Source organism: Maribacter luteocoastalis (assembly GCF_048890225.1).
In the GTDB taxonomy this organism is placed as follows: Bacteria; Bacteroidota; Bacteroidia; order Flavobacteriales; family Flavobacteriaceae; genus Maribacter; species Maribacter luteocoastalis.
On the sequence record NZ_JBMFZG010000005.1, the window covers coordinates 1 to 115,343 of the forward strand.

Annotated in this window: 103 protein-coding genes, 5 tRNA genes and 1 pseudogene (1 of these 109 running past the window's edge); 49 read left to right on the forward strand and 60 right to left on the reverse strand. The window is 36.2% G+C overall.

Going from position 1 to position 115,343, the window contains the following annotated elements; all coding sequences use genetic code 11:
- The 5 genes and pseudogenes from ACOCEA_RS10665 to ACOCEA_RS10685 all read right to left on the reverse strand — a co-directional run.
- Positions 1-1,038: pseudogene (locus tag ACOCEA_RS10665) on the reverse strand (hypothetical protein); the annotation flags it as partial.
- A gap of 490 nt (positions 1,039-1,528) precedes the next feature.
- A complete protein-coding gene (locus ACOCEA_RS10670) occupies positions 1,529-5,176 on the reverse strand; it encodes a beta strand repeat-containing protein (protein WP_420756233.1) in 3,648 nt (1,215 codons plus the stop codon).
- A gap of 227 nt (positions 5,177-5,403) precedes the next feature.
- Entirely contained in the window at positions 5,404-7,452 is a 2,049-nt protein-coding gene (locus ACOCEA_RS10675) for an OmpA family protein (RefSeq protein WP_420756234.1), read from the reverse strand.
- 13 nt (positions 7,453-7,465) lie between these two features.
- Entirely contained in the window at positions 7,466-8,419 is a 954-nt protein-coding gene (locus ACOCEA_RS10680) for a PorP/SprF family type IX secretion system membrane protein (RefSeq protein ID WP_420756235.1), read from the reverse strand.
- A 12-nt stretch (positions 8,420-8,431) separates the two neighbouring features.
- Positions 8,432-12,133, reverse strand: coding sequence for an Ig-like domain-containing protein (locus ACOCEA_RS10685; RefSeq protein WP_420756236.1), 3,702 nt, complete (start codon positions 12,131-12,133; stop codon positions 8,432-8,434).
- Between the two features lie 308 nt (positions 12,134-12,441).
- Between ACOCEA_RS10685 and ACOCEA_RS10690 the strand changes: the two genes are divergently transcribed.
- Positions 12,442-14,031 carry a peptide chain release factor 3 gene (locus ACOCEA_RS10690; protein WP_420756237.1) on the forward strand — a complete coding sequence of 530 codons (1,590 nt, stop codon included), beginning with the start codon at positions 12,442-12,444 and terminating at the stop codon, positions 14,029-14,031.
- Between the two features lie 34 nt (positions 14,032-14,065).
- Here the strand turns inward: ACOCEA_RS10690 and ACOCEA_RS10695 are convergent, their stop codons facing one another.
- The 25 genes from ACOCEA_RS10695 to ACOCEA_RS10815 all read right to left on the reverse strand — a co-directional run bounded on the left by ACOCEA_RS10695 (position 14,066) and on the right by ACOCEA_RS10815 (position 36,071).
- Entirely contained in the window at positions 14,066-14,380 is a 315-nt protein-coding gene (locus tag ACOCEA_RS10695; protein ID WP_420756238.1) for a DUF3467 domain-containing protein, read from the reverse strand.
- A 57-nt stretch (positions 14,381-14,437) separates the two neighbouring features.
- Positions 14,438-18,736, reverse strand: a complete 4,299-nt coding sequence (rpoC, locus tag ACOCEA_RS10700; RefSeq protein ID WP_420756239.1) for a DNA-directed RNA polymerase subunit beta' — start codon at positions 18,734-18,736, stop codon at positions 14,438-14,440.
- 57 nt (positions 18,737-18,793) lie between these two features.
- Entirely contained in the window at positions 18,794-22,603 is a 3,810-nt protein-coding gene (rpoB, locus tag ACOCEA_RS10705) for a DNA-directed RNA polymerase subunit beta (protein WP_420756240.1), read from the reverse strand.
- A gap of 131 nt (positions 22,604-22,734) precedes the next feature.
- On the reverse strand, positions 22,735-23,115 hold the full coding sequence (gene rplL / locus ACOCEA_RS10710; RefSeq protein ID WP_420756241.1) for a 50S ribosomal protein L7/L12: 381 nt from the start codon (positions 23,113-23,115) through the stop codon (positions 22,735-22,737).
- Positions 23,116-23,163: 48 nt separating this feature from the next.
- Positions 23,164-23,679 (reverse strand): 50S ribosomal protein L10, encoded by a 516-nt coding sequence (rplJ, locus tag ACOCEA_RS10715; protein WP_420756242.1) that lies wholly within the window; start codon positions 23,677-23,679, stop codon positions 23,164-23,166.
- A gap of 25 nt (positions 23,680-23,704) precedes the next feature.
- On the reverse strand, positions 23,705-24,394 hold the full coding sequence (rplA, locus tag ACOCEA_RS10720) for a 50S ribosomal protein L1 (RefSeq protein WP_420756243.1): 690 nt from the start codon (positions 24,392-24,394) through the stop codon (positions 23,705-23,707).
- 19 nt (positions 24,395-24,413) lie between these two features.
- A complete protein-coding gene (rplK, locus tag ACOCEA_RS10725; RefSeq protein ID WP_420756244.1) occupies positions 24,414-24,851 on the reverse strand; it encodes a 50S ribosomal protein L11 in 438 nt (145 codons plus the stop codon).
- Positions 24,852-24,918: 67 nt separating this feature from the next.
- Positions 24,919-25,470: a transcription termination/antitermination protein NusG gene (gene nusG, locus ACOCEA_RS10730; protein ID WP_420756245.1), complete on the reverse strand. Its 552-nt coding sequence runs from the start codon at positions 25,468-25,470 to the stop codon at positions 24,919-24,921.
- Between the two features lie 10 nt (positions 25,471-25,480).
- Complete coding sequence (secE, locus tag ACOCEA_RS10735; protein WP_420756246.1) at positions 25,481-25,669, reverse strand: preprotein translocase subunit SecE; 189 nt, start codon at positions 25,667-25,669, stop codon at positions 25,481-25,483.
- A 51-nt stretch (positions 25,670-25,720) separates the two neighbouring features.
- Positions 25,721-25,796, reverse strand: a tRNA-Trp gene (locus ACOCEA_RS10740).
- Between the two features lie 109 nt (positions 25,797-25,905).
- The gene (tuf, locus tag ACOCEA_RS10745) at positions 25,906-27,093 is read right to left on the reverse strand and encodes an elongation factor Tu (RefSeq protein ID WP_420756247.1); all 1,188 of its coding nucleotides are present in this window, start codon (positions 27,091-27,093) and stop codon (positions 25,906-25,908) included.
- A 55-nt stretch (positions 27,094-27,148) separates the two neighbouring features.
- A tRNA-Thr gene (locus ACOCEA_RS10750) sits at positions 27,149-27,220 on the reverse strand.
- Positions 27,221-27,301: 81 nt separating this feature from the next.
- Positions 27,302-27,374, reverse strand: a tRNA-Gly gene (locus ACOCEA_RS10755).
- Between the two features lie 48 nt (positions 27,375-27,422).
- Positions 27,423-27,504 (reverse strand) — tRNA-Tyr (locus ACOCEA_RS10760).
- Between the two features lie 27 nt (positions 27,505-27,531).
- Positions 27,532-27,605, reverse strand: a tRNA-Thr gene (locus ACOCEA_RS10765).
- A gap of 101 nt (positions 27,606-27,706) precedes the next feature.
- Positions 27,707-28,009, reverse strand: a complete 303-nt coding sequence (locus ACOCEA_RS10770; RefSeq protein WP_420756248.1) for an HPF/RaiA family ribosome-associated protein — start codon at positions 28,007-28,009, stop codon at positions 27,707-27,709.
- Between the two features lie 50 nt (positions 28,010-28,059).
- Complete coding sequence (locus tag ACOCEA_RS10775; RefSeq protein WP_420756249.1) at positions 28,060-28,953, reverse strand: tyrosine-type recombinase/integrase; 894 nt, start codon at positions 28,951-28,953, stop codon at positions 28,060-28,062.
- Positions 28,954-29,042: 89 nt separating this feature from the next.
- Positions 29,043-29,237, reverse strand: coding sequence for a 30S ribosomal protein S21 (gene rpsU / locus ACOCEA_RS10780; protein WP_420756250.1), 195 nt, complete (start codon positions 29,235-29,237; stop codon positions 29,043-29,045).
- Positions 29,238-29,338: 101 nt separating this feature from the next.
- Positions 29,339-30,508: an acyl-CoA dehydrogenase family protein gene (locus ACOCEA_RS10785; protein ID WP_420756251.1), complete on the reverse strand. Its 1,170-nt coding sequence runs from the start codon at positions 30,506-30,508 to the stop codon at positions 29,339-29,341.
- 4 nt (positions 30,509-30,512) lie between these two features.
- A complete protein-coding gene (locus ACOCEA_RS10790; protein ID WP_420756252.1) occupies positions 30,513-31,397 on the reverse strand; it encodes a ComEA family DNA-binding protein in 885 nt (294 codons plus the stop codon).
- 12 nt (positions 31,398-31,409) lie between these two features.
- Entirely contained in the window at positions 31,410-33,089 is a 1,680-nt protein-coding gene (locus tag ACOCEA_RS10795) for an alanine/glycine:cation symporter family protein (RefSeq protein ID WP_420756253.1), read from the reverse strand.
- Between the two features lie 82 nt (positions 33,090-33,171).
- Positions 33,172-34,179, reverse strand: a complete 1,008-nt coding sequence (locus ACOCEA_RS10800; RefSeq protein WP_420756254.1) for a potassium channel family protein — start codon at positions 34,177-34,179, stop codon at positions 33,172-33,174.
- Between the two features lie 3 nt (positions 34,180-34,182).
- Positions 34,183-34,410 carry a PspC domain-containing protein gene (locus ACOCEA_RS10805; RefSeq protein WP_420756255.1) on the reverse strand — a complete coding sequence of 76 codons (228 nt, stop codon included), beginning with the start codon at positions 34,408-34,410 and terminating at the stop codon, positions 34,183-34,185.
- 10 nt (positions 34,411-34,420) lie between these two features.
- A complete protein-coding gene (locus ACOCEA_RS10810) occupies positions 34,421-35,701 on the reverse strand; it encodes a DUF2851 family protein (protein WP_420756256.1) in 1,281 nt (426 codons plus the stop codon).
- Between the two features lie 58 nt (positions 35,702-35,759).
- The gene (locus ACOCEA_RS10815; RefSeq protein WP_420756257.1) at positions 35,760-36,071 is read right to left on the reverse strand and encodes a rhodanese-like domain-containing protein; all 312 of its coding nucleotides are present in this window, start codon (positions 36,069-36,071) and stop codon (positions 35,760-35,762) included.
- A gap of 132 nt (positions 36,072-36,203) precedes the next feature.
- On the opposite strand from ACOCEA_RS10815, the gene ACOCEA_RS10820 reads away from it, so the two are divergent.
- The 12 genes from ACOCEA_RS10820 to ACOCEA_RS10875 all read left to right on the forward strand — a co-directional run bounded on the left by ACOCEA_RS10820 (position 36,204) and on the right by ACOCEA_RS10875 (position 46,286).
- Positions 36,204-36,650 (forward strand): MarR family winged helix-turn-helix transcriptional regulator, encoded by a 447-nt coding sequence (locus tag ACOCEA_RS10820; protein ID WP_420756258.1) that lies wholly within the window; start codon positions 36,204-36,206, stop codon positions 36,648-36,650.
- Positions 36,651-36,658: 8 nt separating this feature from the next.
- Positions 36,659-37,291 (forward strand): NAD(P)H-dependent oxidoreductase, encoded by a 633-nt coding sequence (locus ACOCEA_RS10825; RefSeq protein WP_420756259.1) that lies wholly within the window; start codon positions 36,659-36,661, stop codon positions 37,289-37,291.
- A gap of 35 nt (positions 37,292-37,326) precedes the next feature.
- Entirely contained in the window at positions 37,327-37,908 is a 582-nt protein-coding gene (locus tag ACOCEA_RS10830) for a YceI family protein (protein ID WP_420756260.1), read from the forward strand.
- A gap of 248 nt (positions 37,909-38,156) precedes the next feature.
- On the forward strand, positions 38,157-39,554 hold the full coding sequence (locus ACOCEA_RS10835) for an anthranilate synthase component I family protein (protein ID WP_420756261.1): 1,398 nt from the start codon (positions 38,157-38,159) through the stop codon (positions 39,552-39,554).
- Entirely contained in the window at positions 39,555-40,121 is a 567-nt protein-coding gene (locus ACOCEA_RS10840; protein WP_420756262.1) for an anthranilate synthase component II, read from the forward strand.
- Positions 40,118-41,113, forward strand: coding sequence for an anthranilate phosphoribosyltransferase (trpD, locus tag ACOCEA_RS10845; protein ID WP_420756263.1), 996 nt, complete (start codon positions 40,118-40,120; stop codon positions 41,111-41,113). Before ACOCEA_RS10840 ends, trpD begins: the two co-directional genes overlap by 4 nt.
- Positions 41,110-41,895 (forward strand): indole-3-glycerol phosphate synthase TrpC, encoded by a 786-nt coding sequence (gene trpC / locus ACOCEA_RS10850; protein ID WP_420756264.1) that lies wholly within the window; start codon positions 41,110-41,112, stop codon positions 41,893-41,895. Before trpD ends, trpC begins: the two co-directional genes overlap by 4 nt.
- Positions 41,892-42,551: a phosphoribosylanthranilate isomerase gene (locus ACOCEA_RS10855; protein WP_420756265.1), complete on the forward strand. Its 660-nt coding sequence runs from the start codon at positions 41,892-41,894 to the stop codon at positions 42,549-42,551. The genes trpC and ACOCEA_RS10855 overlap by 4 nt, the downstream gene beginning before the upstream one ends.
- Positions 42,551-43,735 carry a tryptophan synthase subunit beta gene (trpB, locus tag ACOCEA_RS10860; RefSeq protein ID WP_420756266.1) on the forward strand — a complete coding sequence of 395 codons (1,185 nt, stop codon included), beginning with the start codon at positions 42,551-42,553 and terminating at the stop codon, positions 43,733-43,735. The genes ACOCEA_RS10855 and trpB overlap by 1 nt, the downstream gene beginning before the upstream one ends.
- A 3-nt stretch (positions 43,736-43,738) precedes the next feature.
- Positions 43,739-44,503 carry a tryptophan synthase subunit alpha gene (gene trpA / locus ACOCEA_RS10865; protein ID WP_420756267.1) on the forward strand — a complete coding sequence of 255 codons (765 nt, stop codon included), beginning with the start codon at positions 43,739-43,741 and terminating at the stop codon, positions 44,501-44,503.
- A 1-nt stretch (position 44,504) separates the two neighbouring features.
- Positions 44,505-44,720, forward strand: a complete 216-nt coding sequence (locus tag ACOCEA_RS10870; protein WP_420756268.1) for a hypothetical protein — start codon at positions 44,505-44,507, stop codon at positions 44,718-44,720.
- A gap of 66 nt (positions 44,721-44,786) precedes the next feature.
- On the forward strand, positions 44,787-46,286 hold the full coding sequence (locus ACOCEA_RS10875; RefSeq protein ID WP_420756269.1) for a M20/M25/M40 family metallo-hydrolase: 1,500 nt from the start codon (positions 44,787-44,789) through the stop codon (positions 46,284-46,286).
- Between the two features lie 2 nt (positions 46,287-46,288).
- On the opposite strand, the gene ACOCEA_RS10880 is transcribed toward ACOCEA_RS10875, so the two are convergent.
- The 3 genes from ACOCEA_RS10880 to ACOCEA_RS10890 all read right to left on the reverse strand — a co-directional run bounded on the left by ACOCEA_RS10880 (position 46,289) and on the right by ACOCEA_RS10890 (position 50,556).
- Positions 46,289-46,936: a TonB-dependent receptor plug domain-containing protein gene (locus ACOCEA_RS10880; RefSeq protein ID WP_420756270.1), complete on the reverse strand. Its 648-nt coding sequence runs from the start codon at positions 46,934-46,936 to the stop codon at positions 46,289-46,291.
- 114 nt (positions 46,937-47,050) lie between these two features.
- The gene (locus tag ACOCEA_RS10885; protein WP_420756271.1) at positions 47,051-49,597 is read right to left on the reverse strand and encodes a phosphoenolpyruvate carboxylase; all 2,547 of its coding nucleotides are present in this window, start codon (positions 49,595-49,597) and stop codon (positions 47,051-47,053) included.
- 299 nt (positions 49,598-49,896) lie between these two features.
- Positions 49,897-50,556, reverse strand: a complete 660-nt coding sequence (locus ACOCEA_RS10890) for a uracil-DNA glycosylase family protein (protein WP_420756272.1) — start codon at positions 50,554-50,556, stop codon at positions 49,897-49,899.
- A gap of 95 nt (positions 50,557-50,651) precedes the next feature.
- Here ACOCEA_RS10890 and ACOCEA_RS10895 point away from each other — a divergent pair, with 95 nt between their 5' ends.
- The gene (locus tag ACOCEA_RS10895) at positions 50,652-50,780 is read left to right on the forward strand and encodes a 30S ribosomal protein THX (protein ID WP_420756273.1); all 129 of its coding nucleotides are present in this window, start codon (positions 50,652-50,654) and stop codon (positions 50,778-50,780) included.
- A gap of 1 nt (position 50,781) precedes the next feature.
- Here the strand turns inward: ACOCEA_RS10895 and ACOCEA_RS10900 are convergent, their stop codons facing one another.
- From ACOCEA_RS10900 to ACOCEA_RS10915, 4 genes are all read right to left on the reverse strand, one after another.
- On the reverse strand, positions 50,782-51,150 hold the full coding sequence (locus ACOCEA_RS10900; RefSeq protein WP_420756274.1) for a hypothetical protein: 369 nt from the start codon (positions 51,148-51,150) through the stop codon (positions 50,782-50,784).
- A gap of 56 nt (positions 51,151-51,206) precedes the next feature.
- Positions 51,207-51,968, reverse strand: coding sequence for a peroxide stress protein YaaA (yaaA, locus tag ACOCEA_RS10905; protein WP_420756275.1), 762 nt, complete (start codon positions 51,966-51,968; stop codon positions 51,207-51,209).
- 91 nt (positions 51,969-52,059) lie between these two features.
- Positions 52,060-53,088 carry an RluA family pseudouridine synthase gene (locus ACOCEA_RS10910; RefSeq protein WP_420756276.1) on the reverse strand — a complete coding sequence of 343 codons (1,029 nt, stop codon included), beginning with the start codon at positions 53,086-53,088 and terminating at the stop codon, positions 52,060-52,062.
- Positions 53,089-53,090: 2 nt separating this feature from the next.
- Positions 53,091-53,678, reverse strand: coding sequence for a PASTA domain-containing protein (locus ACOCEA_RS10915; RefSeq protein ID WP_420756277.1), 588 nt, complete (start codon positions 53,676-53,678; stop codon positions 53,091-53,093).
- Between the two features lie 171 nt (positions 53,679-53,849).
- Between ACOCEA_RS10915 and ACOCEA_RS10920 the strand changes: the two genes are divergently transcribed.
- The 4 genes from ACOCEA_RS10920 to ACOCEA_RS10935 all read left to right on the forward strand — a co-directional run bounded on the left by ACOCEA_RS10920 (position 53,850) and on the right by ACOCEA_RS10935 (position 58,204).
- The gene (locus ACOCEA_RS10920; protein WP_420756278.1) at positions 53,850-54,824 is read left to right on the forward strand and encodes a D-alanine--D-alanine ligase; all 975 of its coding nucleotides are present in this window, start codon (positions 53,850-53,852) and stop codon (positions 54,822-54,824) included.
- 33 nt (positions 54,825-54,857) lie between these two features.
- Positions 54,858-55,316: a pantetheine-phosphate adenylyltransferase gene (gene coaD, locus ACOCEA_RS10925; protein WP_420756279.1), complete on the forward strand. Its 459-nt coding sequence runs from the start codon at positions 54,858-54,860 to the stop codon at positions 55,314-55,316.
- Between the two features lie 646 nt (positions 55,317-55,962).
- Entirely contained in the window at positions 55,963-57,813 is a 1,851-nt protein-coding gene (locus ACOCEA_RS10930) for a PAS domain-containing sensor histidine kinase (protein WP_420756280.1), read from the forward strand.
- Positions 57,800-58,204, forward strand: a complete 405-nt coding sequence (locus ACOCEA_RS10935; RefSeq protein WP_420756281.1) for a response regulator — start codon at positions 57,800-57,802, stop codon at positions 58,202-58,204. The genes ACOCEA_RS10930 and ACOCEA_RS10935 overlap by 14 nt, the downstream gene beginning before the upstream one ends.
- Positions 58,205-58,561: 357 nt before the next feature.
- Here ACOCEA_RS10935 and ACOCEA_RS10940 read toward each other — a convergent pair whose 3' ends face one another.
- On the reverse strand, positions 58,562-59,152 hold the full coding sequence (locus tag ACOCEA_RS10940) for an NUDIX hydrolase (RefSeq protein ID WP_420756282.1): 591 nt from the start codon (positions 59,150-59,152) through the stop codon (positions 58,562-58,564).
- Between the two features lie 7 nt (positions 59,153-59,159).
- On the opposite strand from ACOCEA_RS10940, the gene pyrE reads away from it, so the two are divergent.
- Both pyrE and ACOCEA_RS10950 read left to right on the forward strand, forming a co-directional pair.
- A complete protein-coding gene (gene pyrE, locus ACOCEA_RS10945; protein WP_420756283.1) occupies positions 59,160-59,801 on the forward strand; it encodes an orotate phosphoribosyltransferase in 642 nt (213 codons plus the stop codon).
- Positions 59,802-59,805: 4 nt separating this feature from the next.
- The gene (locus ACOCEA_RS10950) at positions 59,806-60,201 is read left to right on the forward strand and encodes an SRPBCC family protein (RefSeq protein ID WP_420756284.1); all 396 of its coding nucleotides are present in this window, start codon (positions 59,806-59,808) and stop codon (positions 60,199-60,201) included.
- Here the strand turns inward: ACOCEA_RS10950 and ACOCEA_RS10955 are convergent.
- On the reverse strand, positions 60,195-60,926 hold the full coding sequence (locus ACOCEA_RS10955) for a biotin--[acetyl-CoA-carboxylase] ligase (protein WP_420756285.1): 732 nt from the start codon (positions 60,924-60,926) through the stop codon (positions 60,195-60,197). The two genes, ACOCEA_RS10950 and ACOCEA_RS10955, sit on opposite strands and share 7 nt — an antisense overlap.
- 93 nt (positions 60,927-61,019) lie before the next feature.
- Between ACOCEA_RS10955 and rsfS the strand changes: the two genes are divergently transcribed.
- Genes rsfS through ACOCEA_RS10985 form a run of 6 tightly spaced genes read left to right on the forward strand, consistent with a single transcriptional unit; the run spans position 61,020 to position 65,781 of the window.
- Positions 61,020-61,397, forward strand: a complete 378-nt coding sequence (gene rsfS, locus ACOCEA_RS10960) for a ribosome silencing factor (protein ID WP_420756286.1) — start codon at positions 61,020-61,022, stop codon at positions 61,395-61,397.
- 9 nt (positions 61,398-61,406) lie between these two features.
- Positions 61,407-63,410: an ATP-dependent zinc metalloprotease FtsH gene (ftsH, locus tag ACOCEA_RS10965; protein WP_420756287.1), complete on the forward strand. Its 2,004-nt coding sequence runs from the start codon at positions 61,407-61,409 to the stop codon at positions 63,408-63,410.
- A 48-nt stretch (positions 63,411-63,458) separates the two neighbouring features.
- A complete protein-coding gene (locus ACOCEA_RS10970) occupies positions 63,459-64,070 on the forward strand; it encodes an LUD domain-containing protein (protein WP_420756288.1) in 612 nt (203 codons plus the stop codon).
- A 2-nt stretch (positions 64,071-64,072) separates the two neighbouring features.
- Positions 64,073-64,876, forward strand: coding sequence for a phosphatidate cytidylyltransferase (locus tag ACOCEA_RS10975; protein WP_420756289.1), 804 nt, complete (start codon positions 64,073-64,075; stop codon positions 64,874-64,876).
- Positions 64,866-65,549 (forward strand): phosphatidylserine decarboxylase family protein, encoded by a 684-nt coding sequence (locus ACOCEA_RS10980; protein ID WP_420756290.1) that lies wholly within the window; start codon positions 64,866-64,868, stop codon positions 65,547-65,549. The genes ACOCEA_RS10975 and ACOCEA_RS10980 overlap by 11 nt, the downstream gene beginning before the upstream one ends.
- Positions 65,524-65,781: an acyl-CoA-binding protein gene (locus ACOCEA_RS10985; protein WP_420756291.1), complete on the forward strand. Its 258-nt coding sequence runs from the start codon at positions 65,524-65,526 to the stop codon at positions 65,779-65,781. Before ACOCEA_RS10980 ends, ACOCEA_RS10985 begins: the two co-directional genes overlap by 26 nt.
- Positions 65,782-65,864: 83 nt before the next feature.
- Here ACOCEA_RS10985 and ACOCEA_RS10990 read toward each other — a convergent pair whose 3' ends face one another.
- Together ACOCEA_RS10990 and ACOCEA_RS10995 are read right to left on the reverse strand one after the other, a co-directional pair.
- Positions 65,865-66,578, reverse strand: a complete 714-nt coding sequence (locus ACOCEA_RS10990) for a response regulator transcription factor (RefSeq protein ID WP_420756292.1) — start codon at positions 66,576-66,578, stop codon at positions 65,865-65,867.
- A complete protein-coding gene (locus tag ACOCEA_RS10995) occupies positions 66,575-67,807 on the reverse strand; it encodes a sensor histidine kinase (protein ID WP_420756293.1) in 1,233 nt (410 codons plus the stop codon). Before ACOCEA_RS10995 ends, ACOCEA_RS10990 begins: the two co-directional genes overlap by 4 nt.
- Positions 67,808-68,089: 282 nt before the next feature.
- Here ACOCEA_RS10995 and ACOCEA_RS11000 point away from each other — a divergent pair, with 282 nt between their 5' ends.
- Complete coding sequence (locus ACOCEA_RS11000) at positions 68,090-69,223, forward strand: transporter (protein ID WP_420756294.1); 1,134 nt, start codon at positions 68,090-68,092, stop codon at positions 69,221-69,223.
- Between the two features lie 30 nt (positions 69,224-69,253).
- On the forward strand, positions 69,254-69,739 hold the full coding sequence (locus ACOCEA_RS11005) for a doxx family protein (protein ID WP_420756295.1): 486 nt from the start codon (positions 69,254-69,256) through the stop codon (positions 69,737-69,739).
- 18 nt (positions 69,740-69,757) lie between these two features.
- Here the strand turns inward: ACOCEA_RS11005 and ACOCEA_RS11010 are convergent, their stop codons facing one another.
- The 4 genes from ACOCEA_RS11010 to ACOCEA_RS11025 form a co-directional block, all read right to left on the reverse strand.
- A complete protein-coding gene (locus tag ACOCEA_RS11010) occupies positions 69,758-70,522 on the reverse strand; it encodes a creatininase family protein (protein ID WP_420756296.1) in 765 nt (254 codons plus the stop codon).
- Between the two features lie 9 nt (positions 70,523-70,531).
- The gene (locus tag ACOCEA_RS11015) at positions 70,532-71,800 is read right to left on the reverse strand and encodes a sterol desaturase family protein (RefSeq protein WP_420756297.1); all 1,269 of its coding nucleotides are present in this window, start codon (positions 71,798-71,800) and stop codon (positions 70,532-70,534) included.
- Between the two features lie 5 nt (positions 71,801-71,805).
- Entirely contained in the window at positions 71,806-72,396 is a 591-nt protein-coding gene (locus tag ACOCEA_RS11020) for a hypothetical protein (protein WP_420756298.1), read from the reverse strand.
- Between the two features lie 228 nt (positions 72,397-72,624).
- Positions 72,625-75,258: a valine--tRNA ligase gene (locus ACOCEA_RS11025; RefSeq protein WP_420756299.1), complete on the reverse strand. Its 2,634-nt coding sequence runs from the start codon at positions 75,256-75,258 to the stop codon at positions 72,625-72,627.
- A gap of 191 nt (positions 75,259-75,449) precedes the next feature.
- Here ACOCEA_RS11025 and ACOCEA_RS11030 point away from each other — a divergent pair, with 191 nt between their 5' ends.
- Positions 75,450-75,845 carry a DUF1573 domain-containing protein gene (locus tag ACOCEA_RS11030; protein ID WP_420756300.1) on the forward strand — a complete coding sequence of 132 codons (396 nt, stop codon included), beginning with the start codon at positions 75,450-75,452 and terminating at the stop codon, positions 75,843-75,845.
- Between the two features lie 48 nt (positions 75,846-75,893).
- On the opposite strand, the gene ACOCEA_RS11035 is transcribed toward ACOCEA_RS11030, so the two are convergent.
- Positions 75,894-77,237, reverse strand: coding sequence for an aspartyl protease family protein (locus tag ACOCEA_RS11035; RefSeq protein ID WP_420756301.1), 1,344 nt, complete (start codon positions 77,235-77,237; stop codon positions 75,894-75,896).
- A 137-nt stretch (positions 77,238-77,374) separates the two neighbouring features.
- Here ACOCEA_RS11035 and ACOCEA_RS11040 point away from each other — a divergent pair, with 137 nt between their 5' ends.
- The 9 genes from ACOCEA_RS11040 to ACOCEA_RS11080 all read left to right on the forward strand — a co-directional run bounded on the left by ACOCEA_RS11040 (position 77,375) and on the right by ACOCEA_RS11080 (position 86,266).
- Positions 77,375-78,565 carry a pyridoxal phosphate-dependent aminotransferase gene (locus ACOCEA_RS11040; RefSeq protein WP_420756302.1) on the forward strand — a complete coding sequence of 397 codons (1,191 nt, stop codon included), beginning with the start codon at positions 77,375-77,377 and terminating at the stop codon, positions 78,563-78,565.
- Positions 78,565-79,581 (forward strand): UDP-N-acetylmuramate dehydrogenase, encoded by a 1,017-nt coding sequence (murB, locus tag ACOCEA_RS11045; RefSeq protein ID WP_420756303.1) that lies wholly within the window; start codon positions 78,565-78,567, stop codon positions 79,579-79,581. The genes ACOCEA_RS11040 and murB overlap by 1 nt, the downstream gene beginning before the upstream one ends.
- Positions 79,582-79,787: 206 nt before the next feature.
- On the forward strand, positions 79,788-80,348 hold the full coding sequence (locus tag ACOCEA_RS11050) for an RNA polymerase sigma factor (RefSeq protein WP_420756304.1): 561 nt from the start codon (positions 79,788-79,790) through the stop codon (positions 80,346-80,348).
- Positions 80,348-81,106, forward strand: coding sequence for an anti-sigma factor (locus ACOCEA_RS11055; protein WP_420756305.1), 759 nt, complete (start codon positions 80,348-80,350; stop codon positions 81,104-81,106). The genes ACOCEA_RS11050 and ACOCEA_RS11055 overlap by 1 nt, the downstream gene beginning before the upstream one ends.
- Before the next feature lie 73 nt (positions 81,107-81,179).
- Entirely contained in the window at positions 81,180-81,380 is a 201-nt protein-coding gene (locus tag ACOCEA_RS11060) for a membrane or secreted protein (RefSeq protein WP_420756306.1), read from the forward strand.
- A 60-nt stretch (positions 81,381-81,440) separates the two neighbouring features.
- Positions 81,441-81,998, forward strand: a complete 558-nt coding sequence (locus tag ACOCEA_RS11065; RefSeq protein WP_420756307.1) for an RNA polymerase sigma factor — start codon at positions 81,441-81,443, stop codon at positions 81,996-81,998.
- Positions 81,999-82,093: 95 nt separating this feature from the next.
- The gene (gene lipA / locus ACOCEA_RS11070; RefSeq protein WP_420756308.1) at positions 82,094-82,969 is read left to right on the forward strand and encodes a lipoyl synthase; all 876 of its coding nucleotides are present in this window, start codon (positions 82,094-82,096) and stop codon (positions 82,967-82,969) included.
- Positions 82,970-83,039: 70 nt separating this feature from the next.
- Positions 83,040-84,050, forward strand: a complete 1,011-nt coding sequence (gene gap, locus ACOCEA_RS11075; RefSeq protein WP_420756309.1) for a type I glyceraldehyde-3-phosphate dehydrogenase — start codon at positions 83,040-83,042, stop codon at positions 84,048-84,050.
- Entirely contained in the window at positions 84,047-86,266 is a 2,220-nt protein-coding gene (locus tag ACOCEA_RS11080) for a hybrid sensor histidine kinase/response regulator (protein ID WP_420756310.1), read from the forward strand. The genes gap and ACOCEA_RS11080 overlap by 4 nt, the downstream gene beginning before the upstream one ends.
- Here ACOCEA_RS11080 and lpxK read toward each other — a convergent pair.
- Positions 86,247-87,254: a tetraacyldisaccharide 4'-kinase gene (gene lpxK / locus ACOCEA_RS11085; protein ID WP_420756311.1), complete on the reverse strand. Its 1,008-nt coding sequence runs from the start codon at positions 87,252-87,254 to the stop codon at positions 86,247-86,249. The two genes, ACOCEA_RS11080 and lpxK, sit on opposite strands and share 20 nt — an antisense overlap.
- A 51-nt stretch (positions 87,255-87,305) precedes the next feature.
- Here lpxK and ACOCEA_RS11090 point away from each other — a divergent pair, with 51 nt between their 5' ends.
- From ACOCEA_RS11090 to ACOCEA_RS11100, 3 genes are all read left to right on the forward strand, one after another.
- Positions 87,306-88,400, forward strand: a complete 1,095-nt coding sequence (locus ACOCEA_RS11090) for a Nif3-like dinuclear metal center hexameric protein (RefSeq protein WP_420756312.1) — start codon at positions 87,306-87,308, stop codon at positions 88,398-88,400.
- Positions 88,401-88,402: 2 nt separating this feature from the next.
- Positions 88,403-89,182 (forward strand): zinc ribbon domain-containing protein, encoded by a 780-nt coding sequence (locus tag ACOCEA_RS11095; protein WP_420756313.1) that lies wholly within the window; start codon positions 88,403-88,405, stop codon positions 89,180-89,182.
- Positions 89,183-89,246: 64 nt separating this feature from the next.
- Entirely contained in the window at positions 89,247-89,666 is a 420-nt protein-coding gene (locus ACOCEA_RS11100) for a DUF4174 domain-containing protein (RefSeq protein WP_420756314.1), read from the forward strand.
- A gap of 5 nt (positions 89,667-89,671) precedes the next feature.
- On the opposite strand, the gene ACOCEA_RS11105 is transcribed toward ACOCEA_RS11100, so the two are convergent.
- Complete coding sequence (locus tag ACOCEA_RS11105; RefSeq protein WP_420756315.1) at positions 89,672-91,021, reverse strand: FAD-dependent oxidoreductase; 1,350 nt, start codon at positions 91,019-91,021, stop codon at positions 89,672-89,674.
- 161 nt (positions 91,022-91,182) lie between these two features.
- Between ACOCEA_RS11105 and ACOCEA_RS11110 the strand changes: the two genes are divergently transcribed.
- The 6 genes from ACOCEA_RS11110 (at position 91,183) to ACOCEA_RS11135 (ending at position 104,223) form a co-directional block, all read left to right on the forward strand.
- Positions 91,183-91,818, forward strand: a complete 636-nt coding sequence (locus tag ACOCEA_RS11110; protein WP_420756316.1) for a flavin reductase family protein — start codon at positions 91,183-91,185, stop codon at positions 91,816-91,818.
- Positions 91,818-91,964 (forward strand): DUF2256 domain-containing protein, encoded by a 147-nt coding sequence (locus ACOCEA_RS11115; protein ID WP_420756317.1) that lies wholly within the window; start codon positions 91,818-91,820, stop codon positions 91,962-91,964. The genes ACOCEA_RS11110 and ACOCEA_RS11115 overlap by 1 nt, the downstream gene beginning before the upstream one ends.
- 15 nt (positions 91,965-91,979) lie before the next feature.
- Positions 91,980-93,275, forward strand: coding sequence for a DASH family cryptochrome (locus ACOCEA_RS11120; RefSeq protein WP_420756318.1), 1,296 nt, complete (start codon positions 91,980-91,982; stop codon positions 93,273-93,275).
- Between the two features lie 54 nt (positions 93,276-93,329).
- Entirely contained in the window at positions 93,330-94,862 is a 1,533-nt protein-coding gene (locus ACOCEA_RS11125; RefSeq protein WP_420756319.1) for a cryptochrome/photolyase family protein, read from the forward strand.
- A 388-nt stretch (positions 94,863-95,250) separates the two neighbouring features.
- Positions 95,251-103,008 carry a Calx-beta domain-containing protein gene (locus ACOCEA_RS11130; protein ID WP_420756320.1) on the forward strand — a complete coding sequence of 2,586 codons (7,758 nt, stop codon included), beginning with the start codon at positions 95,251-95,253 and terminating at the stop codon, positions 103,006-103,008.
- Between the two features lie 309 nt (positions 103,009-103,317).
- The gene (locus tag ACOCEA_RS11135; RefSeq protein WP_420756321.1) at positions 103,318-104,223 is read left to right on the forward strand and encodes a PorP/SprF family type IX secretion system membrane protein; all 906 of its coding nucleotides are present in this window, start codon (positions 103,318-103,320) and stop codon (positions 104,221-104,223) included.
- Between the two features lie 56 nt (positions 104,224-104,279).
- Here the strand turns inward: ACOCEA_RS11135 and ACOCEA_RS11140 are convergent, their stop codons facing one another.
- The 4 genes from ACOCEA_RS11140 to ACOCEA_RS11155 form a co-directional block, all read right to left on the reverse strand.
- Complete coding sequence (locus tag ACOCEA_RS11140) at positions 104,280-104,828, reverse strand: ClpP family protease (RefSeq protein WP_420756322.1); 549 nt, start codon at positions 104,826-104,828, stop codon at positions 104,280-104,282.
- Positions 104,829-104,919: 91 nt separating this feature from the next.
- Positions 104,920-105,747 carry a mechanosensitive ion channel family protein gene (locus ACOCEA_RS11145; protein WP_420756323.1) on the reverse strand — a complete coding sequence of 276 codons (828 nt, stop codon included), beginning with the start codon at positions 105,745-105,747 and terminating at the stop codon, positions 104,920-104,922.
- Between the two features lie 7 nt (positions 105,748-105,754).
- A complete protein-coding gene (locus ACOCEA_RS11150; RefSeq protein WP_420756324.1) occupies positions 105,755-105,943 on the reverse strand; it encodes a hypothetical protein in 189 nt (62 codons plus the stop codon).
- Positions 105,943-106,572, reverse strand: a complete 630-nt coding sequence (locus tag ACOCEA_RS11155; protein WP_420756325.1) for an RNA polymerase sigma factor — start codon at positions 106,570-106,572, stop codon at positions 105,943-105,945. The genes ACOCEA_RS11150 and ACOCEA_RS11155 overlap by 1 nt, the downstream gene beginning before the upstream one ends.
- A gap of 77 nt (positions 106,573-106,649) precedes the next feature.
- Between ACOCEA_RS11155 and ACOCEA_RS11160 the strand changes: the two genes are divergently transcribed.
- Positions 106,650-107,324, forward strand: coding sequence for a hypothetical protein (locus tag ACOCEA_RS11160; protein WP_420756326.1), 675 nt, complete (start codon positions 106,650-106,652; stop codon positions 107,322-107,324).
- Positions 107,325-107,327: 3 nt separating this feature from the next.
- Here the strand turns inward: ACOCEA_RS11160 and ACOCEA_RS11165 are convergent, their stop codons facing one another.
- From ACOCEA_RS11165 to ACOCEA_RS11175, 3 genes are all read right to left on the reverse strand, one after another.
- On the reverse strand, positions 107,328-108,482 hold the full coding sequence (locus tag ACOCEA_RS11165; protein ID WP_420756327.1) for an MFS transporter: 1,155 nt from the start codon (positions 108,480-108,482) through the stop codon (positions 107,328-107,330).
- A 146-nt stretch (positions 108,483-108,628) separates the two neighbouring features.
- Entirely contained in the window at positions 108,629-109,894 is a 1,266-nt protein-coding gene (gene kynU / locus ACOCEA_RS11170) for a kynureninase (RefSeq protein WP_420756328.1), read from the reverse strand.
- 68 nt (positions 109,895-109,962) lie between these two features.
- Complete coding sequence (locus ACOCEA_RS11175) at positions 109,963-110,433, reverse strand: GNAT family N-acetyltransferase (protein ID WP_420756329.1); 471 nt, start codon at positions 110,431-110,433, stop codon at positions 109,963-109,965.
- Positions 110,434-110,494: 61 nt separating this feature from the next.
- Here ACOCEA_RS11175 and ACOCEA_RS11180 point away from each other — a divergent pair, with 61 nt between their 5' ends.
- Positions 110,495-111,136 carry an O-methyltransferase gene (locus ACOCEA_RS11180; protein ID WP_420756330.1) on the forward strand — a complete coding sequence of 214 codons (642 nt, stop codon included), beginning with the start codon at positions 110,495-110,497 and terminating at the stop codon, positions 111,134-111,136.
- Here ACOCEA_RS11180 and ACOCEA_RS11185 read toward each other — a convergent pair.
- From ACOCEA_RS11185 to ACOCEA_RS11205, 5 genes are all read right to left on the reverse strand, one after another.
- Positions 111,099-111,674, reverse strand: coding sequence for a phosphatase PAP2 family protein (locus ACOCEA_RS11185; RefSeq protein ID WP_420756331.1), 576 nt, complete (start codon positions 111,672-111,674; stop codon positions 111,099-111,101). The genes ACOCEA_RS11180 and ACOCEA_RS11185 overlap by 38 nt on opposite strands.
- Before the next feature lie 7 nt (positions 111,675-111,681).
- Positions 111,682-112,020, reverse strand: coding sequence for a Sec-independent protein translocase subunit TatA/TatB (locus ACOCEA_RS11190; protein WP_420756332.1), 339 nt, complete (start codon positions 112,018-112,020; stop codon positions 111,682-111,684).
- A gap of 80 nt (positions 112,021-112,100) precedes the next feature.
- A complete protein-coding gene (locus ACOCEA_RS11195; protein ID WP_420756333.1) occupies positions 112,101-114,410 on the reverse strand; it encodes a M1 family metallopeptidase in 2,310 nt (769 codons plus the stop codon).
- Positions 114,411-114,470: 60 nt separating this feature from the next.
- On the reverse strand, positions 114,471-114,977 hold the full coding sequence (locus ACOCEA_RS11200; RefSeq protein WP_420756334.1) for a DUF6702 family protein: 507 nt from the start codon (positions 114,975-114,977) through the stop codon (positions 114,471-114,473).
- 49 nt (positions 114,978-115,026) lie between these two features.
- On the reverse strand, positions 115,027-115,343 hold the final stretch of the coding sequence (locus tag ACOCEA_RS11205; protein WP_420756335.1) for a carboxypeptidase-like regulatory domain-containing protein. Its footprint extends 460 nt past the window's final position; the window shows 317 of its 777 coding nt (coding positions 461-777); its start codon lies beyond the right edge, outside the window; its stop codon occupies positions 115,027-115,029.

Below are 115,343 nucleotides of genomic sequence, written 5' to 3' on the forward strand. Positions count from 1 at the left end.
GTCCGTGAAGTCGTACGTACCGTCGCCATTGTCCACAAGGGCCACCGTCCCCGCTGCCGCATTGATCTCATCGATCGCCGCCTGTACGTCCGTAGCCGTTAGGCCAGAGGCCGTGTTGTCATATGGGTTGGAGCTCGCGTTCGTGTCTATCGTCTGGGTAGCGCCGCTCTCGTCCGTATAGGTATACACACCGTTCACAGGGGCGGAAAGCGTCGAGATAGACGTGTCGCTGATCGTGGTCGTGTTGCCGGAAGCGTCCGTGAAGTCGTACGTACCGTCGCCATTGTCCACAAGGGCCACCGTCCCCGCTGCCGCATTGATCTCATCGATCGCCGCCTGTACGTCCGTAGCCGTTAGGCCAGAGGCCGTGTTGTCAAAGGATACTTCGGAAGCTATTTGGTTATCCGTACCCTCAAATGTTGTGGCAACACCATCCTCATTTGTATAGGTGAAAGTGTCATTACCATTATCAACCAAGGTGGTAATTACTTCTGCTGGAAGGTTTATAAATGTTGGAACCCCAGTTTCGTCAACATATAACAACTCTCTAGTAGTGGGATTAAAACTTAAACTTCCGACATTAAGCGGTACGCTTGTAAGATTATTATTTTCATCAAGATATTCTAAAGTATTTCCATTTAAGGTAATTGAAGTCAATGACTCTGCCGGAAGAACTGCCGTTATGGGCGCACCACCATCCTCAAGCTCCAAAGTAAGTGTACGTGTAGCCGTATCATAACTAAAATCCAACACTTGTTGGTTGTCTGTATCTGTAGATGATGTCAACTCCCAAGAATCCCCATCCCAAAAATAGATAGTTCCTGTCGCCGTGTTCACATACAAATCCCCAAGATCTGCCCCTGCTGGAGTTATAGCTCCAGGAGTAGTAACATCGGTACCCTGCAATACCTCACAGTTACACTGGTCCTCTAGAGTAACGGTAGTCTGGGCAAATGCAACTCCGGACAACATTAAAGTGAATGTTGCCATAATGATCTTAACGGCACTATTCTTGGTTGTAATAGTCTGGCTTTTCATACTTTTAAATTTCAATTCCATTTTCAAAAACATTGTAGTCTCCTAAACTTCTATTTCTTGGCTGGTTATAAATCACAATAATCATTTCAAATAGTTTGAACCGATCTATACCAATTACATTCTACAAATATTCATTTTAAGAGTTGCTTGTTAAAATAATTGTTGTGTAAACAGAAATTTGTAATGTATAGCTAGACAAACATGAGGTTTAGCATCTAAAAAAATACCATTTAAACCGATACACTTTATCGAAGAGCCATTGCTATATAAGGGATTACAAGAGTGTAACGAAGTACCTAAAATGAAAAAATCCGCTATTTTCATGATAGCGGATTTGTTTTAAGAATGTGGTGTCTTTGTATTTTATTTATGGATTGAAAAAATCAAAATCTTTCCGAAATAAATACTGGTACTTTTGATCCATATGGGCCTTTGCCTTTCCTTAATAAACCAATCATCAAAACAAAGGGTATATTAAAGGTACAATCGATTAGTTTATTGGTTTTTTTACACGATAGGTAATACGCCTGTTCGTAATAATGGTATATGCCTTTATTTTACTAAATGGGGAAAACTCTGAGGTTGAGTTTGAGATAGTTGCTGTTGTGGTAATATCCGACCCTAAATCTATTCCTACAGGCAAAGGAATGGTAAATGTAAACATGTTGGTATTATCTGTATTACCGTCTACATCTGTATATAAAGATGTATTCGTATTCATATCATCTACGCTACCCTCTGTTCTTGTTGCCAAATAAACCTGTCCCTCACCATAATCTGATGATAATCCTAATTGATTATCCCCTAAAGTAGCATTTCCTCCATGTATATCTGTAGAAAACAATTCTATAATGGATCCTGCCCTGGCCCAACCGGTGATTACCATATTAGAACCAGATTTATAAACTGTAGAGATTACTGGAAAATTAAGCAAATTGTTTGGTCCAGAATCTGCATCACCACTATCATTTAAGGTGACACCATCGCCGGAAAGATCAATTCCCAATGCCGGGTTATTGGTACCATTGGCATAAAACGAGTTTTGGCTTATTAAATTACCGTTACCTGAACCTACCACAGAAATTCCTGCACCTCCGTTAGAATGAATTATATTATTAATAATTTGCGAATTACTTCCGGCCAACTCAATACCCATATCCTTTACTTGTGGCCCACATAACCCACCATCTTGGCCTGATCCGGTAATCGTATTTTCAGTTATGAGAACATTTCCAGTAATTGAGGCAGCATCCATACCTAATGAAGCAGCATTCTCAATTAAATTCTGTTGAATAACAATCCCCGAACCAGAATTAAGCATAATATTGTCATTACAGGCTGTACTGCCATTTGTAGTAATATGATTGTTTTGTATTACGTTAGCTGTTCCACCATCAATTAAAATACCTGAATCCGTATTAGTGGCTATATAATTAGAATCAACCAATATGTCCCCACCACTATTTTCTACACCAATTTTTATGCTACCTGCATTGCTGCCTGTAGCATCTACTCCTAATACGTTTTCCAAAATACTCGCAGATCCACTGTTGACCAATATCGCTGCGTTATTATTGGCATAAATAGCTACATTTCTTATTGTTGTATTATTGGCATTTATCTTAATGACATCGCCATTATCGCTGTGAATCTGTATTTCAGGCAAATCATAATTGGGCAAAACGGACATGTTGGTACCCACAGTGCTTCCACCGCTTCCTACCGTCCCCGTATTGGTGTCGGCCGAATATGCAGTCTGTGTTCTTCCGTCAATACTAGTATTATCTGCAGTAATATTAGAAAATGGATTACCATTCGTTACAAAAATATCAAAGTAATTGCCGTTAAAATTAGCATCCGCTGTTCTGCCTTGAGCATCACCTGAGGGTGGAATCATAAAAATAGAAGTATCAACTCCGGCAGCAGGGTCAAAAATGCTGTTTGCTTCAATATCCAAACCTATTTCATCTAGATTATTTGAATTGACAATGAACTGTTCTAATGACCCTTGCCCATCAATATTTGTATTTACAATCGTATTAAAATTGAAGCCAAAATCTATATTACCAACACCTCCTAAAGCAATAACAATAGAAGATACTGTTTGCGCACCAGTTAGGACACCCACATTACTATCTGCCGAGGTTGATGGATCCGCACCTCCAACCTCATTGACAACTTCATTTCTAGTGGAGCCATCATATGATGTCCTAAAGGTTTGTACAGCATAGCAGGTACTACAGGAAGCGCCACCGCCCCTATTTGATTTTATGGTGGAATTGACAACCCTAACCGTGTAATTACCATCTGCCATTCCTCCAAATGCATAGTCCCCAGAGGCATCTGTAACAGTTGTATTTACTAATGCACCAATAGTATTGTAGAGTTCTACCGTAACTCCCTCCATAGGCAATCCGGATGAATCAGCTAGGTTTCTACCATTTCCTCCTGGATAATTTATATCTTCAAATACGGTACCCGATATTAAATTTGAGGGCACCCTTAATAATACTGCACTTGATATAACCAAATCTTGTCCTACATCTATATTTGCTGTAACCTGTGTATCTGTAGCGGTAATAAAGGATGAAATGTCATACGTATCTAAATCAAGTCCATAAATGTTGTTATTATTGACTCCTGAAGGACCATCATATATCGTTGAATTATAAACATTGTTCCCCGTTTGCCCCCCATCACCTGAAAGTACATTGGTAAAACCCAATTGATTTGTTATAGAAAGTTCTTCTGGATTAGTTGATCCCGAACTAGAACCGTCTAAAGTAGCATCTCCTTCATAGGATAAAAATGTGGCTTTACTACCAGCAGGACTTATCGCATAGAAATTATCTAACGTAAAAGAAGTTCCAGCGTTTGAAGTAATATCAAAACCATAATACAAATTTAAAGTTGAAGCCGGTAAACTAGCTTCCTCATAAAATATCATTAAGGACCAAGCCCCCAAAACGGTGGCAGAGGCACAGTAATCTCCCCCGTTATCTATAGTTAGATCTGTTACGTCGTATGTATTTGTACTAGGATTAGCTATTGGCAAGTCATTAAATATTGAAGTAACATCAGAGACATACCCATAAAACTGAACGTCAGCGCCAAGTGCTGCATTAAAAAAAGATGCGCCATAGATTACATCTGCCTCTACCGATTGACCTTCAAATGTCACAAAATTATCTGGATTACTATTGGAATGTGCCCAGTACAAATATGCTTTTTGTATTGTTGCCCCTGCAGGAATTACTGAAGTTACCACACCAGAAGAGGTGGTCGTAATTGCACATGGATCAGATGCATTGGATTGTGTTCTAAATGTGCCTCCCGCTACCGTATAATCAAAATTTCCATTTAAATCATCAAATAAAGTCAAAGGAACATCTTGCGGAATAGGTGGGTCGCCATCTGTAATTGTAGCTGTTCCAAAATTGGCTATGTCAACATTATTGGTGGCATTTGACAAATTAAGGTAAAACTCCTCACTATTCTCGCCAAACGTATTATCTATTAAAGTAACTACTACCGTTCTTGTTTCACCCACCGTACCTGAAAACGAAAGTGTTCCAGAAGTTGAGGAATAATCAAAAACATTTTCCGCCGTACCATCTGAGGTGTTGTAATCTACCGTAAAAGCCCCTGTTGTGGAGCCATTATAGGTTATTGTAAATGTTGCCGTACCAGTTTCTTCGGCTACAGAGATATCATTAACAGATAAATATGATGATGAACCACTGTATCTTACCTGGGTTCTTGTCCCTCCATTAGTTGATTGACAGTTAAATCGATTTAGCAGTACCCTAACTTGTCCTGTAATAGGAGAAATAAAACTAATTTCAGATTGCGTTGTCGCCCCAAAATCATCATTATAGGCTATGAAATTACCACTGGTATCATGTATAGTTAGTTGTGTGTCCCAACCTGTCAAGCCAACAGTACTAACTGTATATAACCCATTAGCAACTACATTCATTCTAAAGTATCTCCCTCCTTGAAAACTTCCGGTAAACTGATCGGAGCTGGTTGGAGTTACAATAGTACCTGTATCTATCCCTCCAAAACCACATTGTGCATTAGCGGTAGACACAAGAGCCAAAAAAAATACTGAAAATATTACGAGGGATTTTTTCATACTAAAAATTGTGATTTAAACAATACCATATTGTTGTATTAACAAATGTATGTTTAGATCTTTAGCTTTGATATTTATTGTTGTGAAAGGGCTAATCGATAATATGTAGTAAGAGTGTTTTGTGGTAAGTCAAATCAAAACAATCTTCTTTTTTCAACTTATTTAAAACAAAAAAAACAGCTTAAAATGCAGTTTTTTTGTTTTATTTATGATAACTTTCTGTGTTTCTATTCAAGAATAATAAACTCCGAACGTCTGTTTACATTGTGTTTTTCTCTTGTACATGAAACACCATCAGCACATTCGTTCAATAATCTACTCTCGCCATAACCCTCACTTACCAACCTATCTTTAGAAATACCTTTTCTTATCATATAGTTTATGGTTGATTCCGCCCTTTTTTGAGATAGCCATAAATTATAGGCTGCAGGTCCCCTACTGTCTGTATGGGAATTTACCTTTAATTTTAAACTTGGATATTTTTCCATAGCCGCAATTACCTTCTCTATTTCGACCTCTGAATCTTTACGGATATCATATTTATCAAAATCAAAATAAATGGTACTTAGTTGTAATAATTTGGCCAAATCATCTCCAAAACCAGCAGTTATACGGTCACGTTCTAGATAAAAATCTATAATTTTCGGCTTACCATCAGAAACACCAATGTATTCTTCATAAGGGATATACCCTTCCATTAAAGCCCTCACAAAATTACCTTTATTGCAATCTAATGTCAGGCTGTATTCCCCTTTTGAATCGGTAATAGTCGAAAGTATTTCTTCATTATTTTCATTGATTACCTTTATGGTTGCCCCAACCAACAGCTCATTGGATATTTTATCACGTACCGTTCCAGTAATTTGCTGTATACAATCAAAAACCAAGGGTTCCTTTTCTATAAAACTGTAGATATCATCATATCCCAAACCGTCTTCCCTATTTGAGGCTACATACCCATCTCTTGTGGCCTCATTGAAAATAAATGTAAAATCATCGAATCTACTATTTACCGGTTCGCCAACATTTAAGACTTTACCTGTAAAATCTTGTCTTTTTATTTTAGTTGCAAATACATCCAGACCTCCTAATCCAGGGTGACCATCTGAAGAAAAATACATTATCTCCTCAGAAGTTACGAAAGGAAATGTTTCACGTGCCTCTGTATTAATATTAGGTCCTAAATTTACAGGTGTGCCAAAAGTCCTATCATTATTTATGGCAACCATAAATAAATCGGATTGTCCAAACGTACCTGGCATATCTGATGCAAAGTAAAGGGTCTTCCCATCTGGACTTAAAGCGGGGTTAGCCACAGAATACGAATCGTTATTAAATGGCAATTCCTCAATTTCTGACCAAGTCCCATCTATATATTGAGCCCTGAAAATTTTAAGCCTAATAATTCCTTTTTCATCTTTTTGGTATTTTCCTTCAACCATATTATTTCTGGTAAAATAAATGGTTTGACCATCTTTTGTTACTGCCGATGTAGATTCATGTAACCTAGTATTGATTCTATTGTTCCTTTTGGCAACAATATCCTCTGTTGTCTGTGTTCCCGGTAAATCTTCCACACCATCATTGTCAATATCCATATCCATAGTAATAAGATCCTTGCTACCGATAACATCTATCTTAATTACCTTGTTTAAAGATATACTATCAACATCTACCCGGTACAAATCCAAAAAATCCTTTGCGTTCCATGTATGGCGATATCTAGCAAAATTACCTGTATCCCTATCTGAAGAAAAAATAAGACCCTCTTTATAATAAGATGGAGCAAAATCTGAATATGGAGAATTGTACGCGAAGGGTTTTAACTCATACCTACCTGAATTCGCTTTTATCTCAGCTACATAATCCCTTTCATTTGTATACGCTGCCGCACGTGCATCATTAGTGGTAATTTCTGTAAACTTTGCCATGACCTCATTAGAACGCCAATATTCTCCTAATGATTTAAGTGATTGGGCAAATTTAAAATAATCCTCTGGCGTAACACTTTCAGGATAATATTCAACTAATCTGCTATAGGTTTCCGCGGCTTCCTTATAATCGGAATTGAAGTAATAAGCGTTGCCTAAATTCTTTAATAAGCCTGAAGAACTATACCCTTTGTCCAAAACCTTTTTGTAAATATCTATGGCAGGACTAAAAGAATACTCTTCATATTTTTGATTTGCCTTATTTAACAATCTTTCCTGTGCAAATGTATTTACACAAATGAGTAATGCGATTATAAAAAACTGGGCATGTATTTTTTTTATCATTTGTTGATTCATGTTAGAAAAAACGTGGAGAAACTAATCTTTGGAATGATTTAACCAATTCAAACCTTAAGAACACCTCAAATGAACCATCATTGAACCGGGTCCCTCCTAACTCTGTCGTTTCCTTATCATATGCGAGTCCAAGCATAAACTGGTCTGATATTTGAAAGCCTGCCATGGCACTCAAAGCTGCATCCCACCGATATGCCGCACCAAAGGTAAATTTATCATTAAACATAAAATTGGCGGAAATATCTACTTGCAAAGGAGCACCTCCAACCACTTTGGTCAGTATTGCCGGTTTAAATTTCAGATTGCCATTTAAATCGAAAACATAACCAGTTATGAGGTAAAAATTAATTCGTTCTTTAGATAAGAATTGCACCGTATTCGCATCTCTTTGTGAGTTGTCAAAATGTTCCGTTTGTAATAAATTTGGAGCAGATAAGCCAGCATAAAATTTATTGGTATGATAATATAGTCCTACACCAAAATTAGGGGAAAACCTATTTTCTATATTATCGGAATTTACAGGTTCTGAATCAAAATTTCTGAGCTTGGTAAAATCAAAGTTTAGTAGGTTTCCACCTGCCTTTAGTCCAAATGACAATTTACCCTCTAGGGAAACATCTATAGTATAAGAAAGTACCGCGTCAAAATAGGTTTCTTGAACTGTACCATCCCCAATCTCATCATTCACAATTGAAAGACCATACCCTAATTTACTGTTTCTAATTGGAGAATGAAGGTTTAACGTTTGTGTAGTGGGCGCCCCATCCAATCCAATCCATTGAGCCCTATATAATGCTGCTATACTTAATTGTCCCCTAGATCCGGCATAAGCAGGATTTACACTCATGGTATTAAACATATACTGGGTATATTGGGCATCTTGCTGTGCGAATAAAACACCCAAACCAAGTATTGACAATACTAAAAAAACATAATACCTATTGTTGATATTCATAAAGTTATGATATTATCTGCTTATGTAAATATACTCACTATCCACTATATTTTCTCCGTCTAGCGTAGTGTAATCAAATATGTAAAAATATATTCCTGAAGGCAAATAGTCCTCTACACTTAAAGTTGACCTACCTCTAGATCTTCCGTCAAATACGTTGTTTTGATTATTATAATTTTCGCCTTCATAAACTGCTACACCCCATCTGTTGAAAATTTTCAATGAACTTTTACTTATATTTTCAACACCTCTTATGAAAAGAAAATCATTTCTACCATCTGAGTTAGGTGTTACAAATTGATTTACCTCTATTTTTTGAGTTGTTGTTTTAATTACAGTAATGGTTACCGTTGCCGTATCACAGTTGCCCATGGTATCACAGACCGTGTACCCAAAACTGTCCTCACCGTTATAGCCATCGTTAGGGGTATAGGTGACCGTGTCATCGCTGATATCGTCCGGTGTGCCGCCATAGTTCACCTCCAAGGTTCCGTTGCCTGGCTCCAAAAACGACAAGGTCCCGTCACTTGGGATGCCCGTGTCATTGTCCAAAATTGAGATCTCCACAGGTGTATTTTCATCCGTGGTCGCCACATCGTCAACAACATCCAACATTTCAGGAGTGCCTACCGTAATGGTAACCGTTGCCGTACCGCAGTTGCCCATGGTATCACAGACCGTGTACACAAAACTGTCCTCACCGTTGTAGCCATCGTTAGGGGTATAGGTGACCGTGTCATCGCTGATATCGTCGGGCGTTCCGCCATCGTTCACCTCCAAGGTTCCGTTGCCTGGTTCCAAAAACGTCAAGGTCCCGTCGCTTGGGATGCCCGTGTCATTGTCCAAAATTGAGATCTCCACAGGTGTATTTTCATCCGTGGTCGCCACATCGTCAACAACCTCTAACATTTCAGGAGTGCCTACCGTAATGGTAACCGTTGCCGTACCGCAGTTGCCCATGGTATCACAGACCGTGTACCCAAAACTGTCCTCACCGTTGTGGCCGTCGTTAGGGGTATAGGTAACCGTGTCATCGCTGATATCGTCCGGTGTGCCGCCATCGTTCACTTCCAAGGTTCCGTTGCCCGGCTCCATAAATGTCAAGGTCCCGTCACTTGGGATGCCCGTGTCATTGTCCAAAATTGAGATCTCCACAGGTGTATTTTCATCCGTGGTCGCCACATCGTCAACAGCATCCAACATTTCAGGTGTGCCTACCGTAATGGTAACCGTTGCCGTACCGCAGTTGCCCATGGTATCACAGACCGTGTACCCAAAACTGTCCTCACCGTTGTAGCCGTCGTTAGGGGTATAGGTAACCGTGTCATCGCTGATATCGTCCGGTGTGCCGCCATCGTTCACTTCCAAGGTTCCGTTGCCCGGCTCCATAAATGTCAAGGTCCCGTCACTTGGGATGCCCGTGTCATTGTCCAAAATTGAGATCTCCACAGGTGTATTTTCATCCGTGGTCGCCACATCGTCAACAACATCCAACATTTCAGGTATATCGGGATCTAGGTAGTCGGGTGTTCCATCTGCATCGGTATCATCATTGGTCGGGTCTCCATCATTGTCACCATCCTCATCCGGTGTGTCGATACCATCGCCGTCATCGTCCAGGTCGCGGTAGTTCACATCCTCCGTGCCATCCGTATCGGGAAGGTCGTTGGCAGGGTCGTCTATCTCGTCGTTAACGTCGAAGCCGTCATTGGTGTCACTGCCCTCGTAGCCATCGTCCAGCCCGTCGCCGTCCGTATCCGTTCCGGTATAGGTTTGGTCAGGCACCCCATCAAAGTTGAAGTCGTTCCCCTCGTTGTTGTCCGGGACCAAATCATTGTCAGTATCACCGTCCAAATAGTCCAGCGCGTCCACACCGTCGGTGTTCACCGGGTCCAGTCCGCCAATATATGCACTGTTCACGCCATTGTTGGAAGCATAGGTGGCCGCATCGTCATTGTTAGGGGCTACATAACCAGAGGTAGTTTGTGCCTCTACGTTGTCCGGGATACCGTCATTATCACTGTCGATGTCCAAATGGTTAGGGTAACCATCACCATCACTGTCCAAGGCATCCGTAAGCGGGTCGTTGTCCCCATCTAGGTTAGGGTCCTCTGTTGTGTCCAAAAGCCCATCATTGTCATCATCTAGGTCGGTACTGTCCGGAACACCATCACCATCGGTGTCTGTTCCCGGAGTGTCCGGATCTAGGTAGTCGGGTGTTCCATCTGCATCGGTATCATCATTGGTCGGGTCTCCATCATTGTCACCATCCTCATCCGGTGTGTCGATACCATCGCCGTCATCGTCCAGGTCGCGGTAGTTCACATCCTCCGTGCCATCCGTATCGGGAAGGTCGTTGGCAGGGTCGTCTATCTCGTCGTTAACGTCGAAGCCGTCATTGGTGTCACTGCCCTCGTAGCCATCGTCCAGCCCGTCGCCGTCCGTATCCGTTCCGGTATAGGTTTGGTCAGGCACCCCATCAAAGTTGAAGTCGTTCCCCTCGTTGTTGTCCGGGACCAAATCATTGTCAGTGTCACCGTCCAAATAGTCCAGCGCGTCCACACCGTCGGTGTTCACCGGGTCCAGTCCGCCAATATATGCACTGTTCACGCCATTGTTGGAAGCATAGGTGGCCGCATCGTCATTGTTAGGGGCTACATAACCAGAGGTAGTTTGTGCCTCTACGTTGTCCGGGATACCGTCATTATCACTGTCGATGTCCCTAAAATCTGGTTTTGTATCAGAATCATTATTCACAGGATTAATACCGCCACCATATATGTCGTCTAATCCATTGTTATTGTTATCCAGACCTGAAGGAGCGATATAACTATTTATATCCTGACTTTCAATATTATCAAGAATTCCATCATTATCACTATCAATATCTCGATAATCTGGAATACTATCCCCATCGGTATCAATTGGATTTAGTCCATCTTCATATGCATCATCTATATCATTTTGATTTGCATCACCTATAGGGGGTATATAACCTTCTGTAGTTTGGGCCTCGACTTTGTCTTTAATTCCGTCGCTATCAGAATCAAAATCCCTAAAATCAGGAAACTCATCATCATCAGAATTAATGGGGATCAAACCAAAAATAATACCATTTTCATAGGCATCATCTAAACCGTTATTGTTACTGTCAATTCCTAATGGAGCGATATAGTTATCATAAGGTTGTGCTTCTATATTATCTCTGATACCATCAATATCTGAATCTATATCCAAATAATCAGGTATTCCACCTTTCCCTACTCCAGCATCAGTATTGATAGGTACAATACCAAAACCATAGGCACCTTCATATGCATCATCAAGACCATTCCCATTGACATCTTGTCCAAGTGGTGCCACGTATGCAGAAGTAAGTTGAGATTCCACATTGTCCAAGATACCATCGTTATCAGAATCTAAATCCAAATAATTTGGTATGGAATCTCCATCACTATCCGTGGGATTGGTCAAATGATTATTATCACCATCAAGGTTCTGATCTTCAACAGTATCCAAAATACCATCATCATCATCATCCAAATCAATATTATCAATCGTGTAAATTTTTACATTTCTAACAAAAGATAAATGTCCTAATGTTAATGCATATGAATTACTAAAAAATAGTAAAAAGAAAATTAAACTACGAAATAAAGTATTGGTCAATGGATTATAATCATTACCATTCTCCAAAAACATATTTTTTTTCATAAATGATAGTTTTTATACAACTAATCACCATGACAGGTAGGAGCGTAATTAAGTAAGGAATGGGACTTCCAAATGAAATACTATGCAAGATAATTGTTAAATACATAGCCTCTACTCATTTCGGATAAGTTGTTAATAATTCTCCATGAATAACTGAAAACTCCATACGAAATCACTGTTAATTGAACAATTGATAAGAAACAGACAAGACTTTTGGGTCACAAAATTTGTTGATAGAAATAGTGTTCTTTTATTAAAATGAATATAAAACTCTATAAATCCAGTATTTTTGCACTAAATTTTAAAGAATGACCTTTAAAGAACAAATAGAAAAAAGGCGAACATTTGGCATTATCTCGCATCCAGATGCTGGTAAAACAACACTTACAGAAAAATTGTTGCTTTTTGGAGGAGCCATTCAGGAGGCAGGTGCAGTAAAAAACAATAAAATTAAAAAATCTGCCACCAGCGATTTTATGGAAATTGAAAGACAAAGAGGAATCTCTGTGGCTACTTCCGTATTGGCTTTTTTGTATAAGGATAAAAAGATAAACATACTAGATACACCTGGACACAAAGACTTCGCAGAAGATACGTTTAGGACCCTAACCGCAGTTGATAGTGTAATTGTAGTAATAGATGTTGCCAAAGGTGTTGAGGAGCAAACTGTAAAACTGGTAGAAGTTTGTAGAATGCGGAATATTCCGATGTTGGTTTTCATTAACAAACTAGATAGAGAGGGACAGGATGCTTTTGACTTATTGGATGAACTTGAACAAAAATTGGGTTTATCCGTTACACCACTAAGTTTTCCTATTGGAATGGGTTATGATTTTAAAGGAATCTATAATATCTATGAAAAAAATATAAATCTCTTTAGTGGCGACAGTAAAAAAAATATAGAAGAGACTATTGCTTTTGATAACATTGAAAGTCCTGAATTAGAAAAAATTATTGGCACCAAAGCCGCAAAAGATTTACGAGATAATTTGGATTTGGTCTGGGGGGTATATCCAGAATTTGACAAGGAACTTTACTTGCGTGGTGAGCAACAACCCGTATTTTTTGGATCAGCATTGAATAATTTTGGAGTGCGTGAGCTTTTGGATTGCTTTATTGAAATTGCACCTTCTCCAAAGCCAAAAATGGCAGAAGAAAGACTGGTGAAAGCTGATGAAAAAGAATTGACAGGGTTTGTATTTAAGATACATGCCAATATGGATCCCAAGCATAGGGATAGATTGGCATTTGTAAAAATAGTTTCTGGTACATTTGAAAGGAACAAACCTTACCTACATGTTAGACAAGGAAAAAAACACAAATTTTCAAGTCCAAATGCCTTTTTTGCCGAAAAGAAAGAAATTGTGGACATCTCCTATCCTGGTGATATCGTTGGTTTACATGATACTGGTAATTTTAAAATTGGTGACACCTTAACAGAAGGTGAAATACTTCATTATAAAGGCATACCAAGTTTCTCTCCAGAACATTTTAGATATATAAATAATGCTGATCCAATGAAATCTAAACAATTATACAAAGGCATTGACCAACTAATGGACGAGGGTGTAGCTCAGCTATTTACTTTAGAAATGAACGGTAGAAAGATAATTGGAACGGTTGGAGCACTCCAATTTGAAGTTATACAATATAGACTTGAGCACGAATACGGTGCAAAATGTAGTTATGAAAATTTCCCCGTGTATAAAGCATGTTGGGTCGGTACAGAAAACACTAAGAGTGAAGAGTATAAAGAATTTATAAGGGTAAAGCAAAAATTCCTGGCAAAAGACAAAAGGGGACAATTGGTATTTCTTGCTGATTCTCAATTCTCTTTGCAGATGACCCAACAAAAATACCCATCGGTAAAACTACATTTTACTTCAGAATTTGAATAAATAAAAAAGCCCACTTATAAGTGGGCTTTTTTATTTATGCTTCTCCCGTTGGACCAAAATTCAAAGGTATAGCAGGTTGTTCATAATCCTTAATTGTACCATGGGCTTTTTCAAAGCGTTGAACATTGTCACTTAGCGCTTTTAAAAACTTCTTGGCATGTTGAGGGGTAAGTACTATTCTACTTTTCACCTTTGCCTTAGGTGCTCCAGGCATAATACTAATAAAATCTACCACAAATTCAGAAACGGAATGATTTATTATGGCAAGATTAGAGTAAATGCCCTCTGCCGTTTTTTCATCCAATTCTATATTTATTTGTTTTTGATTCTGATTTTTGTTTTCACCCATAATATATAAAAATGATTTTATAACCAAAAAACCCTCATAGAATGAGGGCTTTTTGTATTAGAATCTTAAGGCCTCTTTTCTGGCCATTATTTCATCATATTCCTCTTTGGAACCAACAATTATGTTATCATAATCCCTCATTCCAGTCCCAGCTGGAATTTTGTGACCAACGATTACATTTTCCTTAAGACCTTCAAGTGTATCTATTTTACCACTTACAGCAGCTTCATTCAATACTTTTGTAGTCTCTTGGAAAGAAGCTGCAGAAATAAATGACTTAGTCTGTAAGGAAGCTCTTGTAATACCTTGCAGTATTGGTGTGGCCGTTGCTGCAACTGCGTCACGAGCTTCAACCAATGCTTTGTCCGCACGTTTAAGAAGCGAGTTCTCATCCCTTAATTCCCTAGGTGTTACAATTTGACCTGGTTTTAAGTTCTCAGAATCACCAGCTTCCATCACCACCTTCTTACCAAATATTTCATCATTTTCTATAATGAAATCATCCTTATGAATCAATTGGTTCTCTAAGAAGATAGTATCACCTGGATCTACTATTCTAACCTTACGCATCATTTGTCTTACAACAACCTCAAAGTGCTTATCATTAATTTTCACACCCTGTAATCGGTATACTTCCTGTACTTCGTTAACCAAATATTGTTGTACGGCAGATGGACCTTTTATTGCTAAAATATCCTCTGGAGTTATCGAACCATCAGATAACGGCATACCTGCCCTTACATAATCATTCTCTTGAACAAGTATCTGGTTAGAAAGTTTTACCAGATATTTCTTAACCTCTCCAAGTTTAGATTCAATTATAATCTCACGGTTACCTCTCTTAATCTTACCAAAAGAAACAACACCATCAATTTCTGATACAACAGCAGGATTAGAAGGATTACGAGCCTCAAACAACTCGGTAACTCTTGGAAGACCACCGGTAATATCCCCTGCTTTAGCAGACTTACGAGGTATCTTAACCAAAATCTTACCTTCTTTAATTTTATCACCGTCATCTACCATTAAATGCGAACCTACTGGAAGGTTATAGGAACGTAATGTTTCACCCTTACCGTCTTGGATAAGTAATGTTGGTATTAGTTTCTTGTTTCTAGATTCAGATATTACCTTTTCTTGGAAACCTGTTTGCTCATCTATCTCTACCTGGTAAGTTACACCTTGTTCAATATTCTCATAAGCAATTTTACCTGGGAACTCGGAAACAATGACACCGTTGTATGGATCCCAAGAACAAATAACATCACCCTTTTGAAGCTTTGCACCGTTTTCAACGAACAATTGCGAACCATAAGGTATATTGTTTGTACTTAAGACAATACCAGTTTTAGCATCTACAATTTTAATTTCTGAAGTTCTTGAAATTACGATTTCTGTAGGTTTACCCTCAGCATTCTCACCTGTAACCGTTCTTAAATCTTCAATCTCCGCTATACCAGCAAACTTAACCTCTAACTTGTTCTCTTCAGAAATGTTCCCGGCAATACCACCAACGTGGAATGTTCTTAATGTTAACTGAGTACCTGGCTCACCGATTGATTGTGCTGCAACAACACCGACTGCCTCACCTCTTTGTACCATTTTATTTGTAGAAAGGTTTCTACCATAACATTTTGCACAAATACCTTTTTGGGCCTCACATGTTAGTGCAGAACGCACTTCCACTTTCTCTATTGGTGATGCCTCAATTTTCTTAACATCAGATTCCATTACTTCTTGACCAGTTGAAAGTAAAAGCTCTTCAGTAATTGGATCGTAAACATCATTTAAAGAAACACGACCAAGAATACGTTCCCCTAAGGTCTCCACTATCTCTTCGTTCTTCTTTAAGGCTTGAACTTCAACACCTCTTAATGTCTCACAGTCTTCAATATTAATAATTACATCTTGAGAAACATCAACAAGTCTTCGCGTTAAGTAACCAGCATCCGCCGTTTTTAAGGCAGTATCCGCAAGACCTTTACGTGCACCGTGTGTTGAAATAAAGTATTCTAGAATTGACAACCCTTCCTTAAAGTTAGAAAGAATTGGGTTTTCAATAATCTCACCACCACCAGCGGTAGATTTCTTAGGTTTGGCCATTAGACCACGCATACCTGTTAACTGTCTAATCTGCTCTTTAGAACCCCTTGCACCAGAATCCAACATCATATACACAGAGTTGAAACCTTGCTGGTCTTCACGAATTCGCTTCATAGCAAGCTCAGTAAGCATTGCATTAGTTGATGTCCAAACGTCAATTACCTGATTATATCTTTCATTGTTGGTAATAAGGCCCATGTTATAATTGGCCATAATACCTTCAACTTGACCGTTCGCATCAGCAATCATCTCATGCTTTTCCTTTGGTATAATAATATCTCCTAAACTGAAAGAAAGGCCGCCTTTAAAAGCAAACTCATAACCCATAGTCTTGATCTTATCCAAGAAATCAGCAGTAGTCGGCACATCGGTTACAGCCAAAATATCCCCAATAATATCCCTTAAGGATTTTTTATTCAATACTTCGTTGATAAACCCAGCTGCCTCAGGAACTTCCATATTAAATAAAACCCTACCAACTGTGGTTGGTATAATTTTATAAACTAAATCTCCTTCATCATTAAAATCTTTTGCCCTAACCTTGATTCCCGCATTTAGGTTCACCATACCTTCATTAAAAGCTATCTCTACCTCTTCTGCAGAATAAAAAGTTAAACCTTCTCCCTTAATTGGAACCTCTGGTGTTGATTTGCGTTCTTTGGTCATATAGTAAAGACCTAAAACCATATCCTGTGAAGGTACCGTAATTGGAGAACCGTTCGCTGGGTTCAATATATTATGGGAAGCCAACATCAACAATTGTGCTTCTAGAATTGCTTCTGGACCCAATGGTAAATGAACAGCCATCTGATCCCCATCGAAATCCGCATTAAATGCTGTACATACCAATGGGTGAAGACGAATTGCCTTTCCTTCAATTAATTTAGGTTGGAATGCCTGGATACCCAATCTATGCAATGTTGGGGCCCTGTTCAATAGAACTGGATGTCCTTTTAAGACATTTTCCAGAATATCCCAAACTACAGGCTCTTTCTTATCTATTATCTTTTTGGCTGACTTAACTGTTTTAACGATACCCCTTTCTATCAATTTTCTGATTACAAAAGGTTTGTATAGTTCAGCCGCCATATCCTTTGGAAGACCACATTCGAACAATTTCATTTCAGGCCCAACAACTATAACAGAACGAGCTGAATAATCAACACGTTTACCAAGTAGGTTCTGACGGAAACGACCTTGTTTACCTTTTAAGGAATCAGAAAGAGATTTTAATGGCCTATTCGATTCAGTCTTAACAGCAGAAGCCTTTCTTGTATTATCAAAAAGTGAATCTACAGCCTCTTGAAGCATTCGCTTCTCGTTTCTTAAGATAACTTCAGGAGCTTTTATCTCAACCAACCTTTTTAAACGGTTGTTTCTGATGATAACCCTTCTATATAAATCATTTAAGTCTGACGTAGCAAAACGACCACCATCTAAAGGAACTAAAGGACGTAATTCTGGTGGTATAACCGGAATTACCTTCATAATCATCCACTCTGGAAGGTTTTCACGATTTTCTTGTGATTCCCTCAAAGCCTCAACAACCTGTAAACGCTTTAAAGCCTCGGTTTTTCTTTGTTTAGAAGTTTCTGTATTCGCTTTATGTCTAAGCTCAAAAGAAAGCTCTTTTAAGTTGATTCTGCCCAATAGGTCAATCAAACATTCGGCACCCATTTTAGCGATAAACTTATTAGGGTCTGAATCTTCTAAGTATTGGTTTTCCTGTGGAATAGATTCCAATATATTTAAATACTCCTCTTCAGTCAAGAAATCCATCTTATTGATTTCTTCCCCTTCAGGACCTTTAGCAATACCTGCTTGGATTACTACATAACGTTCGTAGTAAATAATCATATCCAATTTTTTGGATGGCAACCCAAGAAGATATCCTATTTTATTTGGCAATGAACGGAAGTACCAGATATGTGCAACAGGAACAACTAGGTTTATATGCCCTACTCTATCCCTTCGTACTTTCTTCTCTGTAACCTCCACACCACAACGATCACAAACGATACCTCTATAGCGAATTCGCTTATATTTACCACAAGCACACTCATAATCCTTTACAGGACCAAAAATACGCTCACAGAACAAACCATCACGTTCTGGTTTGTGCGTTCTATAATTAATTGTTTCGGGCTTTAAAACTTCACCTCTGGATTCTGCCAAAATTGCTTCTGGAGAAGCCAATCCGATTGAAATTTTATCAAACCTTTTTATTGGGTTATTATCTTTTATTCTTGCCATAATAGCGTGCTGATAATGATTTTAATTTTGTTATAAATAGTCCAAAAGACTACAATACTATTCTTCCAGTCTAATATCCAAACCTAATCCCTTAAGTTCGTGCATTAATACATTGAAAGATTCTGGCAATCCAGGTTCTGGCATTGTCTCTCCTTTGACAATAGATTCATAGGTCTTAGCTCTACCGATTACATCATCCGACTTTACGGTTAATATTTCTCTAAGTGTTGCAGATGCACCATATGCTTCTAATGCCCAAACTTCCATCTCTCCAAAACGTTGACCACCAAACTGTGCTTTACCACCTAATGGTTGTTGCGTAATTAATGAGTATGGTCCAATAGAACGAGCGTGCATTTTATCATCTACCATGTGTCCTAGTTTCAACATATATATAACACCTACGGTAGCTGGTTGGTCAAAACGTTGACCGGTACCACCGTCAAATAAATACGTATGTCCAAATCTTGGTATACCAGCTTCATCTGTATAGGCATTAATTTCATCTAAAGTAGCACCATCAAAAATTGGTGTTGCATACTTTCTACCCAACTTAAGACCTGCCCAACCTAAAACGGTCTCATAGATCTGACCAATGTTCATACGAGAAGGTACACCTAGTGGATTTAATACAATATCTACAGGTGTTCCGTCTTCTAAGAATGGCATATCTTCCTGACGTACAATTCTTGAAACAATACCTTTGTTACCATGACGACCTGCCATTTTATCACCAACTTTCAACTTACGTTTCTTGGCAATATAAACTTTGGCCAACTTCATGATTCCTGCAGGTAATTCATCACCCACTGAAATCGTAAACTTATCTCTTCTCAAGTTACCCTGAAGATCATTAAGTTTAATTTTATAGTTATGAAGTAAATCAGCAACAGAACTGTTTGTTTCCGTATCTGTTGTCCAACTTCCACCCACCAAGTGAGCAAAATCATCAACAGAATTTAACATCTTCATTGTATACTTCTTTCCTTTTGGCAATACTTCCTCACCAAGATCATTTAATACCCCTTGGGAAGTTTTACCATTTACAAGAGTAAAAAGCTTTTCTACCAAGACATCTTTAAGTTCTTGGAACTTTACTTCATATTGAAGCTCCAATTTGGAAAGCTCTTCCTTATCCTCAGAACGTTTCCTCTTATCCTTAACAGATCTTGAGAATAACTTTTTATCAATAACGACACCTCTTAGTGATGGGGATGCTTTTAAAGAGGCATCTTTAACATCACCAGCTTTATCACCAAAGATTGCGCGAAGAAGTTTTTCCTCTGGAGTAGGGTCAGACTCCCCTTTCGGAGTAATCTTACCTATTAATATATCCCCAGGTTTTACTTCCGCACCGATACGGATCATACCATTTTCATCAAGGTCCTTTGTTGCCTCTTCAGAAACATTAGGTATATCATGTGTTAATTCCTCTGCACCCAGTTTTGTATCCCTTACTTCTAATGAATATTCATCTACATGAATAGATGTGAATATATCCTCACGTACTACTTTTTCAGAAATAACAATTGCATCCTCAAAGTTATATCCTTTCCAAGGCATAAAGGCTACGGTAAGGTTTCTTCCTAGAGCCAATTCTCCTTTTTCAGTGGCGTACCCTTCACAAAGTACCTGACCTTTCTTAACCCTATCACCTCTTTTAACAATTGGTTTTAGGTTGATACTCGTACCTTGGTTAGTTTTTCTGAATTTTACCAAGAAATACGTCTTTTCATCATCCTCAAAGCTAATTAGCCTTTCAGCGTCTGTCCTATCGTACTTAATGGTGATTTTTTGAGCATCAACATACTCTATAACCCCATCTCCTTCAGCGTTTATCAATACTCTAGAGTCCGATGCCACCTGTCTCTCCAACCCTGTTCCTACAATTGGCGACTGTGGTTTCAATAAAGGTACTGCTTGACGCATCATGTTTGACCCCATCAATGCACGGTTTGCATCATCATGTTCCAAAAATGGAATTAAAGATGCAGAAATAGATGCGATCTGATTTGGAGCAACATCGGTATAGTGAATCTCCGCAGGGTCTACAACAGGAAAATCTCCCTCTTCCCTTGCAATAACCTTATCGGTATCAATTTCACCATTATCCTTTAAAGGAATATTTGCTTGGGCAATTTTCATACCCTCCTCTTCCTCTGCACTTAGATAAACAAAGTTATTAATATCAACAGTGGCATTTTCAACCTTTCTATATGGTGTTTCCAAAAAGCCCATTGGGTTAACTTTGGCAAACACAGAAAGTGAAGAGATAAGACCAATGTTTGGACCTTCAGGAGTTTCAATTGGGCAAAGACGACCATAATGTGTGTAGTGAACATCTCGAACCTCAAAACCTGCTCTTTCACGGGAAAGACCTCCTGGTCCTAGCGCTGACAATCTTCTCTTATGGGTAATCTCTGCCAATGGATTCGTTTGATCCATAAACTGAGATAACTGGTTGGTACCAAAAAATGAATTAATAACAGAAGACAATGTCTTTGCATTAATCAAATCAATTGGAGTAAACACCTCATTGTCACGAACATTCATACGTTCGCGAATGGTACGTGCCATACGAGCCAAACCAACGCCAAATTGAGATGATAATTGTTCACCTACTGTTCTAACACGACGGTTAGAAAGGTGGTCAATATCATCAATCTCTGCCTTTGAGTTTATTAACTCAATTAAATATTTTATAATGGTTATAATATCTTCTTTGGTCAAAACTTGTTTGTCCATTCCAATATCAAGACCCAATTTCTTGTTCATTCTATAACGACCAACTTCACCAAGGTTATAACGTTGATCAGAAAAGAATAATTTATCTATAATCCCTCTTGCCGTTTCCTCATCTGGCGGCTCTGCATTTCTTAATTGACGGTAAATGTGTTCTACCGCTTCCTTTTCAGAGTTGGTTGGGTCTTTTTGTAAGGTATTATGAATTATTGCATAATCTGACTGAGCATTATTCTCCTTGTGTAAAAGGATAGTTTTCACATCAGCCTCAAGAATTTCATCAATGTGTTCTTTTTCAAGAACAGTATCCCTATCAAGAACGATTTCATTACGTTCTATAGAAACAACCTCACCTGTATCCTCATCCACAAAATCCTCATGCCAAGTATTTAATACCCTTGCAGCCAATTTTCGGCCCAAAACTTTCTTAAGACCAGCATTAGATACCTTTACCTCTTCAGAAAGGTCAAAGATTTCTAAAATATCTTTATCTCTTTCAAAGCCAATAGCCCTGAACAATGTAGTAACTGGTAATTTTTTCTTTCTATCGATATAGGCATACATAACGCCGTTGATATCGGTAGCGAATTCTATCCAAGAACCTTTAAAAGGTATTACCCTGGCAGAATATAACTTAGTTCCATTAGCATGAAAAGACTGTCCAAAGAATACACCTGGAGAACGGTGTAATTGAGAGACAACAACCCTTTCCGCACCATTGATAACAAAAGTACCACTAGGTGTCATATACGGTATAGTACCCAAATAAACATCTTGTACAATTGTTTCAAAATCCTCATGCTCTGGATCTGTACAATATAATTTTAACCTGGCCTTTAGCGGTACGCTATAAGTAAGACCACGTTCTATACATTCTTGTATTGAATATCTTGGTGGATCGATAAAGTAATCCAAAAATTCCAATACGAACTGATTTCTTGTATCAGTTATTGGAAAGTTCTCCATGAAGGTATTGTACAAACCTTCATCACCTCTCTGATCAGATTTTGTTTCAAGTTGAAAAAAATCTTGAAAAGATTTGATCTGAATATCCAAGAAATCCGGATATTCCGGAGTATTCTTAGCCGAAGCAAAATTTATTCTTTCAGTCTGATTTGTGAACATCTAAAGACAGTGTTTTGATCGTGAGTACTATTTGGTGGTATACCTCTTCATATACCCAATTCTATAAAAAGGCTTAGGTCTATCCACACAAAGTGGAAAGACCTAAACCAAAAACATTATTGTTGTTGCTATTATTTAAGCTCAACTTCTGCTCCAGCTTCTTCCAATGATTTTTTGATTCCTTCAGCCTCGTCTTTAGAAACACCTTCTTTAACAGCTTTTGGTGCGCTATCTACGATGTCCTTAGCATCTTTTAATCCTAAACCAGTTAATTCCTTAACTAATTTTACTACTGCTAATTTAGAACTACCAGCTGCAGTCAAAATTACATCAAATTCTGATTTTTCCTCAGCAGCTTCACCAGCGTCAGCTGCACCACCACCAGCGGCAACAGCTACTGCAGCAGCAGCAGGCTCTATACCGTATTCTTCTTTTAAAATATCAGCCAACTCATTTACTTCTTTTACCGTAAGGTTAACTAATTGTTCTGCGAAATCTTTTAAATCTGCCATTTTCTATCGTTTAATAAAATTTTAAAATATTTAGTTTTTAGTGCGTACTTATTTTTCTGATAATGTCTTAAGGATACCTGCTAGTTTACCACCACCAGATTTAAGTCCAGAAATAACATTTTTGGCTGGAGATTGTAATAATCCAATAATCTCGCCAATCATTTCTTCCTTAGACTTAATACTCACAAGAGCATCCAAGTTTTCATCACCAATGTAAATTGCCTCTTCCACAAAAGCACCTTTTAATAAAGGCTTTTGTGTTTTCTTTCTGAAATTCTTAATTAATTTTGCTGGACCATTGCCAACTTCCGAAAACATTAAAGATGTATTTCCCTTTAACACTTCTGGTAATTCACCAAATTCCTTTTCAGAGGCTTCCATTGCTTTAGCAAGCAATGTATTTTTAACTACTGCAAGTTTTATGTTAGCCTTAAAACAAGCTCTTCTTAAATCAGAGGTTGCTGTTGCATCCATACCAGATATATCTGCCAAATAAATGATAGAATTATCTGCCAACTGCGTAGTCAAATCCTGTATAACCGTTGCTTTTTCTTCTCTTGTCATAATTGAAATTTTTAACTAGCAGTACTTAAACTGACTTAGGGTCTAATTGAACACTTGGACTCATGGTACTAGACATGAATATACTCTTCATATATACCCCTTTAGCAGCCGTAGGTTTTAGCTTATTTAAAGTTTCCAATAACTCCTTTGCATTTCCTGCCAATTTATCTGCAGAAAAAGAAGCTTTACCAATTGCAGCATGTACAATACCGGTTTTGTCTACCTTAAAATCTATTTTACCTGCTTTAACCTCAGTTACAGCCTTGGCCACATCCATAGTCACAGTACCTGTTTTTGGATTGGGCATTAAACCTCTTGGACCTAAAACACGCCCTAAAGGCCCCAATTTACCCATTACGCTTGGCATAGTGATAATTACATCTACATCAGTCCAACCGTTTTTAATTTTATCCAAATATTCATCTAATCCAACATAGTCAGCACCAGCTTCTTGAGCCTCGGCTTCCTTATCTGGGGTAACCAATGCCAAAACCTTTACATCTTTACCTGTTCCATGAGGAAGTGTAACAACCCCACGAACCATTTGATTTGCTTTTCTTGGATCTACACCCAAACGAACAGCCAAATCTACAGATGCATCAAATTTAGTATTGGTTATTTCTTTCACTAAAGCAGAAGCTTCCTCTAAAGAATATAATTTATCCTTTTGAATTTTGGAATGCGCCTCTTTTTGCTTCTTTGTTAACTTTGCCATTTAATTGCTTTTAAAGATTTTAAAAAGGTCTTTTGCCTGCCACCTTCATACCCATTGAACGTGCAGTACCAGCAATCATACTCATTGCAGATTCTACCGTAAACGCATTAAGGTCAACCATTTTATCTTCGGCGATTGCCTTGATTTGGTCCCAGGTTACACTACCCAATTTTACTCTGTTAGGTTCGCCAGATCCTTTTTTAATCTTAGCTGCTTCCAATAGCTGAACTGCCGCTGGTGGTGTTTTTACAACAAAGTCAAATGACTTGTCTTTATATACGGTGATAACAACTGGTAAAACTTTACCTGGCTTATCCTGTGTACGCGCATTGAACTGCTTACAGAACTCCATGATGTTAACACCGGCAGCACCTAAGGCGGGTCCAACCGGTGGCGACGGATTCGCTGCACCTCCCCTAACTTGTAGTTTAACTACTTTACCTATTTCTTTTGCCATTGTTTAAAATTAAATTGAAAGCGTGTCAATGGAAGCAACACAACTTTTAAATATGTAACAATTATTATTAAATTTTTTCTACTTGCATATAACTTAGCTCCAATGGTGTTTTTCTTCCAAAAATCTTAACCATCACCTCCAGTTTACGCTTTTCTTCGTTAATCTTCTCAACCGTACCATTGAAACCATTGAAAGGTCCGTCAATTACCTTTACGGTTTCGCCAAAAACAAAAGGTATAGCAACACTATCTGTATTCACAGCTAACTCATCAACCTTACCTAGCATTCTGTTCACTTCAGATTTTCTTAAAGGAACTGGATCACCACCTTTGGTTTCACCTAAAAACCCAATTACATTGGTAATGGAACGAATAATATGCACCATTTCTCCACCCAAATTGGCTTTTACCATAATATACCCGGGAAAATAAACTCTTTCCTTATTTATTTTCTTACCGTTTCTGATTTGAATTACTTTCTCGGTGGGAACCAATACTTCATCTAGATAATCAGAAAAACCATGACGCTCTACCTCACTCTCAATATAGCCTTTGATTTTATTCTCCTGACCACTTACAGCTCTTACTACATACCATTTCTTATCTAAAACTTCTGACATTGAGCTAAAATTAGTTTAATACGTAGTTGAAATATATTTTTATTACTTTACTTAACAAGGAATCTACACCCCAAGTTGCCAAGGCAAACAAAATTGAAAAAACGGCCACTATCACCATCAAATTAGATGATTCGGCACGGGAAGGCAACGTAACATTGTTCCTCAATTCTTCAACCGACTCTTTTATATATGTGAACATTTCAACTCTTTTTTAATATTTCAACATATGGGATCAATCCATATCCCTTACTGGCACGGGAGGAGAGACTCGAACTCCCGACACCTGGTTTTGGAGACCAGTGCTCTACCAACTGAGCTACACCCGTATATGAATTACTTTAAGAAAAAACCTAAAAGCACTCATTTATATTTACATTGAAAGGTATCCCGTTTTTTAACGGAACACCCTTACAATGCAATAACTTTATTTATGGATTAATCCAAGATTTTAGTAACCTGACCAGCACCTACTGTTCTACCACCTTCACGGATAGCGAAACGAAGACCAACACTTAAAGCGATAGGCTGAATCAACTCAACAGTAATTGTAAGGTTATCACCTGGCATAACCATCTCAACACCTGATGGAAGCGCAATGTTTCCAGTCACATCCGTTGTTCTAACATAGAACTGTGGACGATAGTTGTTATGGAATGGTGTGTGACGACCACCTTCTTCTTTTTTAAGGATATAAACCTCAGCTTCGAATTTAGCATGTGGCTTAACGGAGCCTGGCTTACAGATAACCATACCACGGCTAATTTGGGATTTTTCAATACCTCTCAACAAGATACCAACGTTATCACCAGCTTCACCCCTATCTAATATCTTACGGAACATTTCAACCCCAGTAATAGTCGAAGTTAATTTTTCAGCTCCCATACCAATAATGTCAACACCATCACCAGTATTTGCAATACCAGTTTCAATTCTACCAGTAGCAACAGTACCACGACCTGTAATCGTAAATACATCTTCAACAGGCATCAAGAAATCTTTATCAACATCCCTTTTAGGAAGTTCGATCCAGTTATCAACAGCCTCCATCAATTCCATAACCGTATCAACCCATTTTTGCTCACCATTCAAGGCACCTAATGCAGAACCTGAAATTACTGGACCATTATCACCGTCATATTCGTAGAAAGAAAGCAATTCCCTTACTTCCATTTCAACTAATTCCAAAAGCTCCTCGTCATCAACCATGTCAACTTTATTCAAGAAAACAACCATTCTAGGAATACCTACCTGACGCCCTAAAAGGATGTGCTCACGAGTTTGTGGCATTGGACCATCTGTAGCAGCAACAACCAAAATAGCGCCATCCATTTGAGCAGCACCAGTTACCATGTTCTTCACATAATCCGCGTGACCTGGACAGTCAACGTGTGCATAGTGACGATTAGCAGTAGAATATTCTACGTGAGACGTATTAATAGTAATACCTCTTTCTTTTTCTTCCGGAGCATTATCGATAGAATCGAAACTTCTCATTTCTGAAAGACCTGCATTTGCCAAAACAGTTGTAATAGCAGCAGTCAATGTAGTTTTACCGTGATCTACGTGTCCAATGGTACCAATATTTAAGTGCGGTTTGGAACGATCAAAAGTTGCCTTAGCCATATTTAATGAATTTTAATCTTAGTTTATATTAGTGTACAAATTTATACCTTAATTGAGCCAATGACGAGATTTGAACTCGTGACCTCTTCCTTACCAAGGAAACGCTCTACCCCTGAGCTACACCGGCGTAAAGTGTTGAACCGATCCAAATAAAAAAGGAAGGGTTCCTGCCTTCGCAGGAATGACATAATAATGTCAAATAAAATAGAGCGGGAGACCGGGTTCGAACCGGCGACATTCAGCTTGGAAGGCTGACGCTCTACCAACTGAGCTACTCCCGCTTATACTTCAAAATCAAAACAACGCAAAATACCAAGGTTAAGTTAAAGTGGGGAGAGCAGGATTCGAACCTGCGAAGACGTAGTCAGCAGATTTACAGTCTGCCCTCGTTGGCCGCTTGAGTATCTCCCCATATAACCAGTATTTTAAGAACTTAGGAGCCGATGGAGGGACTCGAACCCACGACCTGCTGATTACAAATCAGCTGCTCTAGCCAGCTGAGCTACATCGGCACTTTTAACACCTTTTGAGGCATAAAAAAGTCCGCTATTTCTAACGGACTGCAAATGTATAGATTTATTTGTTTATTCAAAACAATTTTTGAAAAATTTTTCTACACTTTTATACGTAATTTTTCTTTTCTCTTTTTTAACCTTCTTTCCAAAGAACTACATGCCACATCTACAGCCTCTTCAAAAGACTTGCACTGCTTCTTAACCATAAATTTATCTTTAGGCACGTTTAGTTTAATTTCAACAATCTTATTTTCTTTTGCACTTGTATTGCCCAGTTTTAAATACACATCTGAACTTATAACCTTATCATAAAAGGTTTCTAACTTATCCAACCTGTTTTGTAAAAAGTTAATCAACTTTACATCGGCATTAAAATTTACTGATTGTGCGTATACTTTCATAAGCTAACAGTTTTGCGTTCCTTACAAATAAAGAACTGATTAAATAATTTCTATCGTTTCTTTGCTCTAGGATGGGACAGTTGGTGAACTTTCTTCAACTCCGCTATACTATTATGCGTATAGACCTGCGTTGACGCCAAACTGGAATGCCCTAATAATTCCTTGACAGCATTTAAATCCGCACCTTTATTTAATAGATGCGTGGCAAAAGTGTGCCTTAAGACATGTGGACTCTTTTTTGTCTTGGAAGACACCTTTCTAAAATACTTATTTATTATTCTATAAACAAGGGTTTCATATATTTTATTGCCTGCCTTTGAAAGAAATAAAAATTCTTTGTCCTTAATGGTTTCCAACTTATTACGCTCCATTAAATAATCTTGAAAATAAGCTTTGGTCTCCATTAGCATAGGCACAATCCTTTCTTTATTTCGCTTCCCCAAAACTTTTATGTTGTTTTGATAAAAATCCACATCAGATACTTTAAGATTTACCAACTCGGCCCTTCGCATGCCTGTTGCGTACAAAATGTGTATTAAAAGTTTATCCCGAATACCTTCAAAACCCACGGGATATTCTATATTAGAAAGCACCATTTCCATTTCTTGTTCCGAAAAAGGAATTTCTATTTTCTTAGGTGTTTTTAAGGCCCTATGCTTAACCAATGGACTGGATTCCAGAACTCCAATCTTTTGAAGAAACTTATAATATGCTTTAAGTGAAGCAATTTTTCTATTTATTGACCGATTACCAATGTCCTTTTCTGACATTGATATTATCCATGACCTAATTATACCGTAAGCCACATTATTAATCTCAACTATCCCATATGCGCCTTGACAAAACTCGGAAAATTCCCCAATGTCTGTTTGGTACGCCTTAACCGTATGCTGGGAATAGTTCTTTTCAAGGGAAAGATAGGAAACAAAATGGTCTAAAGACATAACCAAATTTACCAATTGTTACGATGCATTTGGGTATAGTGCAAAAAAAATCCCGCTTAATGCGGGATTTTATAATTCAATATAAAGACCTAAATTTCCTCTTGGTCTCTTAAACCTTGTATATACTGTGCTTTTTGAATTTGAGCTCTTCGTTCTACTGAAGGTTTATTAAACTGCTGACGTTTTCTCAACTGTCTCATTGTACCTGTCTTATCGAACTTACGCTTAAAACGTTTTAAAGCTCTATCTATGTTTTCTCCTTCTTTTACTGGTATAATTAACATGGGCTACAACCTCCTTTCTTTAGTGATTAGGGCCGCAAATATAAAAACTAATTTGCAATTACCAATCAAATATTGACATTTATTAATAAACTAACTAAATATTAAACCGTCAAAGGTCTATATTCTTTTTTATCTATGACTATTTTAGCAATTATCTCCCTTAAAATCTCAGATGTACCACCACCAATTGGTCCCAAACGACTATCACGAAGTAGCCTTGCCATAGGATAATCTTCAATATAACCATAACCACCTAAAAATTGAAGACACTCATAAATAACCTCATCGGCCATTTTGGTAGATTTCAATTTAGAAATTGTAGCTTCCTTAACTACATAATGCCCTTTATCCAACTTAAAGGCAACGGAATAATTAAATTCCTTGCACATTTCCATATCTGCATATAAATCTGCCACCTTATGGCGTAAGGCTTGAAATTTGTTTATCTTTTGACCAAAAGCTTCCCGTTCAGACATATAGTTCAATGCATACTCCAAGGCATACTCAGCTCTGGCATGCGCATTTATACCCATTACCAATCGCTCAAGGGCAAAATGCTCCATAATGTATGAGAATCCTTTATTCTCCTCGCCCATGAGGTTCGTAGCAGGAATAATGACATTGTCAAACGCTAGTTCTGCGGTATCGGAAGCTCTCCATCCCAACTTGTTCAATTTATTCGCCGTAACCCCCTTGCTATTTCTATCTACCACAAAAATGCTTATTCCCTTATTTCCTAAAGATGGTTTGGTCTTGGCCGCAACAACCATATAATCTGCATAAACACCATTCGTAATAAAAGTTTTAGACCCATTAAGAATATAACGATCACCATCCTTTATAGCTGTTGTGCGCATTCCAGCAACATCACTTCCTCCAAAAGGCTCACTAACACAAAGGCAGCCAACTTTATCCCCAAGAACGCTGGGTTCTAAATATAACTTCTTAATATTCACATCTGCTTCCTTGTTCAAATGGGTCATGGCTAAATAGCCGTGCGCCCATATAGCCGCCGCAAAACCACCAGAGTTGATTTTCTGTAATTCCTCCAGGAGAATAACGGTATAAAATAAATCCAAACCTAAACCACCATCTTTTTCTGGGGTTGCCAAGCCAAAATACCCCATATCTCCAAACTTTTTCCAAATAGAGCGATCAATGGTACCCGATGCCTCCCAATCCTCAATATTTGGAACAACTTCCTTCTGTAAAAAGTCTTTCAGACTTTGCCTAAATAATTGATGTTCTTCCTTGAAGTACATACTCTGCATAGCATTATTTTTTGAGGGACAAATATAGTGCAATTCTATCAATACGATCCTTAGGAAAATCGTTGACTTTTGTCAGTTCATCAAGAGAAAGGATAGTTCCATTGATATTCCTATAATCCACTATACCTTGGGCAACATGTTTTTGCAGATATACTAATTTTGACAACTCTTCAACCGTTGCAGAATTCACATTTATTTTTTCAATTTGAGGTATTTTAATCACTTTAAATTGCTTTAGAATTCTTTTCGCCACTTCAGGATCCAGACCATAAACATCTGATAATTGGTCATCTAGTAAAAAACCTCCCAATCTATCCCTAAATTTTATAATTCTTATAGATAGTTTATCACCAATACCATATACCCTTTGCAACTCGTCTGCTGTAGCAGAATTCAAATCGGTTATTACCGAGGTAGTACTCGATTTTTCCTTTTTATCATGACTCAATTTTTTGATGAATGGAGTAGCGCTGTTTTTTATCCAATCTGGAAATTTGAAAAAAGGTGAAATTTCTATCAAAAGAGAATCTGAAATCTTGGTCACCAGTTGAAATTCCTCATTAGAATTCACAAACTTATTTGTGGCCCTAAATGCATGAAGACGATCTATTTCATCTAAGGACATCCCCAAAGTATATCCTTTATAATCAGATATAAAATTGGGATTAAAGGGATAAACTTTAAGTGTATCCTTTTTTAGGGCTTGTTGTTTTAACAACGTTACTTGCAGTTGTTTCTCAACATCCAGAGTCAAAGGTGGGTCTGGGGCACTAGTATACCTATTGTATACAAAATATCCCACTTGAATGATTACGAGTAACAGAAGTAAATAAAAAATCCCACTTTGTTCTTGCTTGGTGAACTTAAAGTGGGATTTTATAAAACTCATTGTATACTTAATCTAATCTTCTATAGCATCTGTTTTTAACTTAATAGCATCTAAATATCTATTCAATTGCTTTTTCACCACTGGAAACAAGAAGAACAAACCAATCATATTTGGAAATACCATGGCAAAAATCATGGCATCCGAAAAATCCCAAATAGATCCCATACTAGCTGCCGCACCTATTATAACGAAGGTTAAGAAGAGTAATTTATAAACTAGGTCAGCCACTTTACCCCTCCCAAATAAATACTTCCAAGACTGCAATCCATAATAAGACCAAGAAATCATGGTCGATACTGCAAACAATACTACAGCAATGGTTAAGAAAACATTAGAGTAAGGTATATATTCTGCAAAAGCCTTAGAAGTTATGCCAGCTCCTTCAAACGGCATCCCATCTATAAAAACGACTCCAGAACCATCTCCTCCATACTCAAAGAAACCTCCAAAGTTAAATATGATGATTACCAAAGCGGTCATGGTACAAATTAAAACCGTATCAATAAAAGGCTCCAACAATGCAACCAATCCTTCACTTGCAGAATACTTGGTTCTAACCGCTGAATGCGCAATGGAAGCAGAACCCGCTCCTGCTTCATTGGAAAAAGCAGCACGTTTAAAACCAACCAACAAAACGCCGATAAAACCACCAACACCAATTGCTGTTGGATTAAATGCTTCCTTAAAAATTAATGCTATTGCATCATCAATAAATGAATAATTGCTCCCAATAATATAAAGACAGGCCAGAACGTACATTACCGCCATAAATGGCACGACCTTTTCTGTTACGGATGCGATTCTTTTGATCCCTCCAATTATAATGATACCCACTAATAACGCCAAGACAACCCCAATCCAAAATCCTGCTCCCGCACTTTCTAAATTAAACATTTCTTTCAGCACAATAGTTGCTTGATTTGATTGTGCAGCATTACCTCCACCAAACGAGCCTCCGATACAAAAGATAGCGAATATTACAGCGGTTATTTTCCCCAGTGTGGCAAAACCTTTTTGCTTAAGACCTTTGCTTAAGTAATACATAGGGCCGCCATAAACTGTACCGTCCTCACCAACATCCCTGTATTGCACTCCAAGGGTACATTCAACAAATTTTGTAGACATTCCCAATAATCCACAGACCACCATCCAAAATGTAGCTCCTGGACCACCTAAGGCAATAGCTAAGGCAACACCAGCAATATTACCATTACCCACCGTTCCTGAAACAGCGGTTGCCAAAGCTTGGAAGTGACTTACCTCTCCTTCAGAGCTCTCATCCCTTATAGTATCTACTATATCACCATCAATAGCCAAGTCGTCATCCAAACTCACCAAATGTTCCTCAATATCAACATTAGTTAAATCTTGACCTTGGGCAATGCCATCTTCCCCATATAATTCTTTAGCACCATGTTTTTCAATATCCTCATATTTACCTCTCACCGTGTTGATGGCCTTGCCAAAATATCTGATGTTTGGAAAGCCAAAATAAACCGTAAAAAAAGCGGCACTTGCCACCAGTAAAAGTAAAACAAAAGGAGTACCTGCTATTTCGAAGAAAATTACATTTGAGAAAAAATCTGATACAGGTTTAAATGCTTCATCAATTTTCTCATCCAAACCTTTTTCCTGGGAAAAAGAAAACAAAGGCATGACTACGGTAAGTAAGGTAAGAAGTCTATACTTCATAATATTATCTATGATTTTTGAGTTAGTTAGTTATGCAATATCCTAAAAATAATGTAGGCAATCAAATATATGTATGAGTTCCTTATTGAATATGGAACATTTCATTTAGTTTCCTAATCTGCTCTGGCCTTCCCAAAACAATTACCTTACTATTTGGGCGCAATACCAAATCAGCCTCGGGGTTAATGATATATTCCCCTTCTGGTGCAATGTACCCAATAATTGTACATCCTGTTTTTCTTCTTAAGTCTAAATCCCTAATAGAATTACAATCTACCTTATTGGCAAAGTCTTCTATGGCCACCTCTTCTAAATTAATGGTGTGCTCACCTTCCATAGATAATTTATCCATAAAAGTTATCAAATCTGGCATGACTACCAAAGATGCCATATGATCCCCACCTATCTTGTCTGGCATTATGACTTTATCTGCTCCCGCCAAAAACAATTTCTTTTGAGAAGTTACCAAAGAAGCCCTACTGATAATGAATAATCCTTTATTCAATTGTCTAGCAGATAGTACCACGAACAAGTTTGCGGCATCGTCGGGTAAAGTTGCGATTAAATATTGAGCCCGTTCTATGCCTGCAGAAATAAGCACTTCATCATCATTTGCATCACCTTCAATAAACAAAACCTCATTATCATACCTTTCAATAACCTCCTTATCTTTTTCTATAACAACAAAAGGTTTTTTGTATGCCTTTAACCTTTCGGCCGCTTGCATTCCATTTCGTCCAAAACCACAAACAACCACATGGTTGATTAATTTATCAATACTATTTTTCACTTTCTTTTTTTTTAATAGTTGTACGGAGTTTCTACTAAGAATATATTCGGTTATTACAGAAATTGCAAAACCAACTATAAAGACACTTGTAATAATCAGGAAAACAGTAAAAATCTTTCCTTCTGGTCCCATGGGCCTTACTTCCGAAAATCCTACGGTAGTTACCGTAATGATCGTCATATAAAAAGCATCTATCCATGAATAATCCGAGATAAACCGATATCCCATGACACCGAATATCAATACAGCGACCATTAAGAACAGTGCTAAATATATTTTGGAGCGAAATAGTTTTATCATATTTTAAAGATCAAAAACAGATGTACGCTTGGTATAGATCAAATCTTTAATCTTAAGCCAAAACGCCAAAAAAAGGTAAAGGGCAAACCCAAAACCAAGAGTTACAAAAGTGAGATATATGAATGATGTACGAACAACGCGTGCCCTAATCCCAAGTCGCTCCGCAATTCTACCACATACCTCAAATCCCCTTTTTTGAAGATAATGCAATAAACTATAAAACCTTTTCATAAATATAAAATTAGGGCTTTAAATTCAATAAACTTGTACCTACCGCACATTGAAGACATTTGTTTTTCTTACAATAATTGGCATACAGTTCTAAAACCGCCTGACTATCTCTTGCATTGGTTACCGAAACCCCCAAATCCCGATAATTACCAATGATATTATTCTCTTCATTGGTAATCTGAACAATCGTATTGATTATATGCTCATTAAATGGTTCTCCTTTATATTTCAAGTAGCAAAATTTTAACGGCAGTATGGTATTGATAATCAATAGATCAATAAACTTCTTTGATGTACTTTTAACACTGGTAGTAGACTTTTTACCAAAAGTGTAATGGGTTTCCCAATATACACCTGTAGTTACTTTTAAAAACTGATAAAGTTCAGCTACCGAAGCAGACATTACTGTTTGAAACAAATTATTATTTGAGGCATATAGTTGGGCTACCTGTGACAGTCGTATTGTGGGAAAATTGAGAGGTCTTAGTTTAAAAAATTCCGCTCCGTTACCAATAACAGGTTTTAGCGTGTATTTATGGGCAAGAAAATTATAATTTTGCTTTTGATTCGCATAAAACGGGTCTACTGCCTTTTCTGACTTCAACAAACCTGCACTACCAAAAAAAAGTGCTTCTAGCTCATCTTCCTTATTGTATAATTGCCTGATAATTTTAAAATCTATTGATTTACCTATTTCAAAAAATAAATTACCATTAATCTTTGAGCCAAAATTCTTTAACAGCAATATAAAAAGTACCTTTTCCCAATCATTGTTAGATTGCTGTAATAAGTCCAATATCAAATTGGATTTATTTTCAAGCCTTTCAAAATAGAGACGTTCTAACCAATTATTAATTGTGAAAGACGGAATGGAGGCAATATCAGCTTCGCAGCTAATGAACTTATTTTTCCTTTCATCAAATAATTTTTGATAGGAATTGAATAACTCAGAATTGATATAATCCTTTAGCTGCAAGGTAGGTATCACTGAGCAATCCTTTCTATATATAGAAACATCATCTTCCCAAACCACGTGAAGGATTATAGAATCATACTTTGGGTCGTCTTGATGATTGTGGGTATACCAATCAGAGGCATAAATGTGTATCTCTACATTGCCAGCCCAAATTTGCTCCCCAACCTGTAATCGAGCATTAAAAAAATCAGGTCCGCTTAAGAGGTTGTGCGAACCTACATTTTCAATTAAAATTGGCTCACCTTCTGTGGTCTGAAGATTAGAGACTGGAAACTTTCTAAACTTCCAGATGTAATGTAAGAATTCTTCCCTCATCCCCTAAAAATAAAAAACCCGCTGTAAAGCGGGTCATCTATTCTTGTTTTTCAGTAAATTATTCTTCAACATCTCCTTCCCAGTTCATAAAACCACCTTCTAGATTAAAGGCATTTTCAAAACCTAGGCTATTCATTATGGCGCAAGCCTGACCACTTCTATTCCCGCTTCTACAATAAACGTAATAGTTCTTAGTCTTATCCAATTTCTCCAATTCTTCTATAAAACCTTGACCTAAATAAATATCGATATTTTTTGAATTGGGAATAAAACCATCTTCTACCTCCTCTTCGGTACGTACATCCAATATAAATGCATTATCATCTTGTTCTAATTGTGATGCCCATTCTTCTTGTGATAAATCCGCCATAATTTATTTTTTTTTCAAAAATAAAAGATTTAAACAAATCCGTCAGAATTACTTTAACAAAAATTTAATCCTCAAAAATATTTTTGACAAGAATAATTCACATACATTTGTATATACAATTGTTGTAAGTACATGAATGTAGAAGAGACTATTAAAACAAATAGAAAAATTCCTTTAAGACAAAGGACAATTATACATTTATCATTGATTTACAATAAAATAAATGAAGAAATAACTAATTGTTTAAAGCCCTTTGAACTTTCTATTCAACAATTCAATGTTTTGCGAATTTTAAGAGGTCAAAATAATAAACCTGCCAACCTTTGTACCATCAACGAACGAATGGTAACTAAAATGAGCAATACCACAAGGCTGGTTGACAAATTACTGCTTAAGGGATATGTTAGTAGAACCATATGTAAACAAAACAGGAGAAAGGTTGAAATACAAATAACAGCTAAAGGCTTGGATATTCTTACTGAAATTGATGGCATAATAATTGAATCTGAAAATCGGATTTTGAGTAATTTCTCAGATGAAGAACTTATTGAACTAAACAGATTATTTGATAAAATCTAAATAATAACATGAACAAAATAATAGACGATTTGAACTGGCGCTATGCCACTAAAAAATTTGACGACACAAAAAAAATTAGTGACAAGGATTTGGAAACACTAGTAGAAGCAACAAGGCTAAGTGCTTCATCTTACGGTTTACAACCTTACCATATCTTTATCGTTGAAAACCCTAAAATCAGAAAACAATTACAACCTTTTTCATGGAATCAGTCCCAGATCACTGAGGCTTCCCACCTTATTGTTTTTGCTAATAAAGAAACGTTTGGTGAAGAATTAGTTGATGATTACTTAAAAAATGTGATGGCAACAAGAGGTCTTAAGGAAGAAGCCATTAAAGGGTATTCTGATTTTATGAAATCCAATTTAATGACACTTACTGATGACCAAAAAGACAATTGGACCTCAAAACAAGTTTACTTGGCGCTAGGCAATTTAATGACGGTAGCTGCAGAATTACAAATTGACACCTGCCCCATGGAAGGTTTTGAAAAGGAAAAATATGATCAGATATTAGGTCTGGATAAGAAAAATTTAAGTTCAACTGTAGTATTAGCCGTTGGATACCGATCCAAAGATGACGATACACAGCATTTTCCTAAAGTAAGATATTCTAAAGAACAATTATTCACACACATATAAACAGACTAATAACAATTACATTTAAATTAAAAATTATGAAAAAAACAGTTTTAAGTTTAGCTCTAGCAGTAGTTTTAGGATTTTCTGCAACCGCAAGTACCCCAATTAATGATGAAAAAAAAGAAGTCAAGGTAAGTGAAAGTACAGTTACTTGGAAAGGGTATAAGGTAACCGGATCCCATGAAGGAACTATAGCCTTAAAATCGGGATATCTTATAATGGATGGAAAAAAGCTAACCGGTGGCGAATTTGTTGTGGATATGACTTCTATTAACAATTCCGATATGGAAGCAGGAAGTGGTAAGGAAAAATTGGAAGGTCACTTAAAATCTGATGATTTCTTTGGCGTTGCTTCTCATCCTACCGCTAAATTAGTTTTCACTTCTGTTGAGTTAATGAACAAAAATTCTTACTCAGTAACTGGAAACTTAACTATTAAAGAGACCACAAAGCCTGTAACCTTTGTAGTATCAATATACGAAAATAAAGCAACCGCTACCTTAAAAGTAGATAGAGCTGAGTATGATGTTCGTTATGGCTCAGGAAGTTTCTTTGATGACTTAGGTGATAAAACCATATATGACGAATTTGATTTAGTTGTTGATTTGGCTTTGTAAATTGCCAGTTAACCACTTATCAGGTTTAGTGTTTAAAAATCCCTTTGAAATTATTTCAAAGGGATTTTTAATTTTTAATGAAAAAATTTGCTCCTTTAAATTTCCTTTTTATATTTGAGGCAATGAAAACAATGAAAAATTCTTGGTGGTGGAACAACTTACGGCAACATTCGTGAGCTAGTACTCCATTAATAATAATATAGAGGCTTGTCATCACGACAGGCCTTTTTTAATTTATAGCAGTTTATATGTCATTTACATTAACAACACATTCAAAAAAAATTCTGGCAGACACCATTACCCCCGTCAGTGTGTATTTAAAGATCAGGGATAAATTCCCTAATAGTATACTATTGGAGAGTAGTGATTACCATGCCAATGACAACAGTTTTTCTTATATCTGCTGTAACCCCATAGCACATATTAAGGTACAGGATGAACTAATCACAAAGGAATTTCCAGATGGCACTAAAGAAATTATAGAAATTTCTTCAGAAACCGACATACCAAATGAGATTGATGCCTTTGCTAAAAAATTCAAGGTTACCAACCAAGATTTTAAATTTATAACCAACGGTCTTTTTGGTTTTATGGCCTATGATGCGGTACGTTATTTTGAAGACATTAAAATTTCAAAAAAAGATGGTTCCGTTACCATACCGGATATCTATTATGCAGTATATCAGAATATTATTGCCATAAATCATTTTAAGAATGAGGCCTACTTGTTTGCCCACTGTTTTGAGTCTGAAAATAATATTCCTGAATTGGAACAGGTGTTAAAGGTAAGAACATTTGCTTCATATAATTTTTCCAAGGAAGGTGCTGTGAAAACTAATTTGCACGACGAAGAATACGAGGATCAGGTGGCATTGGCAAAAAAACATTGCCAGCGGGGCGATGTTTTTCAACTTGTTTTGTCAAGGCGATTTTCCCAAGGATTCAAGGGGGATGAGTTTAACGTATATAGGGCCTTACGCTCTATTAATCCTTCTCCTTATCTATTCTTTTTTGATTACGGTGATTTTAAAATATTTGGCAGTTCACCCGAGGCTCAGTTAATAGTAAAAGATGGTAAAGCAGAAATACACCCTATTGCCGGCACCTACAAACGTACAGGAAACGATGAGAAAGATGCTGAGCTGGCCAAACAACTAGCAAACGATAAAAAAGAAAACAGCGAACATGTTATGTTGGTAGATTTGGCAAGGAACGATTTAAGCAGAAATGGAAATATGGTCCAGGTAGACACCTATCGTGAAGTTCAATATTTCTCACATGTCATACATCTGGTTTCCAAAGTAACCGGAGTAAAAAAATCTGATATTTCTACCTTAAAGATTGTAGCAGACACGTTCCCTGCTGGAACATTAAGTGGTGCACCAAAACATATGGCTATGCAACTTATAGAGAAATATGAAAAAACAAGTAGAGGTTATTATGGTGGTGCTATAGGATTTATGGATTTCAATGGTAATTTTAACCATGCTATTATGATTCGCACATTCTTAAGTAAAAATCACGAATTACATTTTCAAGCCGGAGCAGGACTGGTAGCGGCATCTGACCCTGCAGACGAATTACAAGAAACATATAATAAATTAGGCGCATTGAATAAAGCCCTAGAAATTGCTGAAACTATCTAAATGGGAAGAAAGATATTAATGATAGACAATTATGATAGCTTCACGTATAACCTCGTGCACTATCTAGAGGATTTGGATTGTGAGGTTGTGGTAAAACGTAACGATCAATTATCCTTAGAAGAAGTGGCGTCTTTTAACGAAATTGTGCTATCCCCAGGTCCAGGAATTCCTGATGAAGCAGGGTTGTTAAAACCTATTATAGAAAAATACGCCTCCTCAAAAAGAATATTTGGGGTTTGTTTGGGACAACAAGCCATTGCCGAAGTTTTTGGTGGGAGCCTTATAAACCTAGATCAAGTTTATCATGGTATATCCACTAAAATAAATATTGTAAAAGACGATTATATTTTTGATGGATTACCTAAAGAAATTAAAGTAGGCAGATATCATTCATGGGTAGTTGATCCAAATCTACCTCAAGAATTAGAGGCCACTTCTTTTGATGAAAATGGACAAATAATGTCATTGAGACATAAGATATATGATATAAGGGCAGTACAGTTTCACCCAGAATCGGTTTTAACACCGGAAGGGAAACAAATGCTTAAAAACTGGTTGAAGAAATGAAAGCGATTTTAAACAAACTTATCAATCACGAAATACTTGCCAAAGAAGATGCAAAGCAGGTATTGGTAAATATTGCAAAAGGCGAGTACAATCCGAGTCAAATAGCCGCCTTCTTAACGGTATACATGATGAGAAGTGTCACCATTGAGGAATTAGAAGGTTTCCGAGATGCGTTATTAGAACTTTGTTTGGCAATAGATTTATCTGAATATAACCCTATTGACCTTTGTGGAACAGGTGGTGATGGCAAGGATACCTTTAATATCTCCACATTATCCTCATTTGTAACTGCGGGTGCCGGTGTAAAAGTTACTAAGCATGGTAATTACGGGGTTTCTTCCAAATGTGGAAGTAGCAATGTGATGGAATTTCTGGGTATTAAATTTAGTAATGAATCAGATTTTCTTAAGAAATCTATAGATGAGGCTGGTATTTGTGTCTTACATGCTCCATTGTTTCATCCGGCTATGAAAAATGTTGCCCCTATACGTAGGGAATTGGCCGTGAAAACATTTTTTAATATGTTGGGGCCTATGGTCAACCCAGCTTTCCCTAAAAATCAAATGGTGGGAGTTTTTAATCTAGAACTGGCAAGAATGTATGGATATCTGTATCAAAATACAGATAAGAACTTTACAGTGTTACATGCCTTAGACGGTTATGATGAAATAAGTTTAACTGGTGATACAAAAACCATTTCCAATAATTCAGAAGCTATTTTAAAGCCATCGGATTTTGGTGTTTCAAGTATAGCTGCAAAAGATATTGTGGGTGGTGAAGATGTTGCGGCATCTGCGCAGATTTTCTTAAATGTATTACATGGTAAAGGTACAGATGCACAAAATAACGTAGTATGTGCCAATGCGGGAATTGCCATTAGCACAGTAGATGGTATTACGCCAATTCAAGGCTTTGAAAGAGCCAAGGAATCATTATTAAGTGGTAAAGGGTTAGAAGCATTAAAAAAATTACAAGCAATAAGTGCCCAATGAATATTTTAGATAAAATAGTGGCCGACAAACGTAAGGAAGTCGAGTTAAAGAAAATAATTCTTAGTACCACTCAATTAGAAAAACACCTGCTTTTTGAGAGAGAGTGTACCTCCTTGTCCAATGCTTTACAACAAAGTACAACAGGAATCATTGCTGAACATAAAAGACGTTCCCCGTCTAAATCAACAATAAACCAAAACACTAATGTAGGCCAGGTAGCCAAAGGATATCAAAATGCTGGTGCCTGTGGAATGAGTGTATTGACAGATATTAAATATTTTGGCGGCTCATTAGAGGACTTATTATTGGCAAGGGCATCGGTAACTATGCCTTTACTTCGCAAGGAGTTTATAATTGATGAGTTTCAAATTATTGAGGCGAAAGCCTACGGTGCGGATGCTATTTTATTAATAGCCGCCATTTTATCAAAAACCGAAATAAAGATGTTTTCCACATTTGCCAAAAGTCTTGGGCTAGATGTTTTGTTAGAAGTACATAATGAAGAAGAACTTCATAAATCCATTATGCCAAGTTTGGACATGCTTGGGGTAAATAATAGAAACCTTAAGACTTTTGAGGTAAGTTTAGAAACAAGTAAGACCTTATCCCATATAATTCCTGATGATTTTGTAAAGGTTTCAGAAAGTGGTATTAGTTCCATTGAAGCCATTAAAGATTTGAAAGATTATGGATTTCAAGGATTTTTAATTGGAGAGAACTTTATGAAAACTGACAAGCCGGGTAAAAGCGCAACTGAATTTATAAATAACCTTAAGGCATGAAACTAAAGGTGTGTGGAATGAATTCCAATATTTTAGAAGTTGCGGCCATAAAACCGAACTATCTAGGTTTTATCTTTTGGGAACCTTCATCAAGGTTTTTTCATGGAAAAATACCTGATATCCCTGATGGGATTAAAAGAATAGGGGTTTTCGTAGATGAGTCCATACCTAAAATTGTAGAGGCAATTTTGCATTACGATCTTAATGGTGTACAATTACATGGGAATGAAAGTGCCACCTATTGCAAGGCATTGAAAGAGGTGATTATTGAGCATAAAATTAGTGAACACCAATTTGATAAAGTTCATTTTGACATTATCAAAGTTTTTTCCATAAAGGATAATTTTGATTTTGATAAGTTGGCACTATTCGAGGATGTGTGTGATTACTTCTTGTTCGATACAAAAGGGAAATTACCTGGCGGCAACGGATATGCTTTTGATTGGTCTGTCTTAAAAAACTACCCTTCTACAAAACCGTATTTTTTAAGTGGCGGTATTGGCTTGGAAAACACAGACGAACTTAAACATTTTTTGACCCTGCCAGAATCTAAATATTGTTATGCCATAGATGTTAATAGCAAATTCGAGATTGAACCAGGGTTAAAGGACATTGAAAAAATTAAAAATTTTAAAAAAATACTAACGGAAAACTAATGGGCTACAACGCAGACGAAAAAGGGTTTTACGGAGAATTTGGAGGGGCATTTATTCCAGAAATGTTATACCCTAACGTAGAGGAACTACGGCAAAAGTATTTAACCATAATGAATGAGGAATCTTTTAAAGAAGAATTTAATCAACTTTTAAAGGATTATGTAGGAAGACCATCCCCACTTTACTTTGCCAAACGTCTTTCAGAAAAATACGATACCAAAATTTATTTAAAACGGGAGGATCTAAACCATACTGGGGCGCATAAAGTAAACAATACCATTGGCCAGATATTAATGGCGAAACGCTTGGGTAAATCACGTATCATTGCCGAAACCGGTGCTGGGCAACATGGGGTGGCTACCGCTACTGTATGTGCCCTAATGGGTATGGAATGTATTGTTTATATGGGTGAGATAGACATTGCAAGACAGGCACCAAATGTGGCTAGAATGAAAATGCTTGGTGCAGAAGTAAGACCTGCCAAATCTGGCAGCCGCACCTTAAAGGATGCCACCAACGAAGCGATTAGGGATTGGATAAATAATCCGGTAGACACACATTACATTATTGGTTCTGCCATTGGACCGCACCCCTACCCTGATATGGTAACTCGTTTCCAGTCCGTTATTTCCGAAGAAATCAAATGGCAATTGAAAGAAAAAGAAGGCCGTGAAAACCCAGATTATGTGGTAGCCTGCATTGGTGGTGGCAGTAATGCCGCGGGCACCTATTACCACTTTCTTGACCAACCGGAAGTAGGCATTATTGCTGTAGAAGCGGCAGGAAAAGGTATTGACTCCGGCGAAAGTGCCGCAACATCAGCTTTAGGAAAAATAGGCATAATACATGGTTGCAAAACCATGTTGATGCAAACTGCCGATGGGCAAATTACCGAACCCTATTCCATATCTGCAGGTCTAGATTACCCAGGCGTTGGCCCTATGCATGCGCATTTATATAAATCTGGAAGGGCTGAGTTTTATTCCGCAACGGATGATGATGCAATGGCCGCAGGCCTAGAACTTTCCAAATTAGAGGGTATCATACCTGCCATTGAAACAGGTCATGCATTTGCCATTTTTAAGTATAAAACATTTCAACCAGATGATATTGTAGTTATAAGTTTATCTGGGCGGGGAGATAAGGATCTAAACACGTACATAGATTATTTTAAGTTAGCATAGCACATGGAAAATAGAATACACAAAAGACTACATGCAGAAGGCAAACTGCTATCCATATATTTCACCGCAGGGTATCCACAATTATCAGATACCGTAAAGATTATTCAAGATTTGGAAAAAAGTGGTGTGGACATGATTGAAATTGGATTGCCTTTTAGTGACCCACTTGCTGACGGCCCTACCATACAAGAAAGTTCTACGGCTGCCTTAAAAAATGGCATGACCACTAGATTGCTTTTTGAGCAATTGAAGGACATACGAAAATCCGTCTCTATTCCCTTAATTTTAATGGGTTATTTTAACCCAATGTTGCAATATGGCGTAGAGGAATTTTGTGCTAAATGCCAAGAAATTGGGATCGACGGAATCATTATGCCCGATTTGCCCTTAGCTATTTACCAAGATGAATATGATGCAATTTTTAAAAAATATAACTTGGTAAATGTTTTTTTAATTACACCCCAAACCAGTGACGAACGTATTAGGCAAATTGATGCCGCATCGGATGGTTTTATTTATATGGTAAGCTCTGCCAGTGTCACAGGATCCAAATCTGGATTTGGCAAAGAACAAGAGGCCTATTTTGAAAGAATTGACTCGCTCAAACTCTCAAACCCACAAATTGTTGGTTTTGGAATTAAGGACGCCGAAACTTTTAAACAAGCAACCAAAACTGCAAAAGGCGCTATTATTGGTTCTGCTTTTATAAAACATCTTACAGAATATGGTGCCAATCAAACAAACGCTTTTATAAAATCTATTAGATAAAATGGACTTTTTAAATAATTGGAAACTGATCATATTACTTTGCCTAACCTTAGGTTTGGCACCATTTTTTCCTGAACCTCATTTATGGGGGAAACTTAAATGGATTGCTGGTGGTGCAAACGGAATGCAATTCATGGATTGGTTTGATGTTCTACTACATGGTTCTCCATTTATTATATTGCTAAGAAAGATTACACTTACTCTTTTAAAAAAATAAACACAATAGCCTTGTAGAACTCGTTTTTATACAATACTTTTCTAGCTATTCCACTATTTCAGATTTATGAAAAAATTACTTTTTCCGATTTTGTTACTTGCCATCAATTGTGTTCTTAATGCACAAGATTCTACAGTAATAAAATCACAAGTACGTCACAGTATTGATGAGCTAAGGGATTTTGTTGCCTTACCCAACGACGCGTTGAATGCAGATGACATTGATGCCAATTTAATGTGGCTTAAAAATAAATTTAGTGGTAGAGGATTTAACACTAGTATTCTGGAAACCGAAAATTTGCCCTTATTCTTTGCCGCATTACCTATGGATGACAGTAAGCCAACCATATTGTTTTACATGCATTTAGACGGGCAATCTGTAGATGCCACAAAATGGGATCAATCCAACCCCTACGAAACTGTTTTAAAATCAAAGGATGGCGATCAATGGAAACAGGAGTCATTTGATAGCCTAAATAATGATATAAATTATAACTGGCGTTTGTTCGGCAGGTCTACTTCAGATGACAAGGGCCCTATTGTCATGTTTTTAAATGCTATTGATTTATTAAAGAAAAATAACGTTACCGTACCATTTAATGTAAAGGTAATATTGGATAGTGAGGAAGAAAAGAGCAGCAAACCTTTAGCCAAAGCGGTTAAGGATTACCGTGAATTATTAATGGCAGATTTTCTAGTAATCAATGATGGCCCAGTACATGTTTCCGGACAACCAACCATTATATATGGTTGCCGTGGCATAACCACCCTTTCCCTAACTACGTTTGGCCCTATAAAACCCCAACATAGCGGGCATTATGGAAACTATGCCCCAAACCCAGGGTTTTGGTTGGCACAATTACTGGCTACCATGAAAGACAAAGATGGCCGAGTAACAATTCCAGGTTATTATGAAGGCATCCATTTTGATGAAACCACACAAAATATTTTAAAAAGTGTTCCAGATAGCGACCAAGAAATTTCAGAAAGATTACAGTTTAAAACCGCCGATAAAGTAGGGTCGTTTTATCAAGAAGCATTACAATATCCGAGTTTAAATTTACGTGGATTAGGTTCTGGATGGATTGGCAATCAGACCAGAACTATTGTACCTGCAACCGCAACGGCTGAGCTAGATTTAAGATTGGTACCAGAATCTGATGGCGACCGTTTAAAATCGCTTGTAAAAAAACATATTAAAGACCAAGGCTTTTTTATTACAGATGACGTACCTACCAAAGAAGAAAGATTGGCACACGATAAAATAGTTATGCTAAAGGAAGGTACTGTTACAGACGCTTTTAGAACTGATTTAGATAATGGGTATGGTAATTTTCTAGTAAATACGCTGAAGAACAAATTCAAGGATGATATTGTCCAAATTAGAATTATGGGAGGTACGGTACCCATTTCGCCATTTGTAAATGAACTTAAGATACCTGCATTTATAGTTCCAATGGTAAACCCAGATAATAATCAACATAGTCCAAATGAAAATTTAAGAATAGGTCAAATTGCCTATGGGATCCAGACTTTTTATAGCATACTTAGTAGTTCTATTAACTAAAATTATTTAGCTAAATGAATTATAAAAACACCATTTGCCCCTCTTGAACCATACAGTGTCGTTTCTTCTCCTTTTAATAATTCAATAGATTTTAATTCTACAGGATTTATAAAAGAAATACTAGGAACATAGCTGTCATCAACTACAAACAAAGGTGTAGTGTCACCAAAGCTATTTGAACCTCTAACAACAATATTACTCCCATTTACCTCAACCCCAGTAAATAGTTCTCTTATTAATTTATATATATCGGTATACTCTTTAAAGCGTGCTGGATCAATAGAGCCTTTTCTAGGTGCTACAACAGTAAATCCCATATCCTGTAAATTCCTTTCTGTTAGTTCATTTACTATATTATTAGGGAATTGAAAATCTATATGATTTTCCATGCCATAGACTTTAGTAATTAAACCATGTGTTTTAGAGTACACCGACAAAGATTGAGTAGAAGAAGGTATTTCAGTTGTAAAATTCCCTTGTTTATTACTACGAACAAAAGTTTTTATGGAATCAATATAAAGAATTGCTTTTTTTACAGGAATGCCCAAGTAATTTACCACGGTAGCCTCTATTTTGACCTTTTCTGAAGATTGGTTTTGTGCAAGACAAAATTGTACAGTAACTACACAAATTAACAATAAGTATCTCATCTTCATGTATTTATATTTTTAAAAATGGAACAAATACTATACCAAAAATTTGATTTTAAAAAAAACGATAAGATTTTTCTTATCGTTTATGATTACTAAAATATGCTTTTATCTTTAAGCAGAGTTTCTACTCGCATTGATATTCCCATATAAAGACCTTGTTACAATTTTTTCGTACAGCTCTTTAAATTCACTTTGCTTTCCAATTTTCTGTAGTGCATATTGCTGTATAACAAGTAATGGCAATACTATATTCTCCCTAATTTTAATGGATTCCCTAGAAATGGTTTCCTTTTCCATTAAAATTTCCATTCCAGATAACTTTAACAACATATCTTTAGAGAGTTCAAACTCCTCATGGAGAATATCCCAAAAAGCCCCATATTCATCATTCTCCTTCATATAGCTGGTTAGCTCAAAGTAACATTTGGATAGACTCATCATACTATTCATCATTAAAGCTTGGAAAAAAGGCACATCATTGTATAAGTCCTTAGCTTCATTAAACCTGCCTTCATCCTCTAACTTTTTTAATGCAGTTCCTATGCCAAAATAACCTGGTACATTTTGTTTTAACTGACTCCAAGAACCTACAAATGAAATAGCCCTTAAATCCGATAATTCCAACTTCGCCTTATTACCCCGTTTGCCTGGTCTACTCCCAATATTTGCTTTGGTATAGTACTTTAGCGTACTCATATTTTCCAAGTAAGGCATAAACTTATCGTGATGCTTTAAGGCATCATATTTATCAAAACTTAATTCTGAAAGTTCCTCAATTAACTTTCTGGATTCATCGGAAATGGTGATTTCCTTACCTAAAATGGTATTGGAAAGTCCTGCCGTCAATAATTGTTCACTATTATAAATAAACTGTTCCTTGGTTCCATAGGTGCTCGTAATTGTTTGACCTTGAATAGTTAACTGAATCTCATTATTGGCAACTTTATTGGTTTGGGCCGCATAAAAACGATGTGTTTTTCCACCACCTCTTGCCGGTGGCCCTCCCCTACCATCGAAGAAAATTGCTGTAATCTCATTTTTCCCACAAACCTCAGAAAGCACCTCTTTAGTTTTTAAAATAGACCAATTGGCCTTTAAATAACCACCGTCCTTAGTACCATCAGAAAAACCTAGCATAATAGTATGTCTGTCTGCCCTATTATTTAGATGTGCCCTGTATTCGCTTAAATTAAACAATTGCTGCATGGTTGCTTCAGCATTATCCATTCCTTTCATCGTCTCAAATAAGGGAACTATATCAAAGGTAATTTTCTTGTCGCCCCAACCACACCATCTAAACAATGCGTAAACGAATAGAATACTATAAATATCCTCAGAATTACTAATAATATATCTATTACATCCTTCTTCCCCGTTTTTCTCCTGTATGGTCTGTAGTTGTGAAATATTCTTAATGGTATCCTTAACTATTTCCTCTTGGTAATCATCTGGTGATAAGTTAAGGTTATCACTGATCAAAATTGATATCAATTTATCTTCTGACAGTTCAGATATATCACTATCGATATAACCATTTTTCCTTAAAATCTCATTCATTACTTTAGTATGAATGCTATGGTCTTGTCTAATATCTATGGTTGCAAAATGGGTCTTGAAGATTTTAACCTTATCTATGAACTGATCTAAATCCTTTAAATATAAATTATTGTATTTAGCAATGAGCGATTCCCGAATTTGATTCAACGGGTTTATAATATCATCATAACCCACTTCTTTGCTAGGGTCAAACATTGCCGTATATAAATTGCCACGTAGTTTATTTATAGGCTCTTGTACATCCTTAAATGTTAATTTATGTTGTAACCGTTTTAAATCATTATAGTAGCATTTCATTAAGGTAACCCTTAACTCATTCATTACGTCTTTAGTGATTTCCGATGTCACAAAAGGATTACCATCACGATCGCCACCTGGCCAAAATCCTAATTTAACAATATTGTGATTTTCAAATTTACGTGTTCCTAAACTCCCTTTTATATAGGAATACATTTCTCCAATAGCATCATAATATACATGTCTGAGTGTATAAATAATGTTTTTAGCCTCATCTAAAGGTGTTGGTTTTTTAGCATTTACCAATGATGTTAATCCCAATTGTTGTAATGCAACATCAATCTCATCAATCTTATCCTCTAAAATCAATGTTCTTAAGTTGGTAATGATATCCAGCACAGCAGGTGTATAAAACTGTGTAGGATGTGCAGTTAATACCAATCTGGCACTAAAATTGTCCAATTTATCAGCTATATCATCCCAAGAATTATTTCGCTCTACCAATTGAAAATAATCCTTTAAAGAAAGGGAACTACTATGCTTATGCATTTTAGGAAAAGCAGCGTCCTCTACACTATCATAGAGCACCACCTGACGCTCTACATATTGAATGATGCGAAACATAAAGTCTATACGGTCCTTTTCAGAATCTATTTCTGCAAAATTGTGAAAGAAGTTTTCTAGTATTTCTTTAGGATTTAGACCCTTTTTAAGTCCTTTTTCAGACTGATCCATTAACAATGGAATAAGCATGCCTACATTTTCTATATTTCTATAAGGTAAATTCAGAAATAAACTATTGTAGACATTGAATTTATTCTGTACAGATTTCTTAAACTCCTCTAATCTTTCTAACTGCTGCATATATCAATTTTGTTACTATTATAATAAGAATAATAATTCATGTTCCAACTGTTCTAATACTGATATAAAGATCATATTTTCTATCAGAACAGTAGGTATGAAATACTCTAAATAACAAAATAGAATTAAGAAACCACAAAAACAACACGTTTGACAACAATAATTATAAAAATCTTGGGAAGCAACCTACTTTTGAAATGTAAATAAGTAAATAATTTTTTTCATTTTCATATAGTGTTCTCGTAAAAGAGCCTTGTTATATAACAAGGCTCTTTTTAGTTTTGTACGATTTCAAAAAATTAAAAGAATGCACTATACTGCATAATCCTAAAATCAATAGTGGTGAATTTTGGATTTTCAGATTTTATCCTCTTATAATCGGGTAAGCTACCTATGGCCCTGTTTGCCGCGCCAGATGGCGCAATCAAGGACACTGTTTGAATACTACTCTTTGTTTTGGGATGCATAAATTGATGTATTCTTGGCACTTTAGATGTCACTTGAACCAAGGCTAAATTATTTTCTTTCAAATGTTTCCTGAAAAAATACTCTGGGCCGTTTTTACTATTACCCCCTGTGAACAATAAGGTATCAACATTTGAATATTGCTCTAGATACCCTAATAGGTTTCTCAACTTTACATTTTGCATGCCCACATCCGAGGCATCCATCTTGACTCGTTCAGCAGACGCTACAATATCGCAAATTCCAATTTTACGGGATTTTAAAAATTTCTTACGTTGTTCTATTGCGGCATAGGTATTTTCAAACCCAAGTTTCAAATCAAATAGTACATTCAAAATTGGCCATAATTGTCCGTCCCTACTTCCATAACAAAAATCTACATCACCTTCTTTTAATTCCCCTGAAGTAAATCTCGGCGGCGGCAACGTACCAACAATAAGTTTAGTGGCTTCTTTAAATATAAAAGGCTCGTATGGGTGAATATGCTTAAACAAAACTGAAATACTTTTAAAGTTCTAAAATTACGGCACATATGTCTAGCTATTAGTATATCATTTTATTAACTTTAAACAAATACATGTTTTAAAAGATGGGAAAAGGAGATAAAAAATCTAAAAGAGGAAAAATAGCAAATAATTCATATGGTGCTAGAAGACCAAAAAAAATAAAACGAAAACCAACTCCAGAGGAAAAAATCAAGATTTCTAAAAAGAAATAATTTAATTATCGATGCGGAAATTTAAAGTAACTTGTTTTTCCTCGTCCAAAGAGAGTTCGTATGTATAAAAACCAATTGGCAAAGAATCAAGGATTGTTTCTTGTGCTTGGTAGTTAAAAGTCACTGAATCTGTCTCAATGGCCAGTGACATTTCAGCCGATGCCTGTTCAAATTCATAATACTGTGAATACTCCCCTGTACCAATATTTATATACATGGTATCCTTTTCTAGCACCAAAACCTTGTTAAATGCAAATGAGGTATTGTTTTTAATACGCAAATTTACCGATGCCACATCATCATCCCTATCTGTACAAGAGAGGCAGGCTACTGTAAATAAAATACTAATGGAAACCAATAATCTTTTCATACCCACAAATTATAGGATTACGTACACTATGAGAACGAAAGCATGAAGATTATATTTTACCGGATAAATACAGGTTGGTTTTCTTTGAGGGTATGCTCCTGGCTAAATTGATAATCCTCTAAATTAAACCCTTTGATATCCTCTAGGCTTTTAGCTTCAGAATCCAAAATATATCGCACCATAGCACCTCTTGCTTTTTTAGCAAAAAAACTAATCACCTTTAATTTATCGTTCTTCCAATCCTTAAATATTGGAGTAATTATAGGAACCTTAAGTGATTTTGAATCTACCGCATCAAAATATTCATTGCTTGCCAAGTTCACAAAAAGTTCATTATCTTTAAGTTCAACATTTAAAGAATTGGTAATTTCTTTTTTCCAAAACTCATACAAATTCTTTTTTCTTCCAATTTTTAGGGAAGTTCCCATTTCCAGTCGATAAGGTTGCATTAAATCCAATGGTCTTAAAACTCCATACAGTCCAGAAAGAATACGAAGGGTATCTTGCAAATTATCCAATTTTGACTCTGGAATGGTATAAGCATCAAGTCCAGTATACACATCACCGTTAAAAGCATATACAGCGGGTCTTGCATTTTGAGTAGTAAACGGAACAGAAAATTGCTGATTACGTTCCCAATTAAGCTGTGCCAGGTTATCTGAAATTGACATTAGGTCAGCTAGTGCCTTTGGCTTCTTTTTTACCAATATAGTATTAAGCTTTTTTGCTTCCTCTATAAATTTTGGATAAGAATATCTGCCTGTTGGCAATTCTCTTTCATAATCCAATGACTTGGCAGGAGATATAACAATTTTCATATATCAATTTTAGGATAGGTAAAAATATAAAGGTTTTTGGGTAAAATATTTATGAAGCACAAAAGAGTTTCGATAGTGGTATTGGGCAAAACTATAGGGAACTATTTTTACTATAATTTTTCCATTTCTCTATACACATTTGTATATCTTCAGGGATTTCAGAATCAAAACGCATCTGTTCTCCTGTAATAGGATGAATAAAACCTAATGTTTTGGCATGTAATGCTTGTCTTGGCAAAACCTTAAAAGCATTATCTACAAACTGTTTGTATTTTGTGAAGGTCGTACCTTTTAAAATCTTATCACCGCCATAACGTTCATCATTAAAAAGGGTATGCCCAATATATTTCATATGAACTCGAATTTGATGTGTTCTTCCCGTTTCCAACTTGCAGGAAACCATGGTCACATAACCTAATCTTTCTAAAACCTTATAATGTGTTACCGCCTCTTTGCCTTCTTCACCTTCGGGAAAAACATGCATTTGTAACCTATTTTTAGGATTACGTCCAACATTACCAATAATTGTTCCCTCATCTTCCTCTACATTACCCCATACCAAGGCAATATATTCCCGTTCTGAGGTCTTATCAAAAAATTGCTTTGCCAAGTGGGTCATTGCGGCTTCGGTTTTGGCAATGACCAACAAACCAGAAGTATCTTTGTCTATTCTATGCACTAGCCCGGGTCTTTCGTTGCTATTGGCCGGTAAATTATCAATATGATAAATCAATGCATTAATAAGTGTACCGGAGTAGTTTCCATGACCAGGATGCACCACCATACCCGCAGGTTTGTTAACCACCAAAAGCACATCATCCTCATAAACAATATCTAAAGGAATATCCTCAGGAACAAGTAAATGTTCATGTGGTGGATGCTCAAAAAGTACCTTGACCTCATCACCGGCCTTTACTTTGTAGTTAGGCTTTACAATAGCGTCGTTAACCCATACATGTCCTTCTTTAGCTGCTTGTTGTATTTTACTTCTTGTGGCGTTCTCAATAAAATTCATTAAAAACTTATCCACACGCAGTGGTTCTTGACCTTTAGATGCTAGAAATCTATGGTGCTCAAAAAGCTCATTATCATCTGGTTCCAGATTTACCGTTGTGGTCATACTTAATTAGAATTGGCCTTAATAATAGCACTATCGGGAATATTGCCATTCCCACATATCAATTCTACCTTGGAAGTTTTAGGAAGCTTATCCCCTGGTTTAATATATTTTCCTTTGTATTTTAACTGATACACCATGTCTTTTCCTAATTCGTCTACATAAGTTACTCGCTGCACATCTAAACCCACAGCTTTTAACATGGAAGAAGCGTTTCTTTTGGTTACTTGAATAATTTTGGGAACAGTTACTTTTTTATATCCGGACGGATTTACCGTAAAGTATATTTTTCGGTTCGTTTTTACTTTTGTTCCTGCAGAAGGGTTTTGTTCTATTATAGAAAATCTAGGATAATCAGGATTAAAACTAGCTGAATCTAAAACTTCATATCGTAACCCAGCATCTTCCACAGATTTTCGCATTTCCATTACAGATAGTTTAGAAAAATCTGGAACCTCAACAAACTCACCATGATTGGTTGTATTGTTTAACCATCTTAAAACAACGAAAATCAAAATTATAGTAAGTAATACTGCTGTTGCAATCTGGATTAAAAAAATCTTACTCCTTAAAAAATTAAAAAAATTTCGCATCTGTGAATTTTATCGCTACAAATATAAGAAATGCCCATGTACCACTTGATTCATTTTAACTTGTTATTTGATGGCGATTTCTTAATTTATATTAGTAGTGCCAATAATTCTCTTTTTTGTTTAACTTGAATGCTACATCTTTGTGATAACAATATTATTTATCTCGTGCGCATGAAAAAAAGAATTGCAATTATAATGGGTGGCTATTCCAGTGAATTTAAAATTTCACTTAAAAGTGGAAATGTTGTTTATGATTATTTGGACAAGGATCAATATGAACTGTATAGGATACACATATTTAGGGATAAATGGGTCTATGTAGATAGCAATGAAAATGAAATACCAATAAATAGGGCAGACTTTAGCATTGACATAAATAACAAAAATATTAGGTTTGATTGTATATTTAACGCTATCCATGGTTCTCCAGGAGAAGACGGGTTAATGCAGGCCTATTTTGAGTTAATACATATGCCGCAGACTTCTTGTGGATTTTACCAAGCATCACTAACATTTAATAAACGAGATCTACTCAGTGTTCTTAAGCCATATGGCATAAAATCTGCTGCTTCATACTATCTTAATAAAGGCGATGTTATTAGTGAGGATGAGATAATTGCAAAAGTTAATCTCCCTTGTTTTGTAAAAGCCAATAAATCTGGCAGCAGTTTTGGTATATCAAAAGTTTATAAGAAGGAAGAACTTAAAAACGCCATTGACGTGGCCTATGCCGAAGATGATGAAATTATAATTGAAAGTTTTTTAGATGGTATAGAGGTATCGGTTGGTGTAATAAAGTATAAGGGCAAAACAAAAGTTCTTCCAATAACAGAAATCGTAACAGAAAATGATTTTTTTGACTATGAAGCAAAATATGAGGGTAAGTCACAGGAAATTACCCCAGCAAGAATTACGAAAACACAGAAAAGGAATGTAACCCAAACGGCTAGGAAAATTTATGATGTCCTAAAAATGAAAGGGTTTTCTAGAAGTGAATTTATTTTTATTGGTGACGAACCGTACTTATTGGAAATGAATACCACTCCTGGATTGACAACCGCAAGTATATTACCGCAACAAGCCAAAGAAGCAGGAATTAACCTTTCACAGCTTTTTAATAATGCCATACAGGAGGTTCTTGGTTAAATTAACTATTTTTAAAAGCTATATACATCATTTATGAAACGTGCTATTTTTCCTGGTTCATTTGATCCACTTACCTTGGGCCACCATGACATTATAATGCGTGGCATTACACTTTTTGATGAATTGATAATTGCAATTGGTGAAAATGCTGATAAAAAATATATGTTTTCTTTGGAACAGAGAACGGACTTTATAAAAGAAGCCTTTAAAAATGAACCCAAAATAAAAGTACATACATACCAAGGGCTTACCGTAGATTTTTGCAAAAAAGTAAATGCCAACTATATCCTTAGGGGATTAAGAAATCCCGGGGATTTTGAATTTGAAAAAGCTATTGCCCACACCAACCGTAAGTTATCTGAAATAGAAACGGTTTTTTTATTGACCTCCTCTGGTAAATCTTATATTAGTTCGTCTATTGTTAGGGATGTAATAAGAAATGGTGGTGATTATACAGGTTTAGTACCTGATTCTGTAAGAATTTCTTCTTAAAACTTCATCTTAACAACATATTTTATTCCTTTCGATAATAATTTTTTAATAATTTGTACTATTCAAGTAAAGGATTTTAGAACAATCTTGCGAATTATGGGGAAAAATTCTCCTTTCATGTCCAACCTAAAAATATACGGTTCATATTCCTAAGAATATATTGTTCAATTTGCTCCTCCTATAGTAGATTTGAATTGGTTCTTACTTCTACTAATTGCTTAAAAAAAAGTTTTGATCAGGAAGCTCTCTAATATAAAAATCTTTTTACAGGTATACCCCATTCTCTAAAAACGAGCAAAAAAGACTTAACAGTTGTTTAAAAGGGTCAACGAATTTAAAAAAAGACCATGGTAACTTAACTTCAAATAATGCTAAATGTTTAATTTGGAAGAAAGGTTATTATGTCAATATAGGGTAACTTTTATTGGTAAATATCTAATCTAAAACGAAAGCATTAGCATTTTAATTAATAAATCGAAAACTATTATTGAAAAGGTGAAAATAGCCCGAATTAAAGGTGAAATTTTCAAGTATTTCCTTACTTAAGATTAAATATAGTTACCAACACCACACTTTTCTATTAGTTCACAACAAAGATTAACGCAAATAGTAAAAACCACATAAATTTGTAGGAAATTACCTATTTATGATTAAAAGGGCTCAAATATTACGTACTTCTTATTTAATAAGACAGCTTCCTACATGTACGGTTTTTATTGACAAAAAATTCGAAATCATCCATGCCTCAGATAAATGGATTAAAACTTTTTGTCAAGATATTAGACCAATTGTTGGTTTCGGTCTTTTTCAAGTTTTCCCGGAGGTAAATACCAAATGGAAAACGGTTCTAGAAGATTGTTTTTTAGGAAAGTCCAACCCAATGGGAGTTCAAAAATATTTAGATAGCAGAACTGGGGAACATTGGTATGAATGGATAAACGCACCATGGTATGATACCAACGAAAATATAATTGGAGCTATTTTGCATATTAACGAGGTAACAGACGTAATAAATAGTGAACTAGAATTAGAAAAATCCCAAAAGTTGTTAAGTCAACACTCGGAAATTTCTAAAACGGGCATGTGGGAGTATGACCTTAAAAGTGAAACAGTAACTTGGTGTTCTATGACCAAGGCCATACATGAAGTTACTCCAGATTATATTCCAAATCTTGATACCTCTATAGAGTTTTACAAAGAAGGACATAGTAGAAATGCAATTTCTATGGCCATGTTCGAAGCTACAGAAAAAGGATCACCATGGAGTCTTAAGCTACAGATAATAACAGCAAAAGGAAATGAAAAATGGGTAATGTCTTCTGGAAAACCTATTTTTAAAAAACAAGAACTCGTAGGTTTTATTGGAACCTTTCAAGACATACATAATCAAGTCCTAGCAACTCTAGAATCACAAAAAAATGAAAAATTATTAAGAACATTAGTAGATAACTTACCACTCAACGTATATATAAAAGATATAGAATCTAGAAAAATACTTGCCAATAAGTCAGAATGCAACTATTTCGGCTTGGATAATGAAGAGAGCATATTGGGTAAAAATAATTATGATCTTTATGACGAGGTAACAGCTAGAAGGTACACGGAACAGGATATTATGGTAATGACCAGCTTAACCCCTATTTTAGGAGAAGAAGTGGTAAGCATTAAAAAGGATGGCACTGAAACTACTTTCCTAACTTCTAAAATACCTTTGATAGATGAACATGGTTTCAGCAACGGATTGGTTGGTATAAGTCTAGACATTTCAAATATTAAACAGAAAGAGCGAGAGCTAAGACATTTAATCAATGTAACATCACAACAGAATAAAAAACTAATAGATTTTGCCCATATTGTATCTCACAACCTAAGATCACATAGTGCAAACTTTTCTATGCTATTGGATTTTATGGTACATGAAAAAGATGAAGATGAAAAACAAAAAATACTCACAATGCTTACCAACGCCTCTAGCAATTTATTAGAAACTTTAGATAATTTAAATGAAGTTGTTGCCATAACCACTCGTAATGATGCAAAAAAATCATTAGTTAACCTAAATAGAAAAATCAAGGAGGTTAAAACTGATTTATCCAATTTCTTAATAGAGAACAATACCAAAATTATTAATCAGGTTTCTAATGAAATAAGCCTAAAAGTTGTACCTACTTATTTAGAAAGTATATTAATGAATTTTATAACTAATGCCACTAAATATAAACATCCAGATAGAAATGCTGAAATACAATTAAGCACAAGAAAAATCAAGGATTATATTATTTTAATTATTGAAGATAATGGGTTGGGAATAGATTTAAATAAATATGGTGATAAGTTATTTGGTATGTACAAAACGTTTCATTCCCATAAAAATGCAAAAGGTATTGGGCTTTATCTTGTGAAAAATCAAATTGAAGCGATGAATGGAAAGATTACCGTTGAAAGTGAAGTTGGAAAAGGTACTAAATTTGAAATATATTTTCATGATAGAGATTAAAAACATAGGTATCGTTGATGATGACCCTATAACGGTTTTTGGCATTCGTAAAATGTTGAATTCCACTGTAGAATGTGCACAAGTTGAATCCTATGCAAATGGTAGAATTGCAATTGATGGTTTATCCAAAAAAATAACTGATAACAAACCATTGCCAGAAATAATTTTTCTAGATATTAACATGCCAATTATGGATGGGTGGCAGTTCTTGGAAGAATTCATCAAATTACCTACCAAAGAGAGAGTTCGAATTAATATTGTTACCTCCTCAATTGACCCAATTGATCAACAAAAATTTGATTATTTTAAGGATAGAACCCATCATCTAATTACTTACAATAATAAACCATTAAACAAAAGTGATATTGCCAAAATCACTAAGGTTGCTTAAACCTTTTGAGTAATAGGTTTACGTAATTTTTGCTCCTTATTATAAATGCTTATAGCTTTTTAATTTGAGACCATCCATATTGAGATTAACATTAGTAGTGTTACTGGTATTATTTCTCTCTTGAGAAAAGCATACAAAGAAATTGAGCTTAATTTCCCGTTGACTTTTGAAACTTAAAATATAGAAGAAACTGCCACATACCAAGAGGTAATCCCTATTTTACAAGAAACTTGCAAAAGAATTACCAAAACAATTGGTGGCGTATTTAACTAAAATACATCGACCAGTGCGAATCAAAATGGACCTAAATTTTATAGTTTTAGGGGTAATGTATGCAATAAAATAATTGTATGTTTTTTAATCGCCTTCGAATAGAATTTTGATGTTAGCATAGGAGTTTTGAAGTGCAACTTGTATTTTTTTTGGGCCTTTCCATTTCACTTTTACTATTCCCTCTTTTTTCTCAGGTTTTAACTTGCCGGTGTACTCCGTTTTCATAGCGTACCAATGCACTTGTTTTAGTGTTGGCGTTCCCCCATTATTAAAAATATGATACGTTGTCCTTAAAAAATTTTCAATTCTTAGGCCCTGTACCCCAGTCTCTTCCGTAACTTCCCTTATTGCACAATCCTCAATAGATTCACCTTTATCAAGTTTACCTTTCGGTAAGTCCCATTTCTCATTTCTATAAATAAACAAAACCTTACCCTTTTCATTGGTGACCACTCCACCTGCAGCAACAATCATGGGAATTTCCTTGGTAAACTTTTTTAAAATCTCCTCATTGTTGGGGTGATAAATATATGCTTCGGTAAGCTTTTTCTTTTTGAGGGATTTAATTGCATCCTGTATAGATTCTTGATTAAGCAAAAAATACTCTCCATTGACTGTTTCGGAGAGTTTATTTGTCAGAATCAAAGGCAATTCATTCACAAAAACTTTATACATTTGCGTCATGGTTTTAGACAAGAACACGGCTAAAAAAACAGCAGAGCTTCTGCTGCAAATTAATGCAATAAAATTGAATCCAGAAAATCCTTTTACTTGGGCTTCTGGTTGGAAATCCCCTATCTACTGTGATAATAGAATTTTATTATCTTATCCTAGTATTCGAAACTATATTAAACAAGAAATGGCAAAGCAGGTAGAGTCGCTTTATGGGAAGCCAGATGTTATTGCCGGAGTGGCCACAGGGGCAATTGGTATGGGGGCCTTGGTTGCAGATGCACTAGGTCTTCCTTTTATTTATGTTAGGCCAGAACCAAAATCTCACGGTAGGCAAAACCAGATAGAAGGAAAATTAGAACCTAACCAAACGGTGGTTGTGATTGAGGACTTAATTAGTACAGGAAAGAGTAGTTTAAACGCAGTTGATGCCTTAAAAGCAAAAGAAGCAAAAATTAAAGGCATGCTAGCCATTTTTACTTATGGTTTTGATGTTGCCCAAACCAATTTTGAACAAAAAAAAGTAGAGCTTCATACGTTGAGCAGTTATGATTTCTTAATAGAACAAGCCTCAGATACCGGTTACGTAAATGAAGATCAATTAAACAAATTAAAAGAGTGGCGTAAAGCGCCATCTAAATGGTTACCATAGCATTATGTTTATAGAGACACCCAAAACCTCAGTTAATAAAAATCAACAAGCGACATTTGATTTTTTAAACGAACTAAGTAATTTTGAGCAATTAATGCCATCAAATATTGATAAATTTGAAGTATTAAATGAGAACAGGTTCCTATTTGCCCTGAAAGGAATGCCAGAAATTGTTCTTGAAAAAAAAGCACAAACACCTTACAATCAATTAATACTAGGTGCGGCAAGTGAGAAATTACCCTTTACGCTTACTGCTGATATTTTAGAATTGAGCAATGATACTAGCGAGGTTGTATTGAGTTTTTCTGGAGAGTTCAATGCAATGATGGCAATGATGATAAAAAATCCAATCACAAACTTTATTAATACCTTATCTGAAAACTTAGGTAAAATTCAATAGCGCATTCGCACTTCTTTAAGATTATATTCTTTAATAGTAGTATCATCTATCCGTACTTTTAATTTGCCTATTTTAGAAACGCCCTCTATTACTCCTGTAAACAAACGTCCATTTGGCTCTTCAAAAGTAGCAGCTACATTCTTTTTAAAAAGTTTTCCCTCATAATCCACCAAAATATTCTCAAAATTCGTGAGACTTATTTTTTCCAAATAATTCTCAAGATGTATTAGAATAGATTTCAATAAACTATCAAGATCAATATCTTTTCCCAATAATTTTTTTATGGACGTAGCATTTAGTCCTTTAGAAAATGTAGTTTGATTTACATTTATACCAATTCCTATTACCGATGTTTTCACAAATGTCCCGTTAATATTATTTTCTATTAAGATTCCACAAATTTTGGTGGTACCTGACAGAATGTCGTTTGGCCACTTTATCCGTATTTTAGGTAATTTCAAGGTATCAAAAACAGCTACCACTGCCAAAGAAACACACATTGTAATTATAAATTGTTGGCGTGCCTCTAACTTAGAGTGCCTTTTCAAAACACTAAAAGTCAGGTTCTTAAATGGATAAGACTCCCAAACGGCATTCATTTGCCCTTTTCCTTTGGTTTGTTTATCAGTAACTACAACAGTTAGATCCGCCGGATATTCACCTTCAATCATTTCCTTTAAATAGGCGTTTGTGGACTCCGTGGCACTAAGTTTGATTATTTGCATTTATGTTTGCTTTTAGGAAACTTTAATCTATTGTTAAAAACTAAGCCTAAAAGAACAAAAAAACAATAACTTTGTAAAAACTAAAACTTTTGAATGCAGAATAGGAAAGCTAGTGCAGATGAGTTGATTGCATTAATTTTAAAGGGAATAGAAGAAGTAAAAGGACATAACATAAATTTACTTGACCTAAGAAAAATTGAGAATACCGTTTGTGACTACTTTATCATTTGTAACGGTACCTCCAATACGCATGTAAATGCTATAGTGGGCTCTATCCAAAAAACAGTAAGCAAAGCAATTAAGGACAAACCCTGGCATATAGAGGGTGAAGATAATGCCGAGTGGGTATTAATGGACTACGTTAACGTAGTTGTCCACGTATTCCAAAAACAAATTCGTGAATTTTATGACATTGAGGGATTATGGGGAGATGCAAAATTCACAACTATAGAAAGTAGCGTAAATAACTAAAAAAATATAATGGCGAAAGACAACAATACAACCCCTAAAAAACCTAAATTCAGTTCTTGGTGGATTTATGGTTTAGTAGCAGTTTTATTAATAGGATTCCAATTATTTAACAGTGATGATTTAGCTAGTACCGAAAAAACTACTACTTCAGAACTACAAGAATATCTTAGAAATGGTGATGTTCAAAAAATATTGATTATTACCAATACAAATCAGGCAAAAGTCTTCTTAACAGAAGAAGCTATGTCTAAGGAAGTTCATAAAGGAGTATCGGAAAAACCATTGATACCTACTTCTAGTAATATTCCACAATACACCTTGGATTATGGTGATCTTCAAATATTTCAAAATGAAATTACCGAAATTAAAAAAGAAAATAATTTAGATACCATTATTGAATTTGGAAAAGAATCTACCGCTATATTAGACTTCTTATTATCCTTGTTGCCATTTGTGTTGATTATTGGTATTTGGATATATCTAATGCGAAGAATGTCCGGAGGCGGAGGTGGAGGCGCTGGAGGACAGATTTTTAACATAGGCAAGTCCAAGGCAAAACTTTTCGATGAAAAAACAGATACCAGAACATCTTTTAAGGATGTTGCGGGTCTAGAAGGAGCTAAAGAAGAAGTTGAAGAAATAGTCGAGTTCTTAAGAAATCCAGATAAATATACCTCATTAGGTGGTAAGATTCCGAAAGGGGCTTTGCTGGTTGGACCTCCTGGAACCGGTAAAACTTTATTGGCAAAAGCCGTAGCAGGTGAAGCCAAGGTGCCATTCTTTTCACTTTCAGGATCTGATTTTGTGGAAATGTTCGTTGGTGTAGGGGCATCAAGGGTACGTGATCTTTTTAAGCAAGCAAAGGATAAATCACCTGCCATTATTTTTATCGATGAAATAGATGCAATTGGTAGAGCTAGGGGTAAAAATAATTTTACTGGCTCCAATGATGAGCGTGAAAACACTTTGAACCAATTATTAACCGAAATGGATGGTTTTGGAACCAACACCAATGTCATCGTTTTGGCTGCCACTAACCGTGCAGATGTGCTTGATAAGGCTTTAATGCGTGCTGGTAGATTCGACAGGCAGATTTATGTTGATTTACCGGATATTAGGGAAAGAAAAGAAATATTCGAGGTTCATCTAAGACCAATTAAAACTTCCGAAACCCTTGATTTAGATTTTCTAGCAAGACAAACACCTGGTTTCTCTGGCGCAGATATAGCCAATGTTTGTAACGAGGCAGCACTTATAGCAGCTCGTAAAGAGCAAAAGGCCGTTAATAAACAAGACTTTTTAGATGCGGTTGACAGAATAGTTGGCGGATTAGAGAAAAAGAACAAAATCATAACACCAGGAGAAAAGGAAACTATCGCCTACCACGAAGCTGGGCATGCCACAACAAGTTGGATGTTAGAACACGCTGCTCCTTTAGTGAAAGTTACTATTGTACCAAGAGGCCAATCTTTAGGTGCCGCCTGGTATCTTCCAGAAGAAAGGTTAATAGTTAGACCCGAACAAATGTTAGATGAAATGTGTGCTACCATGGGTGGTAGGGCAGCAGAAAAGGTAATATTCAATAAAATATCCACAGGGGCCTTAAGTGATCTTGAAAAAGTTACTAAGCAAGCAAGGGCTATGGTTACTATTTATGGACTAAATGACAAGATTGGTAATTTAACCTATTATGATTCTTCCGGTAACGATTCTTACGGTTTTTCAAAACCATATAGTGAACAAACTGCAAAGACTATTGACGAAGAAATTTCAAAAATAATAGAGGAACAATACCAACGAGCTATTAAGGTATTAACCGAAAATAAAGATAAACTTACAACCTTAGCCGAAAGGTTGTTGGAGAAAGAAGTTATCTTTAAAGAGGATTTGGAAAAAATATTCGGTAAACGTGCTTTCGAAAAAGACATTTTAGAGGAGGAAAAAAAGAAAACCGAACTGGAAAACGAACAAAAAGATTCTGAGGAAGGCGAAAAAGTAACCGAGAATATTTAATCTTTCTTTAGTTTAGAATTACAATTGAAAAAAATAGCGGATTAGCGAATGGGCCTTTTGGATATTTTATTTGGTGGTGGCAAAAAGAAAGTTTCTAAAGAAACTGCAGAGACCCGTGGCCAACATATGCCAGATTTAAATCTACCAGTAGATGAAAAATTCACTATTCATTTTAAAAAGAACGGAGGAAAATTCATTTACTGTATTTCACCACAAGAAGTATCACTGGCCATAAAGGAAATTATCAATGAAAATAATTGGGAGAAACAAGCATTTTTTGCTTTGGACCAACGTTTAGTCCAAAAATTCAGTAAAGAAAATATTTCATTCACCAATAATTCTAAAGATAGCGAGGTGTTTTTTACTACCTGCGAACACCTTATCGGACAAAATGGTAGTATTCTGGTTTGCTCTAACCAATTGATGGAAAAGAAGGTAAACGAACTTCCTAGCAACGTAGTGGTATTTGCAACTACAAGTCAACTGGTAGAAACTATTGGTGAGGGATTAAAGACTATAAAAAAGAAATACGGCCCTAAAATACCTACCAACATAACAACACTAAAACATTTCAAAGCCACAAAAGAAAATTCTGATGATTTCTTAACTTACGGCAGTAGTACCAAAAATTTATATCTTTTACTACTGGAAGACCTGTAAACATGAAAGAAATTTTAAGGAGGGCATTAACGGGTGCTGTTTATATAATTCTACTATTATCAGCAATATTCTTAAGTTCAGATGCTTTCGATTTTTTATTCATGACTTTTGGTCTTGCTTGTTTATATGAATATAAGCGATTGGTACATTTAAAAGGGTATTATATTTTTGCTGCTTATTTAGGGCTATGGTGGGCATTTATCTATTTAGTCCATGACCAAATTCTTATTAATATTTTAATGTTCATTACCCTGGCCATAGACATTTATTTATTGATTTACCTGTTTACCAACAAACAAAAATCATTTAGCACCTTCCAAAAATTTTTAATAGGACTTTTTTACATTGGTGGTGGTTGCATTTTTCTCACTATGATACCCTATAAAAATGATGCCTTTGCAAAACTTTTAATCATGGGGATCTTTATATTAATCTGGGTTAATGACTCTTTTGCTTATATAGTGGGTAAAACTATGGGTAGAACAAAATTATATTCTGTGGTTTCTCCAAAAAAAACTATTGAAGGAACCGTTGGAGGTTTTATCTTTGCCTTAGGTGCTGCTTACATTATGGCAACGCATGAGCAAATAATAGGCCCATGGCAATGGATGATTCTTGCTGGTGTTATTGTAGTTACTGGTAGCTTGGGAGATTTGATAGAATCTAAATTAAAAAGATCGGCTGGTGTTAAGGACAGTGGTGCAATATTACCAGGACATGGTGGTATGCTTGATCGTTTAGATAGTTTGGTTTTTGCAGCTCCATTTGCGTACTTAACCTTAAATATTTTTACTTATGTTTCATAGAGAAGGGCAAAAGATAATCTTAACAACTTTTTTTATAGTTGGTATCGGAATTCTTTTAACTCATTTTTTTGTTGATATCCCATGGTTAAAATCACTACTCTATGGTATAGCTTTAATTATATTGGTTTTGATTCTTCAATTTTTTCGAAACCCGAGAAGAGATGTCACAAAAAACTTTGATGAAATCTTAGCTCCAGTAGATGGAAAAGTAGTTGTAATTGAAGAAGTTATAGAAAATGAATATTTTAAGGACAAACGCAAGCAGGTATCCATTTTTATGTCTCCAATTAATGTTCATGTAACCAGATACCCAGCAAGTGGAACAGTAAAATTCTCAAAATATCACCCTGGCAAATATTTGGTAGCATGGCACCCAAAATCTAGCGAGGAAAACGAACGTACCACCGTGGTAGTGCGAACACCTAAGTTTGGTGATATACTTTTTAGACAAATTGCTGGAGCTATGGCCAGGAGAATTGTTAATTACGCGGAAGTTGGTGAAAGCGTTCAACAAGGTGAGGATTCAGGATTTATTAAATTTGGATCTAGAGTAGATGTGTTTTTACCTTTAGATTGTGAAATTAATGTTAAGCTTAACCAGAAGGTTAAAGGTGCTACTACCTGTATTGCTACTTATGTAGATCCAAATGAAAAAGAAGAAACTACATTCTGATTTTAAAACTGCAGTGGATTTTGTAAATTCTTATGAATCACCTATTCCAGCAGACATATTGTTAAAACTATATGCTTATTATAGAATAGCCAATGAAAATTTTGACAACCCAGGAAGTAAAACTCCATTAATAAACGCATTTAAAACCAATGCCTTGATACAGGCAAAAAACTTAAATAAAGAACAGGCAATGAAATTGTATACTAAATTGGTAAATGAGGAATTAAAATAACAAAACAATTAGTCCTTTTTATAAAATTGGTATAAAACGTTCTTGAAAATCAAAAAAACGATACCCATAAATTCAATTTGATTCTAGAATTCATCTTGAGTTGGCAGTCGTAAAATATAACCTTTGCCGTGTACATTTTCGATTTTGATTTCAGTATCCAATTCTAAATATTTTCTTAACCTGGTAATAAATACATTCAAGCTTTTCTTATTAAAGTAATCATTTTTACCCCATAGCCTGATCAATATATCTTTATGTGGAGATAATTGATTTTTTTGTTCTACTAGTATTGTGAGTATCTCACTTTCCTTCACGGTTAATTTTACTTTGTCTCCATTATACTTTAGCTCTTGGTTTAAGGAATTAAAATAGTATTTCCCTATTCTGTATTCACTATGAGATTTGGTACTATTTGAATTGTTTTTTAGTGTAAACAATAGCCGCTCTATCCTAACCACAAGCTCTTCTTCATCTATTGGTTTTTTTAAATAATCAATAGCTCCTAAATGAAACCCTTTTAAGACATCAATCTTTAGCGACTTAGCGCTTAAGAAAATAAAAGGTAAACTGGGATGGGTTTCCCTTATTGTCTCTGCCAATGTGAATCCGTCCATTTTAGGCATCATAACATCCAATATTGCCAAGTTGTAATTGGCCTTGTTTAATTCATCTATAGCCTTAAAACCATCAGCCACCCATGTAACATCAAAGTTTTTCATTTTTAGATATTCAGACAATAAATAACCTACAGCTTTATCATCTTCTACTATTAATATTTTATGACCCTTATTAATCATGTGCTAGTTGGAATTATCACTATTACTTTACTACCAACATTTTGCATACTCTCTATTAAAACTTTGCCGTTATGTTTCTCAATAACCTTTTTTACATAGCTAAGTCCTAATCCGTATCCGTTAACAGTATGTAAATCACCATCAACCACGCGATAGTATTTCTTAAATATCTTTTCCAAATTTTCAGGTGATATACCCCTACCATTATCAGTAATCTCAATAAATAATTTTGATTTATCCATTTTGGCGTTTAGACTAATTTTAGGGTCATCTGAATATTTCTTTGCATTATCTAAAATATTAATTATCGCATTTTCCAAATGAAATACCTCAGCCTTAATATTGTATTCACCTTGTTGTAAATCATATAAAAATGCCCCATTTTCAATTGAAACCAACGTTTTAAACTCTGCACAAATATTTTCAAGAAATGGCCTGAAATCCACTTTCTCTAATTTAATAATATGTTTCCCCGACTCTAAACTTCCCAACTCTAAAACCTTATCTATATGATTAGATAGACGTTTCACCTGCTGACTAACAATGTTCAGCACTGGTTTTTGCTTATCATGGGCTGATCCCTCCAAAATTTTGGTAGCCAATCCAATTGAAAAGACCGGGGTTTTTAACTCATGTGTAAGATTGTTTATAAACTCATTGGTAGTTGTTATAATATTACTCTGCCAATAGTAAGTCCTAAGAACCCAAATTACGGTCACACAAATACCAATTAAAAATAACATACTGGGTAAAGTAAGTCCATTAAGTTTTCCTAAGAAATAGTTGGGTAAATTTTTAAACTGCAGCTCCAAAAAAATGGGTTTACCCAAATGTTCTGGAAAATAACCCGTTAGTTCCATCGGATAGGACTGTACTTCATCATTCTCACTAAATTTTAAAGGAGATCTTAAATAGTAAACACTATCTTTTGAGTATAAATTAAATGAAAAATCAGAATCGATACTGTTATTTACCAATTGTTCCTTTATAAAATCATCCAAAAAATAACTAGATGCCTTTTGCAGACTATCTACGCTAATTGTAAAGTATGATGTATCTTCTTCGAATGAGCTTACAATTAAGAAAGTAAGCTTATTTTCTAACTTTAGTCCTTCTTTAATATCGTCACCAGTCTTTTCAATTTTAACATTGAATTGAACCCTAGCTAAGTTTAAACCTATTCTTAGATATTGGTATTGTACAATCGCCAATCCGACAATCGATATCAAAAATAAGCCGATATATATGTTACGTTTTTTCAAAATCCCCACTAAATAATCTAAAAATCAACAGTCATTAATATATTTTAATCTATTGTTAACCCCATTAACTTTTCATTAATTCTTTTTACTCAAGCCTTAATCCTTTAAAGATAAAAATACCACTACTTTGGACCCAGTTAATATTTTAAACTTGAGTTAAGTTAATGTTTTCTATCATAATCCTTTTAGGCCAACTCTTTGTAGCGGAGAGTTGGCTTTTTTATCCAATGAGAACGAAAAAATTAAGCAATGAAACAAAAATTACTTAGAATCACCATTTTATTTATAATACTATCCAATTTTCAAATAAATGCACAGGGTTGTGTGGCCATACGTCATTTTTCAACATGTGTTGGCAGTAGCCTTGAAAACAACATTTTAGAATCTGGAGATTTACAAATTGGCCTAAATTATAGATACTTTAAATCTTTCAGACATTTTCGTGGAACAGAAGAGGAACCAGACCGACTTGCCAATGGTACAGAAGTAGTTAACAATTCACATGCATGGGATTTTTTTGCTACGTATGGTATAAATACAAGAATGTATACCAGTATAACTATACCTATGGTAATTAACACTAGGTCGTCATTATATGAGCATGGTAGGGAAGAAAGAAATATGACATATTCAAGAGGGTTAGGAGATATTAGGGTTGGTATTGGCTATTGGCTTTTTGATTTGGAAAAATCACCTAATGGCAACATCGCTATTGGACTTGGTGTAAAGCTACCAACGGGTAACTATAACGCATCTGATATATTTTACAATGTTGGACCCAATGAAGAACCACAAACAAGACCGGTAGATCAATCTATACAACCTGGTGATGGTGGTTTTGGACTCACCGTAGATTTTCAATTCTATCAAAAAATAGTAACAGATTTTTATGGCTATGCAAGTGGTTTCTATCTTTTGAACCCAAGGGAAACCAACGGAGTTAGAACTTTTAGGGAAACGTTAAGTCCCATTCTGGAAAACGAAAGCATTATGGCTGTACCGGACCAATACTCTATTAGAGGTGGGTTAAGCTATAATAATTCATCCTTACTCTCCACCTCACTTGGCGTTAGGTATGATTGCGTTCCGATTAAGGATCTTATTGGTGGCAACGCAGGCTTTAGAAGACCAGGAAATGTACTTTCAGTAGACCCAGGAATTAGCTTAATGACAAACCAATTCTCTTTTAACCTAAATGTACCATTTGCTGTTCGAAGGGAACGTCCACAAAGTTTTACGGACCAACAAACGGAACAATTAACCGGTAACCCAAGAAATGGAGACGCTGCCTTTGCTGATTATGTAGTGAACTTTGGAATAACCTATAGGTTGAAAAATAATAACGTAAAAATATCAAAAGAATTGATTGACACTTTTAATTAACCAAACCTTCAATCTAGAACAGACGGTCATATGGCATATCACACTAAAATAAAAAACAAAATACTTGGTATTTCTATCGGTATCACCTATTTATGCTTTGGAATAATAAAATTTTTTCCAAATGTGAGTCCCGCAGAGGAACTAGCCGAAAATACGATTAGCATGTTAACTTTTGGTTTAATCCCTGATCAAATATCATTACTAGTACTAGCGTCCTGGGAAACCTTGGTAGGTATTTTTATTATTTTAAATTGGCAAAAAAAAATAGTGCTCAATTTAGCAATCATACATATCTTATTTACATTCAGCCCATTATTTTTATTTTCTGAACAAATATTTGATTTTAAGACACTTAGCGTTACTTTACTAGGCCAGTATATATTTAAAAACATAATTATCTTAAGTAGCTTGATAGTTTTAAGAATTGAAGCTATCAAGCAATCATCGGTAAGTTCAAAAAAAGGAATACGTGTGCAAATATCAAATAACCAACTACACTTAGCCAATAAAAATTAAGATGATAAACCTAGTTACTTACTCGTATAAATCGTTTAAATCTGCCTGACAGATTTCACCAATTAGAAGGCTCATCTTTGAACATACATCATTAAAAAACGACTTTCCTTTTTCTGCCGTAGAAAGCATAGGATTACCCGTTCCAGTATCCTTTGTTATCTTGGACCATTCCCTTTCTGCCCAAACCCAACCTTCATTAAAAGCATGTATTTTAAATTTCTTTGCTTCACCACTACCCCAATCCTTTTTTGGTAGTACCAGTTCAGGTTTTATATGTAACATTAGACTAGTCTCCATCTCATCTGCATGGTCCCCTTTTTCTTCAAAATATTGATACTTATCCAGCATTTGTGGGAAAAAACAAAAACTAATGAACATTTTTGGAAACAAGAGACCCAACTCCCTTATAAGAGGTTTAAAATTATTCCCTCCATGACCGTTAAATATCAATAACTTATAAATACCCTGATTATTTAGGACGGTAATGATATCCTTTAAGATTGCCAATTGAGTACTTGGATTGAGGTTGATATCCAAATAAATATCTTTTTGCCCAGTATTTACACCAAAAGGTATTGTAGGTAAAACCACAACCTTATCCCCTCTATCCCATGCTTTTCTAGCCGACTCATTAACAATTGCTTCCGCCTGATAATTGTCAGTTGCATAAGGCAAATGATAATTATGGGCTTCGGTCGCTCCCCAAGGGAGAATGGCAAGTTCAAATTTTTCTGTTTTTAAATGGCGCCAGTTTGTCTCGGCTAATATATATGGTCTTATCATAATAATTTTTTAGGCAATTAATTTAGTCTCATCGTGAAGCTTATGGTAATAGGTAAAAAATACAGTTCCCAAAATCGTAATTAAAAAATAAAAGGCCACTACGTTTGAACCTATTTCAAGCAAATTATCCATACCAAACCAGTCTTTGTAATAAACAATGATACCTAAACCTAATAAGCTTCTAAATACTTCTATACCTACCGCATATGATTTACCATCCATTAATGTGGTATACCCATAAATTCCCATGAAGACTAGCGCACCATTTATGAACAAACCATTAAAACCTATGTTGCCATAGTTATAAAACATAAACATTAACAATGCGGTTGTAACCAAAAGTTGGAAAATTATATAGGTGTTGAATAATTTTGAAGATGCTGTAGCATACCTCTTGAATGAGTAAACATCATCGATAATAGAAATTGGGTAGTTATCTTTCACATCTACTGGTCGCCAGCCTGTAGGCATAAACCAAATTCGAACTTTATCCCATATTTTTTTTGTGTGCCATGCATCTTGTATTAACCGCCATAAATGCTGAAAATTTATAAGCACAGGATTCCATGTTTTGGCAGGCTTTAAAACCCCATATTGCGGTAGTACATCTTCCAATTCTTCCTGAAAAGTACCAAACCAGCGATCCCAGATACATAAGATTTGGCCTAAATTTTTATCGATATATTCAGGGTTGATGGCATGATGCACCCTATGTTGCGAAGGTGTTACAATAATATATTCCAACCAACCCATTTTACCTATATGCTGTGTGTGATACCAAAACTGAGCAAAAAGATGTACTGGTGCCAGAATAGCAATAATCTCGTTAGGAACACCTAAAATTGCCGCAGGCAAAAGCAAAAAAGGGAAATACCCCAGTAAATTTGATATTGATTGCCTTAGTGCACATGCCAAATTAAATTCTTCACTGCTGTGATGAATAACATGTTGGTTCCAAAAAAAGTTGATTTTGTGACTTAATCTATGATTCCAATATCCCGCAAAATCAATAACGATGAATGCAATAATCCATACAATCCAAGTGTTTTCTATTCTAACAAGGGCCAGATTATCAACCAAAAAAGGATACGAAATCAAAACCAATCCTATTCCTAATGAGTCTTTTATGATATTAGTTAGCCCAGAGCTAATGCTACTTACGGAATCCATTACCTTATACTTTTGATCTTTTACTAAATAACCATAGGTTATTTCCAAGGCCATCAATACCATAAAAAAGGGAATGGCATATAGCAATGCATTTGCGTAAGTTTCCATTGAATTTAATTAAATGGACCAACCATTATATGCGCCCTAAAAGTACCAGGATCCATTAACCATGGCATTCCCTTGGCGTGCGGTTTATCTGGAAGACCCGTAGACTCTGTTGTAGCGAACGGTGTATAAATCACATATCTAAATTGGCCATCTGCTAATTCCCCTGTATTTTCATCATAAGCTTCATCGGACCCAAAATAAATATAGGTCATACTAGGTTCCTTGGGCATCTCCAACAAACCTTGGGCTACCTCCATACCCCTAATTTCACGCTTTTCTTTTATCCCTTTACCTTCGAAGGCCAATTCCCTGCCCCTCTTCATAAAAGCTTCCAACTTTTTAGAGTAACAGGATACACTTATGCCTTTTCTATTTGGGTCATCGGCAATACAAATTAGATTATTAGATCCTTCCCGTAGTACTACAAAATCACCCATAGAATTATACCCATAAACCATAGCCTTATCTTTTTCCAATTCTGGTGCGGGCAGTGTTGCGGTTTTTATCTGAATCGCTGTTGGTAGTATTTTTACGTCTTGGGCATTTACACAATATTGGACAGAAAGCAGCATCAAAATTGAAATGGAATATTTCATAACATAATGTTTTACTTAAAGATAGCGAACTCTATCTAAATATCAAATCATTATAAATTCCTCTAATCAGGGAATTTGCAAGAACAAGGTTTAAGAAAAATCAAGTTATTTGTTGGAATATGAAACAAGAAAAATCCTTAATTATTCTTAAAACAGAAAATTAAGGATTATGTATATACCCGCCAATTCATTGGTTTTCGATTATTCCATTTTCGCTATAAAATAATACTAGCCTAAGCCTGCCAAACTCTTTTCCAAAGTCTCTATTTTGGATTCCGCATCCGCTTGCTTTTTACGTTCAATATCAATAACCTTTTCCGGCGCATTATTCACAAAACGCTCATTGGATAATTTCTTCACTACGGATTGCAAAAAGCCTTTTGTATAATTTAGTTCCTCCAGTATTTTGGCCTTTTCTGCTTCAATGTCAATTGCTCCTCCCATTGGCACGAAGTATTCGTTGGCTTTAACCCGAAAAGACAGTGCACCATCTACACCTTCATTTACATAAGAGATTTCTGAGAGGTTGGTTAATTTTAGAATAACGGCATCCCATTTTTTATCCATCTTCTCTTCGTTTAAGATAAATAATCCCAAGGTCTCTTTCATTGGAATATTCTTTTCCTTACGAATGGTCCTTACACCTGAAATTACCTCCATTGTAAATTCAAAATCCTTAAGTATAGTGGAAGAATCTACCTTGTTTATTTTTGGCCATTCAGATACAATTAATGCCTGTTCAGGGCTTCTTTCTACAATATGTTGCCAAACTTCTTCTGTTAGGAAAGGCATAAATGGATGCAGTAACTTTAAATTCTGCTCAAAAATATCTATTACAGAATTAAAGGTACTTATATCAATGGGTTGTTGATACGCAGGTTTAATTATTTCTAACAACCAAGAACTATAATCATCCCAAACCAATTTATATGTAGCCATAAGAGCATCCGAAATCCGGTATTTGCTAAAATGATCTTCAATTTCTGTTAGGGTCTGATTAAATTTTGCCCTATACCATTCAATACCAAGTTTGGATGATTCTGGTTGCGGAATATCTGCGACTTCCCAACCCTTAAGCAATCGGAAACCGTTCCAAATCTTATTTGCAAAGTTCTTTCCTTGTTGGCAAAGATCTTCATCAAACATTAAATCATTACCCGCAGCAGAACTCAATAACAAACCAACCCTTACCCCGTCTGCACCATATTCTTCAATCAACTTAAGGGCATCAGGTGAATTACCTAGGGATTTTGACATTTTACGACGTTGCTTATCCCTTACCAAGCCTGTGAAATATACATTTTGGAATGGTCTTTCCCCCCTATACTCATACCCGGCTATAATCATTCTGGCCACCCAAAAGAAAATAATATCCGGTCCCGTAACCAAATCATTGGTTGGATAGTAATACTTAATTTCTTCATTTTCAGGCTCCAGTATGCCATTAAAAACACTAATAGGCCATAACCATGAGGAAAACCAAGTATCCAGGGCATCCTCATCCTGTCTAAGGTCACTTAATGTCAACTTGGCATTGCCCGATTTCTCCTTAGCCATTAACAAGGCGTCTTCCTTACTTTCTGCCACAACAAAATCGTCTTGCCCATCACCAAAATAATAAGCGGGTATCTGTTGTCCCCACCACAGTTGCCTAGAGATATTCCAGTCGCGGATATTCTCCATCCAATGACGGTATGTGTTTTCAAATTTCTTTGGAAAGAACTTTACTTCATCAGAATCTAAAACCGCATGGATAGCTGGTTTGGTAAGTTCTTCCATTTTTAAAAACCACTGATCAGATAGTCTTGGTTCTATTACTGCTTTTGTTCGCTCAGAAGTTCCAACCTTATTCAAATGCTGTTCAGTTTTCACCAAATAGCCTTTCTCTTCCAGTTCTTTTGAAATTTCTTTTCTAACCACAAAACGATCCTTACCCTCATAATGTAGTCCAAAAGAATTTAAAGTGGCATTTGGATTAAAAATATCAATGGTTTCCAAATTATGTTTTTCACCAAGAGCCTTATCATTAATATCATGGGCAGGGGTAACTTTTAAGCAGCCAGTACCAAACTCTATATCCACATATTCATCCTCAATTATTGGTATAACCCGGTCACATAGTGGCACAATGGCTTTTTTACCTTTCAAATGTTGAAAACGTTCATCATTGGGGTTTATACAAATTGCCGTATCACCAAGAATGGTCTCTGGCCTTGTTGTAGCAATGGTTACCTTTTCATCCGAATTTTGGATTGAATAGGTCAGGTAATAAAGTAATCCTTGTTTTTCCTCATAAATCACCTCTTCATCTGAAAGTGTGGTTTGTGCTTCCGGATCCCAATTAACCATACGATACCCACGATAAATAAGGCCTTTATTATATAGGTCTACAAATACCTTTATTACACTTGCATAGCGCTCATCATCCATTGTAAAAGAAGTTCGGTCCCAATCACAAGAACAGCCCAGTTTCTTTAACTGTTCTAGAATAACGCCGCCATATTCATGTGTCCAATCCCAAGCATGTTTTAAGAACTCTTCACGAGATAAATCGCTCTTGTTTATACCCTGCTCCTTTAATTTAGCAACCACTTTTGCCTCTGTGGCAATGGAGGCATGATCCGTACCTGGTACCCAACATGCGTTCTTGCCCATTAAACGGGCCCTTCTTATGAGCACATCTTGGATCGTGTTGTTCAGCATATGGCCCATATGAAGTACCCCAGTAACGTTTGGCGGTGGTATCACAATGGTATATGGTTCTCTATTATCTGGTTCAGAGTGAAAAAAATTATGTTCCATCCAGTAATCGTACCAACGATTCTCTATCTGATGGGGTTCATATTTTGAAGGGATATCCATTTTTGGAACAGTTTTTGAATAAATACAAATTGGGTCAAAAAAATAAGTACACTAAATACAATTATTACAAGTACTTATATATTTAACCCAAATTAAAATACGAAACAAAAATAAGTAACGTTAGAGTATAACAAAAGGATTTTGAGGTTGATCTGAAAAGATTTAATTTTGAAATCACCCAAAACGGAAAAATGATGAAAAAATTAGTACTTATACTATTTGTTGGTTTGCTTGGATTAAGCGCAACTGCACAAGATACAGCTGCCAAAATTGAATTTAAAAGCGAAACAGTGGACTATGGTGAAATTGCCAAAGGTTCAGACGGAATTCGCGTATTTGAGTTTACAAATACTGGTAATGCCCCTTTAATTATTAGCGATGTTAAGTCTAGCTGTGGATGTACGATACCTAAGAAACCAGAAGACCCCATTATGCCAGGAAAAACTGGTGAAATACAAGTTAAATATGACACTAACCGTGTAGGTCCGATCAGAAAAGCCATTACGGTTACTTCTAATGCAGATACACCTACTAAAATCCTTAAAATCAAAGGAGAGGTAAAGGCGGCCACTAACGGCACCAAATAATGCTTGTAGTTATAGACTATAAAAAAGCCCACTTTAAAGCGGGCTTTTTTACTTGAACAAATCTTTAAGTACAAAACTAAAAAGTAAATTACTATTAAAACGTTCCACTAATACTTTTACCTTTTTACCTTGCTTATCATTAAGCATTTGCATAATCTCCTGCAGTTTATACCTATGTATTCTCTTTCCATTTACAGCTAAGATAATATCCCCTTCTTTTAAACCTGCGGCATGTGCAGGACTTCCTGCCCTTATGGCAGATACCACTATTTCTGGAACAAGACTTAATCTCGTTGCTCCTTCCAATAAAATCTGCACGTCACCATAAGTACGTTCATTATTATGTACAACGCCATTGGGACTCGCAATTCTTTCTGAAACATACCTTACTCCTGCATGTTGAAGATCGATGCCGCTTATGTTATAATGAAATGGTCCATTAAAATTTGAGTTCTTTTTAAGAGAGATTTTTCCATTGGGATAATCAAAAATGATATTAAAACGCTTTAATATCTCACCTCCAAGACTACCATTTCTATTTCCTAAATCCTTAATTGTATTAAAAGTTAACATATCTGGAAAGGCGGCCTTAGCATCCTTCAAATGAAAATTACCAATTTTAATCTCACTGATCTTAGTTCGTTTACCGTAAATATCACCAGCTAAACCTTTACCTAAGAAATCAGCATAATTCTTTTCTGGCAATCGAATTCGCTCATTTTCAAAAAGCCAAATCGCATCACTACTCCCTGTATCCAACAACATTTTCACATCAATCTCCTTACTATCTTTTATAACAACACTTGCATCCAAATAGGCTTTTCTGCCAATCACATTAATTGGCAATGTCTCATACTTTTTATTGTCCTTGTATGTATACTCCTGAGGATTATAAAATTTTATTGTTTTGGTGGAATAATTTATATCCACAATAAAATCCTTAAAAAGATCGTATCCAATTATACCATGCACTGGAACACCAAGGCTTGGCGAGAAATTTATGCCGCCGTCCATGACAACATATAATTTTTGTGCAAGGTTCCTAATGTTACCTAATTTAAAAAAATTGCCTTGAGAACTTAAGGCACTTATTGGGTCTCCTTCACCTAAGCCATTAATAGTAATTTCCGAAACATTTTTTAGCTCTATAGAATCTTGATCCGCCAAATTGAATAATATTGGAGTCCCGACTCCCGAATCCATTACAAATGATAATTCCGTACCATTCACTTCTATTGGAATAACCATGAGATTATTTATAAGCTCAAATTTTACTTTTTGAAACTTTTGATCTTCAGAAATCGTAAACCCCTGAGATCTGCCTATAAAAGAAGAAGTAAGTAGAAGCAATAAAATTATATGCCTGAATTTTAATAACATATTTGTTTCCAATTGATTACCTTTTTTAATTTACGACATTTTTTCTATAGACCTCATTTTTTAACATTCTTTAAACGTATAGAAATATGCGCAACTATGATTGTAATATCCATAAGGATTTCCCACTTTTGTGCTAAATTAAAAGTGCTATGCCATCAATTTCCAGAAAAGGGCTTTCCATGCCTCAATCTCCTATTAGAAAATTGGTTCCTTTTGCAGAAAATGCAAAGAAAAAAGGAATGAAAGTGATTCATTTGAACATAGGGCAACCTGATATAAAAACACCCCAAATTGCTTTAGATGCTGTAAAAAACAATGATCTTACCGTACTGGAATATAGCCGCACTGAAGGTTCAGAGGCATTTAGGGAAAAAGTTGCGGGATATTATGCTAAAAATGAAATTTTTGTAACCGCTAATGATATTTTGATTACCACAGGTGGCTCAGAAGCTTTGTCTTTTGCCATGGGCAGTATTGCAGACAATTGCGATGAGATAATTATACCAGAGCCATTCTATGCAAATTATAATGGTTTTGCAACCGCAGCCGGGATAAAGGTAGTTCCTGTTGTTTCAAAAATAGAAGACAACTTTGCGCTCCCTCCCATAGAGGATTTTGAGAAGTTAATCACCCCAAAGACTAAAGCAATTTTAATTTGTAATCCAGGAAACCCTACAGGATACCTGTATAGTAAGGAGGAAATCCTGAAACTAGCTAAAATTGTTAAAGAACATGATATCTATCTTATTTCAGATGAAGTATATAGGGAGTTTGCTTATGACAACAAAAAACATTTCTCAATTCTCCAGGCAGAAGGTCTTGAACAAAACGCCATTGTGATAGATTCTGTTTCTAAACGCTATAGTATGTGCGGAGCTAGAATTGGCTATCTGGTCACAAAAAATAAAGAGGTTATTGCCACTGCAATAAAATTTGCACAAGCTAGGTTATCACCTCCAACCTATGCTCAAATTGCTACAGAGGCAGCGCTTGATACGCCACAAAGCTATTTTGACGAAGTAAGGGAGGAATATGTCTCTAGAAGAGATTTGCTAATCTCAGAATTGAAAAAGTTGGACGGTGTAAAAGTAGCTCGCCCACAAGGTGCATTTTATTGTATTGCCGAGCTCCCTATTAAAGACGCCGATGATTTTGCCCAATGGCTCTTAGAAGATTTCAGGGTAGCTAATGAAACCGTTATGGTCGCTCCTGCTGCAGGTTTTTATGCCACTGAAGGATTAGGTAAAAATCAAATACGTATTGCTTATGTCCTGGATAAGGAAAGTTTAAAAAGGGCTGTCCATATATTGGGTGAAGCCTTAAAAAGTTATATTGGTTAATGCAAATTCTAGAAAATTTTTCACTTAAATACCATAATACGTTCGGTATTGATGCCAAAGCAAAATTTTTTGTTGAAATAAATTCTGTTGAAGACCTAAAATCAATTCTTCAAAAAAAAGAATACCCAAATAAACTTATACTTGGCGGAGGCAGCAATCTGCTCATTATTGAAGATATTGATGCATTGGTCATTTACATCAATATAAAAGGTATTCAAGTACTTTCAAAAACCGATGACACTGTTCTCATAAAAGTCATGGCAGGTGAAAATTGGCATGAAATGGTACTTTGGACCCTAGAAAGAGATTTCGGTGGATTAGAAAATATGTCACTTATACCAGGAAAAACAGGAACTGCCCCTGTACAGAACATTGGTGCATACGGTGTTGAACTTAAAGATTGCTTTGTAGCTTGTGAAGCCATGGAAATTAATACCCAAGCAATAAGGGCCTTTTCTAAGACTGATTGTGATTTTGGGTATCGACAGTCCTATTTTAAAAATGAAGGGAAAGATAAATTTGCAATAATCTCTGTAACATTTGAACTGACCGTTAAAAACCATATTATTAGTTCTAGTTATGGTGCTATAGAAGAGGAATTATTAAAGAAAGGAATTCAAGACCCGAGTATTAAGGATATTTCCAATGCGGTCGTAGCCATTCGAAATAGTAAATTACCAAATCCGAAAGAACTCGGAAACAGTGGAAGTTTTTTCAAAAATCCTATGCTAACAAAGGAGGATTTTGAGATTTTCACAAACAAAAATCCAGAAGCACCATTTTATAAAATTTCTGACGACGAATACAAAATTCCGGCAGGATGGTTAATAGAGCAATGTGGCTATAAGGGAAAACGTTTTGGGGATGCTGGCGTGCACACAAAACAAGCTCTTGTATTGGTTAATTATGGAAATGCAACGGGTAAGGAAATCCTAGAATTGGCGGATAATATTATGAAGGAAGTGAAGTTAAAATTCAACATCAACATTACTCCAGAAGTCAATTTAATAAGATAACCCTCATAATAAAATTACGAGGGTTATACCAAACCAAACTAACCAAAAATAAAGTGTACAGTTACCAGCTGCGCACTTATAACATATATATTTTTAAAAACGCTTCTTTAAAAATCAATTTTATAATTTAGCGTTTATTGATATACGGGAAAACAAACCTGTTTGGATGTTGACCTATTAAAAACTTTTGTCGCATCCATTAATTTATGAGCACACTACTTGAAAAACATATAATTGAGCTCTTACAGGAACGTAATGACAAAGCAATTTCATTGTTGTATGACAACTATGCTGATACCCTTTTAGGTGTTGCAAATAAAGTTTTACGAAATGAAGAACTTGCCCAAGATGTGTTACAAGAAAGTTTCGTGAAAATATGGAAGAAAGCTGATTCTTATGACCCTAGTAAAGCTAAGTTATTTACATGGTTATTTAGGATAACAAGAAATACGGCAATCGACAAACTAAGAAGTATAAACACAAAATCTGGCAAGGAAATCCAAATGGACGTTTCTGACGTATATAATTTAGGTGTTGAAAGTATTAGACCGGAATTCTTGGACGTACAAGAACATTTGGGTAAGATTGAAGACAAGTACCAAATTGTTTTAGATGCGTTATTTTTTCAAGGAATGACGCAACAAGAAGCAAGTGAAGAATTAAATATTCCTTTAGGTACCATTAAATCCAGACTCAAAATTGGACTCAGGGAATTACGCAAAATATATGGACCGGCAGTATTTGCACTATTATTAAATATAATGTGATGAAAGAAAAAATAAAAATATTCCTAGAATCTGATCTTTTGGAGAAGTACCTTCTTGATACGACCACAGAAATGGAGTCACTTCAAGTAGAGCGCTACATAGCTATGTACCCAGAGGTTAGGGAGGCCTATGACCAACTACAAGAAAGTTTAGAGGTCTTTGCAAAATTACATGCGATCAAGTCACCGGACGGACTAAAAGACAAGATAACCGCAAGAATACGGTCTGAACGAAATGGCCGTAAAAAATTCTTTAGATATGCCATTGCAGCAAGTTTTGCGGCAATTATGTTTGCTGGGGCTTCCTATTTCTTTTATAGTCAAAACCAAAGTTTACAAGAGGAAAATACAGTGGTTAGCAATAAGATAAAACTGCTGGAAGCTGATATGAAACAGCAGTTAGAGGATGTTAGAAACCAATTTATAGTCCTTAACAACCCTAGCACTAAAAAAGTAAATGTAAACGGTAACAGAAAAGCAAAGGAACTTAAGGCGGTGGCTTACATAAACCCAGTAAAAAAGCTATCTTATATCAATGTAAGTAATTTACCCAATCTTCCAGAAAACAAATGCTACCAAATGTGGGCAGAGGTTAATGGAGAAATGATAAACTTAGGTATACTAGAGCAAGCCTCAGACAGTCAAAACCTTTTGGCATTACCTTATGCTGAAAATGCTGTTAGTTATATTACAATTGAACCGGAAGGTGGTAATTTAAATCCAACGGTAGACAATATAGTAGCAAACATTTCATATTAAGCATTAGTATAAAGTAGTCTTAAAGCCCCAATAAGGGGCTTTATTTTTTTATCTTTGTACCAAAATAAAGTAGATGAAACTTATTTTACTCACAATAGGATTATTAGCTGTAGCCTTTTTGGGTATAGCTATTAAAATTTGGGCAAAAAAAGATGGTAAATTTGCAGGAACCTGTGCCAGTCAAAGTCCTTTTCTAAATCAAGACGGAGAAGCTTGTGGCATGTGTGGTAAATTACCTAGTGAGCAAGAATGTAGAAAGGATACGGCATCCTAAGACACGATAGATTGTTCGTTTATTTTTTTGTCAATCCCCCCATTACACTAATATTCAAATTTGGACAAAAAAGAAACCATAGAAGATATTATAGATAATGCCAAAAACGGTAGCCAGATAGCTTTTAGCCGTTTATTGGATACTTTTTGGAACGATGTTTATGGTTTTCAACTTAAACGAACACAAAGTGAAAATGATGCAGAGGACATTACCATAAGAACATTTTCAAAGGCATTTGACAAGATAAACACCTACGACAAATCTTACGCTTTTAAAACATGGCTACTTACCATTTCTAAAAACATTCATATTGACCTTGTCCGTAAAAGAAAAAAGAACCTTTTGGAAAGTAGGGGAAACAATGATGTGATAAAAAAAGTATTGGATGACACCCCTTCCATGGAAGATCAACTGATCCAAGAACAAAATTTAGCGGATTTACTTCTGGATATCAAAAAACTAAAACCACATTACCAAGAAGTAATCAACCTCCGGTATTTTAACGAGCTTAGTTATGCCGATATCTCAGAAAAGCTAAATGAGCCGATTAACAATGTAAAGGTTAAGCTATTAAGGGCAAAAAAACTACTGGCAGAAGTGATTAAAAATCGGCATTAAATTTTCTACGCACTAATTATTTTAAACGCTCAATCATCAACCTACATAAAATTCTTTACGCATTTTAGTTCGTATATTTGTATTAAAAATTAAGCATGTCTGTAGCAATTGAAGAAAATAATGCTCCCCCAAAAGGCAAACCAAAATGGTTAAGGGTTAAACTGCCTACCGGTAAAAAATATACCCAACTACGTGGATTGGTAGACAAATATGATCTTCATACCATCTGCACTTCCGGTAGTTGCCCCAATATGGGTGAATGCTGGGGAGAAGGTACTGCTACATTTATGATACTTGGTAATGTTTGTACACGCTCATGTGGTTTCTGTGGTGTAAAAACTGGGAGACCAGAAAATATAGATTGGGCAGAGCCAGAAAAAGTAGCTCGTTCTATCAAAATAATGGGAATTAAGCATGCAGTTATTACTTCTGTAGATCGTGATGACCTTAAGGACATGGGATCTATTATATGGGCGGAGACCGTAAAGGCCATTAGAAGAATGAACCCAACCACTACACTAGAAACCTTAATCCCTGATTTTCAAGGAATAGAAAAGCATCTTGACCGTATTATTGAAGTTTCCCCTGAGGTTGTTTCCCATAATATGGAAACGGTGAAACGATTAACAAGGGAGGTACGAATCCAAGCAAAGTACGAAAGAAGTTTAGAAGTTCTTAGATACTTAAGGGCCAATGGTGCTAATAGAACCAAATCCGGTATTATGCTGGGCTTAGGCGAGCAAGAAGAAGAAGTAATTACCACAATGGAAGATCTTCGTAATGCCAATGTAGATGTGGTTACCATAGGACAATATCTTCAGCCTTCAAAAAAACACCTGCCTGTAAAGGAATTTATAACACCAGATCAGTTTAAGAAGTACGAGAAAGTGGGATTAGAAATGGGTTTTAGACATGTTGAGAGTGGTGCATTGGTAAGGTCGTCCTATAAAGCGCATAAACATATTCATTAATAAGAGCTTACTAGCCAACTTGACGATAGCTTGAAGATCATTGGCCATCTAATTTCATAAATTTGAACTTATGAAAAGGTTGAAAATAGGAATTAATGGTTTTGGACGTATTGGTAGAACCTTATTTCGCTTATTACAAGGGCATGACCATATTAAGGTGGTAGCAATAAATGATGTGGCGGATGCCCGTACTCTTGCACATTTACTAAAATATGATAGTTTGCATGGTGTCTTGGACTCCCTTATTAGCCATGATGATGAACATATAATTATTAATGACTTCAAAGTAAAGATTACTAATTACAAAGAACCAAAAAATATTGATTGGAAGGCTGTAGATGTAGACCTGGTTATTGAATCTACCGGTAAATTTAAGACTAGGGAAAGTTTAGGGTTTCATCTTAAAAATGGTGCGAAAAAAGTGATTTTAGCGGTCCCGCCACTAGAGGAAGATATCAAAATGATTGTCTACGGTATCAATGAAAATAGCCTCAGTAATGATGACGATATCATATCCAATGCTTCCTGTACAACAAATAATGCCGCCCCTATGATAAAGGTCATCAACGATCTTTGTGGTATTGAACAGGCATATATAACCACGATCCACTCCTACACCAGTGATCAAAGCTTACATGATCAGCCACACCGGGATTTAAGAAGGGCAAGAGCTGCAGGTCAATCCATAATACCCACCACTACTGGTGCGGCTAAGGCTTTGACCAGAATATTCCCCGAACTGTCCAACGTTATTGGTGGTTGTGGGATTCGCGTACCTGTTCCTAACGGGTCTTTGACAGATATTACTTTCAATGTGAGAAGAAATACCTCTATTAAAGAAATAAATGATACTTTTGAAAGAGCATCTAAAAATGAACTGAAAAATATACTTTTTTATACTGAGGACCCAATAGTTTCTATTGACATAAACAATAGTTGTTATTCTTGTACGTTTGATTCCCAGATGACTTCTGTAATTGGTAAAATGGTGAAAATTATAGGTTGGTATGATAATGAGACAGGATACAGTAGCCGGATAATAGATCTTATAAATCATATGTTAGTTAAAGAATATATTTGAAACCCCATTGTTTACATAACACTAGTTTAAAGGTAGCCTTGTCCCTGCTGTTCTTTGTATTGGGTATAATTACCTATGCGCAGGACTCTGTACCCTCAAGGGATATTGCCCCTTATTTTGAGAAGGCAAGAAAATTAAGGAACGAGAACAAGATAGATCTTGCCCTTGAAGCCTTGGATATGGCTTCTGAAGAAGCTGAGAAAAACGAGGACATTAAAGCCCTAATTGATTCATACCATGAACTGGCTATTCTTTATCTAAAATTAGAAAAAGAAGAGGATACCCAATTTTATTGGGACCGTGGAAGTGTTTTGTTAAAGGATATTTCCTATCCTTATGGTGATGCCATCCATAAGTTCATTGAAGCCATTTTATTATACAGAAATAACAAAAATTTCCAATCGTTGTTTATGCTAAATGAGGCTAAGCAACTTAATAATGACCGGAATTTTTTTAACAATATTTTACTTGCTGAGGCCCAAGTTTACATGAATCTTGAAAAATATGAAAGTGCCACTAAAAACCTGAATTCCCTTATTGTAAATACGGATATCTATGAAAAAGAATATTTATCTACCCAAGCCTACTTACGATTAGCTGAATTATACTTAGCGACAAAGGACTTCCAAGAAAGCTCTAAAAATGCTGAATATGCATTAAAATTGGCCATTGACAATGGGTTTATGTTAGAAATAAAGGAAGCCAACGAATTGTTGACCGTTGCTTACGAGGAGCTAGGGCAGTATGACAAATCTTTACAAAACAGCAAAAATCTACTTCAAATTAAGGATTCATTATTTACAATTGAAAAACTTAAGGTAGAGGTAAAGACCGCAGATAAGATTAGGGATGATTTTAAAACGGAAGAAATTATCCGACAAGAAAATAAAATTCAGGAACTAACAGAATCCCAGAATAGATCGGAAGTTACTGCGATTCTTGCTTCGGCATTTTTAATCATTATATCCCTATTGGCAGTTTCTTTATACAGAAACAACCAAATAAAATTAAAGACCAATGATCTTTTACAGACCAAAAACAAGGAATTACAGATTGCAAGGGATGGTGCGGTACAAGCGATGGAAGCCAAGACTAATTTCCTTTCCACAGTAAGTCACGAACTGCGAACCCCTCTTTATGCGGTTACCGGTCTCACCCACTTATTACTAGAAGAAAATCCAGAGGAGCATCAAAAAGAACATCTTAAGGCCCTTAAGTTTTCAGGTGATTATTTGTTGAATTTTATTAATGATATTCTTCATATAAATAAAATTGATGCCAACAAACTGGAGCCTTTACATATGGAGTTCAACCTTAAAAAGGTTATCAATGAGGTAATGGACTCACTTCAGCAAAGTGCTAAGGAAAACAAAACAAAACTCCTATTAGATTACGATGAAAGTATCCCAAGCCATCTACTGAGTGATCCTTTAAAACTTTCTCAAGTTTTTATGAACTTAATTGGCAATGCCATTAAGTTTACTAAAGATGGAGAAGTAAAATTGATTGTTAAGCTATTAAAAAAAGAAAATGAGGATGTAAAAATATATTTTGAGGTTAAAGATAATGGCATTGGTATCTCAAAAGAAAAACAACTTAGTATTTTCGAAGGTTTTGAACAAGGCTCCATTCAAATTAATAGGGAATATGGTGGTACAGGACTTGGCCTTACAATTGTAAAAAGTTTGCTTGGTTTATTTGAAAGTAAAATAGAACTTAAAAGTAACTTAGGAGAAGGAAGTTCTTTTTATTTTGAAATAGACATGAAGAGCAAGGATGATCTAGTTGATAATTTGGAGTTCGAAATTACGCCACAAGAATATGATTTTAAAGGTCTTCATATTATGATTGTTGAAGACAATAAAATTAACCAAGTGATTACTAAAAAAATGTTGACCAAAAAAGAAATCACCAGTGATATTGCCAGTAATGGCGAAGAAGCGGTTACCCTTGCCAAAGAAAATGTATATGATGCCATTCTTATGGATATTCACATGCCTGGGATAAGTGGTGAAGAGGCAACCATACAAATACGCCAGTTTGATCAACAAACTCCGATTATTGCTTTAACAGCAATTTCTTTAGATGATAGTTTAGAAAGTTTTTACGCAGCTGGCTGTAACGATGTAGTTACCAAACCATTTAAACCTGAAATCTTTTATCAAAAAATCGGTGAGAATATTTTTGATAAAAAAATCAAAAATTTGCCTTCATAAGTTGATTGACGCTCTCCTCCAAAATAGCCTCACCATTACATTTAAAAACGTGTTTAACTGCCAAAACATAAAGGTTATCTAAAGAATTGGAAAGCCTAACAAAATCCTTTTCAGTGGTAATGATAAACTTTTTCCTCTTCAGTTCGGATATTTCTTGCTTTGTGAAGAAATGATGATCTGGATAGGAAAGATGATCAAATATAACCCCATTCTCATCTAAATAATTCACTAAAGGAGATGGATTGGCAATACCGGTTACCAATGTGACATTTTTATCCTTAAAAAAATCCAAAGGTAAGTTTTTAGCGTAATGGACCACAGTTTCGTGATATTCCAAATAAGCGAATAGCACTTGTTGGTGTGGCTGTGGATGTAATTTTCGCAAAATAGTTTGTTGCTCGTTGTCACTAATGGATGGTGGACATTTTGTGACAATAATAATATCGGCCCTTTTTGATGCGCTTTTACTATCACGTAAGTCCCCTGTTGGCAAGTACCAATCATCAACATATAACCTTTGATAGGTGGTTAAAAGAATCGAAAAATCTGGTCTTACCTTTCTATGTTGATAAGCATCATCCAAAAGAATAATATCAGGATCTATTAACTTTTCTAATTGCTCTATGCCGTGTTGTCTATTGGCATCTACAGCCACTCTAACTTCAGGAAACTTATTGAAAATCTGGAATGGCTCATCACCAATATCAACTAAAGGCGTTTGGTTATCAGCCAATACAAAACCCTTAGATTTTCTTTTATATCCCCTACTTAAAACCGCAAGTTGGTAGCTATTTTGAAGCATCGTAAGCAATAACTCTATCATAGGTGTCTTACCAGTACCACCCACACTTAAATTACCAACACAAATAGTGGTAACTTGGTAAGATTTAGATTTAATAAGACCTATATTGTAGAATAGATTACGAAAATATACCACCAAGGCATACACTAAAGAAAATGGAAAAAGAAGTTTTCTAATCACTTGCATTACAGCGAAAATATAATATTTTATCTTTGAATTCCTTATAAATGCATGAAAATGACTGTACATTCTATCACAGAAATCTTAGAAGAATTAGCACCTTTGGAACATGCAGAGGAATTTGACAACGTAGGACTTTTAATTGGCAATCCTAAAATGACGGTAACTGGTATTTTAGTCACACTAGATACCCTTGAGAATGTTATGGATGAAGCCATTGAAACCAACTGTAATTTGATTGTTAGTTTTCACCCAATTATTTTTAGCGGACTGAAAAAAATAACCGGAAAAACATATGTCGAACGCGTGGTAATGAAGGCACTTTCCAATGACATTGCCATTTATAGTATGCACACCGCATTAGACAATAACCCTAAAGGTGTTAATGCCAAAATATGTGAGGTTTTAGGCATAGAAAATCCAAAAATTTTAATTCCCAAAAGTAAGTCCATAAAAAAATTAACCACCTATGTTCCAAAGTCAAGCGCACCCTTGGTACGCAATGCACTTTTTAAAGCAGGTGCCGGTGCAATAGGAAATTACAGCTATTGTAGTTTCAATGTAGATGGTAAAGGTAGTTTTAGACCTGATGTAGGAGCTAACCCAACTATTGGAAAATTAGGTGAAGTACATTTTGAAGATGAGACACAGTTAAACCTAACATTTGATCCCTTTCTTGAAAAGAAAATACTAAAAACCTTATTCAAAGTACACCCATATGAAGAGGTGGCATATGAGATTTTTCTTTTAGAAAATAAAAATCAAAATATTGGTCTTGGAATGGTTGGAGATCTCCCAGTTGCCATGGAAGAAAAACAGTTCCTTAGTCTATTAAAAAAACAAATGAACACAACGGTGGTCAGACATAGTGAATTATTAGGTAAACCTATTAAAAAAGTTGCCGTTTTAGGTGGTAGCGGGGCTTTTGCCATTGGTGCTGCCAAGGCTTCTGGTGCCGATATTTATATCACCGCCGACATAAAATATCATCAGTTTTATGAAGCAGAAAATCAAATCGTACTTGCGGATATTGGACACTTTGAAACTGAGCAGTTTACAAAAAACCTTTTAGTTGATTATCTTACGAAAAAAATTCCTAATTTTGCAATCCGTTTATCGGAAAGTATAACAAATCCTATCAAGTATTTTTAAGTATGGCAAAAAAAGAAGATTCGTCTGTAGAAGCAAAGTTAAGGGCATTATATGATTTGCAATTAATTGATTCTAGGGTAGATGAAATACGAAATGTTCGTGGTGAATTACCTTTAGAGGTTGAAGATTTAGAGGATGAAGTGCTTGGACTAAAGACGAGAATGGATAAGCTTAAAACCGATTTAGAGACCATTAATTTTGAAATTGGTGCCAAGAAAAATCTTATTGAGGAAGCTAAGGCCTTAATAAAAAAATATACTGAGCAACAAAAAAATGTTCGTAATAGCAGGGAGTTTAATTCTATTAGCAAGGAATTGGAGTTTCAAGAATTGGAAATTCAATTAGCTGAGAAAAACATTAAGGAGTTCAAGGCCCAAATAGAACAAAAGAAAGAAGTAATAGCCCAAACTAAAGAGCGTTTGACTGAGCGTGAATCTCACCTTAAGCACAAAAAAGGTGAACTTAATGCAATATTGGCCGAAACAGAAAAAGAAGAAAAGGCATTATTGGAAGAGTCTTTAAAATATCAAGATAAAATTGAAGATCGTTTGGTTAAGGCTTATGCTAGAATTAGAAACAATGTTAAAAATGGTTTAGCTGTTGTTCCTATTGAAAGAGGTGCTTCCGGTGGTTCTTTCTTTACTATTCCACCGCAGGTTCAGGTTGAGATAGCCTCTAGAAAAAAAATTATTACAGATGAGCATAGTGGAAGAATCTTGGTTGATCCAGTATTGGCCGATGAGGAATCTGAAAAAATGCAAAAAATGTTCGCTAAGTTTTAGTAGGACATCTAATAACACCGAAAAAGCCATCTAGTTTAGATGGCTTTTTTTTATATTCGATTCTATGAAATGTCTAATTCCTTGGTTTATTTTAATGATTCTAGTCCTTAGGACCAACTTTCTACAATCACAAGACATTAAATCTTACAAATGGAAAAACCGGATTATCATTCTCACAGATACTACAGCAGCACTATCCAATTCATTTAAAGAATTAAATCGTTTCTCACCTTATTCAAAAGAGTTACTAGAGAGGGACGTTATACTAATGCTATATCATAAAGGAAAATTATTCAACAGTAATAATACACTACTATATTCAGGTGTGAGCATTGCCATTGAACCAGGTTTTTGTGGGTCCATTTTAATTGGCAAAGACGGAGAAATCAAATTTAAAAGTGTGTATCCTACCGATCCAAAAAGTATTTTTGAACTTATAGATGGAATGCCCATGCGCAAGGCCGAAATGAAATCAAAACAATAATCCTGCTATTTCTGAGCCAATAATTCAAGTATTTTTTCTTCCACCTCTACACTGTCCCATTTTTCACTTATTTCTGGATCTGCCATAATTTTTCCCATAATCGCCTCTTGTGCATCACCTATGGCAAGCGCCTCAGTATAAGGTCTATCAGAGAAGGTCACCCTACTGTACGTTGGTATCCATTTATCCGGATATTTATTTGAGAAGTGCTTTTCTATTTTCTTTTGCAATAAAAACTTAGGGTCAGCGGTTTTACTGCTCATCTCAATAAAATTGCGATAACTTAATTCAGCAATAGCATCGGCATTAGGCTTTCTTTCTTTTTGGTATTCCTCAAATATAGTTTCCCAATCATCACCATACTTTTTAATGGTTTGGTCCAAAACATAGATATCCTCAAAACCGGCATTCATACCTTGTCCATAAAAAGGTACGATGGCATGTGCAGAATCACCTACTAACGCCACTTTATCCCAATAAGTCCAAGGATAACATTTCATAGTTACCAGTGCGCTTGTTGGATTCTTAAAAAAATCCTCGGTTAAATTCTCAATTTCGTCCTTAACATTTGGGAAATATCTAGTAAAAAATTGGGCGGCCTCCTCCTTTGTCTTAATTCTTTCAAAAGAAATGTCACCTTCAAAAGGCATAAAAAGGGTACATGTAAAACTACCATCCAAATTGGGCATGGCTATGAACATGAATTTTCCCCTTGGCCAAATATGAAATGAATATTTATCAAGTTTATGGGAACCATCGGAATTAGCAGGAATTGTCAATTCCTTATAACCTACATCAATAAAATCTTGTGAATAATCAAAACGACTACGCCTTTGCATTTTATGTCTTACCCTAGAAAAAGCACCATCACAACCAAAAACATGGTCATATCCATATTCTTTCCATTCACTTTTTTCACTTTCTCCAGTATAGATTTTAGCTTCAGGCAGATTAATATCCCATACTTTTTCTTCGAATTTAAAACGCACACCGGATTTCTCTGCCAAATCTATCATGCGTTTGTTTAAAACACCTCTAGAAATGGACCAAATAGCTTCCCCGTCTTTCCCATACTTTTGGTGGTATTCCGGCTCGCCAATTACATGCATTGCCCGTTTGTCCAATGGTATGCCAATTTTTTTAATCTCCTTCTCAATTCCTACTTCCCTCAAGGCATTCCATCCCCTATTACTCATCGCCAAGTTAATTGACCTACCCGAAAATTCGATATTCCTAATATCTGGCCTTCGATCAAAAACCGTAATATCATGCCCATAACGCTTTAAATATATAGCCAATAAGGATCCCACCAGTCCTGAACCAATTATGGCAATATTTTTTTTCTTATAATCCATATATTTAAAGCGTTATGCTAAAATTTATTTATTGTTAAAAATAGGCAATTACCATGTAAAATAGCACATACATTCCCATCTCAATCTAGTACCGATTTGTTGTAGTTTTAAATTTTTTTGTTTATTCTTTTTGTATTTTTGATGAACAAAATAAAAATGAATTGAAACATTTACATTCGGAACTCATAGCACAATTACCAAGTAGGTATAGGGCAAACCTTATCAATAGCTGTACGGGTTATAAGCCATGTACTCTTATAGCAACAAAATCCAACAATGGTATTTCCAATCTAGCCATTTTCAACTCTATAGTTCATATGGGTAGTGATCCGGCAATGTTAGGATTCATCCTAAGACCTTTAACCGTAAATCGGGATACCTACAAAAACTTGACACAATCTGGTTTCTTTACCGTAAATCAGGTTCATAAGGACATGATTTTTGATGCGCATCATACCGCTGCCAAGTATCCTGAACCTATATCTGAATTTGACAAAACCAATTTAACCGAATCTTTTCTGGATGAATTTCCTGTACCATATGTAAAGGAAAGTACAATCAAAATTGGCTGTAGATATTGTAATGATTATGAAATAAAAGAAAATGGCTGTCTTCTGGTTATTGGTGCAATTGAACACATTTATCTTCCTGAAGAAATTATCCAGAAAGATGGCTGGGTAAAACTAGACGATATAGATACAGTAGCCAACATAGGTCTTGATGGCTATGCCCTACCCCAATTAATTACGCGTTTTAGGTATGCTAAACCAGATGAACCTACCCAAAAGCTTAGGTAATGCCCGATAGAAAGGAAAACCTCCCCGCCAAACTTTGCAAAACTTGTGAAAGACCGTTTACCTGGCGTAAAAAATGGGAAAAAAATTGGGTGGAAGTAAAATATTGTAGTGAAAAGTGTAGACGAAATAAAACTGCATCACATTAACAATTTTAAAAGTATATGAACAATATCGTATGGTTTAGAAACGACCTAAGAGTAAAGGATAATACTTCACTTTATGAAGCAATGAAAGGGGAAAAAGTGATAGGTTTTTACTGTTTTGAATCAATCTATTTTGATAAAGATGGGTTTGGATTCAAGAGAACCGAAAAATTCAGGGCTAAATTTTTAATTGAAACAGTAGGTCAACTTAAGAAAGAACTCTCTAAATTAAACATCCCATTATACATATACTTTGGCAAATCTGATTATCACCTTCCAAAACTGATCAAGGAGTATAACATTGATACCATATTTTCACAAAAGGAATGGACATCTCATGAACAGATGATTTTGAATTCCGTAAAAAATAAAGTCCTCTCCACTTTAAAATTTGTTGAAACCTTCGACCAATTTTTATTTCATCCAAACGATATCGCTTATCAGGATTTCAAGTCAATTCCAGATATTTTTACCAATTTTAGAAAAAAATGTGAAAAAGAAATAAAGGTACGACTGCCTAAAGAGATTAAGCACATAATGTCCAAGGAGAATATGATATATAATCCTACCACTGTCCCAACGTTGAATAATTTAGGACTAGAACAGGTAAAGACAGACCCCCGTAGTGCATTTCCTTTTAAAGGTGGTGAATTGGAAGCATATAATAGAATGCAACACTATTTTTGGGAGTCACATAAATTGGCCTTTTACAAAAAAACCAGAAATGATCTTGTGGGTAAAGATTACAGCTCTAAATTATCGGCTTGGTTAGCCAATGGAAGTATTTCTCCACGAACTATATTTTGGGAAGTAAAACGATTTGAAAACTCAGTAACAAAAAACCAGGACACCTACTGGCTTATTTTTGAACTCATTTGGAGAGATTACTTCAAATATATATCGCTTAAACATGAAAACAACATCTTCAAAATAGGTGGTATACTTCATAAAAGCTATAATTGGAAAAACCTTAAAAATGTTAGAAACAATTGGATTACAGGAAAAACAAAAGAACCTTTTGTAAATGCCAATATGAAGGAATTGGCGCTAACAGGGTGGATGAGCAATCGTGGCAGACAGAATGTTGCCTGTTTTTGGTCAAAAGAACTACAGCAAGACTGGCGGATAGGTGCTGCGTACTTTGAAAGTATGTTAGTGGATTATGATGTTCATAGCAATTGGGGAAATTGGATGTATGCTAGCGGCGTTGGGAATGACCCTAGAGACCGTAAATTCAACATTAAAAGTCAGTCTGAACGTTATGACCCTACCCGGAAATTTCAAAATCTCTGGTTACAGAAAACCCTTTTTTAAGCAAAAATATTTGAATCTATTACCCATCCCCAAAGCATAAATAATATAAAATTGATGAAAAAACTCCGGCTTATTTTAGGTGATCAATTGAATCAGAAACACTCATGGTTTAATGAAGTAGACGAAAGTGTGACCTATCTAATGGCCGAAATGCGTCAAGAGACAGCCTATGTAACACATCACGTACAGAAAGTAGTTGCTTTTTTTATGGCGATGCGCAGTTTTAAAGATGATTTATCACAAAAAGGACATCAATTCATTTACCTCAAAATCAGCGACAAGGAAAACCCCCATGCTTTGAGCAAGATTATTGAAAAATATATGAAAAAGACGGCAGCGGATAGGTTTGAATATCAGTTGCCAGATGAATATCGATTAGACCAGCAATTGCAATGCATTTGTGATGAACTGCAAATAGAGTCCCAAGTAGTCGATACGGAACACTTCTTCACAGGCCGATATGAATTAAAAGAATTCTACAAAGGCAAAAAGCAAATGGTCATGGAAAGCTTTTACCGCATGATGCGTAAAAAACATAATATCATGATGGTTAATAATCAGCCCGAAGGTGGTAAGTGGAATTTTGACCAAAGTAATCGTAAAAAATGGAAGGGGGAACCAAGTATACCTCTTGAAAGAGGGTTTAGGAAAGACATTCAAAGCATACTTGGGGAATTAGAGGGAGTGAAGATCAAAACATTCGGAAACATTGAGCCTGAAGACTTCAATTGGCCCGTTACCAGAAGGGAATGTCTTTCTGTACTCAACTATTTTTGTAAAGAATTGCTGCCATATTTTGGTGATTATCAAGATGCGATGCATGAAAATCAAAAGTTTCTTTTTCACTCGCGTTTATCATTTGCCATGAACACCAAAATACTTTCTCCAAAGGAAGTTATTGAAAAAGTTCTAGACCAATATTATGAACATACGGATGAAATAAAAATCTCCCAAGTTGAAGGGTTTATTCGTCAAATTTTGGGTTGGCGAGAATTTATGAGAGGTATCTATTGGAAAGAAATGCCTCAATACAAACAATTGAATGGCTTAAATAACACGAACAAACTACCTGATTTCTTTTGGACTGGGGATACCAAAATGAATTGCTTAAAACACGCCATTGACCAAAGCTTGGATAGTGCCTATGCACACCATATTCAACGTTTAATGGTGATTGGTAATTTTGCGTTATTGACACAAATTAATCCCGATGAGGTGGACCAATGGTATCTAGGCGTTTACATTGACGCCATTGAATGGGTTGAAATCACCAATACCAGAGGAATGAGCCAATTTGCGGATAATGGCATCGTAGCAACCAAACCGTACGTAAGCAGTGCCAACTATATTAATAAAATGAGTAATTATTGCAGTAACTGCCAATACAGCCACATCAAAAAAACAGAAGATAATGCATGCCCCTTTAATGCACTATATTGGAACTTTCTTGATGAAAAAAAAGAATATTTTAAAAACAATCAACGAATGACGATGATGTTAAATCTTTTAAATAAAAAAGATAAAAATGAGATCCAGCAATTAAAGGAAAGAGCAAAAGATATTATTAAAAATCCTATGCAATATTAATTAGTTCCATACAAAATATAGATTTTTACCCACCACTAGCCAACTTAATTCCTATTTTTTTTAAGAGGCGGATATGCTTTTTTCAAGCATACAGTTTGTCTATGAGTCACAACAAATACAGGCCTTTTCACAACATATCTTTACAATCGTTATTAAACTGGCTTTTCTTTGTATTACAGGCAAATGACGATTTATAAAACACCAACCATATGAAATTTTAAGTAATGATTGTTATGAAATTATTTCACTTGATTAATTGAATTCTCAAAACAACCATTAAAAACTACTTAACAATAATACTATAACTAAAGGTAAACACACTAGTTAACACCTTGTAAAAAGAAATAGGTTTTGTTTTTAAGTAATCAAAATTTCGAAATAACAATATATGAAGAAAACTTTCTCTTCTTATAAAGTGCTACTAAAAACAATAGCAATTATGCTATTAACCTTAGGCACCATACAGTCTATTGAGGCACAAATCAATACAAACAAAATACGGGTAGACTTATCATCGTTAAGTTTTAAGGCATGTAACGATGCCAATAACGGACTTAGTACAGTTACCGTGCAGAGCAAGCAGACCACCACGACCGACTTTGAAATAGCCTTTGATTTACCAGATGGAGTTTACTACCAAGCGGGTTCAGGTACAATAACCTTTCAAACAGGTTCAGGTGATTTCAGTTTTTCAGAAGTGGATATCACGGACCTTAACCAACCTATATTTCGACTAGAGCGACCTGGAAATGTGGCATGGCAAATTAATGACCAGGTTACTTTTACCTACAAAAAAACGGCCGATTGTGATGCCGTGCAATTCTCATATGGAGGTGGTCTTTTTAAAGATGCCCATACCATTACCTTTAACGATAGTCAAGGTACGCAAACAGTAACCGACAATGACCCTAGTGTAAATTCCTATAACCTTTTTAGGGCCTTTTTGGCTGTGGACAACCTACCAGGAATGTCAGATTTTGTGGGTGGGGTACAAACTAGAAACGTGGTCATAAGAAACTCTGGTAACGGAAGTGTACAGAGCTTTGACCACCAAGTTGAAGTAAGTACATTTTTAAGAAATAATTACCAGTTATCATTCAATGGCAGCGTATTGACACCTACCAGTATTTCTGGAGGCACTTACAATTACACCATAGACTTAAATAATGCCCCTTTTGCTGGACAGGTTGGCGATGGGGATAACCTATTTGAAAACGAGACCATAACCTTGGTAGAGCGTCTATCCTTAGACCAATGTGCAGAGAACGAAAATACCCAACATAGTCCCAGGTGGGGCTGTACCGCAGGTACCTATTGTCAAATAGGTACGACTATTACTGGATTTTTCAACATAGAGCAGGAATATCCAAACTTGACGTTGGAAAGAATCAACTACCCCACCATTCCAAGATGGGATGCCCCTGTCACCTATACGAATAGAGTTGCTAACGATGCCGCGGCTCAAAATGCATATGATATCAACATAAATATAGGGTATGGTTGGTATGGTGAAAGATCTACGGAGGGTGCTAATTATCTTTGGGGAGACGACCGAACCAACCAAAGACAATTGGATAATTTTAGATTCGCTGGCGGTTCTTCCTTTACACCATCCAGATGGGTACATTCCGTTGAACCAACCACGGGTCTAGGTTCCTACTTTCTGGATTCAGATGTATTGACCTCCGACCCAGATGGTCCTGGTGGACTTGAAGATTTGGATGGTGATGGATTTTATGACGACTTGGCTCCTGGGGAAAGTACCGACGTACTTTTTGATATGACCATGCTACCGGATACTCCCATTTGTGATGAATGGAATAATTATTTCTTGCAAAATGAACAATTACGCATTGAGGTATGGTCGGTAAACACTTGCACAAAACCCACGGACACCAAAAGACAAGACCAAAATTCCAGTGAAGTATATGCGCCTGCACTTTTTAATTGGACTACCCCAGAAGACTATGACCAAGATGCCTCCCCCGGCGAAGTTTTCCATATTAATTTCACGGGAAGGCTTGATGGTATCTATGAAGAACCTACCTGTAACGGAACAGAAATGTTCACCAATGACCTGAGCACTCTATATAGGGTGGAAATGACCGTTCCAACAGGAGTAAGCTTAGACACCTCAGCAGATTCCCGTTACTCACAATCTGGTAATACCATCACCTTTTCAGAGACCAATTTAGCTGACTTTTTTCAAGATAGTTACTCATTACTCATTCCTATTGATTTTCCTTTGAACATTGACTGCGCCACTTATGTAGGACCAGAACTCATGAGCATCCCTTATACCACTCGTTATGAAAGCTCTTGCTTTAACAGGGACATACATTGCGGTAATTTTGAAATACAGACCCACTGTCCTGATGCATGTACAGGACCCACGACCACCTCTTTTGTAGCCAATAGGGCAACTTCCGGTTGGACGGATGATACGATGAGCACCAAGGTTTCCTTAGACCCTGCCGTTCATGCCACTAAGTATTATATGGCCAAGGATGAAATGGTGATTACTACTTCTGCAGTAATGATTAATGATGTAAAGGACAACTTGTTCCTAGAACTACATTATGTTACTGATGACAATGGGCTAAATATGTCTGATATTATTGCATATGAAAATGGTACCATAACCATTAACGATCTATCTTCTGGCATTCAAACAACAGCAATAACGGTAGCACCTACTATAAACACTTTTGGTGTAAATGATAACAGAATGACATTTGATCTTTCTAGTTATCGTTCCTTTATATCACCTACATACGAATATGGTGAGGGTTTTGAAAATGATGAAATAGAATTAGAACTTCATTTTAGGTTTAAAGATATTTTCCCAGAGCAAGGAAGGCTCTATGAGTTTTACAGTTTTTCGGGAGAGTTTTACAGTTTTGATGGCGGAGGCACCAAAACTAGTTGTGAAGTGTTTAATGACAGGGCATTCTATTTTGACAATCATGTTAAGGTTACGCCCAACAATGATAATTTTGTGACAGGTTGTGATAGAAGTTGGATTGAAGTTACTATTGATTCGTTTTCTGGTTTAGGCGATAAATTCCCAGATGAATTTAGACCACCTTTTCTTTTAGAATCTGCTAGCATAGAAATACCGCAAGGAATGATATTTGACAATGAGGCAAGTTCTTGGGGATTTCCATACGTACAACCAGAAAATGCTGATGCTGCTACATGGAACAATGGTTTAACCTACAGTGTATCAGGAAATATTGTTACCATAACCCCTACGGCTAAATTTAGAAATTTAGATCAAGGAGGTAATAATTATCCAAATATTAGTATTCCTGTTTATGCTACCAGTGCCACACCGGCAATGTCTAATTTTGCCATCTCTGCTACCTATGTAGATTTTGCCTATGCGGATGGTGCAGCTTCAATAACCGAGACAGATACACAGGTTTTCAATTATTACAATAAATCATTTACTATTGGTAGTCCCGAACCAGATGTTATTGGTAATTCAGAACTGGTAAGTTTTACCGTACATGTAAGTAATGGCGCCGTTCAAGAAATAAGTAATAACTGGTTACGGGTTGATCCTGGAACAGGGTACAATATTACTGGGGCATTTTTAGATAATGGTGGCATAGAATCACCTCTGAATGTTGTAGAAGAAGCCGGTATTTACTATATAGAATTTGGTGCTATGGAAGCATGGATAGATAATACCAAGATTATTAGGTTTGAGGGTACGTTAAACGATTGTAATCTACAAGAAATAAAGGCATCCCAAAACTATGACTGTACAAGTTACCCCAGTAGCTATACGGGTTTACCCTATTTTCATGAGCAAACATTTAGTTTACAACCTGTAAAAGCTGCAGTACAATTAGATATTTTAAGTCAACCTACTACAACGGTGGACACCTGTACCGATTATAATGTTGTACTGGAAGTCCGTAATGCCGGTGAGGGCGACTTTGTTAATCCCGTCTTAGAATTTGATGTTCCTGGCGATATTACTGGGCTTACCTTTACAGACCTGCAGATCGAGTACCCAAGAAATTCAGGTAATTCTGAAAGCATAACTCCAACAATCGCTGGCAATACCGTAACCATAGATCTTTTGCAACATACGATTATAAATGCTGAGAATGGAATTTCGGGTTCTTATGGTGCTGGTTCTTTGGATGAGCAAATTGCAATCATAAATATGACCTTGAACCCACAATGTAATTACCGGTCCAATACAGGTACGGAATACATTGTTACAGGTAATAACCCATGTGGCACACCAGCATTGGGAAGTGGTAGCCGTTTGGCCAGTGACCCAGTTATCATTACCGGTGCAGAGCCACCATACAGTACCAATAGTGTTGCTATAAGTTCTCCTAATTTAGCCGGTTGTGATATGGAAATTGTATCTGTTGAGACCTATATCGTTGACGGTACTACAGGAACCAATGATTTTACCAGAATAGCATTGCCGGCAGGACTCATTTATGAACCTGGTTCATTTGTATCTACAGGTACGGTTACAGCTACCTACGTAAATTCAGTTACCGTAGGGGATCATGAAGAAATTGAAATTGCCTTACCTTCTGGTGCAGGCACAACAGATTTAATTGCATATGATTTTGGTATACAAAGTACAGCAAATATCTGCGCAGGAACCTATACAATTGGCCTAAGTACTTACGTAACGGTCTCTGGGTTAACCTGTGGTGGGGTTTCCTGTGGCACAACAGAGATTGAAACAGGCACGGCCAATACACAATTGACCATTACCAAAGGTGTTTTAGGACAGTCATCATTTACCGCTACCGCAGAATATGCACAAGGTTCTCCAAATACGAACTATGCCATTGAAATTGGACTTGAAAACACAGGAACTGTTGATTTGACTTCCGGTATGACCTATGAAGTGTATTGTGCAGATGGTACAGGTACAAAAACAGGTAGTGCCATATACACAGGAAGCCTAAGTCAAGGAATACCAGCGGGTACAAGTATTCAAGAAGCGTTCACATTTGACTCTAGTACCTTTTGTGGTGCCAACAGTAATATTGTTGTTGAATTCGCTCCTGGCACGTCCAATTGTTTCTGCGATATTCTCTCTTTAGTCATTGCCAGCACTACTTCTCCGGCTTTTGGCGATGTTACTTTCGTAGATGATAATATAACGGTAAACGAAGCAAGTGGCACAGCTATAGTAGACGTTATTTTTAATGGTAATTTCCCTGGTGGTTTTACTGTGGATTATAGTACATTGGCCAATACCGCAATAGCTCCAGACGATTTTATCCTAACCAATAATACATTAAATTTTAGCGGAACAGATGGGGAAATACAACAAATTACGGTTCCCATCATTGATGATAATTTAATAGAACCCACAGAAAATTTCTTGGTGAATATTTTAAATCCATCTTCCGCCATAATCAACATACTAGACCCACAAGCTACTGTTAATATAACCGATAATGATGGCTCGGGACCTGGCGAGGGAATCTCAGTAGCAGACTTTACCGTGGACGAATCGGTGGGCACAGCGGACTTTGTGATCACCTATACAGGGCCAACGGTGGCATGGGCATTTACCGTGGACTTTAGCGTGACCGATGGTACCGCCGTAAATCCGGGAGACTACTCCGTGGCAACACTGGGAACCTCCGTCACGTTCCCCGCAGGTACCGCCAACGGCGATACGCAGGTCGTGACCGTAAACATTGTGGACGACAATATTATCGAAGGTCCCGAGGACCTGGACATCACCCTGTCCAACATATCCAATACGAGTATCAACATGGTCGATGCCAATGGCATCGGTACCATTACCGACAACGACGGAACCCCACTGGGAGAGGGTATCTCCGTGGCAGACTTTACCGTGGACGAATCGGTGGGTACGGCGGACTACGTGATCACCTATACAGGTCCTACGGTGGCAGGTTCTTTCACCGTTGACTTCGCAGTGACCGATGGTACCGCTGTGTATCCGGGGGACTACACCATGGCAACACCGGGTACTTCAGTGACCTTCCCCGCAGGTACCGCCAACGGCGATACACAAACGGTGACCATAAACATCGTGGACGACAACATTATCGAGAGTCCCGAGGACCTGAACATTACATTGTCCAACATATCCAATACAAGTATCAACATGGTCGATGCCAATGGCATCGGCACCATTACAGACAATGACGGTGGACCAGGTTTTGGAATTTCTGTGGCCGACTTTACAGTTGACGAAGCAGCTGGTACAGCCACATTTGATGTGACTCTCAATGCGGATGTCCAAGGTGGTTTTACAGTAGATTTCAATATTACGGATGGCTCTGCAATAGCACCTAACGATTACACTGTGGTATCCAATACGGGCACATTGATCTTTAATGGAACCAACGGAGAAGTCCGCTCTGTTACGGTTACCATTATTGACGATGCCATTATTGAAGTAACTGAGGCACTTGACATAGGTCTATCCAACATTTCAACAGGTCTTGTAAATAGTATTGATGGTAATGCAACCGGAAATATTACAGACAACGACAACGACCTTTCCATAGGTGTACAGTTTGATGTTAACAGCATTACCATTAACGAAGATGCAGGGACAATTTCACTGAATGTGGTACTTAATGGCAACGTACAGGATGAGTTTACGCTTGAATATCACACTATAGCCAATAGTGCTTCAAACGATTTGGACTATGTGAGAATTCCATCTGGCACACAATCATTGACCTTTGGCGGCACCAATGCAAACATACAGACCATAAACCTCATCATCATAGATGATATTGTCATTGAAAATACCGAGGATTTCAATGTATTGTTGAGCAATATCTCAACTACGACAGTAACTATTTTAGTCAATGACTCAGCTACAGTGAACATCTTGGATAATGATGGCAATGAACCATGGCCACAAAATATCACAGTAGAGGCTTGTGACCCAATACCGCCAGTCCAAGCTATAACATCTGCAAGTACATGTTCAATAACAACTAATTTAACCGAGACCATCGCGGGGGACAATGATAGTTGTCCAACGGAATATACCATAAACAGGACTTGGACCATAACGGATTGTGTAGGTAATGTTAGGACACATGAGCAGATAATTACTTTTGTAGATACTATTGCACCAATTTTTTCGGAAGCCTTACCACAAGATGCTACTGTTTCTTGTGATAGCGTTCCATTAGCTGAGGTACTTACAGCCATAGATTTTTGTGAAGGTAATGTTTTGGTCACTTTCAACGAGACCATTACCAACAATGAAAATTGTGCTACGGGCTATGAAGTGATAAGAACATGGACGGCGACTGATTGTGCCGGTAACACCACTACCCATACACAAACTATAACTGTCCCTCCTGCAGACCCTATTATGCAAAGTGTTTATGAAGAAGAAATGACGGTACTTTGCGGAGACCCCATACCAGCTGCACCAGAATTGACCTTTACAGGAGGTTGTGGCGGTTATACCGTGGTTTTTGATGAGACCAGAGAGGATGCAGTGGATTCAGATGATTATATAATCGTCCGCAGTTGGAACGTAACGGATTCTTGTGGAAACACAGCTACTTTTGAACAATTGATATTTGTTTTACAACACCAACTACAGGAAATCACAATAGATATTTGTATTGAGGATGAGCCTATAGACTTGGTGGACTATCTACCACAAGGATTTGATACCAACGGGACGTTTACCCCTGTAGGTTCAGATGTAGTTCTTAATGGCAGTATTTTCGACCCAATGCAGCACCAGGTAGAAACATACCAAATAGAATATAGTTCAATAGGAGGTGATTGTAAGTATTTTGTGGATTTCACTATTACGGTGAATAGGGACTGTATACCTTGTAATGTGGATGAATTCACCATTTCAAAAGCAGTAACTGCTAATGGTGATGGAATTAATGATTTATTTGAGATTAAAGGTGCTGAGTATTGCGACAATACCTTTAATGTTATGATCTTTAATAGATGGGGAAATAAAGTCTATGAAGCAGTGGATTATAAAAATAATTGGGGTGGATATTCTCCAAACAACGCTCTAGGCTCATCTGGTCATTTACCTACAGGAACTTACTATTATATAGTTAATGTAATTGGAGAAGACATCAAACAAATTAATGGTTATATCTATTTAGGAACTCCATAGTGATCAATAACAAGATACAGTGTCTAACAGATTCTTGGAACATTCAATTGAAAATCACAATTGACAATTATAACCGATTACAATAAAACTGACAAACATTAGTAAAAACAACTTTAACTCTCGAATACAAAGGACTAACCACCTTTTTCACTAACCTACAAATAAGTACAGTTAAACGATATATGGGATAAAAATCGATTTTTGATTGTGTTTAAACGTGTAAATTATTGAAAAAACAGTGGGGCATGGTAAATTTACGCCAGAATTAACCTACTTATTAAAAGAAAAAAACGTTTTACCCCAAAATCTATGAACGTTATAAAGAAACTATTACTCTTATCAATACTATTTATTGGCACTACCTTAGCTGCTCAACAATTACCTCAGTTTACACAGTATATGTACAATACCATATCCGTAAACCCGGCGTATGCTGGTAGTAGGGAAACATTGAATGTAACCCTTTTACATAGAAACCAATGGGCAGGTTTGGAAGGAAATCCAAGAACAAATACCTTGTCTGTACATACTCCTTTAAGAAATGAAAAAATTGGTTTGGGTATATCATACATTAATGATAAACTAGGTTTTGAAAGTACCAATTATATTTACGGGGATTTTTCCTATACCGTTCCTTTTAATAAGAGGGTAAAAATGTCTTTTGGATTAAAAGGAGGGTTTACCAACTACAACCTTAACAACCCAGACAGTAACGACCCCTTTTTCAATTCTAATTTCAATAATTGGAAACCTAATTTTGGCGCGGGTATTTTCATTGGAAGTAATCGCTGGTACACAGGAGTGTCATCACCTAGAATATTAAACACTGATTTGAACGACGGTGAGTTTGAGGCACTGGAGCGAAATAGTTATTATGCCATAGGTGGTGTTGTTTTTGACCTCTCCTATGCAGTGAAATTTAAGCCAACGGCGATTGCCAAGATTACCAATGGCGCTCCGGCCACGTATGATCTAACCGCAAACTTCTTGTTTAACGACAAGTTTTGGGTAGGGGCCTCTTATAGACTTAACGACGCCTCCAATTTTGGTGCATTGTTGGATTACCAGATTACTAAAGATTTTAGGATTGGGTACGCTTATGACCTCCCAACAGGAACTATACGACCTTATACTGGAGGAACTCATGAGATTATTTTAATTTTTGAGCCAGGAAAAAGAAAAACTGGCCCAATGAAATCACCTAGATATTTTTAAAACAAAAAAAGTCCTACATTCAATATGTAGGACTTTTTTTGTTTTAAAAATATACCTTATTCCAAAATACCATCCACAATACCGTATGCAAGAGATTCCTCTGCATTCATCCAATAGTCCCTATCAAAATCCCTAAGTACCTTTTCATAATCCTGACCACAGTTTTCAGCCAACAGGCGGGCACTCAATTCCTTTGTCTTGATAATTTCCTTTGCCTGTATTTCAATATTAGAGGCTTGCCCCCTAGCGCCACCACTTGGCTGGTGTATCATGACCTGTGCATGGGGCTGTATAAAGCGTCGACCTTTTTTACCAACAGATAATAAGATAGAACCCATAGATGCCGCCAAACCTGTACAAATAGTAGAAACAGGACTTTTTAAGGATTTTATAGTATCATACATAGCAAATCCAGAAGTTACGTAACCACCAGGACTATTTATGTAAAGTTGTATTTCTTTATTATTCTGCATATCCAAATACAACAATCTATCAATCACATGTTTAGCGGTATCATCATCTACCATTCCCCATAGAAATACCTTTCTTTCCCCTAACAATTTTTCGTCTATCGCCTCTTGTATCTTTCCTTTTTTAGAACTCATATTTTTAATTTTTAATCTATCTCAAAATTAAGGAATTAATTATGAAACGTATCATTATAAAAATCGACAAAAACAGAACATTAAAAAATTTTTAATCGTCGACCTCAACAGTGGTGCCAACAACTTTTTTAATAGGAACCACTAGCTTACGGGTTTTTGTTTTTACAATCATTGAAATGTTATCAATAGCCTCCACTGTACCTTCTATCTTCCCTATTTTAACCTTATCCCCAACTTCATAGATTTTTCTTGAATAAAATGTACGCAATAAATCACCAACAACCTCTCTTGCCCCTAGACCCAATGCCAAGGCGAAGGCCAATAAAAAAGCTCCCAAAACCAAGGTGAAATTACTGGTTATAATCTGAGTATCCACCCCAGCTTGGTTTAAGGCCGTAATAGATACAAAAAAAGTGATCAGATAAAAAAGAGTACCACTTATCATTTTAGATCCTCCTATCTCAATAGATTCAAATAACTTGAGAGTAGCATTTTTTACCACTGTGGCTAAATAAAGGCCTCCAATAAGTATTAACAAAGCACTTAATAAAGTAGGCAAATAACCAAGTAAGGAGTAAATGGCATCAGAAATGGCATTTAAAGCTAACAATTGTGCCAATACCACAGTGAACATTAAAATCAAAAGTATTTTAACAACGGTTAAAACTAGCTTCAACAAATCTATTTTAAGTTGTTTATCCCCAAAAAGTTTAGCATCGGCTACACGTTGCGAAAGCACATCTATTTTTGCCGCCTTAAGGATCCTTCTTAAAATAAAGAGGATAAGCTTAATTAACAACCACACTAAGATCAAGCCTACAATACCCAAAACAATATGGGGAATCATCTCTGCGGCAGATGCCAGTATACCTCCAAAACTTTCCAATACGGTATCTTTAAGTTCGTTTAGTGTCTTCATGGTTTGTTTATTTATTTTTATTGGTTTTTAAGAGTCCTGCGATAAGTTTGCCATAATTAGAGGTAAACAGTGTTGCCATATCCATAATAAGTTTGGCCAAAGCCACATCATTCATCACTTTTTGACGTAATTCCGGTGGGACATCCTTAAGATCTCCTTGCATTCCCTTAAATGGATTTTTATCCTGTTCTAACATTAGGGTAAGGAATTATAGGCTTCAATTACTCTGGCTTTAGCTCTTTTTAAGCGCATTTTAATGGCACTGTTTCCAAGTTCCATTGTAGTTTCCAGCTCCTTTATTGAAACACCATCCTGGTATTTAAGAAGCAATATTGTTTTATCTTCAACAGGTATCATCTCCATGGCCTGTTTTAATTTTTCTACTTGTAGTTCTAACAAACTCTCATCCGTTACTTCCTGTGATAAGCTATACTCCTCATCACTTAAATCATTGGACCTGTCACTTATTTTTCTACTCTTGTCCCTATTTACGTAATTAACACAAAAATTATATGTGAAGGAATACAACCATGTAGAAAATTTTGATTTTCCCTTGAACGAACCTAATTTCACAAAAACCATTAAGAAAACATCTTGCGTTAGGTCTTCTGCCTCCTTTTGTGATTTGGCAAAACCAAAACACTTATTGTACACCATTTTAGCATAGCGATCATATATTACTCCAAATAACATAGAGTCTCGCTTGGCTGCTATCTTTTCAACAAGCTCCTCATCGGTTATATCCTTATAGGGATCATTAGCTTCCAATTTGGTTTTGAATTGGTTACTTATGATAATAAGACACAGTTTGCGTAAGAAGGTCACTTGTTTATTTTTTTAACAATTGCAAAAATAGGTTAAAGAATTAGTTATTAATATCTTTAGATATAAATCCAGTTTCCATGAAAAACATTTTTAGCTGCCTCCTAATGCTCTTAGTTTTGACAACCAGTTGTAAAACCGATAAAAAAGAGGAAAAACCTAAGCTTGAAAAAGAAAAAACAATCTTGGAAAAAATCGCAACTGCAAACGGATATGAAAATTGGAAAGAGGTGTCCAGTTTAAAATTCACCTTTAATGTTGACCGTGATTCTTCGCATTTTGAACGCACTTGGTTATGGAAACCAAAATCCAACGACGTGGTATTCATGACACATGAAGATACTGTTAGTTACAACAGAAAGACAGTGGATAGCACATTAGCAAAGACAGATGCAAACTTTGTAAATGACAAATATTGGTTTTTGGCACCTTACCAGCTTATTTGGGACAATAAAAGTTTCACCTATGAACATGATAGCATTTCAAACGCGCCAATGACCGACGCTAAAATGCAAAAACTGACTATTGTTTATAACAACGAAGGGGGCTATACACCTGGTGATGCGTATGACTTTTACTTTGAAGATGACTACATCATCAAAGAATGGGTATTTAGAAAATCAAACCAAGAAGAACCTAACATAATCACTAGCTGGGAGGATTATAAAACTTTAAATGGATTACATTTAAGTACAATGCATAAAATGAAAGAGGGCAACTTTATGCTTTATTTCTCTGGTTTAGAGGTAAAATAAACTTTAGTTTTTCGCTCTTTTTTTATAAAGTAAATAGGTAGACCCCAAAATAATTAGGGCAACAAATAACAATACCACAAAACTAATTTTTAACGAATAATTCTCTGCCAAAAAACCCAATATTGGTGGGGCACATAAAAAACCACTATAACCGGCCCCTGCTATAAACGCGACCCCTTTGGAAGATTCGACCCCTTTCACCTTTCCTCCGATCCTAAAGAGCTCTGGTACCATTACCGAAAAACCAAGACCACTTAGCGAAAAACCGATAATAGCCATGTAGGTATTGGTAGTTAACACCATAATGTAGCCTAAAATAGCTAAGCCAGCACCTAATGCCACCATTTTCACAGACCCTATTTTACCACTAATTCCATCTCCCAAGAACCGCCCCAATGTCATCGTTATTTGGAAGCCTAAAAATCCCGCTCCCCATAAGGCTTCAGGTGCGATACTTATTTCCTTTAAATACAATCCACTCCAATCCACTATGGCACCCTCACTACCCATAGCAATAAAAGAAACAATCCCCAGAAGCAACAAAGGTTTAAAGAGTCCAAAACTAAAGGGCTCTTTTTCTATATTTTCTGCGACCTCATGAATGTAATTTTTATAGAATATCACGTTAATCGTAAGTACAATTAATACAACCATAAACATATGCAATACAGGATTGCCCAATGGACCGATTAAAAAACTACCCAATCCTGCCATCACACCTCCTAGACTAAAAAATCCGTGTGAAGCAGACATAAACTTCGCATTATCCTTTTTTTCTAATTCCGTCACCAGTGTATTCATAGAAATATCCGTAAAGCCGTTTGACGCACCAAAAAGGAACAATGCACCCATTAAGGTAAAATAGCCAGGCGCCATAAGCGGAAGCATTGCCGCTACACAACTTAACAAGACACCATACCATGTACACCTGCCAACGCCTATTCTATTTATTATTGATGAGGCAAAAGGAAAGACTGAAAATACCCCAAGGGACAAAAAGAAAATGGCAAAACCTAGCTGCGATTTATCAATCTGTAAGGTTTGCTTTACCGTTGGAATATAAATTGCCCAAGTACCAAAAAGCATATTTAGGCTGGCAAACACCCAAGATGGACCAAAATAACGGGCATTACTTAAAATAAGTCGTAGTGATTTCATTGGTTGTTGGTTGTTGGTTGTTGGTTGTTGGTTGTTGGTTGTTGGTTGTTGGTTGTTGGTTAAACTAAAAAATATCCAATATAACTAATCAATATAAAGATTTTTTACTGCCCACACTCTCCTTATTACTTGGCAATTTAGACCTTTTATTTCAAAATTCCAGCCTTTAAAATTTGTCCAAAACGGTACATATCCTCATACGAACAGTAAAATGGTGCAGGTGCCAAACGGATTACATTGGGTTCCCTCCAGTCTACAATTACTCCGTTTTCCATTAAATGATCAAAAAGCTCCCTGCCTTCTCCATGCAAAAAAACCGAAAGCTGACAACCCCTAGCCTTAGGGGTGATAATCTCAAAACTACTTTCTACCTCGGCATCAATTTCTTTTAGGACAAACTCCAAATAGGATACAATGCTATCCCTTTTTTTTATGAGTGCCTGCATGCCTACCTCCTCAAATAATTCCAATGAGGCCAAATAGGGTGCCATGGCCAATACTGGAGGATTACTGATCTGCCATGCATCGGCATTTTCCATGGGCTCAAAAGTAGGCTTCATTAAAAATCGCTCTTTTTTTTTGGTTCCCCACCAGCCCTCAAACCTTGGTATGTCTTTTTTGTTCAAATGCCTTTCATGTACAAATATTCCCGAGGCGTTTCCAGGACCACTGTTCATGTATTTATAGCTACACCAAGCTGCAAAGTCCGCCCCCCAATCATGTAATTGCAAGGCTATATTTCCAACTGCATGTGCCAAATCCCAACCTACATTGGCACCTGCCTCTTTTCCAGCTTTGGTAATGGTTTCCATATCCATTACTTGACCGTTGTAATAATTTACACCTCCAATAAGTACCAAGGCCAACTCATCACCGACTTCACCAATTTTTTGCAAGATATCCTCGGTTCGCCAAAAATGCTCCCCTTCACGCTTTTTAACCTCAACAATAGCCTCATCACAATTTAGACCATGAAAACGTACCTGACTCTGTATTATGTATTGATCACTGGGAAAAGCCTTTTCCTCACATAGAATTTTAAACCGTTTTTGGGTTGGCGTATAAAAGGAGACCATTAACAAATGTAGGTTAACACTTAGGGTATTCATAACAGTAACTTCATTAGGGCTAGCGCCTACAACTTTAGCCAAGGGAACGGCTAGTTGCTCATGATAATCCCACCAAGGTTTTTCAGAATAAAAGTGACCTTCTACCGCAAGTTCGGCCCAATCTACCATAACATCATCTACAAACTGTTTGGTACGTTTTGGTTGTAACCCAAGGGAATTTCCTGTAAAGTAAATGACATCCCTTCCATTTACTTTTGGAAAATGAAATTTATCACGATAGGCATGTAAAGCATCTTCTTTATCTAGTTCCCGTGCAAAGGATAAGGTATTCTTAAATTCCATTCCATCTTAATTTTAAGTAAAAATACAGTTATAGCAGCAAAGAGAAATTCATTCTTAGACGTATTTTTTTAATCTTCAATTGGTATCCGCATTTCCACTATGTGTTTTTTAAATCCTACTTTTTCATAAGCCCGAATAGCTGCTTGATTATCTTCATATACCGTTAGTCTTATTTCTTTAAATCCATTTTCATGGGACCATTGTATTAGTTTATCAATAATGAGCGCATTTACACCGTTTCCCCTAAATTCAGGCAAGGTGTACATAAAACCCAAATAAGCGTAGTTTTCATGGTTTAAGTATGGCCTTGCTTTCTTCACTAACACATAACCGCTACCAATAATTTTATTTTGACAAACGGCAACCATTACCTTGGCCTTATCATCTAAGAGCATGGCCTGCAAATCATAATACCTAACAGGATCTAGCTTTATGGTTGGGTCAAAGGGACGCTCTGCGCCAATAACACCTTGTTCCATTTGCAACAATATGGGCAAGTCTTTTTCAATGGCAGCTCTCACCCTTATTTCATTAGTCATGACGGTTCCTTTATAAAGCCTTAAAATACTACATAATACCTTATTTTTGCAAAAAGATCCTATGCATTTTTTATCATCTGTAATGGAAAATTATCTTGCCGAAAATTCGCAAGATGAACCACAATTACTTCAAGAACTTACCAGGGAAACACACCTAAAAGTAATTCAACCTAGAATGATCACGGGACATTTTCAAGGCAGGGTGCTAAGTCTACTTTCTAAAATTATCAACCCAAGGTACATTTTAGAAATTGGGACCTATACTGGTTATTCCGCATTGTGCTTGGCAGAAGGCTTACAGAAAAATGGCGAACTACACACAATAGATGTCAATGCGGAATTATTTGCGATGCAACGAAAGTATTTTGACAAAAGTGGTTTTGGAAAGCAGATAATACAGCATACCGGCAATGCGTTGGATCTTATACCAGCTATAGACGTACAGTTTGATCTTATTTTTATTGATGCCGAAAAAAAACAGTACCTCAATTACTTAGAAACTATTCTTCCCAAAACAAGACCAGGCACCGTCATTTTATCAGATAATGTACTATGGTCAGGTAAAGTAGTAGAACCATTGAACCCAAAAGACAAAACCACGAAAGTATTGTTGGATTATAATAAAAAACTAAAGGAACATCCCAAACTAGAAACGGTTTTATTACCTATTCGAGACGGTTTAACCTTAAGTAGGGTACGATAAGAATATGGTATAAACGATAAAATAACCACGCGGAAAATATCCCCACCAGGGCACCAACAATTAGGTCTACTGGAAAATGTACACCTACATAAATCCTGCTCAAAGCAAAAAGTAAGGGCCATATATAAAAAAGACCAACCCATTTAATGTGTTTTCTCAAAAACAAAAAAACAATGGTTGTTATAGAGAAAGAACTGGAAGAATGACCGGAAAAAAAGCTATAGCCTGTAGGACTTCTTAAAATACGTATTACCGTATTTAGACCTTCATCATTATTAGGACGTAAACGGGCAACCGCCTCTTTGGTAAGATCAGTAAGTGTGGTGACGAAAAGCACCATTATTAAAACAGTAAGTATAACAAAAAGGGCCTGTCTATTAGAAAAATTCCGAAAAATTAATACCCCAAAAAAAATGAACAGGGGTATCCAAGTGGTAATTTTGGTAACGGTAGACCAAAAGACATCATATTGTTCTATACCTAGGGCGTTAAGGTAAACAAAAGTATTACGGTCCCATTCTAGAAGCCATTCTAACATAAGGGGCCTACTTTCTTTTTATAGTACCGGAAACATCACCAATTTTCTTACCAATGTCACCAAATTCCGATTTAATGTCTTTTGTAATACCGGTGTCAATACTACTTCTAACATCATCAATATCCTTTTTGATATCTGTGATTATCTTGGTATCTATACCTTGCTTATCGGCACTTCTTTTAATCTCTTGTTTAATATCTTCGGTAGCATCGCGCAATTGTCGCATTCCCTTACCTAGGCCTTTGGCGATTCCTGGAATTTTATCCGCTCCAAACACCATCACCACAATAAACATGATGAAAAAAATCTCAGCCCCGCTTATGAATAAAAAATACGTTGAAATCATACTACAAATATAAACAAGTTTAGATTGCCAATAAAAAAGCCCCGTAAATTTACGGGGCTTTTACAATTAAAAATTGTTAATTATTTTCCTTTGATATTTTCCTTGAACTTATCAAAATCGTTTTGTTCCTCTTTCTTGGGCCAAGAGTTATTGGTAGTATCAATATCTGCGGTCTCTAACTTGGGATCTACAATGATACCTGTTAACTCGCTATTGGAAGAAAGAACCAATTTCACCTCATCATTATTCTTTCTCCATATTTCTGGTGGGTAGGTGATATTTTGCACCGTACCATCAGCATAGGTATATTCTACTATCAATGGCATAGGAAGACCACCCGGCTTGTCATAGGTTACCTCATAGAAAAATTTTGGTTCTTTAACGGCTGCCCTTTCGGCCTCGGTCATGTTATCCATCATAAATTCCTTTAAGGTCTGGGAATTTTCAGATGGCTTCTTACCTTTTAAATTAGGGTCAAAACCTTCTGCATCCTCTTCCTCTAAATATACTAATGGTAGTAAATCTGCCTCAGTAATATTTCGAGCCGCCATATACTCGCGCATTTTTTGGCTGGGCTTATCGCTAACGTAGTATTTTTTAATTCCTTTTACTCCTATATCCACATAATCAGTGGTGTAGAACCATCCTCTCCAATACCAATCTAAATCTACCGCGGAAGCATCTTCCATGGTTCTAAAGAAATCCTCTGGTGTTGGGTGTTTAAACATCCATCTTTTAGCATAGGTCTTAAAGGCATGGTCAAACAACTCCCTACCCATAACCGTCTCACGTAAAATATTTAATGCGGTAGCCGGTTTGCCATAAGCATTTGGCCCCAATTGGTAAACATTTTCTGGATTGGACATGATTGGTGAGATCGTACTTTGGTCTCCACTCATATAAGGTACTATTTTTTCTGGCGCACCTCTTCTTGATGGATATGCATCATTTGGTGCAATGGCTTCTGGGTAGGCTTCCCCAAACTCCTGCTCTGCCATGTATTGCATAAAAGTATCCAAACCTTCATCCATCCAACCCCATTGGCGCTCATCGGAGTTAACTATCATTGGGAAAAAATTATGGCCTACTTCATGAATAATAACACTGATCATGCCATATTTTATCCTGTCAGAGTACGTACCATCCTCATTTGGCCTCCCGTAATTCCAACAAATCATTGGATACTCCATACCTTGATTTTTGGCATGTACAGATATAGCCTTAGGATAAGGGTAATCAAAGGTATGTGATGAATAAGATCTTAATGTATGTGCAACCGCTTTGGTAGAATACTCTTCCCAAAGTGGGTTCCCTTCTTTTGGATACATAGAAACCGCCATTATATCTCGGTTACCTAATTTTACGGCCTGCATATCCCAAATAAACTTTCTGGAAGTGGCAAAACCAAAATCCCTAACATTCTCTGCTTTTAATTTCCAGGTTTTTGTTTTATCGGAAAAACCTTTTTCAGCCGCTTCCGCCTCTGCTTGTGTAACGATAACTACAGGTTTGTCATACGATTTTTTGGCTTGCTCGTAACGCTGCATCATTTCCTTGGAATATACTTCTTTTCTATTCTGAAGTACTCCTGTACCATCTAAAACATGGTCTGCAGGCACGGTAATGTTTACTTCATAATCCCCAAACGGCAAGGCAAACTCGCCACTACCCCAAAATTGGTGGTTTTGCCATCCCTCTACATCACTATAGACTGCCATTCTTGGGAAAAACTGCGCAATTACATACGCCCTGTTACCATCCTTTGGAAAGTACTCAAAACCAGAACGGGCGCGGTTTACCGTGTGATCTGGAATATTATAGTTCCATTTTACAGAAAAAGAATATTTCTCACCACTCTTTAACGGAGAAGGAATATCTACACGCATCATTGTAAAGTTTATGGTATATGGGAGGTTGTTACCCGAGTTATCCTTCACATAATCTATATTAAAACCCCCATCAAATGGTTCACCCATATATTTACTGGCAAAACTTCCTGGCTGTTCTGCCAATGGCACTCCCCCACCATCCCTCAAGGGTGCTTTAGAGTCTTTGGCACGTACATTCTGATCTAACTGAACCCATAGGTACTCTAAATCATCTGGAGAATTGTTGGTATAGGTAATGGTCTCCGTACCAAAAATTTTAGCGTTCTTATCATCTAACATAATATCCATTACATAATCAGCTTGCTGCTGATAATAATCTGGACCTGGCGCACCTGATGCGGAACGATAGGTGTTTGGTGTAGCAAATTCCTCATATAATTGCTTGAACGTGCTTTGGTTGGTGTGGCCTGGTTCCCTTTTTTGTTCCCCTTCTTCTTGTGCAAAAGAAACTGCGGCAAACAAAAATAAAACCGAAGCTAAGGCATACTTTAATCTTATCATTTTTATCATAATTTTATAACACCGAAAAATAAAGTTTTTTAAATAATTTATTAACCTATGTTATAAATTTAACATTCCTTTAGTATCAGACTTCAATAAAACAAAACTTTTTTTCTTTCCTTTTATCTTAAAATGTACTACATTTTGTTGTTCATCGTATAAGTCTGTCAAAAGCTCATTCTCTATAGTTATACTATTAAGTTGGGGCAGGTTTACTTTAGGCACTTCTAAATAGAAGATTATCATATCTGTATCATATTTTTTACCCAATATGTTGTACTTTTTTAACTCCCCATTGGTTGTTACGGTAAATTTGGCCCTTAGGTACTTCTCAAAGTATTCCCTATCTAACTCCGTTTCATTTTTGGTACCCAATTTAGCTTCTATACCATACCGTTCATGAAGTACGGCATTTAAATCGTCTAAAAAAATACGCGTGGTAATCTGCAAGGCATCGTCTTTTTCGGAGTAATCTACATTGGTTACGCTTATGTAAAATTTATGTGCGATGGTAAATGCAAATAAGGGTAACAAAAGTATTAGTATCCCCTTTTTTAATAATCCCATAATTCTTGTGTGTTTTAGTTGCATTAGAGCAAAGTATGTGCCAAAATTATTACTCTAATCCGTTGTTCATTCGATATGCCAAACTTCTTTTTTCCAAATATTCCCAGATTTTAAATAGATCATGCGTGTCTACTACTGATTGAAAGGCACTATCAATTTCGCAAAAATAGAAAAAGTCGTCGGTTTTATTCTCAGGAATCCTTAGTTCGGCCCTATATAGTGAATCGGCATAAAACGCTTGTACCCTCTGGGTTCTACTAAGCAGATTATTACGCGCTATACGCTTCTTGAGCATTTTGGTCCTTCCCGATATTCCGTTTAAAATTGGGTTTAGCGGCAATATTCCACCTCCTGTGGTGGCCTCAT

Bases quoted from the DNA above. Each gene is read 5' to 3' on its own strand.
- ACOCEA_RS10670 (WP_420756233.1), bottom strand. From the start codon at position 5,176: ATGAAAAAATCCCTCGTAATATTTTCAGTATTTTTTTTGGCTCTTGTG.
- ACOCEA_RS10675 (WP_420756234.1), bottom strand. From the start codon at position 7,452: ATGATAAAAAAAATACATGCCCAGTTTTTTATAATCGCATTACTCATT.
- ACOCEA_RS10680 (WP_420756235.1), bottom strand. From the start codon at position 8,419: ATGAATATCAACAATAGGTATTATGTTTTTTTAGTATTGTCAATACTT.
- ACOCEA_RS10685 (WP_420756236.1), bottom strand. From the start codon at position 12,133: ATGAAAAAAAATATGTTTTTGGAGAATGGTAATGATTATAATCCATTG.
- ACOCEA_RS10690 (WP_420756237.1), top strand. From the start codon at position 12,442: ATGACCTTTAAAGAACAAATAGAAAAAAGGCGAACATTTGGCATTATC.
- ACOCEA_RS10695 (WP_420756238.1), bottom strand. From the start codon at position 14,380: ATGGGTGAAAACAAAAATCAGAATCAAAAACAAATAAATATAGAATTG.
- rpoC (WP_420756239.1), bottom strand. From the start codon at position 18,736: ATGGCAAGAATAAAAGATAATAACCCAATAAAAAGGTTTGATAAAATT.
- rpoB (WP_420756240.1), bottom strand. From the start codon at position 22,603: ATGTTCACAAATCAGACTGAAAGAATAAATTTTGCTTCGGCTAAGAAT.
- rplL (WP_420756241.1), bottom strand. From the start codon at position 23,115: ATGGCAGATTTAAAAGATTTCGCAGAACAATTAGTTAACCTTACGGTA.
- rplJ (WP_420756242.1), bottom strand. From the start codon at position 23,679: ATGACAAGAGAAGAAAAAGCAACGGTTATACAGGATTTGACTACGCAG.
- rplA (WP_420756243.1), bottom strand. From the start codon at position 24,394: ATGGCAAAGTTAACAAAGAAGCAAAAAGAGGCGCATTCCAAAATTCAA.
- rplK (WP_420756244.1), bottom strand. From the start codon at position 24,851: ATGGCAAAAGAAATAGGTAAAGTAGTTAAACTACAAGTTAGGGGAGGT.
- nusG (WP_420756245.1), bottom strand. From the start codon at position 25,470: ATGTCAGAAGTTTTAGATAAGAAATGGTATGTAGTAAGAGCTGTAAGT.
- secE (WP_420756246.1), bottom strand. From the start codon at position 25,669: ATGTTCACATATATAAAAGAGTCGGTTGAAGAATTGAGGAACAATGTT.
- tuf (WP_420756247.1), bottom strand. From the start codon at position 27,093: ATGGCTAAGGCAACTTTTGATCGTTCCAAACCGCACTTAAATATTGGT.
- ACOCEA_RS10770 (WP_420756248.1), bottom strand. From the start codon at position 28,009: ATGAAAGTATACGCACAATCAGTAAATTTTAATGCCGATGTAAAGTTG.
- ACOCEA_RS10775 (WP_420756249.1), bottom strand. From the start codon at position 28,953: ATGTCTTTAGACCATTTTGTTTCCTATCTTTCCCTTGAAAAGAACTAT.
- rpsU (WP_420756250.1), bottom strand. From the start codon at position 29,237: ATGTTAATTATACCAGTAAAAGAAGGAGAAAACATAGATAGAGCTTTA.
- ACOCEA_RS10785 (WP_420756251.1), bottom strand. From the start codon at position 30,508: ATGCAGAGTATGTACTTCAAGGAAGAACATCAATTATTTAGGCAAAGT.
- ACOCEA_RS10790 (WP_420756252.1), bottom strand. From the start codon at position 31,397: ATGAGTTTTATAAAATCCCACTTTAAGTTCACCAAGCAAGAACAAAGT.
- ACOCEA_RS10795 (WP_420756253.1), bottom strand. From the start codon at position 33,089: ATGAAGTATAGACTTCTTACCTTACTTACCGTAGTCATGCCTTTGTTT.
- ACOCEA_RS10800 (WP_420756254.1), bottom strand. From the start codon at position 34,179: ATGATAAAACTATTTCGCTCCAAAATATATTTAGCACTGTTCTTAATG.
- ACOCEA_RS10805 (WP_420756255.1), bottom strand. From the start codon at position 34,410: ATGAAAAGGTTTTATAGTTTATTGCATTATCTTCAAAAAAGGGGATTT.
- ACOCEA_RS10810 (WP_420756256.1), bottom strand. From the start codon at position 35,701: ATGAGGGAAGAATTCTTACATTACATCTGGAAGTTTAGAAAGTTTCCA.
- ACOCEA_RS10815 (WP_420756257.1), bottom strand. From the start codon at position 36,071: ATGGCGGATTTATCACAAGAAGAATGGGCATCACAATTAGAACAAGAT.
- ACOCEA_RS10820 (WP_420756258.1), top strand. From the start codon at position 36,204: ATGAATGTAGAAGAGACTATTAAAACAAATAGAAAAATTCCTTTAAGA.
- ACOCEA_RS10825 (WP_420756259.1), top strand. From the start codon at position 36,659: ATGAACAAAATAATAGACGATTTGAACTGGCGCTATGCCACTAAAAAA.
- ACOCEA_RS10830 (WP_420756260.1), top strand. From the start codon at position 37,327: ATGAAAAAAACAGTTTTAAGTTTAGCTCTAGCAGTAGTTTTAGGATTT.
- ACOCEA_RS10835 (WP_420756261.1), top strand. From the start codon at position 38,157: ATGTCATTTACATTAACAACACATTCAAAAAAAATTCTGGCAGACACC.
- ACOCEA_RS10840 (WP_420756262.1), top strand. From the start codon at position 39,555: ATGGGAAGAAAGATATTAATGATAGACAATTATGATAGCTTCACGTAT.
- trpD (WP_420756263.1), top strand. From the start codon at position 40,118: ATGAAAGCGATTTTAAACAAACTTATCAATCACGAAATACTTGCCAAA.
- trpC (WP_420756264.1), top strand. From the start codon at position 41,110: ATGAATATTTTAGATAAAATAGTGGCCGACAAACGTAAGGAAGTCGAG.
- ACOCEA_RS10855 (WP_420756265.1), top strand. From the start codon at position 41,892: ATGAAACTAAAGGTGTGTGGAATGAATTCCAATATTTTAGAAGTTGCG.
- trpB (WP_420756266.1), top strand. From the start codon at position 42,551: ATGGGCTACAACGCAGACGAAAAAGGGTTTTACGGAGAATTTGGAGGG.
- trpA (WP_420756267.1), top strand. From the start codon at position 43,739: ATGGAAAATAGAATACACAAAAGACTACATGCAGAAGGCAAACTGCTA.
- ACOCEA_RS10870 (WP_420756268.1), top strand. From the start codon at position 44,505: ATGGACTTTTTAAATAATTGGAAACTGATCATATTACTTTGCCTAACC.
- ACOCEA_RS10875 (WP_420756269.1), top strand. From the start codon at position 44,787: ATGAAAAAATTACTTTTTCCGATTTTGTTACTTGCCATCAATTGTGTT.
- ACOCEA_RS10880 (WP_420756270.1), bottom strand. From the start codon at position 46,936: ATGAGATACTTATTGTTAATTTGTGTAGTTACTGTACAATTTTGTCTT.
- ACOCEA_RS10885 (WP_420756271.1), bottom strand. From the start codon at position 49,597: ATGCAGCAGTTAGAAAGATTAGAGGAGTTTAAGAAATCTGTACAGAAT.
- ACOCEA_RS10895 (WP_420756273.1), top strand. From the start codon at position 50,652: ATGGGAAAAGGAGATAAAAAATCTAAAAGAGGAAAAATAGCAAATAAT.
- ACOCEA_RS10900 (WP_420756274.1), bottom strand. From the start codon at position 51,150: ATGAAAAGATTATTGGTTTCCATTAGTATTTTATTTACAGTAGCCTGC.
- yaaA (WP_420756275.1), bottom strand. From the start codon at position 51,968: ATGAAAATTGTTATATCTCCTGCCAAGTCATTGGATTATGAAAGAGAA.
- ACOCEA_RS10910 (WP_420756276.1), bottom strand. From the start codon at position 53,088: ATGACCACAACGGTAAATCTGGAACCAGATGATAATGAGCTTTTTGAG.
- ACOCEA_RS10915 (WP_420756277.1), bottom strand. From the start codon at position 53,678: ATGCGAAATTTTTTTAATTTTTTAAGGAGTAAGATTTTTTTAATCCAG.
- ACOCEA_RS10920 (WP_420756278.1), top strand. From the start codon at position 53,850: ATGAAAAAAAGAATTGCAATTATAATGGGTGGCTATTCCAGTGAATTT.
- coaD (WP_420756279.1), top strand. From the start codon at position 54,858: ATGAAACGTGCTATTTTTCCTGGTTCATTTGATCCACTTACCTTGGGC.
- ACOCEA_RS10930 (WP_420756280.1), top strand. From the start codon at position 55,963: ATGATTAAAAGGGCTCAAATATTACGTACTTCTTATTTAATAAGACAG.
- ACOCEA_RS10935 (WP_420756281.1), top strand. From the start codon at position 57,800: ATGATAGAGATTAAAAACATAGGTATCGTTGATGATGACCCTATAACG.
- ACOCEA_RS10940 (WP_420756282.1), bottom strand. From the start codon at position 59,152: ATGTATAAAGTTTTTGTGAATGAATTGCCTTTGATTCTGACAAATAAA.
- pyrE (WP_420756283.1), top strand. From the start codon at position 59,160: ATGGTTTTAGACAAGAACACGGCTAAAAAAACAGCAGAGCTTCTGCTG.
- ACOCEA_RS10950 (WP_420756284.1), top strand. From the start codon at position 59,806: ATGTTTATAGAGACACCCAAAACCTCAGTTAATAAAAATCAACAAGCG.
- ACOCEA_RS10955 (WP_420756285.1), bottom strand. From the start codon at position 60,926: ATGCAAATAATCAAACTTAGTGCCACGGAGTCCACAAACGCCTATTTA.
- rsfS (WP_420756286.1), top strand. From the start codon at position 61,020: ATGCAGAATAGGAAAGCTAGTGCAGATGAGTTGATTGCATTAATTTTA.
- ftsH (WP_420756287.1), top strand. From the start codon at position 61,407: ATGGCGAAAGACAACAATACAACCCCTAAAAAACCTAAATTCAGTTCT.
- ACOCEA_RS10970 (WP_420756288.1), top strand. From the start codon at position 63,459: ATGGGCCTTTTGGATATTTTATTTGGTGGTGGCAAAAAGAAAGTTTCT.
- ACOCEA_RS10975 (WP_420756289.1), top strand. From the start codon at position 64,073: ATGAAAGAAATTTTAAGGAGGGCATTAACGGGTGCTGTTTATATAATT.
- ACOCEA_RS10980 (WP_420756290.1), top strand. From the start codon at position 64,866: ATGTTTCATAGAGAAGGGCAAAAGATAATCTTAACAACTTTTTTTATA.
- ACOCEA_RS10985 (WP_420756291.1), top strand. From the start codon at position 65,524: ATGAAAAAGAAGAAACTACATTCTGATTTTAAAACTGCAGTGGATTTT.
- ACOCEA_RS10990 (WP_420756292.1), bottom strand. From the start codon at position 66,578: ATGATTAATAAGGGTCATAAAATATTAATAGTAGAAGATGATAAAGCT.
- ACOCEA_RS11000 (WP_420756294.1), top strand. From the start codon at position 68,090: ATGAAACAAAAATTACTTAGAATCACCATTTTATTTATAATACTATCC.
- ACOCEA_RS11005 (WP_420756295.1), top strand. From the start codon at position 69,254: ATGGCATATCACACTAAAATAAAAAACAAAATACTTGGTATTTCTATC.
- ACOCEA_RS11010 (WP_420756296.1), bottom strand. From the start codon at position 70,522: ATGATAAGACCATATATATTAGCCGAGACAAACTGGCGCCATTTAAAA.
- ACOCEA_RS11015 (WP_420756297.1), bottom strand. From the start codon at position 71,800: ATGGAAACTTACGCAAATGCATTGCTATATGCCATTCCCTTTTTTATG.
- ACOCEA_RS11020 (WP_420756298.1), bottom strand. From the start codon at position 72,396: ATGAAATATTCCATTTCAATTTTGATGCTGCTTTCTGTCCAATATTGT.
- ACOCEA_RS11025 (WP_420756299.1), bottom strand. From the start codon at position 75,258: ATGGATATCCCTTCAAAATATGAACCCCATCAGATAGAGAATCGTTGG.
- ACOCEA_RS11030 (WP_420756300.1), top strand. From the start codon at position 75,450: ATGATGAAAAAATTAGTACTTATACTATTTGTTGGTTTGCTTGGATTA.
- ACOCEA_RS11040 (WP_420756302.1), top strand. From the start codon at position 77,375: ATGCCATCAATTTCCAGAAAAGGGCTTTCCATGCCTCAATCTCCTATT.
- murB (WP_420756303.1), top strand. From the start codon at position 78,565: ATGCAAATTCTAGAAAATTTTTCACTTAAATACCATAATACGTTCGGT.
- ACOCEA_RS11050 (WP_420756304.1), top strand. From the start codon at position 79,788: ATGAGCACACTACTTGAAAAACATATAATTGAGCTCTTACAGGAACGT.
- ACOCEA_RS11055 (WP_420756305.1), top strand. From the start codon at position 80,348: ATGAAAGAAAAAATAAAAATATTCCTAGAATCTGATCTTTTGGAGAAG.
- ACOCEA_RS11060 (WP_420756306.1), top strand. From the start codon at position 81,180: ATGAAACTTATTTTACTCACAATAGGATTATTAGCTGTAGCCTTTTTG.
- lipA (WP_420756308.1), top strand. From the start codon at position 82,094: ATGTCTGTAGCAATTGAAGAAAATAATGCTCCCCCAAAAGGCAAACCA.
- gap (WP_420756309.1), top strand. From the start codon at position 83,040: ATGAAAAGGTTGAAAATAGGAATTAATGGTTTTGGACGTATTGGTAGA.
- lpxK (WP_420756311.1), bottom strand. From the start codon at position 87,254: ATGCAAGTGATTAGAAAACTTCTTTTTCCATTTTCTTTAGTGTATGCC.
- ACOCEA_RS11090 (WP_420756312.1), top strand. From the start codon at position 87,306: ATGACTGTACATTCTATCACAGAAATCTTAGAAGAATTAGCACCTTTG.
- ACOCEA_RS11095 (WP_420756313.1), top strand. From the start codon at position 88,403: ATGGCAAAAAAAGAAGATTCGTCTGTAGAAGCAAAGTTAAGGGCATTA.
- ACOCEA_RS11100 (WP_420756314.1), top strand. From the start codon at position 89,247: ATGAAATGTCTAATTCCTTGGTTTATTTTAATGATTCTAGTCCTTAGG.
- ACOCEA_RS11105 (WP_420756315.1), bottom strand. From the start codon at position 91,021: ATGGATTATAAGAAAAAAAATATTGCCATAATTGGTTCAGGACTGGTG.
- ACOCEA_RS11115 (WP_420756317.1), top strand. From the start codon at position 91,818: ATGCCCGATAGAAAGGAAAACCTCCCCGCCAAACTTTGCAAAACTTGT.
- ACOCEA_RS11120 (WP_420756318.1), top strand. From the start codon at position 91,980: ATGAACAATATCGTATGGTTTAGAAACGACCTAAGAGTAAAGGATAAT.
- ACOCEA_RS11125 (WP_420756319.1), top strand. From the start codon at position 93,330: ATGAAAAAACTCCGGCTTATTTTAGGTGATCAATTGAATCAGAAACAC.
- ACOCEA_RS11130 (WP_420756320.1), top strand. From the start codon at position 95,251: ATGAAGAAAACTTTCTCTTCTTATAAAGTGCTACTAAAAACAATAGCA.
- ACOCEA_RS11135 (WP_420756321.1), top strand. From the start codon at position 103,318: ATGAACGTTATAAAGAAACTATTACTCTTATCAATACTATTTATTGGC.
- ACOCEA_RS11140 (WP_420756322.1), bottom strand. From the start codon at position 104,828: ATGAGTTCTAAAAAAGGAAAGATACAAGAGGCGATAGACGAAAAATTG.
- ACOCEA_RS11145 (WP_420756323.1), bottom strand. From the start codon at position 105,747: ATGAAGACACTAAACGAACTTAAAGATACCGTATTGGAAAGTTTTGGA.
- ACOCEA_RS11150 (WP_420756324.1), bottom strand. From the start codon at position 105,943: ATGTTAGAACAGGATAAAAATCCATTTAAGGGAATGCAAGGAGATCTT.
- ACOCEA_RS11160 (WP_420756326.1), top strand. From the start codon at position 106,650: ATGAAAAACATTTTTAGCTGCCTCCTAATGCTCTTAGTTTTGACAACC.
- ACOCEA_RS11165 (WP_420756327.1), bottom strand. From the start codon at position 108,482: ATGAAATCACTACGACTTATTTTAAGTAATGCCCGTTATTTTGGTCCA.
- kynU (WP_420756328.1), bottom strand. From the start codon at position 109,894: ATGGAATTTAAGAATACCTTATCCTTTGCACGGGAACTAGATAAAGAA.
- ACOCEA_RS11175 (WP_420756329.1), bottom strand. From the start codon at position 110,433: ATGACTAATGAAATAAGGGTGAGAGCTGCCATTGAAAAAGACTTGCCC.
- ACOCEA_RS11180 (WP_420756330.1), top strand. From the start codon at position 110,495: ATGCATTTTTTATCATCTGTAATGGAAAATTATCTTGCCGAAAATTCG.
- ACOCEA_RS11185 (WP_420756331.1), bottom strand. From the start codon at position 111,674: ATGTTAGAATGGCTTCTAGAATGGGACCGTAATACTTTTGTTTACCTT.
- ACOCEA_RS11190 (WP_420756332.1), bottom strand. From the start codon at position 112,020: ATGATTTCAACGTATTTTTTATTCATAAGCGGGGCTGAGATTTTTTTC.
- ACOCEA_RS11195 (WP_420756333.1), bottom strand. From the start codon at position 114,410: ATGATAAGATTAAAGTATGCCTTAGCTTCGGTTTTATTTTTGTTTGCC.
- ACOCEA_RS11200 (WP_420756334.1), bottom strand. From the start codon at position 114,977: ATGGGATTATTAAAAAAGGGGATACTAATACTTTTGTTACCCTTATTT.